At 61.6% G+C, this 111383-nt stretch carries 108 protein-coding genes, 3 tRNA genes and 4 pseudogenes (1 of these 115 running past the window's edge); 49 read left to right on the forward strand and 66 right to left on the reverse strand.

Translation table 11 applies throughout. From position 1 onward, the window contains the following. Nucleotides 1-150: 150 nt before the first annotated feature. The 3 genes from NKH16_RS13065 to NKH16_RS13075 form a co-directional block, all read right to left on the reverse strand. Nucleotides 151-2238 carry a sigma-54-dependent Fis family transcriptional regulator gene (locus NKH16_RS13065; protein ID WP_352899767.1) on the reverse strand — a complete coding sequence of 696 codons (2088 nt, stop codon included), beginning with the start codon at nt 2236-2238 and terminating at the stop codon, nt 151-153. A 104-nt stretch (nt 2239-2342) separates the two neighbouring features. Further along, nucleotides 2343-2816: a hypothetical protein gene (locus tag NKH16_RS13070; protein ID WP_352899769.1), complete on the reverse strand. Its 474-nt coding sequence runs from the start codon at nt 2814-2816 to the stop codon at nt 2343-2345. A gap of 186 nt (nt 2817-3002) precedes the next feature. Further along, complete coding sequence (locus NKH16_RS13075; RefSeq protein WP_023675597.1) at nt 3003-3308, reverse strand: ribbon-helix-helix domain-containing protein; 306 nt, start codon at nt 3306-3308, stop codon at nt 3003-3005. A 238-nt stretch (nt 3309-3546) separates the two neighbouring features. Here NKH16_RS13075 and NKH16_RS13080 point away from each other — a divergent pair, with 238 nt between their 5' ends. After that, on the forward strand, nt 3547-3942 hold the full coding sequence (locus NKH16_RS13080; RefSeq protein ID WP_023675598.1) for a VOC family protein: 396 nt from the start codon (nt 3547-3549) through the stop codon (nt 3940-3942). A 216-nt stretch (nt 3943-4158) separates the two neighbouring features. Here NKH16_RS13080 and NKH16_RS13085 read toward each other — a convergent pair whose 3' ends face one another. The 5 genes from NKH16_RS13085 to NKH16_RS13105 all read right to left on the reverse strand — a co-directional run bounded on the left by NKH16_RS13085 (nt 4159) and on the right by NKH16_RS13105 (nt 9652). Then, on the reverse strand, nt 4159-4911 hold the full coding sequence (locus NKH16_RS13085; protein ID WP_352899774.1) for a LysR family transcriptional regulator: 753 nt from the start codon (nt 4909-4911) through the stop codon (nt 4159-4161). Between the two features lie 51 nt (nt 4912-4962). Continuing rightward, complete coding sequence (locus tag NKH16_RS13090; protein WP_352899777.1) at nt 4963-6483, reverse strand: sugar ABC transporter ATP-binding protein; 1521 nt, start codon at nt 6481-6483, stop codon at nt 4963-4965. Between the two features lies 1 nt (nt 6484). Then, nucleotides 6485-7456: an ABC transporter permease gene (locus NKH16_RS13095; RefSeq protein WP_352750724.1), complete on the reverse strand. Its 972-nt coding sequence runs from the start codon at nt 7454-7456 to the stop codon at nt 6485-6487. Further along, nucleotides 7453-8493: an ABC transporter permease gene (locus tag NKH16_RS13100; RefSeq protein ID WP_352750725.1), complete on the reverse strand. Its 1041-nt coding sequence runs from the start codon at nt 8491-8493 to the stop codon at nt 7453-7455. The genes NKH16_RS13095 and NKH16_RS13100 overlap by 4 nt, the downstream gene beginning before the upstream one ends. 133 nt (nt 8494-8626) lie before the next feature. Beyond that, nucleotides 8627-9652 carry a sugar ABC transporter substrate-binding protein gene (locus tag NKH16_RS13105; protein WP_023680812.1) on the reverse strand — a complete coding sequence of 342 codons (1026 nt, stop codon included), beginning with the start codon at nt 9650-9652 and terminating at the stop codon, nt 8627-8629. Between the two features lie 206 nt (nt 9653-9858). Between NKH16_RS13105 and NKH16_RS13110 the strand changes: the two genes are divergently transcribed. Together NKH16_RS13110 and NKH16_RS13115 are read left to right on the forward strand one after the other, a co-directional pair. Next, nucleotides 9859-10551, forward strand: coding sequence for a GntR family transcriptional regulator (locus NKH16_RS13110; protein WP_352750726.1), 693 nt, complete (start codon nt 9859-9861; stop codon nt 10549-10551). Then, entirely contained in the window at nt 10538-11314 is a 777-nt protein-coding gene (locus tag NKH16_RS13115; RefSeq protein ID WP_352750727.1) for an SDR family NAD(P)-dependent oxidoreductase, read from the forward strand. The genes NKH16_RS13110 and NKH16_RS13115 overlap by 14 nt, the downstream gene beginning before the upstream one ends. A 622-nt stretch (nt 11315-11936) precedes the next feature. Here NKH16_RS13115 and NKH16_RS13125 read toward each other — a convergent pair. From NKH16_RS13125 to NKH16_RS13135, 3 genes are all read right to left on the reverse strand, one after another. Then, the gene (locus tag NKH16_RS13125) at nt 11937-12908 is read right to left on the reverse strand and encodes an oxygenase MpaB family protein (protein WP_352750728.1); all 972 of its coding nucleotides are present in this window, start codon (nt 12906-12908) and stop codon (nt 11937-11939) included. A gap of 300 nt (nt 12909-13208) precedes the next feature. Beyond that, nucleotides 13209-13589, reverse strand: coding sequence for a DUF4062 domain-containing protein (locus tag NKH16_RS13130; RefSeq protein ID WP_352750730.1), 381 nt, complete (start codon nt 13587-13589; stop codon nt 13209-13211). Nucleotides 13590-13813: 224 nt separating this feature from the next. Next, entirely contained in the window at nt 13814-14485 is a 672-nt protein-coding gene (locus tag NKH16_RS13135; protein WP_029356805.1) for a Crp/Fnr family transcriptional regulator, read from the reverse strand. Between the two features lie 224 nt (nt 14486-14709). On the opposite strand from NKH16_RS13135, the gene NKH16_RS13140 reads away from it, so the two are divergent. The 4 genes from NKH16_RS13140 to NKH16_RS13155 all read left to right on the forward strand — a co-directional run bounded on the left by NKH16_RS13140 (nt 14710) and on the right by NKH16_RS13155 (nt 17035). Next, the gene (locus NKH16_RS13140) at nt 14710-14871 is read left to right on the forward strand and encodes a hypothetical protein (RefSeq protein WP_352822386.1); all 162 of its coding nucleotides are present in this window, start codon (nt 14710-14712) and stop codon (nt 14869-14871) included. A 244-nt stretch (nt 14872-15115) separates the two neighbouring features. Continuing rightward, nucleotides 15116-15361 carry a hypothetical protein gene (locus NKH16_RS13145; RefSeq protein ID WP_352747811.1) on the forward strand — a complete coding sequence of 82 codons (246 nt, stop codon included), beginning with the start codon at nt 15116-15118 and terminating at the stop codon, nt 15359-15361. A 34-nt stretch (nt 15362-15395) separates the two neighbouring features. Continuing rightward, on the forward strand, nt 15396-15590 hold the full coding sequence (locus tag NKH16_RS13150; RefSeq protein WP_352899783.1) for a hypothetical protein: 195 nt from the start codon (nt 15396-15398) through the stop codon (nt 15588-15590). Between the two features lie 1022 nt (nt 15591-16612). Beyond that, complete coding sequence (locus NKH16_RS13155; protein WP_352899785.1) at nt 16613-17035, forward strand: hypothetical protein; 423 nt, start codon at nt 16613-16615, stop codon at nt 17033-17035. 337 nt (nt 17036-17372) lie between these two features. Here the strand turns inward: NKH16_RS13155 and NKH16_RS13160 are convergent, their stop codons facing one another. Then, nucleotides 17373-17567: a hypothetical protein gene (locus NKH16_RS13160; RefSeq protein WP_352899788.1), complete on the reverse strand. Its 195-nt coding sequence runs from the start codon at nt 17565-17567 to the stop codon at nt 17373-17375. Nucleotides 17568-17965: 398 nt separating this feature from the next. Here NKH16_RS13160 and NKH16_RS13165 point away from each other — a divergent pair, with 398 nt between their 5' ends. Then, nucleotides 17966-18826, forward strand: a complete 861-nt coding sequence (locus NKH16_RS13165) for an ATP-dependent DNA ligase (protein WP_352747596.1) — start codon at nt 17966-17968, stop codon at nt 18824-18826. Here NKH16_RS13165 and NKH16_RS13170 read toward each other — a convergent pair. Continuing rightward, nucleotides 18823-18978 (reverse strand): annotated as a pseudogene (locus NKH16_RS13170) (IS5 family transposase); the annotation flags it as partial. The gene NKH16_RS13165 and the pseudogene NKH16_RS13170 overlap by 4 nt on opposite strands. A 284-nt stretch (nt 18979-19262) precedes the next feature. On the opposite strand from NKH16_RS13170, the gene NKH16_RS13175 reads away from it, so the two are divergent. Together NKH16_RS13175 and NKH16_RS13180 are read left to right on the forward strand one after the other, a co-directional pair. Further along, complete coding sequence (locus tag NKH16_RS13175; protein ID WP_352899790.1) at nt 19263-19643, forward strand: hypothetical protein; 381 nt, start codon at nt 19263-19265, stop codon at nt 19641-19643. A 67-nt stretch (nt 19644-19710) separates the two neighbouring features. Further along, a complete protein-coding gene (locus NKH16_RS13180) occupies nt 19711-20436 on the forward strand; it encodes a hypothetical protein (RefSeq protein WP_352747601.1) in 726 nt (241 codons plus the stop codon). Between the two features lie 47 nt (nt 20437-20483). Here the strand turns inward: NKH16_RS13180 and NKH16_RS13185 are convergent, their stop codons facing one another. Then, nucleotides 20484-20768, reverse strand: coding sequence for a hypothetical protein (locus NKH16_RS13185; protein ID WP_352747604.1), 285 nt, complete (start codon nt 20766-20768; stop codon nt 20484-20486). A 307-nt stretch (nt 20769-21075) separates the two neighbouring features. On the opposite strand from NKH16_RS13185, the pseudogene NKH16_RS13190 reads away from it, so the two are divergent. From NKH16_RS13190 to NKH16_RS13220, 7 genes and pseudogenes are all read left to right on the forward strand, one after another. Beyond that, a pseudogene (locus tag NKH16_RS13190) lies at nt 21076-21288 on the forward strand (IS1 family transposase); the annotation flags it as partial. Beyond that, a complete protein-coding gene (locus NKH16_RS13195) occupies nt 21289-21546 on the forward strand; it encodes a hypothetical protein (protein ID WP_352899794.1) in 258 nt (85 codons plus the stop codon). A 194-nt stretch (nt 21547-21740) separates the two neighbouring features. Continuing rightward, entirely contained in the window at nt 21741-21938 is a 198-nt protein-coding gene (locus NKH16_RS13200) for a hypothetical protein (RefSeq protein ID WP_352899797.1), read from the forward strand. 295 nt (nt 21939-22233) lie between these two features. Beyond that, on the forward strand, nt 22234-22446 hold the full coding sequence (locus NKH16_RS13205) for a DUF3102 domain-containing protein (RefSeq protein ID WP_352899800.1): 213 nt from the start codon (nt 22234-22236) through the stop codon (nt 22444-22446). Nucleotides 22447-23006: 560 nt separating this feature from the next. After that, complete coding sequence (locus tag NKH16_RS13210) at nt 23007-23267, forward strand: hypothetical protein (protein WP_352899803.1); 261 nt, start codon at nt 23007-23009, stop codon at nt 23265-23267. Between the two features lie 313 nt (nt 23268-23580). Beyond that, complete coding sequence (locus NKH16_RS13215) at nt 23581-23751, forward strand: hypothetical protein (protein WP_352899806.1); 171 nt, start codon at nt 23581-23583, stop codon at nt 23749-23751. Nucleotides 23752-23927: 176 nt separating this feature from the next. Continuing rightward, nucleotides 23928-24012 (forward strand) — tRNA-Arg (locus NKH16_RS13220). Nucleotides 24013-24038: 26 nt separating this feature from the next. Here NKH16_RS13220 and NKH16_RS13225 read toward each other — a convergent pair. Further along, nucleotides 24039-24755, reverse strand: a complete 717-nt coding sequence (locus tag NKH16_RS13225; protein WP_352899809.1) for a pentapeptide repeat-containing protein — start codon at nt 24753-24755, stop codon at nt 24039-24041. Nucleotides 24756-25227: 472 nt separating this feature from the next. On the opposite strand from NKH16_RS13225, the gene NKH16_RS13230 reads away from it, so the two are divergent. The 3 genes from NKH16_RS13230 (at nt 25228) to NKH16_RS13245 (ending at nt 28582) form a co-directional block, all read left to right on the forward strand. Continuing rightward, complete coding sequence (locus NKH16_RS13230; protein WP_502911696.1) at nt 25228-25986, forward strand: hypothetical protein; 759 nt, start codon at nt 25228-25230, stop codon at nt 25984-25986. Between the two features lie 789 nt (nt 25987-26775). Continuing rightward, nucleotides 26776-26979 (forward strand): hypothetical protein, encoded by a 204-nt coding sequence (locus NKH16_RS13240; protein WP_352899814.1) that lies wholly within the window; start codon nt 26776-26778, stop codon nt 26977-26979. A gap of 82 nt (nt 26980-27061) precedes the next feature. Continuing rightward, a complete protein-coding gene (locus NKH16_RS13245; protein WP_352899817.1) occupies nt 27062-28582 on the forward strand; it encodes an FAD-dependent oxidoreductase in 1521 nt (506 codons plus the stop codon). Nucleotides 28583-28782: 200 nt separating this feature from the next. On the opposite strand, the pseudogene NKH16_RS13250 reads toward NKH16_RS13245, so the two are convergent. Next, a pseudogene (locus NKH16_RS13250) lies at nt 28783-28938 on the reverse strand (ferritin-like domain-containing protein); the annotation flags it as partial. Between the two features lie 347 nt (nt 28939-29285). After that, the gene (locus NKH16_RS13255; RefSeq protein WP_352899819.1) at nt 29286-29567 is read right to left on the reverse strand and encodes a hypothetical protein; all 282 of its coding nucleotides are present in this window, start codon (nt 29565-29567) and stop codon (nt 29286-29288) included. A 499-nt stretch (nt 29568-30066) separates the two neighbouring features. Here NKH16_RS13255 and NKH16_RS13260 point away from each other — a divergent pair, with 499 nt between their 5' ends. Then, complete coding sequence (locus NKH16_RS13260; protein ID WP_352899822.1) at nt 30067-33435, forward strand: AAA family ATPase; 3369 nt, start codon at nt 30067-30069, stop codon at nt 33433-33435. Nucleotides 33436-33861: 426 nt separating this feature from the next. Beyond that, entirely contained in the window at nt 33862-35490 is a 1629-nt protein-coding gene (locus NKH16_RS13265; RefSeq protein WP_352899899.1) for a recombinase family protein, read from the forward strand. Here NKH16_RS13265 and NKH16_RS13270 read toward each other — a convergent pair. After that, nucleotides 35447-35523, reverse strand: a tRNA-Met gene (locus NKH16_RS13270). The genes NKH16_RS13265 and NKH16_RS13270 overlap by 44 nt on opposite strands. Nucleotides 35524-35759: 236 nt before the next feature. On the opposite strand from NKH16_RS13270, the gene NKH16_RS13275 reads away from it, so the two are divergent. Beyond that, on the forward strand, nt 35760-36734 hold the full coding sequence (locus NKH16_RS13275) for a Gfo/Idh/MocA family protein (protein WP_352899824.1): 975 nt from the start codon (nt 35760-35762) through the stop codon (nt 36732-36734). A 13-nt stretch (nt 36735-36747) separates the two neighbouring features. On the opposite strand, the gene mnmA is transcribed toward NKH16_RS13275, so the two are convergent. Continuing rightward, nucleotides 36748-37938, reverse strand: coding sequence for a tRNA 2-thiouridine(34) synthase MnmA (mnmA, locus tag NKH16_RS13280; protein WP_352743352.1), 1191 nt, complete (start codon nt 37936-37938; stop codon nt 36748-36750). Between the two features lie 261 nt (nt 37939-38199). On the opposite strand from mnmA, the gene sciP reads away from it, so the two are divergent. Beyond that, a complete protein-coding gene (sciP, locus tag NKH16_RS13285; RefSeq protein WP_023679563.1) occupies nt 38200-38475 on the forward strand; it encodes a CtrA inhibitor SciP in 276 nt (91 codons plus the stop codon). A 57-nt stretch (nt 38476-38532) separates the two neighbouring features. Here sciP and NKH16_RS13290 read toward each other — a convergent pair whose 3' ends face one another. Beyond that, nucleotides 38533-39459, reverse strand: coding sequence for an NADP-dependent oxidoreductase (locus tag NKH16_RS13290; RefSeq protein ID WP_352743350.1), 927 nt, complete (start codon nt 39457-39459; stop codon nt 38533-38535). A gap of 93 nt (nt 39460-39552) precedes the next feature. Here NKH16_RS13290 and NKH16_RS13295 point away from each other — a divergent pair, with 93 nt between their 5' ends. Then, on the forward strand, nt 39553-39948 hold the full coding sequence (locus NKH16_RS13295) for a winged helix-turn-helix transcriptional regulator (protein ID WP_352469683.1): 396 nt from the start codon (nt 39553-39555) through the stop codon (nt 39946-39948). Nucleotides 39949-40010: 62 nt separating this feature from the next. Here the strand turns inward: NKH16_RS13295 and NKH16_RS13300 are convergent, their stop codons facing one another. Then, entirely contained in the window at nt 40011-40388 is a 378-nt protein-coding gene (locus NKH16_RS13300) for a flagellar export protein FliJ (RefSeq protein ID WP_023719275.1), read from the reverse strand. Nucleotides 40389-40838: 450 nt separating this feature from the next. Between NKH16_RS13300 and ctrA the strand changes: the two genes are divergently transcribed. Beyond that, nucleotides 40839-41534 (forward strand): response regulator transcription factor CtrA, encoded by a 696-nt coding sequence (gene ctrA, locus NKH16_RS13305; protein WP_006203583.1) that lies wholly within the window; start codon nt 40839-40841, stop codon nt 41532-41534. Between the two features lie 104 nt (nt 41535-41638). Here the strand turns inward: ctrA and NKH16_RS13310 are convergent, their stop codons facing one another. Both NKH16_RS13310 and chpT read right to left on the reverse strand, forming a co-directional pair. Beyond that, on the reverse strand, nt 41639-42007 hold the full coding sequence (locus NKH16_RS13310; protein WP_023679559.1) for a response regulator: 369 nt from the start codon (nt 42005-42007) through the stop codon (nt 41639-41641). Nucleotides 42008-42245: 238 nt separating this feature from the next. Then, nucleotides 42246-42875: a histidine phosphotransferase ChpT gene (gene chpT / locus NKH16_RS13315; RefSeq protein WP_023679558.1), complete on the reverse strand. Its 630-nt coding sequence runs from the start codon at nt 42873-42875 to the stop codon at nt 42246-42248. Nucleotides 42876-43215: 340 nt separating this feature from the next. Here chpT and NKH16_RS13320 point away from each other — a divergent pair, with 340 nt between their 5' ends. Continuing rightward, the gene (locus NKH16_RS13320) at nt 43216-43797 is read left to right on the forward strand and encodes a DUF1134 domain-containing protein (RefSeq protein WP_023679557.1); all 582 of its coding nucleotides are present in this window, start codon (nt 43216-43218) and stop codon (nt 43795-43797) included. Nucleotides 43798-43943: 146 nt separating this feature from the next. Continuing rightward, nucleotides 43944-45107 carry a coiled-coil domain-containing protein gene (locus NKH16_RS13325; RefSeq protein WP_352743348.1) on the forward strand — a complete coding sequence of 388 codons (1164 nt, stop codon included), beginning with the start codon at nt 43944-43946 and terminating at the stop codon, nt 45105-45107. A 33-nt stretch (nt 45108-45140) separates the two neighbouring features. Here NKH16_RS13325 and NKH16_RS13330 read toward each other — a convergent pair whose 3' ends face one another. After that, a complete protein-coding gene (locus tag NKH16_RS13330) occupies nt 45141-45938 on the reverse strand; it encodes a TrmH family RNA methyltransferase (RefSeq protein WP_352743383.1) in 798 nt (265 codons plus the stop codon). 313 nt (nt 45939-46251) lie between these two features. Between NKH16_RS13330 and NKH16_RS13335 the strand changes: the two genes are divergently transcribed. After that, nucleotides 46252-47256 carry a L,D-transpeptidase gene (locus tag NKH16_RS13335; protein ID WP_352743346.1) on the forward strand — a complete coding sequence of 335 codons (1005 nt, stop codon included), beginning with the start codon at nt 46252-46254 and terminating at the stop codon, nt 47254-47256. Nucleotides 47257-47346: 90 nt separating this feature from the next. Here the strand turns inward: NKH16_RS13335 and NKH16_RS13340 are convergent, their stop codons facing one another. The 4 genes from NKH16_RS13340 to NKH16_RS13355 form a co-directional block, all read right to left on the reverse strand. Then, nucleotides 47347-47685, reverse strand: a complete 339-nt coding sequence (locus NKH16_RS13340) for an ArsR/SmtB family transcription factor (RefSeq protein WP_023679553.1) — start codon at nt 47683-47685, stop codon at nt 47347-47349. Nucleotides 47686-47858: 173 nt separating this feature from the next. Beyond that, nucleotides 47859-48620: a HugZ family pyridoxamine 5'-phosphate oxidase gene (locus NKH16_RS13345; RefSeq protein WP_352743344.1), complete on the reverse strand. Its 762-nt coding sequence runs from the start codon at nt 48618-48620 to the stop codon at nt 47859-47861. A gap of 16 nt (nt 48621-48636) precedes the next feature. Next, nucleotides 48637-49398 (reverse strand): 3-hydroxyacyl-CoA dehydrogenase, encoded by a 762-nt coding sequence (locus tag NKH16_RS13350; protein WP_352743342.1) that lies wholly within the window; start codon nt 49396-49398, stop codon nt 48637-48639. Nucleotides 49399-49461: 63 nt separating this feature from the next. Beyond that, nucleotides 49462-50016 carry a GNAT family N-acetyltransferase gene (locus tag NKH16_RS13355; protein ID WP_352743340.1) on the reverse strand — a complete coding sequence of 185 codons (555 nt, stop codon included), beginning with the start codon at nt 50014-50016 and terminating at the stop codon, nt 49462-49464. 280 nt (nt 50017-50296) lie between these two features. On the opposite strand from NKH16_RS13355, the gene NKH16_RS13360 reads away from it, so the two are divergent. Both NKH16_RS13360 and NKH16_RS13365 read left to right on the forward strand, forming a co-directional pair. Next, a complete protein-coding gene (locus tag NKH16_RS13360) occupies nt 50297-51286 on the forward strand; it encodes a glutathione S-transferase family protein (RefSeq protein WP_352743338.1) in 990 nt (329 codons plus the stop codon). 119 nt (nt 51287-51405) lie between these two features. Further along, nucleotides 51406-51555 (forward strand): hypothetical protein, encoded by a 150-nt coding sequence (locus NKH16_RS13365; protein WP_352540966.1) that lies wholly within the window; start codon nt 51406-51408, stop codon nt 51553-51555. A 306-nt stretch (nt 51556-51861) separates the two neighbouring features. Here the strand turns inward: NKH16_RS13365 and NKH16_RS13370 are convergent, their stop codons facing one another. Next, a complete protein-coding gene (locus NKH16_RS13370; RefSeq protein ID WP_352743336.1) occupies nt 51862-52359 on the reverse strand; it encodes an NUDIX domain-containing protein in 498 nt (165 codons plus the stop codon). A gap of 53 nt (nt 52360-52412) precedes the next feature. Here NKH16_RS13370 and NKH16_RS13375 point away from each other — a divergent pair, with 53 nt between their 5' ends. Further along, nucleotides 52413-53357, forward strand: coding sequence for a metallophosphoesterase family protein (locus NKH16_RS13375; protein WP_352743381.1), 945 nt, complete (start codon nt 52413-52415; stop codon nt 53355-53357). Between the two features lie 76 nt (nt 53358-53433). Here NKH16_RS13375 and NKH16_RS13380 read toward each other — a convergent pair whose 3' ends face one another. The 4 genes from NKH16_RS13380 to leuA all read right to left on the reverse strand — a co-directional run bounded on the left by NKH16_RS13380 (nt 53434) and on the right by leuA (nt 58884). Further along, nucleotides 53434-54051: a hypothetical protein gene (locus NKH16_RS13380; RefSeq protein ID WP_352743334.1), complete on the reverse strand. Its 618-nt coding sequence runs from the start codon at nt 54049-54051 to the stop codon at nt 53434-53436. Nucleotides 54052-54185: 134 nt separating this feature from the next. Then, a complete protein-coding gene (locus NKH16_RS13385; RefSeq protein ID WP_352680920.1) occupies nt 54186-54989 on the reverse strand; it encodes an alpha/beta fold hydrolase in 804 nt (267 codons plus the stop codon). A gap of 227 nt (nt 54990-55216) precedes the next feature. Beyond that, a complete protein-coding gene (locus tag NKH16_RS13390; RefSeq protein WP_352452906.1) occupies nt 55217-57004 on the reverse strand; it encodes a tetratricopeptide repeat protein in 1788 nt (595 codons plus the stop codon). Between the two features lie 143 nt (nt 57005-57147). After that, nucleotides 57148-58884, reverse strand: a complete 1737-nt coding sequence (leuA, locus tag NKH16_RS13395) for a 2-isopropylmalate synthase (RefSeq protein ID WP_352743333.1) — start codon at nt 58882-58884, stop codon at nt 57148-57150. A gap of 808 nt (nt 58885-59692) precedes the next feature. Here leuA and NKH16_RS13400 point away from each other — a divergent pair. After that, nucleotides 59693-60859, forward strand: a complete 1167-nt coding sequence (locus tag NKH16_RS13400) for an ATP-grasp domain-containing protein (protein WP_352821226.1) — start codon at nt 59693-59695, stop codon at nt 60857-60859. Nucleotides 60860-60863: 4 nt separating this feature from the next. Then, a complete protein-coding gene (locus NKH16_RS13405; protein WP_352743330.1) occupies nt 60864-61640 on the forward strand; it encodes an esterase family protein in 777 nt (258 codons plus the stop codon). A 33-nt stretch (nt 61641-61673) separates the two neighbouring features. On the opposite strand, the pseudogene NKH16_RS13410 reads toward NKH16_RS13405, so the two are convergent. After that, nucleotides 61674-61791: pseudogene (locus NKH16_RS13410) on the reverse strand (IS5/IS1182 family transposase); the annotation flags it as partial. Between the two features lie 78 nt (nt 61792-61869). On the opposite strand from NKH16_RS13410, the gene NKH16_RS13415 reads away from it, so the two are divergent. Continuing rightward, nucleotides 61870-61955, forward strand: a tRNA-OTHER gene (locus NKH16_RS13415). Between the two features lie 203 nt (nt 61956-62158). Further along, the gene (locus NKH16_RS13420; RefSeq protein ID WP_352743328.1) at nt 62159-63235 is read left to right on the forward strand and encodes a siderophore-interacting protein; all 1077 of its coding nucleotides are present in this window, start codon (nt 62159-62161) and stop codon (nt 63233-63235) included. Between the two features lie 20 nt (nt 63236-63255). On the opposite strand, the gene NKH16_RS13425 is transcribed toward NKH16_RS13420, so the two are convergent. The 6 genes from NKH16_RS13425 to NKH16_RS13450 form a co-directional block, all read right to left on the reverse strand. Beyond that, on the reverse strand, nt 63256-64440 hold the full coding sequence (locus NKH16_RS13425) for an MFS transporter (protein WP_352743327.1): 1185 nt from the start codon (nt 64438-64440) through the stop codon (nt 63256-63258). 29 nt (nt 64441-64469) lie between these two features. Further along, nucleotides 64470-66557: a TonB-dependent siderophore receptor gene (locus NKH16_RS13430; RefSeq protein WP_352821229.1), complete on the reverse strand. Its 2088-nt coding sequence runs from the start codon at nt 66555-66557 to the stop codon at nt 64470-64472. Nucleotides 66558-66739: 182 nt separating this feature from the next. After that, nucleotides 66740-67828: an AbrB family transcriptional regulator gene (locus NKH16_RS13435; protein WP_352899835.1), complete on the reverse strand. Its 1089-nt coding sequence runs from the start codon at nt 67826-67828 to the stop codon at nt 66740-66742. Between the two features lie 270 nt (nt 67829-68098). Beyond that, nucleotides 68099-68407, reverse strand: coding sequence for a putative quinol monooxygenase (locus tag NKH16_RS13440; protein WP_352450553.1), 309 nt, complete (start codon nt 68405-68407; stop codon nt 68099-68101). Between the two features lie 49 nt (nt 68408-68456). Continuing rightward, nucleotides 68457-69254, reverse strand: a complete 798-nt coding sequence (locus NKH16_RS13445) for an SDR family NAD(P)-dependent oxidoreductase (protein WP_352450552.1) — start codon at nt 69252-69254, stop codon at nt 68457-68459. A gap of 171 nt (nt 69255-69425) precedes the next feature. Then, a complete protein-coding gene (locus NKH16_RS13450; RefSeq protein WP_352450551.1) occupies nt 69426-69878 on the reverse strand; it encodes a DsrE family protein in 453 nt (150 codons plus the stop codon). A gap of 101 nt (nt 69879-69979) precedes the next feature. Here NKH16_RS13450 and NKH16_RS13455 point away from each other — a divergent pair, with 101 nt between their 5' ends. Continuing rightward, nucleotides 69980-71068, forward strand: coding sequence for a hypothetical protein (locus NKH16_RS13455; protein WP_352899839.1), 1089 nt, complete (start codon nt 69980-69982; stop codon nt 71066-71068). An 88-nt stretch (nt 71069-71156) separates the two neighbouring features. Here the strand turns inward: NKH16_RS13455 and NKH16_RS13460 are convergent, their stop codons facing one another. Together NKH16_RS13460 and NKH16_RS13465 are read right to left on the reverse strand one after the other, a co-directional pair. Beyond that, nucleotides 71157-72086 carry a cation diffusion facilitator family transporter gene (locus tag NKH16_RS13460; RefSeq protein ID WP_502895031.1) on the reverse strand — a complete coding sequence of 310 codons (930 nt, stop codon included), beginning with the start codon at nt 72084-72086 and terminating at the stop codon, nt 71157-71159. Nucleotides 72087-72118: 32 nt separating this feature from the next. Continuing rightward, a complete protein-coding gene (locus NKH16_RS13465; protein ID WP_352450549.1) occupies nt 72119-74308 on the reverse strand; it encodes an anthranilate synthase in 2190 nt (729 codons plus the stop codon). A 320-nt stretch (nt 74309-74628) separates the two neighbouring features. On the opposite strand from NKH16_RS13465, the gene NKH16_RS13470 reads away from it, so the two are divergent. Continuing rightward, nucleotides 74629-75399, forward strand: a complete 771-nt coding sequence (locus NKH16_RS13470) for an isocitrate lyase/PEP mutase family protein (RefSeq protein ID WP_352456438.1) — start codon at nt 74629-74631, stop codon at nt 75397-75399. Between the two features lie 14 nt (nt 75400-75413). Here the strand turns inward: NKH16_RS13470 and NKH16_RS13475 are convergent, their stop codons facing one another. From NKH16_RS13475 to NKH16_RS13485, 3 genes are all read right to left on the reverse strand, one after another. Continuing rightward, complete coding sequence (locus NKH16_RS13475) at nt 75414-76463, reverse strand: M14 family metallopeptidase (protein ID WP_352743323.1); 1050 nt, start codon at nt 76461-76463, stop codon at nt 75414-75416. A 101-nt stretch (nt 76464-76564) separates the two neighbouring features. After that, entirely contained in the window at nt 76565-77941 is a 1377-nt protein-coding gene (locus NKH16_RS13480; RefSeq protein WP_352743322.1) for an FAD-containing oxidoreductase, read from the reverse strand. Continuing rightward, the gene (locus NKH16_RS13485; RefSeq protein ID WP_352450545.1) at nt 77938-78399 is read right to left on the reverse strand and encodes a DUF4126 domain-containing protein; all 462 of its coding nucleotides are present in this window, start codon (nt 78397-78399) and stop codon (nt 77938-77940) included. The genes NKH16_RS13480 and NKH16_RS13485 overlap by 4 nt, the downstream gene beginning before the upstream one ends. 148 nt (nt 78400-78547) lie before the next feature. Between NKH16_RS13485 and NKH16_RS13490 the strand changes: the two genes are divergently transcribed. Next, a complete protein-coding gene (locus NKH16_RS13490; RefSeq protein WP_352450544.1) occupies nt 78548-79105 on the forward strand; it encodes a sugar O-acetyltransferase in 558 nt (185 codons plus the stop codon). 58 nt (nt 79106-79163) lie between these two features. Here NKH16_RS13490 and NKH16_RS13495 read toward each other — a convergent pair whose 3' ends face one another. The 3 genes from NKH16_RS13495 to NKH16_RS13505 form a co-directional block, all read right to left on the reverse strand. Then, the gene (locus NKH16_RS13495) at nt 79164-79673 is read right to left on the reverse strand and encodes an RES family NAD+ phosphorylase (protein ID WP_352450543.1); all 510 of its coding nucleotides are present in this window, start codon (nt 79671-79673) and stop codon (nt 79164-79166) included. Then, nucleotides 79670-80149, reverse strand: a complete 480-nt coding sequence (gene parS / locus NKH16_RS13500) for a type II RES/Xre toxin-antitoxin system antitoxin (RefSeq protein WP_352638288.1) — start codon at nt 80147-80149, stop codon at nt 79670-79672. The genes NKH16_RS13495 and parS overlap by 4 nt, the downstream gene beginning before the upstream one ends. A 187-nt stretch (nt 80150-80336) precedes the next feature. Next, nucleotides 80337-81326, reverse strand: a complete 990-nt coding sequence (locus tag NKH16_RS13505) for a helix-turn-helix domain-containing protein (RefSeq protein ID WP_254819147.1) — start codon at nt 81324-81326, stop codon at nt 80337-80339. A gap of 127 nt (nt 81327-81453) precedes the next feature. On the opposite strand from NKH16_RS13505, the gene NKH16_RS13510 reads away from it, so the two are divergent. Beyond that, a complete protein-coding gene (locus tag NKH16_RS13510; RefSeq protein ID WP_023679515.1) occupies nt 81454-82101 on the forward strand; it encodes a cysteine hydrolase family protein in 648 nt (215 codons plus the stop codon). A gap of 72 nt (nt 82102-82173) precedes the next feature. Here the strand turns inward: NKH16_RS13510 and NKH16_RS13515 are convergent, their stop codons facing one another. The 9 genes from NKH16_RS13515 to NKH16_RS13555 form a co-directional block, all read right to left on the reverse strand. After that, nucleotides 82174-83853: a formate--tetrahydrofolate ligase gene (locus NKH16_RS13515; protein ID WP_352743320.1), complete on the reverse strand. Its 1680-nt coding sequence runs from the start codon at nt 83851-83853 to the stop codon at nt 82174-82176. Nucleotides 83854-84160: 307 nt separating this feature from the next. Beyond that, on the reverse strand, nt 84161-85285 hold the full coding sequence (locus NKH16_RS13520; protein WP_352450540.1) for a DUF2333 family protein: 1125 nt from the start codon (nt 85283-85285) through the stop codon (nt 84161-84163). A 14-nt stretch (nt 85286-85299) separates the two neighbouring features. Further along, nucleotides 85300-86604: a DUF6638 family protein gene (locus tag NKH16_RS13525; RefSeq protein ID WP_352743318.1), complete on the reverse strand. Its 1305-nt coding sequence runs from the start codon at nt 86602-86604 to the stop codon at nt 85300-85302. Between the two features lie 109 nt (nt 86605-86713). Continuing rightward, complete coding sequence (locus tag NKH16_RS13530) at nt 86714-87130, reverse strand: endonuclease domain-containing protein (RefSeq protein WP_352743316.1); 417 nt, start codon at nt 87128-87130, stop codon at nt 86714-86716. A gap of 117 nt (nt 87131-87247) precedes the next feature. Then, nucleotides 87248-89158, reverse strand: a complete 1911-nt coding sequence (locus NKH16_RS13535; RefSeq protein WP_352899845.1) for an AAA family ATPase — start codon at nt 89156-89158, stop codon at nt 87248-87250. A gap of 24 nt (nt 89159-89182) precedes the next feature. Next, entirely contained in the window at nt 89183-90328 is a 1146-nt protein-coding gene (locus NKH16_RS13540; protein ID WP_352743313.1) for a hypothetical protein, read from the reverse strand. Nucleotides 90329-90363: 35 nt separating this feature from the next. Further along, nucleotides 90364-91452 carry a hypothetical protein gene (locus tag NKH16_RS13545; protein ID WP_352450536.1) on the reverse strand — a complete coding sequence of 363 codons (1089 nt, stop codon included), beginning with the start codon at nt 91450-91452 and terminating at the stop codon, nt 90364-90366. Nucleotides 91453-91667: 215 nt separating this feature from the next. After that, on the reverse strand, nt 91668-92057 hold the full coding sequence (locus tag NKH16_RS13550; RefSeq protein ID WP_352743312.1) for a c-type cytochrome: 390 nt from the start codon (nt 92055-92057) through the stop codon (nt 91668-91670). 127 nt (nt 92058-92184) lie between these two features. Then, a complete protein-coding gene (locus NKH16_RS13555) occupies nt 92185-92796 on the reverse strand; it encodes a thymidine kinase (RefSeq protein WP_352743310.1) in 612 nt (203 codons plus the stop codon). 236 nt (nt 92797-93032) lie between these two features. On the opposite strand from NKH16_RS13555, the gene NKH16_RS13560 reads away from it, so the two are divergent. The 3 genes from NKH16_RS13560 (at nt 93033) to choV (ending at nt 96119) form a co-directional block, all read left to right on the forward strand. Then, on the forward strand, nt 93033-93968 hold the full coding sequence (locus tag NKH16_RS13560) for a choline ABC transporter substrate-binding protein (protein WP_292660734.1): 936 nt from the start codon (nt 93033-93035) through the stop codon (nt 93966-93968). Nucleotides 93969-94086: 118 nt separating this feature from the next. Then, nucleotides 94087-94941, forward strand: coding sequence for a choline ABC transporter permease subunit (choW, locus tag NKH16_RS13565; protein WP_254819158.1), 855 nt, complete (start codon nt 94087-94089; stop codon nt 94939-94941). Beyond that, nucleotides 94938-96119, forward strand: a complete 1182-nt coding sequence (gene choV, locus NKH16_RS13570; RefSeq protein ID WP_352743308.1) for a choline ABC transporter ATP-binding protein — start codon at nt 94938-94940, stop codon at nt 96117-96119. Before choW ends, choV begins: the two co-directional genes overlap by 4 nt. Nucleotides 96120-96355: 236 nt before the next feature. Here the strand turns inward: choV and NKH16_RS13575 are convergent, their stop codons facing one another. Both NKH16_RS13575 and NKH16_RS13580 read right to left on the reverse strand, forming a co-directional pair. Further along, nucleotides 96356-97765: an ATP-binding protein gene (locus NKH16_RS13575; RefSeq protein ID WP_352743307.1), complete on the reverse strand. Its 1410-nt coding sequence runs from the start codon at nt 97763-97765 to the stop codon at nt 96356-96358. Continuing rightward, nucleotides 97762-98478 (reverse strand): response regulator, encoded by a 717-nt coding sequence (locus NKH16_RS13580; RefSeq protein WP_352478004.1) that lies wholly within the window; start codon nt 98476-98478, stop codon nt 97762-97764. The genes NKH16_RS13575 and NKH16_RS13580 overlap by 4 nt, the downstream gene beginning before the upstream one ends. Before the next feature lie 237 nt (nt 98479-98715). Between NKH16_RS13580 and NKH16_RS13585 the strand changes: the two genes are divergently transcribed. The 3 genes from NKH16_RS13585 (at nt 98716) to clpS (ending at nt 99875) form a co-directional block, all read left to right on the forward strand. After that, on the forward strand, nt 98716-99060 hold the full coding sequence (locus tag NKH16_RS13585) for a hypothetical protein (protein WP_352469825.1): 345 nt from the start codon (nt 98716-98718) through the stop codon (nt 99058-99060). 36 nt (nt 99061-99096) lie between these two features. Then, entirely contained in the window at nt 99097-99312 is a 216-nt protein-coding gene (locus NKH16_RS13590) for a hypothetical protein (protein ID WP_352450529.1), read from the forward strand. Nucleotides 99313-99569: 257 nt separating this feature from the next. Beyond that, complete coding sequence (clpS, locus tag NKH16_RS13595; RefSeq protein ID WP_352540995.1) at nt 99570-99875, forward strand: ATP-dependent Clp protease adapter ClpS; 306 nt, start codon at nt 99570-99572, stop codon at nt 99873-99875. Between the two features lie 171 nt (nt 99876-100046). Here clpS and NKH16_RS13600 read toward each other — a convergent pair whose 3' ends face one another. The 4 genes from NKH16_RS13600 to NKH16_RS13615 are packed head-to-tail and all read right to left on the reverse strand — an operon-like array spanning nt 100047 to nt 106875. Further along, nucleotides 100047-102134: a hypothetical protein gene (locus NKH16_RS13600; RefSeq protein ID WP_352743305.1), complete on the reverse strand. Its 2088-nt coding sequence runs from the start codon at nt 102132-102134 to the stop codon at nt 100047-100049. A 3-nt stretch (nt 102135-102137) separates the two neighbouring features. Beyond that, complete coding sequence (locus NKH16_RS13605; RefSeq protein WP_352743303.1) at nt 102138-104960, reverse strand: DUF4159 domain-containing protein; 2823 nt, start codon at nt 104958-104960, stop codon at nt 102138-102140. After that, entirely contained in the window at nt 104957-105871 is a 915-nt protein-coding gene (locus NKH16_RS13610; RefSeq protein ID WP_352743301.1) for a DUF58 domain-containing protein, read from the reverse strand. The genes NKH16_RS13605 and NKH16_RS13610 overlap by 4 nt, the downstream gene beginning before the upstream one ends. Then, nucleotides 105871-106875, reverse strand: coding sequence for an AAA family ATPase (locus tag NKH16_RS13615; RefSeq protein ID WP_352450525.1), 1005 nt, complete (start codon nt 106873-106875; stop codon nt 105871-105873). The genes NKH16_RS13610 and NKH16_RS13615 overlap by 1 nt, the downstream gene beginning before the upstream one ends. A gap of 145 nt (nt 106876-107020) precedes the next feature. On the opposite strand from NKH16_RS13615, the gene NKH16_RS13620 reads away from it, so the two are divergent. Genes NKH16_RS13620 through NKH16_RS13630 form a run of 3 tightly spaced genes read left to right on the forward strand, consistent with a single transcriptional unit; the run spans nt 107021 to nt 109561 of the window. After that, nucleotides 107021-107650 (forward strand): DUF1285 domain-containing protein, encoded by a 630-nt coding sequence (locus NKH16_RS13620; RefSeq protein ID WP_352456465.1) that lies wholly within the window; start codon nt 107021-107023, stop codon nt 107648-107650. 13 nt (nt 107651-107663) lie between these two features. Further along, entirely contained in the window at nt 107664-108296 is a 633-nt protein-coding gene (locus tag NKH16_RS13625) for a CoA pyrophosphatase (RefSeq protein ID WP_352743299.1), read from the forward strand. Then, nucleotides 108293-109561: a CCA tRNA nucleotidyltransferase gene (locus NKH16_RS13630; RefSeq protein ID WP_352450523.1), complete on the forward strand. Its 1269-nt coding sequence runs from the start codon at nt 108293-108295 to the stop codon at nt 109559-109561. The genes NKH16_RS13625 and NKH16_RS13630 overlap by 4 nt, the downstream gene beginning before the upstream one ends. 3 nt (nt 109562-109564) lie before the next feature. Here the strand turns inward: NKH16_RS13630 and NKH16_RS13635 are convergent, their stop codons facing one another. The 3 genes from NKH16_RS13635 to hemF form a co-directional block, all read right to left on the reverse strand. Beyond that, nucleotides 109565-109750: a DUF1059 domain-containing protein gene (locus tag NKH16_RS13635; protein WP_023679490.1), complete on the reverse strand. Its 186-nt coding sequence runs from the start codon at nt 109748-109750 to the stop codon at nt 109565-109567. Nucleotides 109751-110030: 280 nt separating this feature from the next. Then, nucleotides 110031-110291: a DUF1344 domain-containing protein gene (locus tag NKH16_RS13640; RefSeq protein WP_023679489.1), complete on the reverse strand. Its 261-nt coding sequence runs from the start codon at nt 110289-110291 to the stop codon at nt 110031-110033. Nucleotides 110292-110548: 257 nt separating this feature from the next. Next, nucleotides 110549-111383, reverse strand: the 3' portion of a protein-coding gene (hemF, locus tag NKH16_RS13645) for an oxygen-dependent coproporphyrinogen oxidase (protein WP_352469726.1). 80 nt of this gene lie beyond the right edge of the window; 835 of the gene's 915 nt are visible here — the last part of the coding sequence; the start codon falls outside the window, past its right edge; its stop codon occupies nt 110549-110551.

Consider the following 111383-nt stretch of genomic DNA (forward strand, 5'->3'; position numbering starts at 1 on the left):
TATCTGCAATCTCTTCTCTCCAACAGAATGCAGAAATTACTTCGCAGCCGCAGGGTATGGACTCACATGAAAGTCCGCCGCTCTAGGCGACGAACTTCCCCAACCCCGCGGCGCGAATGCCGCGGGTTTTTTGTGTCGGCGCGATTGGGTCTAGAGGAAGCCGCGTCGGATGCCATATTGTCCGAGCTTGCGATAGAGCGTCGGCCGCGAAATACCGAGCCTCAGCGCGACCTTGCTGAGATTGCCACCCTCTGCGGCGAGCGCGTTCTTGATGACCTGGCATTCTGCATCCTCGAATGTGCACACCGGTGCTGCGAGCATGGCAGCGGGATGATCGCCGTGCATGGTCATATTGTTGCGATTGCCCGCACTGATTTCCCCGGGAAGATCCTGAAGCTCAACGGTGCCGCCGCGCGCCAAGATGTGCAGCCGCCCAACGAGGTTCTTCAGTTCCCGCACATTGCCCGGCCAATGGTAGGCGAGCAGGGCCTCGAGCGCTTCGTGCGAGAATTCCAGCGGGTCCTCGCCTGCTGTGGCGGCGATCTGCCGGTTGAAATGTTCGATCAGCAGCAGCACATCCTCACCGCGCTCGCGCAGCGGCGGGACCGTGATCGAGACCGCACCAATTCGATAATAGAGATCGCGGCGGAAGCGGCCGGCGGCAACTTCCTGCTTGAGATCGCGATTGGTCGAGGCGACCATGCGCACATCCACTGGGCGACCCCGGCTGTCGCCAATGCGGTTGACCACGCGCTCTTCCAGGACGCGCAGCAGAAACGGCTGGATCTCGAGAGGCAATTCGCCGATCTCGTCGAGACTGAGGACGCCGCCGTTGGCGAGCTCGAAAACACCTGGCTTGCCGTCCCGCGAGGCGCCGGTAAAGGCGCCGGCGACATGGCCGAACAATTCGCTGCCAAAAAGATCCTTGGTGATCGCCCCGCAATTCATCGCGATGAACGGATCGTTCGCCGCGCGCCGGCTGCCTGCATGGACGAGCCGGGCAAACAGCTCCTTTCCAACTCCCGTCTCACCTTCGACCAATAACGAAGCCGCGCTGTTCGATTGAGCGACACGACAGGCGATTTCAACGGCGGCCAGCAGCGCCTCACTCTTGCCAACGATCATGGCGACAGCATCCTGAAGGTGCTTGCTCGCTTCCCTACGGACCACCGTCACGCTGGAGACTGTCGGCACGGACGGGAACACCAGTGCCGCGCCGCGGAGGTCGCCGTCGAGCTTGAGTGGCGTGATGTGGCAGGATCGCAGATGTGCCGGCAGCGCCTTGGCGAGGTCGGCGTCCGACCCGGACGACGGAAGGTTCATCAGCCAACGGCCACGACCAGGTTCCATCGGACCGTCCATCATTTCTGTGGTCTCGCCGTCGGGCACATTGTTGCAGAAGATGGCGCGGCCGCGATGGTCGACGATCACCAGCCCGTCTTTTCGGCGGTAGCTGGGAGCCGAGGAAATGAAGGCTTCGAGCAGGCGCGTGCGCTGTTCCTGCTGCTGTTCGGCCAAGGCCTTTTCGATTTGCCGGGCTGTGGCGGCAACGAGCGCGGTGTTGTGCGGCCGGAAGATCGGCGAATAGCCTGACAGGTCGACGACGCCGATGATCTTGCCGTCGAGCGGATCGCGGATCGGCGCGCCAGCGCAAGTCCAGGATTTGATGCCGGCGCAGAAATGCTCGGCCGCATGGACGAAAGTCGGCTCTCCGGTCCACAGCGCCGTGCCGATGCCGTTGGTTCCGACGGCATCCTCGTTCCATTTGCCGCCGATGGCGAGGTGGATATCCATGCCGTCATGCAGCGTCTTCTTGTCGCCGATGGCGTCGATCAGCACGCCGTCGCTGTCGGCCAGAACCAGCATCGCGCCCGTCCCATCCAGCAGCTGGCCAAGGGAGGCGAACGACCGCCGCGCCGCTGAAAGCAGTTCGGCATTGGCGCGGGTCAGATATTCGATCTCGTCGCGATCACTGCTCAGCGGCGCTTCAATACCTTGAGCGTTGATGCCGCCGGTGGCGCTGCGATACCAGGAATCGTGAATGAGAGAGCGGACGTGGTTGGGGTGGATTGGACCGCGGGCACATTTGGGCTCGTCGGCCAGAAAAGTTTCCCAGGCGCGCATGGTAGCGCGCTCGTCATAGTCGATGTTGCTCAGAACCATTTGCCCGGCGGCCAGCGACGCACGCGCCGGAACAGCATCGATCTTCATCTGATTGGGGCCTATCTCGCGTTTCATTCAGCCATCACAGAACCTTTTGAGGTATGCCATTTCTGTATGCTGTCGCGTTCGTATTCTGACGCGGATTGGACGTGCACAAGCACGCCCAGGCGTCTGCACGGTCAGTCGATGCCGAGTTTCGCGCCGATGTCGGCGGCAAGCTGTTCTTCGGTGTAGGTGGCGGCAAGGCGGGACCCGTCCAGGTCGGCAAGCGCCTCGGCGACGGTTTCGTCGACCGGCGAGAAAAAGCCATTCTGCTTCGTTGCCAGGACGAAGATCTGTCCCCCACTCCGATTGCGGATATCACCGATATGATGAAGTTGGCGGCCTGTGTTCTGATCTTTCGAGACCACGCGGCCGTTCATGGTGACCTGGATGGACGGCCTGGCTTCGGGCACAGGCACCGCGCCGCCACCAACATGGATGATCAGGCCTTCCGCCTTCGGTTGCTGGCGTGGTTTCCTGGACGCCGAATAGCCGCCGCCGCTGATCTGGTCGGCAAGGCGAACGATGGTCGAACGGTTCTGCTCGATCAGTCTTTTGACTTGTACGTCCTCGCGCCGCGGGCCATCCCGCTTGGAGATAATCTCGACCATGAATCCTCCCAGATTCGCTCAGCATTGCCGTTGATACGGCTCATTTCTTCTTTTGTGGTGAACTCTACAACGCCTCGGTGAAGTTCGCCATTCATATCACATAGCGCCAAAATTTGGGTCGCTGGTAGCAGGCGGCTGCTACACGGGATTTCCGGTACCCCGACATTTTGAATAAATGCCCGCGGGTCAGGCTGCCTTGTTCGTGAATTCCGAGGGTTCGCTGTCGAGTGGTTGCCTGTCGCGCAGATAGAGCGCGCACGTGGTGCGCAGCATGGAGGCAAAGTTCGGGATATGCCCGTTGATCTCCAGTGCTTCATCGTAAAGCGTCGAGAGGAATTTCGGCGCCGTCATCCCCTGTCCATGGGCGATCTCGTCCAACAGCGTCCAAAAAGTGGCCTCAAGCTGGATGCTCGTTGAATGGCCACCTATTCGAATGGAGCGATTGACCAGCCGATACCCTTCCGGATCCTGCCCGGCAAAGACCTTACACATGCGAAGACCTCCCGTTTGATGGCTTTGTGCGAAAGCGCGGTTTCTGCGCCCATCCGCCGGGATGATACCAACCCGACGCGCATTTTCCGCTCAATTTGCAGTGACTACAATCGGACCTTAGTGCGTAGACCAGCTTTAAGCCAATTTCTCGACGTGGTAACCGGCTGCCACCCCTTTTTGCAACCAATGGACCACGGTAGGCGCGTTACCGAGACCACGCGGCAGACTGGAGGCTCCTTTGGCGAAAGCAATTCATTCCATGATCCGGGTGGTGGACGAGAGCCTGTCGGTCAGTTTCTACAGAAGGGCATTCGGATTCGATGTTGCGGACCGGTTGGATTTCGTCACGTTCACATTGGTTTATCTGCACAATGCGGAAGCCGATTTCGAGCTTGAACTGACGATCAACAAGGGCAGGGAAGAGCCCTACGCGCTTGGTGACGGCTATGGCCACATGGCTCTTTGCGTCGACGATATCGAGACAGAACACAAGCGCTTGGCGGCGGCAGGTTTCAATCCGCGAAAAATTGTCGAGTTCAACCACGAAGGCGAGCTGCTTGCGCGGTTCTTTTTCGTGAGCGACCCCGACGGTTACCAGATCGAAGTGCTGCAGCGCCACGGCCGCTACCAATAGGGCGTTGCGCGCCGCATGTGGCAGTGCAATCTGACTTGGCTGTCGGCCAGGGCATGAGTGCCAGCGTGCGGCTCCACTGGCGGCCGATCTGCCTGAGGCTTACCGGATCGGCGTCTCGCCGCGAAACAGCGGCTGGTGCGCCCGCATCAAGGCGGCGATCCGGTCGGCGACTTTCCGTACCGGCGGGGAGTGACGTTCCTCGTGATGGGTGACGATCTATTGGTCGGTTTCAAGTTCGGGGATAGGCTGAGCAACGCGAACCAGCCGCGGATCGCCGTCACCGACGAAGCACGGAAAGACCGAAAGGCCGGCGCCGGCGGCCACCAGTTCGCGCACCGAATGGGTGTTGTTGGCGCGTACGGCGATGCGGTCGCCGTGATGGGCTTGCAGCCAGCGCGCCGAGGCAATGTTTGCGCCTTCACCGGTGACGCCGACGAACAATCCGGCGGCGGTGCCGTTGATCAGGTGACGTCCGGAATAAATGGCGTGGGCGACCTTGCCGCTCTGACGGCCGGCCAGCCACTGCTCGGTCGGGCGCTCGCTGCGGATGCCGATGTCGGCGGCACGGCGGCCGATGTCGACCCGGTCGGTGGTGGTGACAAGCTCTACCCTTATGCCGTCATCGACCGTCCAGATCTCGCCGATATGGGCGGAAACGAAGGCCGAGGTCCATGGCCCGGCCGAGACGCGGACAATGCGGTCGGGCAGGTTTCCCTCGCGCCAGCGGGTCAGCGACTGCATTGCCGCCTCGACGTCTTCGGCGCGCCGCAGCAGTTCCTCGCCGACCGGGGTCAGCCGGTAGCCGGTCTGCTGGCGCACGAATAGAGGTTCGCCGATCTGCTTTTCGAGCGCGGTGACGCGTCGTCCAAGGGTGGCTGCGCTGAGGCGCGTGGTTCCCGTCGCTGCGCTCAAGCCACCCAGCCGCGCAACGTCGAGAAACAACCTTAGATCGTCCCAGCCGATATCCATTTTGCAGAAATGAAAAACTCCTTGCGACCGTGGCTGTAGCGCGTGAGGAGCTTAGGCGGCCTCAGACCTGTGGATCAGATTCATGATGCCCTCGCTCATGCCGGCATAGGATCCGTCATTGATTAACTGGCCCTGAAGCCGGTAGTCGTTCATGACCAGAATCCTGTCAGCGAGCAGGATCATTTCGGGCATGTCGCTCGTGATCAGCAAAATAGCAGTGCCGTTGTCGGCGAGTTCGCGCAGCAAATCGTGCAGGTAAGCCTTGGTCTTGATGTCGATGCCGACTGACGGCTCGTCAACCAGCAAGATCTTGACGCCTGCCGCCAGCCATTTGGCGACGCTGATTTTCTGCTGATTGCCACCCGAAAGGTTGGCCACCGTCTGCGCGAGGCTCGGTGTTTTCACCTCAAGCTTCTCGATGTATGGCGTTACCTTGTGTCGCACGAGGCGGTCGGTGAGAAATCCGAGAAGTGCCGAAAGGGGGCGCCACACTGCAATTCCAGCATTTGCCAGCACCGAATGCATCAAGACCAGACCTTCGCCCTTTCGATCTTCGCTGACGTATCCCACACGATGCGTGTGGATAGCTTCGCCGACCGACCTGATCTTAACCGGCTTCCCGTCGATCTCGACGGTACCAGCCGTCAGCGGAAACTGACCCAGGATGCATTTTGCAAGCTCGGTCCTTCCGGCGCCCACGAGGCCATAGAGGCCCACAATCTCCCCTTTTCGGACATGCAGATTGACGTCCACATGGCCTAAAGATGTTTCAATGTTCTTGAGCTCCATGGCCGGAGGAGCCCCAGTCGAGTTGCGCTCCCGCCAGCCGCCTTCACCCTCGGCCCGGCCGATCATCAATCGGACAATGTCTTGCCGCCCCAGGCCCTCCATTGGCCGGCTTTCACAGGCATTCGACCCATCCCTCAGCACTGTGACGCTGTCGCAAAGCTCCTGCGCTTCTTCCAGCTTATGGCTGACAAATAGCAGGCTGGCCCCTTGGTCTCGCAGCTTTCGCAAAAACGAGAATAATAGATCAGTTTCACTCGAGGTAAGTGATGCGGTTGGTTCATCCAGGAGAAGCACTCGCGAGCGCAGAGACAAGGCCTTGGCGATTTCGACCAGCTGCATCTTAGCGACGCTAAGGCGCGATACCGGGGTTCTTGGGTCGATGTCTAGGCCGAGGGCCTCAAGCCAACGCGCTGCCTGCTTGTTCAAGTCGGCATAGTCCACCGGCTTTAGCAACGAAGCGCCAAGTTGCTCGAGATGGATATTTTCCGCAACAGAAAACCTCGGGATAAGATTCCGTTCTTGATGTACGACGCCAACACGATGAGCGATGGCCTCGCGCGGCGAGGCGAAATGAACCTCTTGGCCCTCCAGGACGAGGCGGCCGGCATCGGGGTGGTGAACACCGGTAATGATCTTGATAAGCGTTGACTTCCCTGCGCCGTTTTCGCCGAGCAAAGCATGTATGGAATGGGTTTTAAGTGTCAGGGAAACGCCCTTCAGGGCCTTTACGCCTGGAAAGGACTTCTCAATGCCCAGAGCCTGGAACGCTATCTCGCTCGCCATTTCAGAGCCTCTTGAGATTTCGTGACAAACGACTTTCGCGAAAACGATTGGCGCCGACTGCCGCCAAGATCATTGCGCCCAGCACGACCTGCACGAGGAATGGGTCGATGTCGAAAAGCACTAGGGCTTGTGTGATTATTGCAACGATCACCACCCCGAGCAGCGTAGCGGGCACGCTGACGTGTCCGCCGGCCAAGACCGCGCCGCCGATCACGGGCGCGGCAAAAGACAAGATTAGCCAGTCGTCGCCGATCGTCGGTTGACCCATTTGTAAACGGGCAACGAGGAGAAGACCGGCAAGCGCTGCAAGAAACCCCGAAAGGGCGTGCGCGATGACAACTGTATTTGCAATCGATATTCCCGACAATTCTGCGGCATGTTGATTGCCGCCGACCGCCAAAATAAACCGCCCTATGGGTTGCCGATTAAGCATCAACCACAAGGCTAGCCCGACAGCCATGGTCGGGAGCATCAACCAAGGAATGATCCCGAAGATCGCGCCCTGTCCGATGGATTTCACGCCGTCTGAGATATCATAAAAGGGTTGGGCATGTGTGATGCCCAAATTGATGCCCTTGTAAACGGACAGGCTGGCGAGGGTAATTACGAACGCCGAAATGCCAGTTCGGGCGATCAGAAATCCGTTTATTACGCCGCATATGACCCCGAGCGACAGCGCGGTTAAGGCGGCAAGGGATGCGGGCACGTGCCACGCGTCCATCATGCCGGCGAAAACAATAGCGCAAAGACCGCCGATAGCCCCGACAGACAAATTCATCTGACCGATAGCGATGATGAGCATTTGCGAAAAGGCGATCAGGCCATTTACTGCAATTGCGAGCAGCAGCACCTGAATATTCAATGGCGACAGGAATGATGGGTTGAAGCCCCCCACGATCGCAACGGCGACGATCGTAACCAGCAGCGGCCCAAACCAGTCGCTCCGCACGGCGTTGGCCAAGGAGCCGTTCATGCCATGTTCCTCCGGGCCAGAAAGGTTCGGCGTGTTTTGTCCATCAATACCGCAGCCAGCAAAAGCAGACCCAAAAAGCTCTGAATCCAGAAATCGCCCAGCTGTAATAGAAGCAAACCACTAGTCAGCATCGTCACCAGAAACGCACCCAGGCACGTCCCCAGCACCGATGCCTTACCGCCCGCCAGAAGCGTTCCCCCCAACACAGGACCAAGGAACGCGATGAGCAGCCAGTCTTGTCCGAGTTGTCCCGCCATTGATGGGATCGCCGCTCCATTGCGTGCGACTAGCATCAGAGCCGCACAGGCGGCGAGCGCGCCAGACAGCATGTGGCAGTATATGAAGATGCGCCCGACATTTATGCCGGACATCTCCGCCGCTTCGGGCTTGGCGCCAGCAGCCAGCATCTCCCGCCCAACCGCCGTCAAATTATAAAGATATCCTAGAAGCAATGCAGCCATGAGGCTGACCAGGAGGAGCGGAGAGAAAAAACCCAACAGCTTGATGCGTCCGAACGCTGCAAAGACGGGTGGCAGAGCGCGATAGGATTCTGCACGCGTCAGGAAAATCATCACGCCGAAGAAAATGCTCATTGTAGCGAGCGTGATGATGAAGCTGTGCAATCCTGTGCGAACGGAAGTCCATCCGTTGATAAAGCCCAGCAAGGCGCCAAGGGCCACGGCTGAGAGAATTGCGAGTGGCCATGGAAGCCCGACCACCTCAATGAGATAGCCGCAAGTCATTGCGGCACAAACGCCGATCGCCCCTACAGCAAGGTTCAACCCCCCAGTTATAACGACGACCATCATGGCCAAGCCGATCATGATGTTGACGGCTGCGATACGACCGAGGGTGAACAAATTGAAGGCCGAAAAGAAACCCTCTGTTGTGAATTTGAAGGCCAGAGCGAAGATCACAATCAGGGCAATGAGCCCGAACTCATTGGTCAGATAGAATCGTGTGTCGGTGGCATTTCTGCGCGGCTTGCCGACGATGTCGCCACTGGGACCCTTCGCCGGCACATCTGAATAAGACATGGTTTCGCACCTTCAATGGCTAGGCCGCCATCTTATCAGGCCTGGCTCTAGGTCACGACAGACACCGTGCAATTTGATTGGACGACCGCCGGGTCTGCTTGAACGCAGCCCGGCGGCATTGGCGGAAGTCTCGTTACTTGCAGGTCAGATAAGTCGCCTGGAAGGTTTCAAAGAGCTTCTTGGTCGTGTCGCGCATGGCGTCAACATAAGTATCGATTTTGTCGGCCGCGACATAGACGGTTCCCGAGTCGATGAACTTGTCAGTGAGGGCATTCTTCTTAAAAGGCGCATCGGTCTTGACCGCGCAACCCGAACGAAGCTTGTCGAGAACGAAAGTGCCGATATAGCCTTGGCCATACGGATTCTGCAGCATTGTGCCATTCACAAAGCCATCCTTGATCGCCTTCAACACAACTTGATCGTGATCAATGGCTACCATCTTGATCCGCTTGTCGCCGATCTTTCGGACTGCGTTCGAGGCTACAACCGCAGGGACCCAAGCGGTCGTGATGATGCCATCGACGTCGTTGGCGTGAGCTGCCAGGTAGGCATTAATCTTTTCCTCGGCTGGTTCGGGCGCATCAATGTCAGCGATGACCTGGACGACCGTTGCGCCTTCTTCCTCCGCCGCTTTTTTGACGGCGTCGATGCGAAGCTGGGTATTCGGATCAACAAGGAAGCCGGTGAAATGAGCAATGCGCTTCTTGGTGCCCGTCAGTGTTTTCAAAAGCTCCTTGGTTCCAATGTATGCTGAATTGCCAGTGTCGGTGCCGAGGCAGAAGGTTGCTGAAGAAGGATCCTTGAAGCACCCTGCGCCGCCGATGACAGGCGCGCCATTGGACACGAGCTCGTCGACGGTACTGACCGATCCGACGGGGTCACCTGGGAAAATCAGAAAACCGTTGTAACCCTGGGTCAAAAGGCTCTCGAGCAGCTGGTTCTGCTGGCTGAGTTCCCACTTTTGCGGCACCTTGTAGTCTGCTGCGGCCAGGCCAAAATCCTTGGCAGCATCCTTACCAGCTTGCTCCCACGCCGCGAAGTAGGGGTGCGGACCTCCGGGAACCAGCGCAATTTTTGAATCTCCAGCGGCGAAGGCGGACCCCACGCCTATTGCGGATAGCAGTCCAATCGCGAGCACGCGACGCAAATAGTTCGACATCAAAACTCCTCCCGTTGAGAGCGCCGCCTTCCCGCTTAAAATTGTCGAGACCGCCAGCGCAAATGGCTTGCATTCAGCGCAGAAGTTCTAGTACACTTGTATACAAGGTGCAACTGCTTTTTTGTTGATGGCATTTTTCCGAGGACATTGTGCAAGAAGGCGAGCGGAACGCGATATCGCGTTGCGACCAGAATGGAGCGAAAGCCATGTCTTCCGGATTGGCTGAACTAGACGTGTTTTTGAACCGGCGCAGTTCAGCGAGTGAGCAAATTTACTCCGTCCTGCGCGAGGCAATCGTGCGTGCGAAGCTCTTGCCTGGCGAATCGATTAGTGAAAACGCGGTGTGTCGCCAGTTCAATGTGTCTCGCACACCTGTGAGGGCAGCGATTCAAAGATTGGCCGAAGACGGACTTGTAAGTGTCTTTCCGCAGCTCGGCAGTTTTGTTTCGCAAATTGATATCGTCAGCATCCAAGACAGCCATTTTGTCCGCCGTTCTCTGGAAACTTGCCTTCTTCGCGAAGTTGCGCCGCGTTGGACGCCAGCGATGAGCGCTGAAATGCGTTCACTGGTGGCGGCTCAAGAACGGAGTATCGCTGAGGGCGATATTGACGGATTTCACGACAATGACGAGAATTTTCACCAATTGTTTGCGTCTTTCGCGCAGCGACCGGGAGTTTGGACGACCATCCACGCTGCTAAAGCCAAGCTGACTCGCTTTATTCGTTTCTCCGGCAATGCCGCACGGTTTGCGGTGGTGCTGCAGGAGCATTTGGCAATTCTGGATGCGCTGGATGCCAATGACGGACCCGGTGCGGAAGCCGCATTGGTCGCCCATCTCGATAAAATCTTTGTCCTTTTCGACGCGCATGCGTCGGAGACACACCATGCCGCCGTCTGACCAAGCAACGGAGTCCCGCTTGCAATCGCTAGAAGGAAAAACCGCTGTCGTAACTGGAGGCGCAGGCGCTATCGGCTCCTCAATCGCAGCCGAACTGGCGCGCGCCGGCGCTCAAGTAGCAGTCCTGGATCTGCTCCCCGAGGCCGCAGAGGCCCTGGCGTCGCGGATAGGGCATGGCGCCGTTGCCGTCGGTGTTGATCTGGCAGTTGAGAGTTCAACGCGCGCGGCGGCGGAGAAGGTTCTTCAGCACTTCGGTTCGGTCGATATTTTGGTCAACAATGCTGGCATTCTGTCGAACCACAAAATGGCAGATACCTCGATCGAGGAATGGCGAAGGGTCAACTTAGTCAACGTAGAAGCCGCATTCCTTCTCGCCCAGATATTTCTTCCAGGGATGCGCTCGAAACGGTGGGGTCGGGTGATCAATATCTCCTCCTATGCCGCCAAAAGCGGAGGCTTGACCGCAGGGACGGCGTATTCAGTTTCGAAGAGCGCGATGATCGGGCTGACCTTTTCAATTGCCCGCGAGACCGCTGGCCAGGGCGTGACCTCCAATGCAATTGCGCCTGCCTACGTAATGTCGCCGATGGTTTCCGAACAGCTCAACGACGAACAGCGCGTGGCGCAGCTTGCTCAAATCCCGGTCGGGCGATTTTGCGAACCTCAAGAAGTCGCCCACACCGTTTCATTCCTCGCGTCACCTCGAGCCGGTTTCATCACGGGCGAGGTTATCGACATGAACGGTGGTCTCCATTTCGATTGAGCTGCATACAATGGAAAATCGTCGTTCTTACGCCAATTTGGCGCTCGCATCGGCCGGTGTCCAAATTCCTCGGTACGATCGACGGAGTGTGACGCCCGGAATCGTGCATCTCGGTATCGGCAACTTCCAAAGGGCCCATCAGGCAATCTATACGGATGATTGCTTGGCCGCGGGACAACTCGATTGGGGCATCATTGCAGCCTCCCCCGGAGTTCGGACACGCGGGACGCGCTTGCTCCGCAAGATGGTTTGTACACAGTTGTCAGTCGTCAAGATGAACAGACGAGCCTTCGGATAGTCGGTTCTATCGGCCATATTCTTGTCGCACCGGAGGGCCCCGCTCAGCTGCTGGAGGCGCTCTTTGACCCGCGGATCAGGATCGTGACTTTGACAGTCACCGAGAAGGGCTACACGGTCATCTCGGGCGGCGGCTCCGGCCACGAGCCGGCCCATGCCGGTTTTGACGGTACGACGGCTTCACGTTGCCGGCAGCCGTCCGGTAGTTTGTTCGCGTCTGCTTGGCGGGCCTGCGTCACGCCCCGCCGTCCAGTGGGCTATCGAGTTCGTGCCTTCAAGACGCGTTAACTAGAAGCTGAACGTCTGCACGACGCGTGCCTGACATTTAGTCAAGGAACGAACACTGTCCGGTTCTGTGTAGGTTTTCGGACGCCGTTCGGCGATAGAGATAGCTCTCGGAAAGGCCGAGGCGGCGGCACGACTGGACGGCTGGTGATGAATGAAGCACGGTGCTGTCGCAGATTGCAGCCGTCGTCTTCACAACAGCACGCTCCCACGGCTTCAAGGTCCAGCGGTCGCCGAGTTCCAACCGCTTGCGGACCCATTGGGGTAGGATCTCGACGGCCGCCTTCAGAAGCGGCCGCTGAAGGGGTCGAGCAACTCCCGGCAAGGCGGGAACTTCTTCCATGATCTCCAGGAACTCCGACACGATCGGCGACGCGACGAGTCTTTGCCTCATCACGTCGAACAGCGCGTAAAGCTCGGCCTGAGACGTGGGCGCGCCGACCGCACCATAGAGAAGCGCCACGGGGCGAGCCTCAGCAAACATCGCGTCCCGTTCGAAAAAATGCAGACGATGCACATAGGTGTGATAGGCATCCATGAAACCAAACTCGGCCGTCGCTTGCACCCAGTCCAGCAGCTCCGGGTCGGTGGCGTGGTATGGCTCGCCTTCGCTGGTTCGACCCGAAACGCGCCCATGCATCCTGACCACATCTTCAATCATGGCCTTAGCCTTGGATCGGGGGCCGTAGACCGTGACCAAAGCAGCGAGGCCCGTACGCTGCAATCGTCGGAGCGCGAGGGAGCGGAAGCTGCTGTGCTGCCAAATGGCGTCGCGAACCCGCGGCTCTGCCAATTCGAGCAGCACCGCCGTTACCCCGCCGATGAACAGCGCAACAGGGTTCTTGAAAATGCGCCAGGTTACGGAATTGGGTGGTAACAGCGCCGGCTCGCCTTCCGGAGTCGAGAAGTCCATCTGAGATCCGAGCCGCTGGCGCATGAACGACTGGGCAAGAGTGTCCACACGACGCTCAAGCGGGCGAGGCAGAGAAATGATGCCCGAGTTGCGAAACATGGTACGCCTCGGACTACTGAGAATAGCAAGCGTTAGACCTGTGGCTAGCGGATGCAATATGCACGAACGTCTTTGGTCTTTCCGTCGTTCCAAATCATCCTCGCGCGAAGCCGATGAACCCTGCTTGATCCTTTCTTCGCTTGGGGCTCGGCTCGGCACTCCCGAGCAACCCCCGTTTGCTTAACAGCTGGAAAGACTAAGGGCGGGCCGCCGCTCAGACCACGGTCATAACGTCTAATAGCCATCGCAACCTTACCCGCCAAATCGTCCTTGTTGCGGCAATATTTGACGAGCTTCTTTTCATACAGCTTTCGGAATCTCTCGAGTTTGGCCTTTTTCTCGAACTCGACCTTTTCCGCGGCCCACGTCTTGCGAGCACCGCCTTCGAGCAAAAACGCCACCGGTAGACACGCCTTGGGCGACGGCGTACTCGTACTCCATCTGGGTGTAGCTCTTACCCTTCAACTCTGAGCCGTACCGCTCTGCTACGATGAGTACGTAGTAGTCGCTGTCATCGATGCGCCGCTTAATGTAATCCCATTGAGTGTCGTCGCTGGCTTGGAATGCCTCCATCCCCACAGGAATATGCCCGAGGTTAAGAACGGACTCGATGACCGATCGTCTTTCGTCCACCAAATCGGCGTAGGTCGAGCTGACGAAGATTTGGTATTCAACGTCCATGCGGCTTCACCCTTCGATCCGCCCTTGTAAGTCTGCAAGCAGGCTGGGGATAACGTTCCGTGCCCGCATCAAAAAGCCGAATCATGATTCTTGCAAGGGGTGAAGCGATCAAAGTCCGATCCGCGCGCTGGCACGCTAGGTTGCCCGGTTTGCCGGAAGGAATAATCATTTGCGGCCGAGGAGTATGAAACGTGCGGTGCCCCCCGCCGCAGCGACAGCCTTCGCTATTCCTTCTTGTCGACCAGCGCCCGTAGTGCCGAGACGTCATGCAGCAATAACCTGCTGCCGCGCTTTTCGATCAGGCCTCTCTTGGCGAGGTCGCTCATTTCGCGCGAGACCGCTTCCCTGTGCGTGCTCATCGTTGCCGCCAGCTCGGAATGCGTCGGTGCCGGGCTTATGGACACCTCGCCGTCCACGAGTGCGGCTTTCTCCGCCCGATGCAGGAGCTCGACGATCAGCCGTTTTCGCACGACCAGAGTGCTGTATTCGAATACCCGCTCTGTCATGCGCCGGAGCTGGGCAGACAGATGCTCAAGCAGCATCCAGGCAAAAGTCGGGTGGGTCATCACGATATCCCGGAATGCTGTGCCGGACAGCCGTGCAGCGCGGGTTGCCTCCAGCGCGACTACGCTGGCAGAGCGTGCAATCCCGTCAATGCCTCCGAGCTCCCCGAAAATGTCACCCGGTTCGACATCGCGATACGCTATCTCCCTGCCGTCCGCTGAAACCAGTGTCACGCGAGCCCGTCCTTCCAGCAGGAAGAAGACATCGCGACCAGTGTCGCCGTGGGAAATGATTAGCTCGTTGTGTCGATAGCTGCGCTCGTGCCACCGTTTGGTCAGCGCGGCGAGGTCGGCATCGCAAAGTCTTGAGATGAAGGCCAGAGAGCCTGTCACAACGGTCTCTTGTTCAATCAAGTGTACTTCACCTTACTCCCTATCCAAGGAAATTTGATGGCCGCAGGCCCCGCTTTCCGGGATGCAAACTGGGAGCGGATTTCGCCAATGTTTTCCCCGGTGTGGGAATTCCCACAGCCGAGCCTGGTTCGACTGTCATATCCTTGTTGCAACGTCAGGCCCGCCGGCTCGTGTGCAAGCCGGCGAAGGGAAAGGGAACAGTCATGAAATTCTTGGCTCCCGTCACAAAACTTGCTGTGGGGTTTCGCAAATTCGTCGCGCCGCGCTACCGCCCGGAGCTTTATTACATGCGTGGCCCGGGGCCAGCCACCGCCCGCCGTATGGGCACGCCGCGGCAAAACCAATCCATCGACCACTACGCCTAATTTGCCTCGCGGACGGCTGACGCTCTCGCCCGGAGTGCCGTTCGCGCCGTTCCGTACCGGTCAATTCAGATCAATGAAGGGACGATCTGATCATGGTTATAGTTCATGCTGCCGCCATTGGTCCATTTCGCAGGTGGTTACGCCTCCGCGCCGAGCGAAAAGCTCTCTTGTCGGCAACGGACCAGTTGAGCCGTTTACCCGATGACGTCCTTGGCGACATCGGCATCTCACGTGACGAAATCATGTGCGATTTGCGAAGCCGCGCCATCCGTCATGCGGAGGCAGGCGCGGCCGGCACGACGATCGAGCGCACCAGGATCGCTTCGGCCTCGATCCCGAAACGGTTGGCCGCCGGCAGTGGCTACGCCTCGGCCGAGATCCCCTTTGGCTGGTCCACGAGCGCGCGATCGAGCCTTACATCGGCTTCGACAAGCAGCGGCGCGCGGACGGGACCTTCGAACGGCACTACACCTGCGACCCCAAGGACTGAATGTTGACCGACGGGAGCTGGGGAGGATCTCAAAATGATCATGTCAGTTGTTAAGTCCCTCGCGCCTGTGACGCTCGGCACCGTGCTGATCGCAATCAGTCCGGCTTCATTGTCGGCTTCTGACGCTCAGGACATCGCGTTCGCTCACGCTGACATGCCAATCAAACAGCTGAAAGACGTCTATTTGGATTGCGAGCGGGGAGGCCGCCGCTGGGGACGGAAGACGTGATGTACTGTTCGATGCGCGAGTTCCGACTAGGCGCGCGATAGCAGTTTGCGCATAATCTACGATGCATGGCCTTCTGCACCGTGCGACGTGGCCCTGCGATCGACCACTTCGAACCATGTTTGGACCGCGCACTTCGCCGATCAGCGCAGTAACCAACCCGCGGGGTTCCGCGAGCGACAGCCTTCAAACGAATCAGTCGGTGGTAGCGTCACGCATAGGGTGAATCACGAACGCGCTCGCCTTGCAAACCCCTTCGCCCGGAAATCTGCCCCGGTTACGCGGTTCGCCAAATTCCGGGCCAAATTTCTCCCAATTATTCGCGATGTATATTATCAGGTTTTGGGACCCAAGATTGACGACCGCCAGCATGAGGCAATCTCTGAAGCTGATCCTTGGGACCCGGAGTTGCCTCCGGAGCGGGCGATCGAAGTCTTAGCTGAGATATTCAAAGCTTAAACTTCAAACTGACCCACTCCCCGCCGTGCCGAAAGGTGCGGCGGGCTTTTTTGCTGTTTTGGTGGAACACCCGCCTGCGACGATGGTTCGATCGTTCGATCAGTAGCACTATTCGCCCAGATCGGGCCTCGCATAGGAGAGCGCCGCTTGCCCACTTGGACACAAAGAGATGAGAGAGAGCAGCGCACGTCAGATGCTGCACGGTCATTAATCGATATTGAGCGCGCGGCCCGAGACGCAAAGACGGCTCGGCTCCGGGAGCAGCGGCTGAAGGCAGAAAACACACCCTCCTTGGAAAGGCGTGATGGAACGCAGTGAAATGGCGGTGCTGGCGGACCCGGCTTTTGGGTAGCGCTGGCGGGCGTGCTGGTTCCCTACGGGATCGGCGTTGCACTGCTTCTGTGGGTAGCCAGTCCCCCGGCTCTGCAATAGCCTTCGAGTGGTCGAGCCGGCGTTGATCGGCCATTGCACCTGCACCCCTTCGCTACACATTTCGGACGGAAGGGCCTTGCCCTGTTTCCCGCCGACGTCCTATCGAGCCCGAACTACTTTCTCAGGGGGCGGGCATGAATCAGAATCAGGAAGGCAATCGGCGGTCATCCGTGGGCAGCGCATTGGCCATCGGGCTTTTGATATCGAGCATATCTCTGGCAGGGTGCACTACAGTTTCAACTAGCGGTGCGGATCGATGGCTTACGAATTCAAATTTTGACGGGGTTAACAACGCAATGGCTAAGAAAGGCATGATGCCCGCAGCGATCGACTGCCGGTTCGATAGTACAGCTCCGGGCAAAGCGGCCTATGGATCAAAAGTTACGTGGAAACCTGTCCCCAGAGACATTCGCTGGGTAATGCATGTCGGCACTCCCGATTACGCTGCGAGCAGTGAAGCTAAATCACGCGCAATCGGCCTTCATCGCGTGTTTTCGAAAAAGGTTCGTGACAAGGCAACGGGTCAAGTAGTTCAGTGTTCGATCTCGACGAATTGATCCTCTCAGCGGTGCGGACCATCCGATAACCCAAAAAAGCCCCGGTGCTGGGTCGATGCGCCGGGCCCGCAAGTGGCTCGCGTGCCCCCCTGACCCCTTCATTGCCCAAGTAGCGCCTTGCACACCGACTTACTGTGGCGGCGTCCTCGACCGGCCGGGACGGACGCCGGCGCTGAACTAAAACCGCCGGTTGGCGGACGCGTGACATCGCGCGCACCAGCCCAACCCTCGAAGTCCCTAAGCTTGGTGCAAGTCGCTTGATCGGGTCCCGCCGTCGTGGCATGTGCGGCGGGACTTTTTATCCACTCGGAGAAAACCGAGGCGGCTTCGGCCTCCGTCACCGATCCGTCGCGAACGGCTCATGCTCGGGAAGGTGATGATGCAGCACTTCGACAAGGTTGCGCTTGTCGAATGTCTGGCCGCAAATTGGGCAGAACTCCAAATGCCCCGGTTCGTCGTTGTCCGGCGACCCGTGGATTTTGCCCTTCATAGTTGGCGGATTGTGCTTATCCCGTCTCACGTCGTCACCCATCATAACCTGTTGGGATAGCCCGACGGCATTTGGGGGACGATTTGGCCGCTGGGCCTACCGGCTGAGAGCGTTCGCCCGCAGCTGGGGCCGGATCATACGCCCCTTCATGCATCATTTCTAATTTAATAAAATGATCATGGTACGTTCCCCTGTCGCCAGTGCGATCGGGCCTAGACTCGATTCCGTGTAAACCAGTGAGTAGCAAGGGCGGCCTCGAGTTCATTCCGTCGATGGAGCCCAAGCTGGTTTCAAAGCCACCGGAGGGCGAACACTGTTCTCACGAGGTCAAGCTCGACGGCACCGCAACGTCAGTCGATGCGGATTTGTTGCCCACACCGTATATTTCTGGAACCTAATATAACCAGAAGGATTGAATGGCGGTCTCGTGAGTGCCGTTCATGCCTTTGCAGTTTGTAGAGCCGTTGATGCCGACGTTGGTGGAGAAGCCGCCGGAAGGAGGCGACTGGATCCACGAGGTCAAATTCGATGGGTACCGCTCGCAGCTCATCATCGACGAAGCCGGCACGCGCATCTTCACGCGCAACGGAATGGACTGGACGATGAAGTATCCCGACCTGGTCGAGACGGCCAAAGGACTTGTCGTCGACAGCGCCATCATCGATGGAGAAATCATCGTTCCGAATGAAGCTGGTCTCGCCGATTACGCTGCTTTGCGGAAGGCGATTACCCGTCGCCAACATGACCTCTATTTCGTCGCCTTCGATCTCCTGCACCTCAACGGTCATGACCTACGCGACGTGCCCCTTGAACATCGGCGCGAACTGCTGGTTGGCTTGATCCCCGCGGCAAGTCGCATCCAATTCAGTGAAGCTCTTCCGGGGGAAGCCAAAGCTATCTTTCATCTACTTGATCAGGCCGGTCTGGAGGGGATGGTCTCTAAGCGCCGTCGCAGTAAGTATCGCAGCGGGCGGTCGATCAACTGGCTGAAAGTGAAGTGCTACACCGTTGCCGAATATGAACTGCTCGGCGTCGAGCGCGAGGCGGGCAAGCCAGCCTTCGCCCTGATGGGCGAGATCGGTACGCGCAAATATGTCGGACCTGCTTTCTTCAATTCGAGCCGAGCGATCCGCGAGCGGCTATGGAAACGGGTCCAGGAACATGCGGGGCCACCGCCCAAGGGCATGAAGCGGCCAGCGACGCAATGGGTCAAGCCGGGGATCAAAGCCCGCGTGAAGCACCTCAGGGGCGACCAAGACCTTCGGCACGCCTCGCTGCAGGATTTTTGGGATGAAGACTAGGCCCTGTTGACAAAGTAGGGCAGCCATATTTTTGCTGCAGCTAGTGCAAGAAAGGCTCCGAAGCATTTTCGAGTTTTATCGTACCGGGTCGCAATGCGTCGGAACTGTTTGAGCCTGTTGAACATGCGCTCTATACGACCGTTGCGCATGTACGAGCCATTGCAGCTCACGGTGTTGTCGACTGACGAAAGCTGAAGTTATGAAGGATTGGACCGACGGTCAAGCATGAGTATTGACTTCGGCCTCCGATGTCAGCGCCGGCAACTGATCAAGGCATTGCGGGCACATAGCGATAAGGACGGCTCTCGCTACTCTGCTCCGTTGCGGCGCTCACCCGTCGTCAGCTACCGATCATCGTTCCCCCGCCCAGCGGAACCCCCAGCTTGCCACCTCGACTCGCGTCTGATTAGTTGTTGTTGGCGAATAGGGGAGGCTCATGAATGCACTGAATTGTTTGCGTTCGTTACTCGTGGTGATGGTGACCTGCCTGGCTGCGGCTGGATGCCAATCGGCCGGGGGACAGTGGCAGTACCAACTTGCGTCCCACGAAGAAGCTCGGCGTATGCGCGCAGCGGGCAAGATGCCCTCTTCAATCGAATGCATGGTCGATGATCTCAAACCCAAGCTTGGCCCTCGCTTTGCAGCGAGAGTACAGTATGAGCCAAATCCGAAAAATCTCGATTGGGACTACATCGTAGCGCGTACTTTAAAGGCGCCGCCGCTTAAGCAACGAGGGCTTAAGCTCTACTCACAGTCAGGCGTTAAGAGCAACAAGTGGGGCGTTACTGGCATTTGCGCGATCTGGCGAGAAACCTGAGCACCATATCTTGCGGTGTCCAGTTCATTCGGCAAACATCCCGCGTCGATGACAACGGAGACGCCGAATGCTTGCGCGAGAAGGCTGGAGCCGCGGATTAGCACTCGCCGTCGACCCGCGCGTTGCTGCCCTCTGTGGCGAGTTCGAAGTCGAGATCATTCCCAAGAGCCGATACCCAAAGGAAGGCCAGACGCGCGCCGTCGGCTCCATCCGCCGGCTGATCGACAATCATGGCGCTGAGCATGCACGGTTGGTCCTGTGTGTCCTGGCTGAGGGCCGCGGCAATCACGCGCTCATCGAAGAAAGCAGCCTGACGGCCGTCTCTGACTTGCTGTTGGCCTGTCCGGACCTGGTGGAGCAGGGCATGGCCGCCGTGCTCGAGGTTTTCGACGCGATCCCGCTCGGCGCATACATAGCGATCGTCAATGAGCTGCGCGGCCGCGTTCATCAGGGGCATGCGCTAGCTGGTATCCTTTACGTGCACCTCCGGCGTCTCAGGGAGAGCTCGCTAACGGCAAAGGAGACGATTCGATCCCGGATAGCCAAGGCTGATGCCAGTGAGGCTGAAAAGGGCCGCCAGGGCTTCACCAAGCGTCAGCGCCGGCGCGAAGACCTTATCGCGCTCGGCAAGAGGATGCTCGCGGTCAAGGCGTCATTGCCGCATGGCGAGTTCGGCCCATGGCTGCGCGACCAGCCGATGACCTACGATTTGGCATTGAAGGCGATGCGGCTGGCCCGCGCTGCATCGATCGGCCAGGCGCGCTCCCTTGTTTCGCGCGGCCTCCGCATCTAGCCTGCACCACTTTCGGGGTGAGGGGATGGGACAGGTATGAAACAGAATCAGGAAGGCACTCGGCGATCATTGGCAGGCAATGCATTGGCCATAGGATTTTTGATATCGAGCATATCTCTGGCAGGGTGCACTAAGGCTTCAAGCAGCGAACATGCCGGGTGGCTCACCGAGCACAGCGCCTCCAGGGTCACCAGAGCGATGGAGAAGAAGGGTTTAATGCCCGCGACCATCGACTGCCGGTACAGCCGAAACGGCCCAGTCAACTTGTCGAAATTTACCTGGAAGCGTGCCGCCGCGAACTCAATCTGGCGCTGGTATGTTGGGCCTCCCAACTATGTCGCCTCAAATGAAGATGGGGCACGTGCAATCGGCCTTCATCGCGTGTTTTCGAAAAAGGCTCGTGATCGGGCCACGGGCCAAACAGTTCAATGTTCGATCTGGACGAATTGAAGCCGTTCCCCTCGACCAGAGATCGCTCGATTTCCGCCTGCGAAAGCTGATTGCAACAGAGCTACACGCTAGTGACTACCGAGAAACACGATTATCGCTAGCGTCCACAGCTGAAGAGGGAACCGATGGCAGAAGCTCCGCACATCACGAACAATTCCAGCCTATCGTCGTTGACGCGAAGGACTCGTTTCGAAAAAGGTCGAGGCTCACGCAAACGCGGTCGCAGTCCACTTCATGTACTACAATTTTGTGAGAATTCATGCCTCGCTGCGGATGACCCCGGCGATGGCAACGGGTGTGATTGGCAAGGTTTGGGAAATAGGTGATATTGTAGCGCTTATCGAGGCGAAGGAAGCGGAGAAGTCGACTATACGCGGGCCATACAAGAAGCGGACTGTTTGAATGACGTCGACGCAAAAATTCAAGCTCGCCCTAAGAGTGACATTGTCCTACGTGTTTGGCGTGATTGGAAGTTTGCTGGGTTCTTCGAATCCGTCGCCGGACATGCAATCGTCTGAGGTACTCTCGTTGTTTGCCGTTTACGTTGCGGCGGGGTTCATTGTGTCTTGGCCGCTTTACCTGGCAGCAATTGTTGCTGCCCTGGTCTTCTCGCGCTCCATTGCCGCAAACCAGGAACCTGGACTATGGCAGCGGTTTTGATCATTGTTTGTGTTTCGTATTTGACCCTGCCGTTCGACGGGCATTTGAGATCACTCGCAACGGTCGGGACGCTCGGCGCGGTGCTCGGTGGCATCTGTTTCTATTGCTTGAGCGTATCAAGACCGTTCCAGCAGATTTCAAACTGACCCACGACAGATCGTCTACGGCGTGGCCTGCGACTCGGAGAAAGCGAAATGAGCCACCAAGCTGCAATAGTGCGAGCACTTCTCGTTGGCATCCCATTCCTGATTCTTGTGGCGTTTCTGCTTTGGATGGCGAACCGCTCAAGGATCGTCATGGCAAACGCCGCGAAAGAGATCGCCAAAGAAATTCGGGAAAATACGGCAGCGGTGAAGGCTGTTAGCGAGCGTATCGACAAAATGGAGCGTTGAGGCCTGGGAAACGAACGAGGCGATAGCGCAATGCCCGGACCTAAAGGCCAGAAGCGCCCGCGCCAACGTGATTGGCAACGCCGTCGCGTCATGCGCATTGCCACCGGCGAGGAAGCCGACACCGACTAATTTCAAAATATCGAACTGCTACCCGTTTGTCGCGATCAAAGGAAGCCGTCTCCCGCATGGTCGTTGTAGCGGTCATCAGGGGCATGCCCTTGCCGGCATCCTCTATGTGCATCTCCGGCGCCTCAGAGAGGGATCGCTAACGGCAAAGGAGACTATTCGGTCCCGGATGACCAAAGCTGACGCCAGCGAGGCTGAGAAGGGCCGCCAGGGCTTCACCAAGCGCCAGCGCCGCCGGGAGGAACTGATCGCGCTCGGCAAGAGGATGCTCGCCGCCAAGGCATCATTGCCGCATGGCGAGTTCGGCCCATGGCTGCGCGATCAGCCCGTCACCTACGATTTGGCCTTGAAGGCGATGCGGCTGGCCCGCGCTGCTAACTAGAAGCGATCGGCCGAACCAAGAAAGAGGCGCGCTCCCTTGTCTCCCGCCGTCTCCCCATCTAGCCTGAACTACTTTCAGTTGTGGGGACGGCATGAAACAGAATCAGGTTGGCGCTCGGCGATCATTCGTAGGCAGTGCGCTGGCCATTGGGCTTTTGATATCGAGCATATCTCTGGCAGGGTGCACTACGGATCGATGGCTTACGAAGCTAAATTTTGTCGAGGTTACCGACGCAATGGCTGAGAAACGCATGATGCCCGTAGCGATCGACTGCCGGTTCGATAGCACAGGTCCGGGCGAAGCGGCCTATGGATCAAAAGTTACATGGAAACCTGCCCCCGCAAACTTTCGCTGGCAAATGCATGTCGGCGCTCCCGATCACGTTGCGAGGAGTGAGTCTAAATCACGCGCAATCGGCCTTCATCGCGTGTTTTCAAAAAGGGTTCGTGACAAGGCAACCGGTCAAGTAGTTCAGTGCACGATCTGGAGGAATTGATCCTCTCCTCGTTAGGTTCTGCTGAATCCGAAAAAATTGGCAACGCTCACGTGAAGAGTCTCAAATGCGCCCCATCTCTTTGTTGCCGCTTCTCGCTTCTCTCGCGTCGTCGACCGGTTTTGCCGCAGAGGTCTACCACAACGTGGCCAGCCGAGATTCATTGGTTCGCGCCGACATACTCGGCCGCATGATGAACGCGCTGACGTTCCACAAAGAATTTGACGACAAATGCGATTTGGTTCCGCTCATAGACATTGAGGCATTCGAAAATTATTACAAAAAGCTGACTTGGAGTCTTAGATATGACGATCCGCCCTTGAGGTAGTCGCCGTACCAGGCTTCACATGGCAGCTGATCCATTGGCTTGTTGTTGTCATCAAACCTCAGGCCGCTCTCCTCTGACGCGTATTGGGCGTCGAACACATGCGGATTCGACCTGTATGTCTTGGCCAGAATTTCCTCCCGGCCGGCGCCAGTTTGAAATGACAGTAGTCGGCGACGAACTTAAGTTCGCCTCCCGCCACTGCGCCGCCCTTTTCGCCAGCAAGAGCCGCAGTGACGAAAGCGATCGCGAAGGTTAGCCCGATAATCTGTTTTATGGCGCTATCTCTGTCTCCAGAGGTCAGGCTCATTGGGCCGTGTTCTGGCACGTGAAGGGCCTGTTTGAACTGCCGAAGAGCCAGCAGATACCAATCTCAGTCGTCCAGACCGTCAAGGGTGGTTGGCGCAAGAACGCGCCGCCGCGGGGACCGGAACTGGTTGCCGTGCCGACTACCATTCAATGGAGCGACTATGGCCATTCAGATTAACGATGCCCTGCCGCACTGGGATGCCAGGCTTCTGAATGACAATCACAACGATGGTAGTCATTCTCGACGATACAAGAGTTGCTGCCACTTATTCGGACAGGAGCTACTGGTTCGATTGAACCGGTAGCGGTGAACGGAAGGCGCACAAACACCCTTCGGCCGCGATTTCGCCAATAGCAATACCGCAGAAACGTGCCACCTTGGCGGAGGATCTGCGCCCTCCGAAGGCAGAAGTTACAGGTTCAAATCCTGTTGGGTGCAGCATTGCACAGTTCGCTTGCCGACAACTATTCCTGCTGGAATTGACAGGGCCAATCTTCAGGCCTCGTCAAGCCAGAAGGCAACTCGGTCCGGGCGTCTCCGCAAGCCATGTTGAGCTGCCACTGGGACAGACCCACCGAATTGGAAAGGTCGACGCCCTCGATACGGGTCAGAAAGAAAAAGGCGCGGTCAAAGTCTATCGGCGCGGTGAACGTCGCTCCCCGGAAGTCCGCCCGTGCGAGATTGGCAAACGAGAAGCGGCTGCCGCTGATATCGGCGTCATGGAACTGCGCACGCCCCAATTCTGCCTTTGTGAAATCAACATTGGTCAGATTGGCGTTCTGGAAATTCGAGCGCTGTATTTCCGCGCTCGCAAACACAGCGCCCTGCGCGTCCATACGGCTGAAGTCGGTCCTGTAGGCCTCGATTCTGTCGAATCGGGCGCCTTTGGCGGTCGAGTCGGCCAGGGAAGCACGCACAAGCGTTGCCTTCTCAAGATTTGCGGCAACGAGATTGCTGTTCCTGAGGTCGGTCGAAGTGAAATCAACACCGAACAGGTTCGCCCCGCTCAGGTCCTGTCCTTCTAGGATGAGAAGCTTCTTGTCACACTCGTGCCAATTGACGCCAGGCGTCGCGGCTGCGTCGCAATTTTGAGCGGCAGTGGCGTTCTGCCAAGCAAACACAGTGCAAACCGCTAGAACCAAGCCCGATGCGCCGTAAGCTCTGGTTCGTCTCAAAGTCATTGTTGCTGGACCTCTGCCACTCGCCGACACTCAACCTTACCACATCTGCTGACACACGGGCCACGGTGACCACCGCCGTCACAGTTAGCGCATTTCTCATATTCAAGCTTTGATGTTGATCAACCGATCAACCCGCGCGTGGGGCGCGATTTGCGAGCGCCTCCCCATATCATCGGCGGTCCAGCAGAGATTCATTTGTCACCGGCCAGGCGCATCATTCCGCAGGTATGCTTGACTAAGCCGAGGAGAGCGGTCGTTCAGGATGGCGCAGTCGCGCGCCAAGCTTGGCCTCCGCTCTGGACGTTTGTCTTGCTAATGAGGAGCCTGCTCGGGTGCTGATCGCCACCGCCGCCGTCCGCTGCCGACAAGCGTGAATCCGCTTGGTTCCGCACCGATCGGTACTTCCCGACGGCGAGGTTGACCCGGCACGGGGTGCTCGTCGCATAGGCGGCCGCTGGCAGCCTGCCGTGCGGTGCTGTTTGCGCAACTTGTCGACGATCCCTCGGGCTACGTCGACGATCTCCTCAGCAATGCTCAGACCAGCAACGTTGCAGAACGGGAATTGAACGGACGCCTGAGTGACCGCGAGAAGAGGCGCCAAGAAGGCAAGGCGCTTCCTGCGGACGATAAGGAGATCACGGTGGAGGACATTGCGATCGAGCTGGAGCGCAAGCGCCTGTTCGACATCATCGAGGATCTGGTGATCTGGGAAAACTCAACTAATGAGGAGGTATTGGAACGCGCGCGGGCGGAAATCCGCAGGAGCTGCGGCGGCGAGCTGCCGGCGGTCTACGACCCGTTCTCCGGCGGAGGCTCGATTCCTCTGGAGGCGCAGCGGCTCGGGCTTCCAGCCTATGGCAGCGATTTGAATCCTGTCGCCGTGATGATTGGCAAAGCGATGATCGAGATCCCGCCGAAGTTCAAGGACATGGCGCCGATCCATCCGGGCGGCAACGAACGCAACCACTACCGCAACGCCGAAGGACTGGCCGAGGACGTGCGCTACTATGGTGAGTGGATGCACCAACGCGCATTGGAACGGATTGGTCACCTTTATGCGTGGGGAAATCTGGGCGACAACTATCCGGGGGAGGCCGCCGGCGCTGGAAGTATTGTGGGGACTACGTTGAAGCTTGAGCGCCTACCGAATGGCGCGGAGTTCAGTTTTGTTACGTCCTGGACGTCGCCGGACGTCCCGAAGAGGGTATCCCATTCCTTGAAACCGGATTGAGGCTCAACCCGCTAGAGCCCAGAATGCATTACGCGATGACATGGTTGGGCGGCGCATACCTAAATGCCCGGCGGTACGCCGACGCACTTGCTTGGTTGCAGCGAGCTGCCAGTCGTCGGTCTGACTATGCACTGACATTTCTGTTCTTAGCGGTTTGCTTGACCAATCTCGGCAAGCGCTCTGCGGCGGAAAGGGCCTTGGCAGAATGCGAGAAAGTTGAGCCAGGGTTCACCGCAGCATTTGTGAGATGGCGGGCCTACAGGAACGACTCCGATAACGATCACATGCTCAAGGGAATTCGCGATTCTGGCGGCGATACGTTAATCCAATAGAATAACAAGTCAGGTCTATTCATAGATTGCTAAAGAAATTGGTCCCTAAGGCGCGACTTTGTCAGGTTCGTAAGCTGAGCCAACGTCTGTGTCTCATACCAAATCGGCGTTGACCTCACCATTGTAGAGGGCCGGAATGGGGTCGCGACGTTCCCCTGACCTCCCATCAGGGATGGTCCGCAAGGGCTCGGATTTTCATATTCGCCCCACGAAGGCACGAAGCAGGCGCCTGCACAAGGCTCGCTGCTTTGAAAGCATCCCGATGAGCGACGAGCTGATCCGCCTTCCCGGTGCCATGGAGCCCGTCACTCGGCCTGACATTCAGCACAACGTGCGAGCACCCCGACTGTGGCAAGGATGCCGGATGGGGGTTCGCCAAGCCGAGGCAGCCATCCGATTGGTTCTGCTTTGAGCACCGGGCTGATGCCGAAGCATCTCTAAGCAGCATGTTGATCTGATGATCAGAGCGCCAATACGACAGGGAGACTATGCCGACCGGCAGATCGATTGCCAGGAGGCAATGGAGCCCGGCTTCCAGGCGATCGCCGATTGCATGATCGAGGCGGGATGGACGCGCGGGGCGATCATGCGGTCGTTGAAGCGGCTCATCGCCGCCGACCACATGACCCAGAAGGAAAACGCCAGGTTGAGGTGCAGATAGCCCTGCCGGCATTCAAAAAGCCATCGAGGAACTTTGAACCGTCGCGGCCGTTTACCGGCTATCGCGTCCGGAAAGTTCCGCCATGAATGTCAGCGACGAAAGGACTGTATCCCTTTGGGCGGCAACCGAAGTAGCGCCTGATGCAGTTCCGCTCGAGCGGAGTGAACAGGTCGATGTCGTGGTCGTCGGATCTGGCATTGCCGGACTGTCGGTCGCGTACGAACTGGCCATCGCCGGGCAAAAGGTGGCAGTGCTCGATCGCGGCCGGATCGGAAGCGGCATGACGGCCCGCACCACCGCGCATCTGTCATCGATCTGCGACGACTACTTTTCGGAACTGATCAAATTGCGTGGCGAGGAACTGGCGCGGATCTACTACCAAAGCCAGTCGGCCGCTATCGACCGTATCCAATCGATTCAGGAGGCGGAGGGCATGCCGTGTGATTTCCGCCGCCTCGAAGGCTTTCTGTTTCCGGCGTCGGGCAGGAAGGAATCCGTCATCGAGCGCGAACTGGACGCCGCTCTGAAGATCGGTGTCGACATCGAAAAAACCATGGGAGTGCCGCTTGCTGGGTTTTCGGACGCGCCCGCCCTTCGTTATCCCAATCAGGCGACATTCCACCCGCTCAATTATCTCCGCGGGCTGGCTGCCGGCATCTGCGCGCGCGGCGGCGCGCTTTATGCGGATACCATCGTCGATAAGGTCGAGGAGACTGACGGCGGCGTGCGCGTAACCACGGTCTCAGGCTTTGCCGTGTCTGCCAAATCGGCCGTTGTCGCCACCAACTCGCCGATCAACGATCGGGTGGCGCTCCACACCAAGCAGGCGCCGTATCGGACCTACGCGATGGCATTCGAGATCGCGCGCGACATTTTACCGGATGCACTCTACTGGGACACGCTGGACCCCTATCACTACGTCCGTCTGCAGCCTGGCGAAGGCAAGACCGACTTTCTGATCGTCGGTGGTGAGGATCACAAGACAGGGCAGGCCGACGACGCCGACGACCGCTTCGCTGCCCTGGCGGCCTGGACCAAAGGGTTGGTGGCCGATATCGGCGCGGAAGCCAATCGATGGTCCGGGCAGGTAATGGAGACCGTCGATTACGCCGGGTTCATCGGCCGTAATCCCGGCAACGGGCACGTCTTCGTTGCTACCGGCGATTCCGGTCAGGGCATCACCCATGGGGTTGTGGCCGGCCAATTGATTTCCGACCTGATCCTGAAGGGGGAAAGCCCCTGGCGGGAACTTTACGAACCCTCTCGCAAGACGGCACGCGCGATCGGCGATTATTTGGCGCAGAATGCGACAGCGATTAGGAGTTTTGCCGAGTATGTCGCGCCTGGCAAAATTGATGCCGCCGATAAGCTGCGGCCCGGACAGGGCGCTATCGTCCGCCAGGGGCTTACCAAAGTCGCTGCCTTTCGCGATGAGGACGGCACGCTCTACAAGCGATCGGCCGCATGCACCCATGTCGGTTGCCATGTCCATTGGAACTCGTTGGAACGCTGCTGGGACTGCCCCTGCCACGGCTCGCATTTTGCCGTCGATGGCACGGCTTTGAACGGACCGGCCGTAGCGCCCCTGGCTGAGTTAGAATAGCTATGGCGACACCCGTTGAGGCGAGATGCCGCAATGCCAGCTCAGGCGAAGATGCTGCTTGGTAGCCGCTCTACACTGGCACCCGATGGACCCCATCGCCAGGTAATTCGTAGGTCGATCCCCGAATCTTTCTCGGCTTTGGAATCCGCTGTGCAGCCAATCACTCTTCATTCAATTCCACCTTTCCTCCATCGCAAACGTCAGGTGCTTTTGAGCGTTCCGTTCATCACGTTCGGGTAGAAGCCGCCCTTGCTGACGGCGGCCTTGTCGGTCAGATAGACGATCCGAAGCACTTCCTGGGGCGTCCTCGTGAAGGCGATCGCATCCGGGGTCGATGGTACGATATTGGCTCTGCCCTTGCCAGCCAGGACGAAGTGACCGTCCGACCGGGCCTTACACGCGCAGCTTTCAGTTCCGACGGCACCCAAGTCGCAATTATTTCCGGCGAAGAAAGGGTCCGCATCGTTCGCGTTTTCCAGACACCCAACGACCTCATTGACTTCGCCCAGCGCACCTCCCTCGCGAACTCACCCCTTGCGAGCGGCGAAGCTTCTTCCTTCCTGAAGACCCTGCAACTTGTACTTGTCCGGACTGATGTCGGCAACGGGGTCAGATTTTGCCGCTTGAGCCGGCCGCCGGAACGGGCAACTTAGCGCTAGAAGCTGACCTTGCCAGAGCTTGACCAAGACCGCTCTGGTCTTGATCAATGCGCCATTCTGTCGGATGCGTGCAGAAGTCTCCAGGTCAAGCCGATGCTGCCATCGAACTCGGATGCAAAATGTTCGGCGGCGACGCCTTCCAGGCCGTCATCGACAAGAGCCTCGATGGTTCGTCGCACCAGCGCGAGCTGCATCTCGCGGGCGTGTGCCAGGTCTGTCTCTCTCATGATTTCCGTGACGTGGTAGGCGACAACGGGCTGGCCGAGGCAAGACATGAGCGCGCTCGCTTCTGACGTCACTGCGGTAACTGCGTCTTCGATCTTCATTCTGGCGCTCCTCATCAAACATGATGCGGCGCCTCCCCATGACACGACGGTGTTCCGTCGCTTCCTTTTCAGTTTCGAATGTCGTGAGTGAAAGTCTGGTGCGCGAACAGGAGAATTACCCTCTCTTGTTCCAATCTCCTTGAGCAGCCACGCTACCCAAATCAGTATGCTGCAAAATTGAATTAAAGGCGACCGGATAGTTAATCGATGGTTAATGGCTGCGCTCGCATCTCGGGCATTCGCGCATGAAACATCGGGCAGGTCCGCCTCGCGCCTCATGTCAGCCATTGAAGGCACTGTTGCCACTGCCTGAACGCGGACATTGTTGGCGACCATTTTGGAGGTCGCGGTTGCGCCAGGAGCAGCGGTGAGCCCAGGCAATCGGATTGGGAGCGCTTTGGTGCAGCGCGGACGCTGCTCGTCCGCACCTGACCACAAAGGGTGACGCATTCTTAGGCGGTCCGATTGACATTTTGAGTATGTGCGCTTGACTGCTTCGATGGATCGTCAGCAGGGCGGCAAGGAGATCGCTTCATGGCTGCAAGGTTTGGGCCTTGAGCAGTATGCCGGCGCATTCATCGACAACGACATTGAACCGGCAATTCTACCAAAGCTCTCCGACGATGACCTGCGGGAGCTTGGCGTAAAATCTGTTGGTCACCGGAGAAGAATCCTGGCCGCCATCGCCGAGCTCTCGCGTCCACCGGCCCAACCGCCGAAAGCAGACGACGATGCCAAGCGGGATGCTCTCCAAAGTGCAGTGCCTAGGCGAGAGGGGAGTGAGGCAGAGAGGCGCAACCTGACGGTTATGTTCGTCGACCTCGTGGGATCGACCGTGCTGGCCTCGACGCTCGATCCTGAGGACTTGGGCTCGGTCATAGCCGCATATCAATCGTTGGTCGCCGCAGAGGTCGCCCGTTATGATGGCTACGTCGCCAAATTCATGGGCGACGGCGTGCTGTGCTACTTCGGCTGGCCACTCGCCCACGAGGAGGACGCCGAGCGGGCGGTCCGCTCGGGACGTTCCATTGTGAAAGCTGTCGCCAGTTTGCGCACTCCTGCTCAAGTGCCAATTGCAGCTAGAGTGGGAATTGCCACGGGATTATGTGTCGTCGGAGAAGTCATCGGGACTGGGTCCGCACACGAAGAAGTCGTCGTTGGCGAAACACCCAATCTCGCCGCTCGGCTGCAAGCCCTGGCCCAACCGGGATATGTGGTGGTCGCCGAGAGCACGAGAAAGTTGCTCGGCGGAATATTCGCGGTCGAGAGCCTGGGTCCTATCGAACTGAAGGGATTTTCGGTACCGGTCTCGCCATTTCTGGTTGTCGGGGAACATGCAATCGAGACACGCTATGACGCGCGCGTCACGAGCGCTCCTCAAGTCATGTTCGGAAGAGACCTCGAACTCGGACTTGCTCTCGAACGATGGGGCCAAGCGAAGAGGGGCGAAGGCCAGCTCGTGCTTCTCAGCGGCGAGGCGGGTATCGGAAAATCTCGCATCACCCGCGCCTTGATCGACGCGGTCTCTCAAGAGAAACATGTGCGGGTGAGCTATCAGTGCTCGCCGTATTACTCTGGCTCGCCGCTCTATCCAGCTGTTCAGCAGCTCCGCCGCACTATCGGTATTGGAGAAGCCGATGGGGATGAAGAGAAGGTCAGAAAGCTCGAAGCCACCAAAGGTCCAGCAAATCCGTTGTTGCCTATTTTCGCTTCCCTGCTCGAGCTTCAAAAGCACCACAGCGATGCTTTGACAGGCCTGAATCCGCAGCAACTGCGAGCGCGAACGCTTGACGGATTGTTGGACGACATCCTCGACGCTGCAGCAAGGCTGCCATTGTTGTTCGTGATCGAGGACATCCACTGGATTGACGCGACGACGCTCGAATTGTTGGATCAATGTGTCGAACGGATTCAGCACGCTCGGGTCATGATGATGGTGACGACGAGACCGACCTTCGAATACGGTTTTGGCGGACATCCCATAGTGACGAAATTGACGCTTAATCGCCTGGGCCGTGAACAGACCACCGCTTTCATCGAGAAGCTCGCTGGCGATATTCGACTACCGCCCACCATTGTGGACAAGATCATCGCCACGACGGATGGTGTGCCGCTGTTCATTGAAGAGCTGACAAAGGGTGTTCTCGAAGCCCGCCACTTCGATCGCGCAGCCGTCTTCGACGAAGATCATGCCAGACTCGCAAATCTCGACATTCCGCTAACGTTGCACGATTCGCTGATGGCCCGCCTCGACCGATTGCAGCCGGTCAAGGAAGTTGCGCAAATGGCCGCATGCATCGGCCGCGAATTCCGCCACGACCTCCTTCGATCGGTCACGCGGCTCAGCGCTGCCCAGTTGGAAGAGGCACTCGATCAGCTCGTGGATGCCGAGCTCGTCTTCCGTCGCGGACGGGGCTCGGACGCACGATACACGTTCAAGCACGCGCTCGTTCGCGATGCTGCCTATCACAGCATGTTGAAATCGGTGCGCCAGCACATACACAGCCGGCTGGCCGACAAACTCGGCTCGGAGTCGACAGCCGAACCGGAACTGGTTGCACACCACCTCATGGCGGCAAAGCGGTATCGTGAGGCAGCTGAATGCTTCCTCCAAGCTGGGCGCGCTGCCGCGGCGCGATTTGCCAATCCGGAGGCGGTCGCGCATTTCACGAGCGCGCTGGACGCCCTGGAAGCAGCCACTAACTCGGCCGATGCAAATGAGCTTGAACTCGGAATCCGGATTGAAATGGGCGTCCCGCTGAACGCGTCAGCTGGATATGCGTCGGAGAAGGTTGAAGCGAACTTTCTCCGTGCCGAAGAGCTTTGTATATCCACGGGCCTCACGTCCAACCTCTTTTTTGCCCGACGTTCGCTTTGGAACTTCTATCTTGACCGGCCTGACCTGCACCGGAGCCGACACCTGGCCAAGGAACTCCTTGTCGAAGCCTCGTGCAGAGAAAACGTTGAGGAAACGACTTTGGCGCATCGGGCGCTCGCCACGTCCTATTTCTATCTCGGTGCCATTGGGGATGCTGCACGGGAGGCCGAGGCTGGAATCAATGCCTGGGCGACCTCCGATAGGCATTTCGATGTCGCAAGGTATGGAGAGGACGGCCCCTCGATTTGTCGCAGTTATCTCGGCGTGGCGCAGGTGCTCGCAGGGCGGGTCGATACCGGGCTCGCCAATTGTGCGTCGAGCGTTGAAACCGCGGAGCGGCTCGATCATCCGCTCAATCTGGCATTTATCCTCATGAACCTCGCCCTTGCTCGACGTTTCCGCAATGAGCCGGCCGAGTGCCGCGCGATCGCTGAACAGATGCTCATTTTAGCTGACAACCGCAGACTGGCATCCTGGTCCGGCGGTGCTCGCACGTTGCTCGGCTGGGCCATCGGCAGCGACCTACCCGACGAAGGGCTCAAAATGCTGCGAGACGGCATTAACCGTTGGCGCTCGACGGGCTCTGAACTGCACTTGCCACACTTCTATTCGTCGATTGCGGATATTTGCCTCCGGCATGGACGGATCGATGAGGGCCTCGGGGCGATCGAGAATGCTATCGAGGCGATGGACAAAACCGACGAGAGATGGGCGCAGGCTGAAATAGAACGTATTGAGGGTTGCTTGATCGCCAAGGCGGATGTGACCCGAGGGATGAAAGTCCTAACTAAAGCCTATGACACTGCGATAAGTCAGGGCGCGCATTGGTTGGCGGTTCGTGCTGCAACCGAGTCGGCCAAGCTCTCAACAAGTTCGGGCCAGGAGCTCCGAGCTGACTGTCGGAATCAGCTTCGGATTAGCGAGACCGCTGAAGGCCTGGAAACCTCGGTCATCCGCGAAGCTGATGCGATTTTCGCATCGGTGTTGTAGGCTGACGAGCAATCACTGGAGTCCGACGAGGGGCCGAGCATCAGCTGCCAAGCGCAAGGGCTGATTCAACGAGAGCAACCGATCAAGCTTGTGGTTTCCGAATAGCACGCCTTGCTATCCCTTTTTGCGACCGACGGATTTGATGCCTTCTCTTGTCTCGCGCCTGAACACATCTTGCGAGACATGGACCAAGAAAGTGATCTCGGCAGGCTTGAAGGAGGCCGCGCATTCTGCGGACTGGTATTTTCCGCGAGATTGTGCCCCTGGCTATTCTTCCATGACGAGCGCCACCCGCAATGGTGGTGAAATCCCACAAAAGCATCTTGCGCCCGGCGCCTGACAGAGCGATTCTGCGCCTTGCAAGCGCTCTCGCGCGCCAAGCGGCCCGCGAAGATCACGCGCGCGAACAGGCCGAGAAAATAGATCATGAATCGAGCCGCGATATACGCACGCTTCTCAACCGATCTTCAGAATGAACGATCAATAGACGATCAACTCACGCTCTGCCGAACTTACGCTGAGCGTGAGGGTTTGAACGTTGTCGCAACGTTTGACGATCGGGCTCGCTCCGGCGGTTCGGTCATGGGGCGCGATGGTTTGCTCCACCTTATGGACAAAGCTCGTGAGCACGAATTTGATGTGCTCGTCGTCGAGGCGCTTGATCGGCTCTCTCGTGACATGGAAGACCTTGCCGGCATTCACAAGCGCCTTTCATTTCTTGGTATCGAAATTCGTGCCGTTCATGAGGGGGTGGTAAACACAGTCTTGGTCGGGCTTCGCGGCCTTGTTGGGCAGCTCTATCGAGAGGACAATGCTCACAAAGTTCGGCGAGGCCAAGCTGGCCGAGTTAACAAAGGGCTCCATGCGGGTGGATTAACCTACGGCTATTCTTACCTGCTGGGCGACCCTGGAAAGCGCCTGATCGCAGAGGACGAAGCCGAGGTCGTGCGTCGCGTCTTTAGGGAATACGTTGACGGACGGACGCCGCGCGACATCGCTTACAATCTCAATAAAGACGGCATACCACCACCTCGCGGTCGAGTCTGGAATGCCTCCACCATCAATGGAAATGCACAAAGAGGGACTGGGGTGCTTCAGAATGAACTTTATGCCGGCCGGCTGATTTGGAACAAGGTCCGAATGGTCAAGGACCCCGACACCGGCAAACGTATCTCGCGCCCAAATCCTAGAGGCGAATGGCAAACTGTCGAAGTTCCCGACCTTGCCATTATCTCGCCCGAACTGTTTGAAGCGGCACGAGCCAGGAAAAAGGCTCGTGCAGTTACACACCCAAGCCATCAGCGCCGGCCCCGACATATGTTGTCGGGGCTTTTGAGGTGCGGTGCTTGTGGAGCGGGGATGTCCTCAAACGGCAAGGACAAGTCCAGGCGAATTCGTATCCGTTGCTCGGCGGCGACAGAGAACGGGACATGCCCTGATCCGAAGACTTTCTATCTGGATACGGTCGAGAATGCTGTCTTAAACGGGCTCACCGCGGAGATGCGCCATCCGGATGTGATAGCCCAGTACGTCCAGACGTATCACGAAGAACGAAGGCGCCTGGCAGCCGAAACCGATGCGAAGCGCACTCGTTTGGAACGACGGCTTGGAGAGCTATCTCGGGAGATCGATCGGCTGGTCAATGCCATCGCCAAGGGTCATGGCGACCCAGCCGTGTTGGGGCCGCAATCAACGGCGCTCAATGAAGAACGTAAGTGCATTGTAGCCGAGCTGGACAACGTGCCCGCGCCGACTGATGTCATTGCACTGCATCCTGCGGTGCTGGCGCGCTACGAGGAACAACTAAACCAGCTTCAAACAGGGCTTGCCGAAGGCGTTGTGGCCGGCGATTCCGAAACCGCAGAGGCGATGCGGGACTTGATCGAAACTGTTACTGTGTTTCGAGATCCATCAAGGATCGGCGGCATTGAAGTCGAAATCGCCGGGCGTCTCACCGCGCTCCTGGGCGAGGATGCCTTTCCCAACGGCGTCAAAGGAATGTGGGGAAAGGTGGTAGCGGGAGAGGGACTTGAACCCCCGACCCCAGGATTATGATTCCCGTGCTCTAACCAACTGAGCTACCCCGCCAGGGCGGCGAAGGCCCGAAATCCAGCTTAAATCGGCAGGCATATCGGCGCGTTCGCCAAGGTCGCGCGGATATAAGGTTGCGAGGCCAAGCCTGTCAAGCATCGAAGTGGCTGCCGCGCCGGCATATTGCTGGCGCCGAAAGCTTTGCCGGGCAGACATTTGGGCGCACAGGCCGGGGTTGAGTTCAGCGAGGCACGTCGCTATGTCTCGGCCACGAAAGCCATGGTCATGAATTGATGAAACCGCGCATTGCAGTCCTCGGTTGCGGATACTGGGGCAGCAACCACATCCGCACCCTAAAGGCGCTCGGCGCGCTGCATGCGGTTTCGGACGTCAACCCCGCGCGCGCGGAGGGTTTTGCCAGCGAGCAGGATTGCCTGGCGATAGAGCCGGAGGCGCTGTTTGCCCGCGACGATGTCGACGCCATTGTCATGGCGCTGCCGCCGCAGTTCCATGCCGACATGGCGGTGCGCGCCGTGCTCGGCGGCAAGGACGTGCTGGTGGAGAAGCCGATCGCGCTGACGGTGGCCGATGCCGAACGCTCGGTGCAGGCGGCCGCCGATAATGGCCGTGTCTTCATGGTCGGCCACGTGCTGCGCTTTCATCCCGCCTTCGAGACGCTGAAGGCGCTGATCGACAATGGCGAACTCGGCGAAGTCCGCTACATCCATTCGCATCGGCTCGGCCTCGGCAAGTTCCACACCGAAAACGACGCGCTATGGGATCTGGCGCCGCACGATCTGTCGATGATCCTGGCCATCACCGGCACCGAACCGGTCGAAGTGCGCGGCGAAGGCGCTGCTCTTCTCGACAATCTCAGCGACTTTGCGCATCTGCACATGCGCTTTCCCAACGGCCTGCGCGGCCATCTGTTCGCCTCGCGGCTCAACCCTTACCGCGAACGGCGGCTGACCGTTGTCGGCACCAAGGCGATGGCGGTGTTCGACGATGTCGAGCCGTGGGAGCGCAAGCTTGCCGTCTATCGCCACGCGGTGTGGCAGGACAGCGGCCAATGGGCGTTCACCGCCAACGAGCCGTCCTATGTCGCGGTCGGTGAGGGCATGCCGCTGACGCGCGAGCTGGAGCATTTCATCCACTGCATCGAGACGCGGGCCGAACCGCGCACCAGCGGCGAGGAGGCCATCCGCGTGCTGCGCATCCTGACCGCCGGCACCGTCGCCCATACAAGGCCCGCCCATACAAGGCGCTAAGAGAAAACGCCGTCTATTCGGCGGGAACCCGCGCCGGCTGGACGGCAAGCCGCGTCAGCATCGCCTCGGCCTCGGCGCCGCGCTCGGAGCGCTTGATGAAGCCGCCGCCGAACACGCGCGCCTCGTTGCCATCGTCGGAATAGAGCACGCAAGCCTGACCGGGTGCGATGCCGGATTCGCCGTCGACCAGTTCCACCGAAGTGACACCGGCGCGGTGATGCAACACGGCCGGGCGCGGCGGCCGCGTCGAGCGCACCTTGGCGAAAAGCTCAAGCCCGGCCGCCGGGATAGCGGTCAGCGGGCCATCGCCCAGCCAGTTCATGTTGCGCAAGAAGATCTTGTGGGTCTCCAGCGCCTCGCGCGGGCCGACGACGACGCGGGCCCGGTCGGCGTCGAGATGAACGACGTAGAGCGGCTCGCCCGAGGCGATGCCGATGCCGCGGCGCTGACCGACGGTGTAGCGCAAAATGCCCTCGTGGCGGCCAAGCACGCGCCCGTCTATATGGACGATGTCGCCTGGATTGGCGGCAGCCGGCTTCAGCTTGGCGATGATGTCGGAATACTTGCCCTGCGGCACGAAGCAGATGTCCTGGCTGTCCTGCTTGGCCGCAACCGTCAGTCCCATCTCCTCGGCGATGGCGCGAACCTCAGGCTTCGACAGGCCGCCGAGCGGAAAACGCAGATAGTCGATCTGTGCCTGGGTGGTGGCGAACAGGAAGTAGCTCTGGTCGCGGTCGGCGTCGACCGGCCGGTAAAGCGCGCGGTGGGCGCCATTGGCGCCGGAACGGATGTAGTGGCCGGTCGCCAGCGCGTCGGCGCCGAGTTCCTTGGCGGTCGCAAGAAGGTCGGCGAATTTCACCGTCTGATTGCAGGAAACGCAAGGGATCGGCGTTTCGCCGGCGACATAGCTCTCGGCGAACGGGTCGATCACCGCCTTGCGGAAGCGCTCCTCGTAATCGAGGACGTAATGCGGGATGGCGAGCGTCTCGGAGACGCGGCGGGCATCGTCGATGTCCTGGCCGGCGCAGCATGAGCCGGCCCGGTGCGTTGCCGCGCCGTGGTCATAAAGCTGCAGCGTGACACCGACGACGTCGTAGCCCTCGCGCTTCAGGAGGCCGGCAACGACCGACGAATCGACACCGCCCGACATGGCGACGACGACGCGGGTGTTTTCGGGGCGTCCGGGAAGATCGAGGCTGTTCATGGTTCTTTCGTTCTGCGCGGCGCTTCAATGCCAATGGCCGGAATATAGGTCAAGCGTCTCGGCTGCGCCAGCTTTGCCGGGCCGGCTCATTTTTCCTGCCGGGTTCAATGCGCTTGCCGGCAGATGTTTCAAATGCCGATGAAAAGGCTAACGCCGCGTTCATGATCCTTACCTAACCATTAGGGTCTGCTTAGGCAAATTTTAAAGCTGTGGCGGTAATGTGGTGGGGATTGGGTCTTTGAGTTTTTTGTAGAGAGTACGATGACCGATCTAATTAGACCGCGAGTCAAATATGTTATCGGGCCGGACGGCAGCCCACTTACCATCGCCGATCTGCCGCCGACGAACACACGTCGCTGGGTTATCCGGCGCAAGGCGGAAGTGGTGGCGGCGGTGCGTGGCGGGCTTTTGAGCCTCGAAGAGGCATGCCAGCGCTACAAGCTCACCACCGAGGAATTCCTGTCCTGGCAAGCGTCGATCGACGAATACGGCCTTGCCGGCCTGCGCACCACGCGCATCCAGCAATACCGGCATTAGGCCGATAAGGGCGCTGATCAGCGCCCTTACGTCTGCGAGGGGCGACGATCTGCAATTTCAGACCGTCAGCACCACCTTGCCGATCGGCCTGGTTGCGAGAAAGGCATGGGCGGCACCGGCCTGTTCGAGGGGAAACGCCTTTGCCACGTGGACGGCCAGCTTTTTCGCGTCGATCAATTTGCCGAGCTCCACCAGAGCGGCACGGTCGGGCACTACGGACATGCGCTCGACGTGGATGCCTCGCGTCCTGGCCTTTGCCTTGGTGGCATCGCTGACATCGAGCAGCGACACCAGAACGCCGCCGGCCGTGAGCACTTTCAGTGATTGCTCCGCATGCACGCCGCCGAACGGGTCCAGAACCAGATCGATGTCGCGGGCCTTCGCGGTGAAATCGTCCCTTGTGTAGTCGATCACCTCGCCGGCGCCGAGCGAGCGGACGAAATCGAGCTTTTCCGGGCTGGCGGTCGCGACGACGTAAGCGCCGTGCGCCTTGGCGATCTGCACCGCCAGGTGGCCGACGCCGCCGGCTCCGGCGTGGATCAGCACGCGCTTGCCAGAATCGAGCCGGCCATGGCGGACAAGGCCTTGCCAGGCCGTCAGGCCGGCCAGCGGCAGCGCGGCGGCTTGCGCGTGATCTATGCCTTCAGGTTTCGGCGCAAGCTCATCAGCCGGGACAGCGGCGAGTTCGGCGTAGGCTGCCGCCTGTTTGGGAAAGCGCGGCATGCCGAACACGGCATCGCCGACCTTGAGGCCGGAGACGCCGGAGCCCAGCGCCTCGACAGTCCCCGAAACATCCCAGCCAAGGACAAAAGGCGGCTCGCCAAGCAGCGGATAGTGGCCGCCGCGCACCGCACCATCGACCGGATTGATGCCGGCCGCTTCGATGCGGACGAGCACTTCGCCGGCTTCGGGTGATGGCGCGGGGCGATCGGCAATGACGAGGACATCGGGTCCGCCGAAGGAATTCTGGATAATGGCACGCATGGAAGGCTCTCCTGCTGGTTTTGATGTGCCACTATCATTTGGATAGTTATTTTCTCTTGTCTAGTATGTACCTTTTTGATATATATGCACCCCATGGATAGTGAAGATGTTTCCCCTTTTGGCTATGACGCCTTTCGGCGGTCGTGCCCGTCACACGCCGTGCTCGAGACGCTCGCCAGCAAATGGGTCTACCTGGTGATCTGTGCGCTGCGCCGGGGCCGGCTCCGCAACGGCGAATTGGCGCGCAAGCTCGAAGGCATCACGCCGAAAATGCTGACGCAGACGCTGCGTATCCTGGAACGCGACGGGCTTGTGCGGCGCGAGGTTTTCCCGGTCATTCCGCCGCGTGTCGAATATGAGCTGACCGAACTTGGCCAGAACCTGGCAGGACTGCTCAATCAGATCAGAGCCTGGTCGGAGCAGCATGTGCCCGACATCAAAAATGCGCGCGCACGGGCGGCGGAACAGCAAGAAGATCTGGATGCCTGAGGCGGGCACAGTTCGGTGCGCAGCAATAGCGCGCAAGCGCGACGCGCGTTAAAGTCTTGTTTTCAGCCGATCATGGCGCTGCGGCCGCCGGCTTCCGTGTCGCGCGCCTTGGTGTCGCGCGATTCCAGCATCTCGGCCTTGGAAAGCTCCGCTTCGGCTTCGCTCAGCAATGATTCGGCGACATTTCGCTGCTGGGCGAGGTCGCTTTGCGAATTTCTAAGGTTGTCGCGGCGTAGCCGTGCCGCCTTGGCGAAGGTCGGATAAGCAAAGTGATTGATGTCGGTGATGCCGGCCTTCTTCTCTTCGGCAGCGATCTGAAGTTCCAGCTCGACGGCCATGCGCTCGAATTCGGCGATCATCATGTCGAGCTGCAGCAGCTGCCGCCGCTTCTCGCTCACCTGAAATTGCTTCAGCCGAACGAGGTTTTCACGTGACTTCATGATTCGGTACTCCCGGAAACGCACACCTGCACATATCGTCCAATTCACCCGGCAAGGCCCAGGCTTGACCCGTTTCCACCGGCTTTCCCCGAACTATGGGAAACAAACTCCTAAAGTTTTTTGCCGGCGGTAACCATTCGTTTACGGGCATTGTTAATCATACGGCTCAGGACTTAAGGGCGGGTAAAAATTCTGCTTCTCGTCGGGAAACCCGGCCAACGAGTCCGAAGAGTCACTTAGCCTAGCTTACTAATGTGTCGCATTAACGGTTTGGGTCTGTGATTCGTTATTGGATTCAACAAGGTGTAGAAAGGGGTTAAAAAATCTGATACCGTCATGGACGGGGAATTAGGTTTTATTAACCATTCGATGGCAGCCTCTGCTCAGGCAATCACTGCTCCGGTCCTGGACGGGTCGTGAAATGGTCCGGCAGCAGAAAAGGGGAATGAAATGCGCGTTCTGCTGATAGAAGACGACAGTGCAACCGCACAAAGCATCGAGCTGATGCTGAAATCGGAAAGTTTCAATGTCTATACGACCGACCTTGGCGAAGAGGGCGTCGATCTAGGCAAGCTTTACGATTACGACATCATTCTCCTCGACCTCAATCTCCCCGACATGTCGGGCTATGAAGTTTTGAGAACACTTCGCCTGTCCAAGGTGAAGACGCCGATCCTCATCCTCTCCGGCATGGCCGGCATCGAGGACAAGGTGCGCGGCCTCGGCTTCGGCGCCGACGATTACATGACCAAGCCCTTTCACAAGGACGAACTGGTCGCCCGCATCCATGCCATCGTGCGGCGTTCCAAGGGCCACGCCCAGTCGGTCATCACCACCGGCGACCTGGTGGTCAATCTCGATGCCAAGACCGTTGAGGTCGGTGGCCAGCGCGTGCATCTGACCGGCAAGGAATATCAGATGCTGGAACTGCTCTCGCTGCGCAAGGGCACCACGCTGACCAAGGAAATGTTCCTCAACCATCTCTATGGCGGCATGGATGAGCCGGAGTTGAAGATCATCGACGTCTTCATCTGCAAGCTGCGCAAGAAGCTCGACGCCGCATCTGGCGGGCAGAATTACATCGAGACCGTCTGGGGCCGCGGCTATGTGCTGCGTGAGCCTGAAGATATCCGGGTCAGCGCCTGAAGCAAGGGCATGATCCCAAAATGGGCGCCGGCTTTCGGAAAACAACTTGGTAAAACAACGAGATAGAGCTCATCCGATTTTCGTCGGAATGGAACAGGCTCTGATCAGGCGGCAATCTTCAAGGCGCGGAAGCACTCGAGCAGTTGCGGCCGGTTGAACGGCTTCAGCAGGTAGCCCTGGGCGCCGGCGCGCTTTGCCCGCATGATCGCCCCGACGTCGACTTCGACCAGCGAAATCAAAACTTGCGGCACTACCGGGCTTTCCATGGCGCGCACGCGGCGGATGAGGTCCTGCGCCTGCATGTCCGGCAAGGCGCCGTCGACGACGATGATATCAGGCATGTCAACCGCGCACATCTCGATCGCCTCATGGCCGCTCGCGGCTTCGATCACCATCATGCCGGAACCGCCCAGGATACGCCTTGCAACCTTCCTGATGACGCTCGAATTGTCGACGAACATGCAGCGTTTCATTCCCGGACCCTCTTTGCCATGCGGCAAACCGACAGCGTCGTGGCATCTGCCGGGGAACATAGGCCGATCTGGTAAAGAAGCCGAAAAGCCGTTAGGTAAAATTTTCCTGAAGGTGTTTTAAGCGAAATCTTCTTTCGCAATGCTTTACGCAATTAATCTGCAAGCCGGTCTCACAGATGTTAAGACGACGCCGCAAATATGATTTGGAGAAAATACTTTCCCGGCTCTTAGCAGAACTTCAGACTGCAGAAAGGACGATCTCGTCGGCGGTCGCATGGATCGAAATCGTCATGTTGGCTTCGCGGGCCAGGAGCAGCGTGTAATAGGGCTGCACCGAATGCGCGTCGATCGGCTCTTCCGGCCTGTGGCCGGAATGCAATTCCAGGAATTTGGGCGGCACGCGGAGCATCGGGCCGCTCGCCGCGAGCGCAAAGCGCGGCTCGGTCTCGAGGTTCTCCAGCGTGACCACCAGCCTGCCGCCGCGCGGAATGGCGGCGTTAGCGACGAGGATGAGATTGAGCAGCAGCTTGACCTTGTTCTTGGGCAACAGTGCGCGGGTTCCGTTCCAGATCAGTTCCGGCTTCTCGTTCTTCAGGAAGGCGATGGCCACGGCCTCGGCGTCCCCGGTGTCGATCAGCATGCCGGCGGAACCGGCGGCGCCGAAGGCGATGCGGGCGAATTGCAGGCGGGCGGAGGCGTTTTTGGCGCTTTGGCGGATCAGCTTCATGGCGTCTTCGTCGGCGCCGCCTTCGTCGAGCAGCTCAAGCCCGTTGTTTATGGCGCCGACCGGCGAAATGATGTCGTGGCAGACCCGGCTGCACAGCAGCGCTGCCAGATCGGGTGCGGAAAGGGTGAAAAGCTCGGCCATCGGCAAAAATCCCTGCAAATTTCACAACACAATGACCGGGCGATCATGATCACGCCTGTCCACACGAATCACGCTCTCTCCCAAGCATTCTGAATACACAGCGCTTGTGCGTGCAGCAACAAATCCGAAATCATGATTGTCGAAAATGGCGTGTTCACGCAGCAGGGTGCTGCGCGGGCGATGTGAAAACAGCCTTCGAACCGCCATCTTCATGTGGGAGTTTAATGGTTGAAAAAGGATTACGGCATAGTTTGCCCCTAACAGTCATCCTTAACGGCCGCCAAAGAGCCGTACGGGTGCGAGGCGTCGGCGAAAGTGCTCCCTGACGGAGATTGGAAGCATGGTTTCCCGATTCTACGACCGGACTTTTTTCCGTGTCATCTCAATGACGATCGCGCTCATCGGCCTTGTCGCCTTTTCGGCATCGGCCGCGCGGGCGCAGGAATACACGGCGCAGGAGATCGTCGATTCCGGTCATAAATTCTTCGGCGCTACATCGGGCGGGCTCGCCACCGTCGTCGAGAAGATTTTCGCCACCTATGGCCTGCCGAACGGCTATCTGCTCGGCGAAGAAGGGTCCGGGGCGCTGATCGGTGGCCTGACCTATGGCGAAGGCACGCTCTACACCAAGAATGCCGGCGACCACAAAGTGTTCTGGCAAGGCCCGTCGCTCGGCTGGGATTTCGGCGGCGAGGGCTCGCGCGTCATGATGCTGGTCTACAATCTCGACGATGTTAGCAGCCTCTATAATCGTTTTGGCGGCGTCGCCGGCTCCGCCTATGTCGTCGCCGGCGTCGGCTTCAACGTGCTGAAGAACAACAATGTGCTGCTCGTGCCGATCCGTACCGGCGTCGGCGCTCGTCTCGGCGTCAATCTCGGCTACCTCAAGCTCACGCAGCGCGCGACCTGGAATCCGTTCTGACCTGCATGACCGGCCACGGCGATTGGAGCTGTGATGCCACGGTCTGAGCTTTGCCGCGGCATACTCTTGCCGTGGCGCCGGATTTCCGTCATGCGAAGATGGCAAAGTCGACCTTTGGCGGTTGCCATGCACAACGGATAGTCATCTTGGTCCAGTCGATCCTGTTCTTTGTCCTCGGCTTTCTCTGCGCGGGCTTTCTGGCGCTGATGATTGCTCCGGCCGTGTGGCGGCGGGCGGTGGCGCTGACGCGCAAGCGCGTCGAGGGCTCGATGCCGTTGACGCTGGCCGAGATTCAGGCGGACAAGGATCGCATTCGCGCCGAGTTCGCCGTTTCGGTGCGCCGGCTTGAAATGAACGTCAAATCATTGCGCGAGAAGGCCGCCGAGCAGCTGGTCGAGATCGGCCGCGACCGCGAAGCCCTGAAGGAATTGGCGGCCGAGCGACAGGACAAGAACCGGGTCGTCGCCGATCTTACAGCCAGGGGCGAGGAGCTTCGCAAGCGCGATGAGCAGCTGCAGCAGCTGTCGGAACGGCTTGCGGAGACCGAGCGCGCCCTCGAAAAGCGCGGGCTCGAACTGCGGAAACTGGAGCACATGTATGACGACGCCAGTTTTTCATCCAGCAGCCGGCAGATCGAGCTGGTGGCGCGCGAATCCGAGCTGCAGAAGTTGGCAAGCGACATTTCGCTGCTGCGCGGCCAGCGCAAGGAGGCGGACAGGCGCAGCCAGGAATTGGCAGCCGAAAGCAAGGTTTTGCGGGACGCGTTGAAGGCCGAGAAGAAAAGAACCGGCGACCTGGAAAAGAAGGTCGAACGCCTGCTCGCCTCGCTGGCCGATCGCGAGGACAGGCTGGAGCGCCGCGAGAAGGAACTGGTGCGCCTTCGCGAAAAGCCGAAAGGCGCTGAAAGGACGCCTGCGGTGGGTCTTGCCGGCGTGCCAGGCAGTCAGGTCAATGTGGCCGCCAACGGCGACATCGAAAAGACAACCGCCAAGCTCGATGCCGACCGCGAGCGGCTGGAGGCCAGGCTGACATCGCTGGCACGCGAGAACAGGCGGCTGAAGACAGATCTTGCTGCCGTCGAAACGTCGAAATCACAGGCCGGAGACTATACCGGCAGCGCCAGCGCCGCATTGCGCGAAGAGATGAACGATCTGGCGGCGCAAGTCGTGGCCTTGACGGCAAAGCTCGACGGGCCGGATTCGCCGATCGCCCGGGCGCTTGCCGCGCCTGAGGATACGCGGCCGGGGAGCGGCGGACGCAGCCTTGCCGATCGGGTGCGGGCGCTGCAGAAGGCCGCTTCGACCGACTGAGATTCCGCCACTTGGCCGCAAAATGCCCGACTCTCAAATTCCGGAAAAATGATGAAGTGCAATGGCTGACGCGGCGGCGACGTTCAGGCTGTCGAAGCCTTGCGCCATACCGATCCGCAGCGTCTGCAGGCGGGCAAGCAGGCTTTCTGGCAGGCCTTCGCCCTCGGTGCCGAGATAGAGCGCCAGCCGGCCTTTTCTCTTGGCATCGCGAATATCGATCTGCCCGCGCGGCGACAAGGCGAATTGGCTGAAGCCTTGCCGGTCGAGCATTGCGGTGCAGCCGGCGGTATCGGCAAAGCAGGCGAAGGGGACTTTCAAGGCCGCGCCCACCGAGACGCGGATTGCCTTGCGGTACAGCGGATCGCAGCAGGTCGGATCGAGAAGCACGGCATCCGCGCCAAAGGCGGCGGCATTGCGGAAGATCGATCCCATATTGTCATGATTGGCGATGCCGACCAGCACCACGATCAGCGCGCGGGCGGGCAGTGCGCCGAGCAAAGTTTCAGCGGAGACGGCCGCGCCCTTGCGGCCGATCGCCAATATGCCGCGATGCATGTGGAATCCGGCGATCCTGTCCATGACTTCGCCGGATGCGACATAGATCGGAAGCCCGGCAGGCGCCTTGCGCAGGACGTCATCGAGGCCGGCCAGCCGGTTCTCGAGCACCAGCACCGATTCCGCCTCGAAGCGACGGGCGGCAAGCAGCGTGTCGAGCACCACCTTGCCTTCGGCGACGAAACGGCCCTGCCGGCCGGCAAGATCGCGTTCCCGGATGTCGAGATAGGCGGCGACGCGGGGATCCTGCGGGTCGTCTATGCGGATCGGATTCATGGCTTCCTCGGCGGACCTGGCGTCGGCCGCGAATCGGGCTTCGGTTTCGGAAGGCACGATGCCGGATCCGAAGGAGTTCAGACCGTATCTCAGCGTCCAAATGGATGCACGCCGTTCTAACGGTCAAATCCAATCACTAGGCGCCGGGCGGAGACACCCTGCCTGGCCTCCTCGCGGCATGGAGATATTGATTCCCGCAGCACGGCTCTCCGGCCAAGCCGCTTCAATGCAGAATTTCGATGGGCGAAGGAACTACACAGGGCCATGCCGCGTCATAGAGGCGGGCTCCTGCTGCGGTCCTGGGAGGACATCGATGATCAGGCTCCTCCTCGTCTTTGCCGCGACGCTTGCCCTCGCATGCGGCGTAGCTCGCGCGGCCAAGCTCGATCCAGCCACCGTCAATCAGGCCCAATTCGCTATCGGCGAACCGAAGGGTGTCGATCCGATGCTGCTGAAGGCGCAGATCCTTCTGGATCGCGCCCGCTTCTCCCCGGGCCTCATCGACGGTCGCCTTTCCCAGAACTTCGCCAAAGCCGTCGCCGCGTTTCAGGCGGCAAACGGACTTCCGCCCGATGGCAAGCTCAGTCCACAAACCTGGAGCAAACTCATCGCAACCTCCGCCAAGCCGGTGCTGGTGACCTATGAGGTGACGCGCAAGGATGTGCGCGGACCTTTCACCAGGCGTATTCCGGCTCGCTTGGAGAGGATGGCCCGCTTGCGGCGGCTCGGCTATCGCAATGCGGTGGAGAGGTTGGCTGAGCGCTTCCACGTCAGCGAACAATTGCTGCGAATGCTCAATCCGGGCACCAGCCTCAGGAAACCAGGCAGGACGTTGGTGGTGCCTGATGTCAGCAGGGGCGACCCTCCCGCCGGCGTTGCCGTCGTCGAGGTCGACAAGGGCGCCCGCCTGGTGCGTGTGCTCGACCGTGCCGGCAAATGGCTGGCGGTCTACCCCGCCTCGATTGGGAGCGAGGAGAAGCCGGCGCCAAGCGGCATGGCGGAGGTCAGGCGCGTGGTGCACAACCCTACCTATCACTACGATCCGGACTTCGCTTTCAAGGGGGTCAAGACCAAGCGGCCCTTCACCATCGCTGCCGGGCCGAACAATCCCGTGGGATCGGTCTGGATCGATCTCTCCATCGAAAGCTACGGCATCCACGGCACGCCCGAACCAAGCAAGATCGGCACGACCTTTTCGCATGGCTGCATCCGGTTGACCAATTGGGATGCCGAAGACCTTGCCTCCATGGTGCAGCCGGGCACGAAGGTCGAGTTCAAGGACGAGATTGCGCAGGCCGCCGACGAGCGCGTTCAATAGCAAGGCTGACTTGGCAGCAAAGCGGACTTGGCAGCAAAGCGGACTTGGTAGCAAAGCGCATTTGGCGGGGGCATTCTCCGCCTCGGCCGCTCAGGTCCCGGCGCGACGCAGCCGGTGAGCCATCTGCGACAGTTCACCTTCGCCGAAAATGCCGTCCAGCATGTGCAGCAATTCGCGCACCGCCGCGGACTTGCAGGAATAATAGATCATTTGCCGGTCACGGCGGGTCTCGACAAGGTCGGAAGCCCTCAGCTTGGCCAGATGCTGTGACAGGGCGGATTGGCTGAGCGATACCTTCTCGGCTATGGCGCCGACCGACATCTCGCCCTCGGCCAGATAGCTCATGATCAACAAACGTTTTTCGTTGCCCATCAGCGTCAGAAACGCAGCCGCGGTTCCGGCGTTGGCGACTAGTTTGTTCGAGACCATAGATCCCCCATGCCTTCTTGCTCATCCGCCGCTATGGGGGCAATAGCGTCGGATTCCATAGACTTTCCCTATAGATGCACGCCAACGATTCAGCGTCACTCGCAAAGGTAGAACATTTCGCTCAAATCTCAAGGCTTGCTTTCCATGCAAGCCGATTAACCGTGCGGCTGTGATTAATTTGCCGATCGGGCAGCCTTTGCCATGTCGATCAGGACAGGCCTGAGGTCGCGCGCCGCTCTCAGCGGCTCGGGGAAGAAAACCCGACAGACATTGTCGCCCGATACGAGATCCATCCCGTCGGCGTCGAACCCGGTGACGATCCAGCCGTCACTCTCGGCCCCGCCGAAATGACTTGCGTAGAGGGCAATCGCATCGAGATGGTCGGCGTTCATGTGGTCGAGCGCCGATTGCTCCCCGGCGGCAAGCTCTTCGACGATCGCTCCCGTCGCGACCAGATCGGTGCGGTCGAGCAGATAGGCCTTGCCGAAGCCGCCGTTCAGGCTGGCGCGCTCCGGTTCGAGCCGGAAGATCGAAAAGTCGCCGAGCCCGGCATAGAGTTTTGCCTTGGGGTTGCGGTTGAGGTAGCGCCGCTCGGCGCGGGCGTGTTCGTTCGATCTGCGTTCGAGCCGCACGGCGCGGCAGACGAGCGTCAATCGCGGATGCGCCAGCGGATCGCCCTTGCCGGGTTCGCCGACGAGCAACGAGCAGCGCGGGTCGGCAAGGATGGCGCCGGTATGGGCGGACAGCATCGATACCAGGATCAATGGCGTGCCGTCGATGTCTGTGGCGACGCCGACCCGGCTGGCCAGCGGCGAACCGGTTCCTGGTTCGAGCACTGCCAACGCGCCGAAACGGGCGCTGCGGATCAGCGTCTTTGCCAGCCTGATCGCCTCGGTATCGGTCGCGCGGATCACGTCTTTCCTGGGTTCGTCCAAGGCATCACCGTCGCATTTATTTCGGCGCCATGCGGATGGCGCCGTCGAGGCGAATGGTCTCGCCGTTGAGCATCTGGTTCTCGATGATGTGCAAGGCAAGTGCCGCGTATTCCGAAGGCTCGCCCAAACGGGAAGGGAAGGGCACAGCGGCGCCGAGCGAATCCTGCACCTCCTGCGGCATGCCGGCCATCATCGGCGTCCTGAAGATGCCGGGTGCGATGGTGCAGACGCGAATGCCGGAGCGGGCGAGATCGCGCGCCACCGGCAGCGTCATGCCAACGACGCCGGCCTTGGACGCGGAATAGGCGGCCTGGCCGATCTGGCCGTCATAGGCTGCGACCGACGCGGTGTTGACGATGACGCCGCGCTCGCCGCCCTGCAGCGGCTCGAGCCTGGCGATCCGGTCGGCAACCAGGCGAATCATGTTGAAGGTGCCGACCAGATTGACCTCGATCACCTTGCGGTATTGATCGAGCGGATGCGGTCCGTCCTTGCCGATCGTCTTCATGCCGACAACGATGCCGGCGCAATTGACCAGGATGCGCGGTGCGCCGAGCGTCTCTGCCGCTTCCGCGACTGCGGCGGCACCGCTCGCGGCGTCGCTCACATCGCATCGGACGGCGATGCCGCCGATGTCAGCCGCCACCTTGGCCGCACGCTCGATACCGAGATCGAGGACGGCAACCCTGGCGCCGCCGGCGGCAAGAGCGCGCGCCGTCGCCTCGCCAAGGCCGGAGCCGCCACCGGTGACGATCGCAATCTGGCCGTTCGGGTTCATCTCGACGTCCTCCTCCGTGCCCAGACTATGACGCCAAGCCACCGTGCGACAGCACCGGCATGGTCATGCCATCGCGGCGATGTGCGCGGCAATCCTTGCCTGGTCGGCGTGGCAAACCTCGCCCGCCAGCCTCGCCACCGCGCCCGGCACGATCTCGTGCGCCAAAAGCCGGTCGGGGTCGACCGGACGCGGCATCGAGATCTGCCCCCGCGGCAGCCTTTTGAAGCCGAGCGGGCCATAATAGGGTTCGTCGCCGACCAGCATCACCGCCGGCGCGCCGGCCTTGGCGGCGGCTTCCAGCGCGATTGCCACTAGCTTGCGGCCAATGCCGAGATTTTTGAAGGCCGGCCGCACAGCGAGCGGCCCGAGCATCAGCGCGCGGCCGGCACCGGCGGCGATGCGCGTCATCCGTACCGAGGCGACGACGATTGCGCCATCGACGGCCACGAAGGACAAAGCGCGTTCGTGCGGGCCACCTTGGCGGATCTTGTAGGCGGCAAGCACGAAACGGCCCGGCCCGAAGGCCTCGTTATTGATGGCTTCGATTTCAGGATCGTGCGCCGGAGTTTCCGGCAGGTATTTCACGTCGGCCAGGTATTTCAAGTCGGCAAGGCTCATGGTCTTTGCGTTCCGGTATACGAGGAAAGGTTTGCTGCAAGCGGCAGCGTTCGCCAGTCAGCGCTTCATCAAGCGCGGGCGCTCTTTCGTCGTCGGTCGAACCGGATCATGGCAAAGTCGAACATGCGGATGTCCGCTAGCACCAATTTTCAGCCGCCGCAATCGGCCGGCGCAGCCGACCGCACTCGACGACGCAGCCGTTGACGATCTGTTCAGCATCGGGGATTTCCGCGGCGCCGCTTGGTGCCCTACATCGGGTAGGAACGCGAAAGGATATTGCATGGGATTGCTAGTCGAAGGCCAATGGCAGGACCGCAGGTACGATAGCGGGGAGAGCGGCGGCAAATTCGTGCGCGCGCAGTCGCAGTGGCGCGACTGGGTGACCCGCGACGGCGCGCCGGCCGAAGGGCGAAAACGCGGCTTCAAGGCCGAGCCCGGCCGCTACCACCTCTATGTCTCGCTCGCCTGCCCGTGGGCGCATCGGACGTTGATCTTTCGCGTGCTCAAAAAACTCGAGGACGTGATTTCCGTCTCGGTCGTCCATCATTTCATGGGCGCCGACGGCTGGACGTTCCTGGCCGAGGACGGCGCCACCGGCGACACGCTCTGCGGCCTCGATTTCCTGCACCAGATCTACACCAGGGCCGATCCCGGCTATTCGGGCCGGGTCACCGTTCCCGTGCTGTGGGACAAACGCGAGCAGACCATCGTTTCCAACGAATCCTCCGAGATCATCCGCATGCTCAATTCGGCCTTCGACGAATGGGGCGATGCCAAGCTCGATTTTTATCCGCAACCGTTGCGCGGCGAGATCGATGCGGTCAATGCGCTGGTCTATCCCGCGGTCAACAACGGCGTCTACCGTGCCGGCTTCGCCACCACGCAGGCAGCCTACGAGGAGGCGTTCGGCGAACTGTTCTCGGCGCTCGACATGCTGGAAAACCGTCTGTCGAGGCAGCGCTATCTCGTCGGCGGCCGCATCACCGAGGCGGACTGGCGGCTGTTCACGACTCTGGTCCGCTTCGACCCGGTCTATGTGGGCCATTTCAAGTGCAATCTGCGCCGCATCGCCGACTATCCGAACCTGTCGAATTACCTGCGCGATCTCTACCAGGTGCCGGGCGTCGCCGGCACGGTGAATTTGCACCACATCAAGTCGCATTATTACGGCAGCCACGAGACGATCAACCCGACGCGTATCGTGCCGGTCGGGCCGGAGCTGGACTATGGCGCGCTGCACGACCGCGCGCGATTCAGGAAGGCTGCGTGAGACCGGTGACCTAGCGGAAGGTTTCTGAGTCCATCTTTGCCCTTCTAACGAGTTCAGCTTTCAATATGGTATTTCCAAATCGATTGGAGTAGCCGAGCGACGTTGCAAGGAACGCAACGATGCCGCTGATCATGACGATCACGACCGACATCTGGGGCGGGATTGCGCGTAACAATCCCGACGGCAGAAGCACAGCCATTCCCAAAATCATTTCTATCAGGGTTGAGAATCCGACCATTTTCCAGAATTCAGTGCGAGTAAAAAGCTGAGCATGTCGCTTTATAAAAACGAAATATGTCACGAATGCCGCAACTAATTGTATTGTGAATTGGATGAATCTTCCAACTTTTGCTAACATGTATGGATCTATCGCAAGAACTATTGTCGAAATTAACGCTATCACGGAAAATGTGATCACATTAATTCCCGTGTAAAGTGATACATAGAGCGCGATTCTAAATCTATCGTTTTGGCTGTGTTGCATTTTTTCTCCTCATCGCTCAGCATTTATCTCTCTGAGAACAATGAATGCTGCCGGTCTATACCGACGCAGCCAAAGCTGTTGAAGAGATGATCTACCAGTAAGGCGATGCCGAATTCCCCCCAAAAACCTCGGCAATCCGCCGCAGCGTCGCCGGCGTCGTTCCCTGGGGCAAGCGGTCGAGCGGGAAGAAGCCGGCTTCGGCGATTTCGCGGTCGGGCAGCTTAGGGCTTGGCTGGTCGAACTCTTCGACCAGATAGAGGCCGACATGGTCGCGGCGGCTGGCGCGGCGGTTGAAATGCAGCGACTTCAGCACCGGCGGTCCGGTCAGCGCGATGTTGCCTTCCTCGAACAGTTCGCGCGTCAGCGCTTCGATCATCGTCTCGCCCAACTCGACGCCACCGCCGGGCAGGTGCCAGCCCGGGACATAGGTGTGGCGGATGAGGAAGACGGAATTGGAGCGGCGGTCGTGGATCAAGCCGCGCACGCCGAGCGTCATCGGCCGCCGCAGTACGAAATACAGGTGAAACAGCCTTGCCCTGAAGCCCGGCCAGCCGGTCTGGCGCAGGGCTTGCTCCGGATCCGGCGTCATCGTCCGCGAAACCGTGAGTGGAAAGCCGCGCGCGGCTCGCCTATGAAGAAAAGATGTTCAGGCTCGCGCATATTTCCGATGTCCATCTGGGGCCGCTTCCCGATGTAACCTATCGCGATCTCGCCTCCAAGCGCGTGGTCGGTTACGTCAATTGGCAGCGCAACCGCCGCCGCTACATGCACGATGCCGTCATCGACACGATCGTCGCCGACATGAAGGCCAGCGGGCCGGACCATCTCACCATCACCGGTGACCTGGTCAATCTGGCGCTCGACGGTGAGCTCGAGATGGCCAAGCACTGGCTGGAGACGCTGGGCTCGCCCAATGACGTGTCGGTCGTGCCGGGAAACCATGACGCCTATGTGCCGGGCGCCTTCGACAAGACCTGCCGGTCCTGGGCGGCGTGGATGACCGGCGACGGCGTCAATACGCCGGTCGACCGCAACACCTTTCCGTATCTGCGCGTGCGCGGCGATGTTGCGTTGATCGGCGTCTCCACGGCGCGCGCCACGGCTCCCTTCATGGCCAACGGCTTCTTTCTGGAAGGCCAGGCGGAAAGGCTGCGCGGCATCCTCGACGCCACGGGCAAGCAGGGCCTGTTCCGGGTGATCATGATCCACCACCCGCCGGTGCGCGGCGCCGTTTCGCAGAACAAGCGGCTGTTCGGCATCTCGCGCTTCCACAAGGTTCTTCACCGGCACGGCGCCGAGCTTGTGCTGCACGGCCATTCGCATGTGCCGTCGCTGTTCTTCATCGGCGCCCGCAAGATCAAAATTCCGGTGGTCGGGGTCGCCGCGGCGGGGCAGGCCCCCGGCAGTTCGCATGCGCCGGCGCAATACAATCTGCTCGACATCGACGGTGAAAAGGACAATTGGCGGATCAGGCTGACGCGCCGCGGCCTGACCGGGCCGGCATTGCCGCCCAGCGACCTGCAGACAATGGAGCTTGGCGTCGAGGCCGAGGCGTCGATGGCTAGAGCCATTCCAGGAAAAGTGTGAAACGGTTTTCCGTCCGGAATTGCGTCAAAACAAAGAGATAGTGCGGTTCAGCGTTTCCGTGAAACGCTGAACCGCTCTAGAAGCTGATTTTCATCGCGACGATGCGGTCCCAGAACAGCACAAGCGAAATCGCCAGGCCGACCAGGGCGCCTGCGGCGATCAGGCCGAGGCCCGAGAAGAACGCCGACCAGCCGTTGCTGCGCGCAGCGACATGCAGCGGCGGCTCAGCCTCCGCCACCAGGGCGCGTTTCAGGCCGGCGACGGCCTGCTCGATGCCGCCTTCCATCATCCTCTGGCGTTCGACGACGCGCTCGGCGACATAGCGCGTCACCTGGTCGGCAACGACCTTCATCTCGGTCGACTCGGCGAGCACGACGCGGCCGATGCGCGTGTCCTTGAGAAAGCGGTAGGTGCGGCGGTCGCGTCCCATGGCGACATGGCTGATCGCGTCGATCCACAGCCGTGGCTGCAGGCCGGACGAGACGGCGAAGTCGAAACTGTCCATATCGGTGGGTACGTCGCCGAAGACCGGCGCGAGTTCGGCGGCAAGCAGATCGAGCCGCATGCGATGCGCTTCGCGCATCTCGACGACGACGTCATCGCGGTCGGCGAAGGCGTTCTTGACGTCGCGAATGGCATCGGACAGTTTTCGCGACTGATCGATCTGGGTGATGTTCTCGCCTGCGTCCTTCATCGGCGTTGCCTCGCGGGGTTTGGTTAACACCGAATTAACACAGCCGCCGCCAAAATGCACTTGCGAGATCGATGAGCGGGCAAGGGTTCGCTGGAGCAGCACCAGCGCCGCCGCCGTGCCTGCGCGAAGACCGATCAGCTCGCCGCAGCGGCGAATCCCGGACGAAGCCGCCTGCTGCGGCGTCGCATATTGCGACGGACGGCCTCGACGACCAGGCCGGGCGCTTCCTCGACCAGCATATGGCCGGCTTCCAGCACGTGGTGCAGATGAAAATGCTTCGGCACGCCGTCCGCCTGGCTGACGGGCAGCACCGCGTCGTCGGTTCCCCAAACCACCATGACCGGCATGTTCAGCGTTTCCAGCCGTTCGCGCTGAATGACGCCTTGCCGATCATCCCTGGTCATGGCGGCTGCGAACTCGACAAGTGTCCGCGACTGGCCGGGACGCCGGCGCATCTCGTTGACGAGATCGACCCTATGCTGCAAGGGCCGGCTTTGCGGTCCCGACATGGCGGCAAGACAGGCGCGGATTTCATCCGTGCCGGCAGCGGCGGCGTAGCGACGCAGCAGCGGACCATTGATCTCAGGACCAAAACCGCCCGGCGACAGCAGCGTCAGCGAGGCCATCTTTTCAGGCTCGCTCAATGCCATCAGGGCGGCCACGGCGCCGCCCATCGAATGACCGACGAGATGAGCCCGCTTTATCCCGCGAGCGGAAAGATCGGCAAGGACGGCACTGGCTGCAATCCTGGCCGGACCGCCGCCCGGAAAATCGAGCGACAGCCCATGTCCCGGCAGATCATAGGCCAGGGTCCGCGCGCCGGGCGCCAGAGACTCGGCCACGTCGCGCCAGTCGTCGTGGCAGCCACCGAAACCATGCAGGAAGGCGATCGTTGTCGGGCCGGTGCCCCGTTCGGCAGCGTAAAGGGATGGGGTCATGCAAACTTTATGGCTTGGTGCCGGGATCAGTCAGGATGCCGGGGGCGGTCTTATGCGGATCAGTCTTTGCGGGAGGTCAGACTTATGCGGAGATCAGTCTTATGCGGGATCAGACCTATGTGGGATCAGATTGGCCGGTTCAAATTGTGTCTGAATTGCGCTTTGGCCGTCCGGATGGCCAGTAAAATCTTCGCGATCACCTGACGTCGTGCACGCGCCGGGAGACGTCAGCTGGCGCCGCCAAGGCCGGCGGCGCGCAGGGCTTCCACCAGCCGGTTGGTCAGATCGGCGGGATATCTTCGTTCGACGAAAGTTGCGCGCGGATCGGCTGCGAATTTCGGGAATTTGGCGGTCAGTTCCTGCAGCAGCCTGCTCGCCAGCTTCTCGCGGCCGGCAGCCTTGGCGCCGATCAGCCGCGCCGCCAGATAATGCGATTTCATTTCCGTCGTTCGCAAGCCGTCGCTGGCGAGCGTGGCCTTGTGAATGTCGCCCATCATGAACTCTCCGGCGAACAGCCCGTAATCCCACCATGTCGGATGGGCGCTGGCGATGTCCACCGCGTGAGCGATGATCGGGGTGCCCTCGCTGTACCTGCCGGCGAAAACCAGCCCGTAGCCATAGGCGGCGGCCATTGCGAGATCGTAGGGATTGAGCTCATAGGCCTTGCGCATCCAGCGGATCGATTCCGCGGAATCGCCCATGCGCGAATTGAGATAACCAAGGGCGCGGTGCGCGTAGGGGCTGGTCGGGCCCATCTGGATGGCGCGATGGGCAAACGTCATCGCTTTGTCGATCGTCGCGTCGGCGGGGTAGGGATAGTGGTCGGTGACCGCTTCGAGATGCAAGGAAGCGAGTTCCGAATAGACGAGCGACGACTTCGCCTCCCGGTTGGCAAGATCTTCGAGGCAGCGGTAAGCGGCTCCGTGCGTCTGGGCGTTCTGGTCGAGATAATATTTGCCGTTGAGCACCAGACACGCCGTCAGCCCGGTCTGGATGCCGCTCTGCTCGATGTAGTTGTAGATCGTGCCCGAGGCGGGAAGAGCCGAGCTCAAAATGCCGGAGATCTGGTCCTCGATGGCGGTGTTCGCGCTGTCGCCGGCGGTCAGGTTGCGTGAGAGCAGCACGCGGCCGGTCGCCACGCTTTGCAGCTCGAGCATGATGTCGCCGCTACGCGGCCCGGGCAGGACATCGAATACGAAGCTGGCGGCGTCGGTTACTGGATCGGGCGGGCTGTCGGCATCACGGCCGATGAAATTGATGGTATCGAAGCCGCTGAGGCCGGCGCGCAGCGATGCGGCGACACGGCGAGCCAGGTCGCTGTCGGCCTTGATGGCGATGTAGACCTGGGGGAGGTTTTCAACCGGAGGCGCTGCTATGCTGCCGGTCGCCACAGCGGTCTCGACCGCCGTGTCGCCGCCGGTCAGCAATACCACGCTGCCCTGGCGAAGGATCAGCACACCCAGCATGAGAATGACCAGCGCGATCGCCAGCCAGAAGAACTGCAAATGCCGCTGCAGCGAAGGTGCAGCAGGGGCGACGGCTGGAACGCTCAGCAATGCAGCCGGATGTGCCCGGTTGCGGGCATCTTCCGGCGAGCCGAGCGGGGCGGTCGCCGCCTCCTCTGTCGCCGGCTGCGGCTTGCTCTCTGCCTCAGCCTCTGCCGGCAAGCGAATGGCGTTGAGCTCGTAGGACGGAACATAGCCGCCGCGCGGAATGGCGATGCGGACCGGTTCGGCAACGCCCTCATTGGCGAAATACTGCTGCAGAAGCTCGCGCAGCCTGCCGGCCTGCACCCGCACCACCGCATCGGTCGACGGGTCGAAATCGCCGTCCTTGCCGAAAACGTCCATCGCTATGGAGAAGCCCTTGAGCCTATCGGCTTCGCCTGCCTGCTCGCGCTCGACGAGGTAGCGGAGCAGCTTGCGCGCGCGCTCGGATCGTCCGAACGTTTCGCTGGCAAGCAATCGCTCCAACGTTTCGCGCACTGCGGGGGCGGCAGGCGTGGTATGCTGCAAGTGTCGATCCCTTCGAATTCGGCACAGGTTGAGGTACAATCATATCGCGCTGGCGCCGCCATACAAGCATCTGCTTATGGTGCGATAGCGTACCCACCGGATAAAATTTCCGGTGGGCTGATGCGCGGGCCTGGCGGTCTCGGCTAGCCGCCCTTTCGGCCGACGATGCGGTTGGCCGCCGAAACCACGGCTTCGAGCGAGGCGGCGACGATGTTGGTGTTGATGCCGGCGCCGAACAGCTTGCCGCCCGGATGTTCCATCTCGACATAGGAAATGGCCGAGGCATTCGAGCCGCGCTGCATGGAATGCTCGGAATAATCCAGCACCGACATCGGCACCCCGACATGGCGCGACAGCGCATCGACGAAGCCGTCGATCGGGCCGGTGCCGGTGCCTGATATGGTCACCTCCTTGCCTTTGTCGAGGATCACCGCTTCGACCACGCGCCGGCCCTTGACCTCGGTGTCGGGATAGGTGTGGTGGTCGAGGAACTTCAGCCGCGCGCCGGGCTGGTCGACATAGGTGTCGAGAAAGCGCTCGTAGATGCGCCTGGCCGGCACCTCCTTGCCTTCGGCATCGGTGATCGCCTGGATGGCCTGGCTGAACTCGATCTGCAGGTTGCGCGGCAGGTTGAGGCCGTAATCCGCATGCAGCACATAGGCGATGCCGCCCTTGCCGGACTGCGAGTTGATGCGGATGATGGCTTCATAGCTGCGGCCGACATCGGCCGGGTCGATCGGCAGATAGGGCACCTCCCAGTGCGGCGTGTTGGCCTTGCGCAGCGCCTTCATGCCCTTGTTGATGGCGTCCTGGTGCGAGCCGGAAAAGGCGGTGTAGACGAGCTCGCCGACATAGGGATGGCGCTCGGGGATCTTCAGCTGGTTGGAGTATTCGTAGACGTCCTTCATGCGGTTGATGTCGGAGCAGTCGAGCCCGGGATCGACGCCTTGCGTGTACATGTTGAGCGCCAGCGTGACGATGTCGACATTGCCAGTGCGCTCGCCGTTGCCGAACAGGGTGCCTTCGACGCGGTCGGCGCCCGCCATCAGGCCGAGTTCGGTGGTGGCGATGCCGGTGCCGCGGTCATTGTGCGGATGCAGCGAGATCAACAGGTTCTCGCGTTCGTCGAGATTGCGGCACATCCATTCGATGCGGTCGGCATAGATGTTGGGCGTCGACATCTCGACCGTGGAGGGCAGGTTAATGATCAGCTTGTTCTCCGCCGTCGGCTTGACGATCTCGGTGACGGCGTTGCAGATCTCCAGCGCCACTTCGAGCTCGGTGCCGGTAAAGCTCTCCGGCGAATATTCGAAACGGTAGCCGCCGCCGGCTTTTGCCGCCATGTCGGTGATCATCTTGGCCGCATCGGTGGCGATGCGCTTGATGCCGGCGACGTCCTTCTCGAAGACGACGCGGCGCTGCAATTCGCTGGTCGAGTTATAGAAATGGACGATCGGGTTGGTGGCGCCCTTCAGCGCCTCGAAAGTGCGGGTGATCAGTTCCGGCCGGCACTGCACCAGCACCTGCAGCGAGACGTCGGCGGGCACGTTGCCCTGTTCGATGCACCAGCGGGCAAAATCGAAGTCGGTCTGCGAGGCCGACGGAAAGCCGATCTCGATCTCCTTGAAGCCCATGTCGAGCAGCAGGGCGAACATGCGCGCCTTGCGTTCCTGGCCCATCGGATCGATCAGCGCCTGGTTGCCGTCGCGCAGGTCGACCGAGCACCAGATCGGCGCCTTGTCGATCACTTTCGAGGGCCAGGTGCGATCGGCAAGACCGACGGTCGGATAGGGCTGGTACTTGCGGGCAGCATCCGGCATGCCCCTCGCGGGCCCGGCGGTTTCCTCTACATTCAGACGGATATCTTCTCGTGCGTTCATCGTCTTTTCTCCCGGCGGCTCGCGGATCCAGCTTCAGGCGGATTGGTGGCGAGCGGCGCCTTTACCAGAATTTCGTTCGCTTGATGTGACGTGCCAATTTGTGACTGGCCAAGGAGCGTGCGCGTGAGCGGCGAATTCGACCGCCGGGCGCTCCTTCAGCGAACCCGGCGATCGCCGATAAGGCCGAGAAGCAGCAGGGTGGAGGCAAGCGCGCGAACGGTCTGGCCGGCAATGCCGGTCTGACGGGACGCAAAAGAGGTGGCGCGCGGGCTCATGGCGGATTTCATACAGGAGCGGGCAAAGCGAGGCAAGTGGGAGCCTCGCTGTCGCAGAAGCTGCCGATCCAGCCTCAAGACTTGCGTTCCTCGCCGTCGCGAAACGGGGGAGAGGTGGCTGTCCACGGGTCTTGCCTTCGGCAAGCCCAAGGACAGGCTCCGCGGCCGGAGAGGGGGCCTTCGCAGGGCGCAGTCCCCTCTCCGTCTCGGCTTCGCCGAGCCACCTATCCCCATTTCGTGGGGCGAGGAACCCAAGCTGCAATGAAGGCGCGGCGCCGACATGAAGCGATTTTTCCTGATTACAGCAACTTTGTTCTTGCTTTGTGCCGGCAGCTATGCTACTAATTTGGGTATGGTGCTGACTGGCGCCGAGGATCCGCTGTCGAGGCGGGTTTTTTATTTTGCGGTTTTGGCGTCACCTTTCGCGGGCCCAGCCGCTCACCTGATCCAGTTGCTCTTCCCCGAGCCCGGCAAATGCGCCAGAGTCGATTGTCGGCGGGGGTGCGATGGCTCGCCGCCGGGAGGGATCGTCCATGAACTTCGTGTTCTTCTCGCCGCATTTTCCAGCCAATGGCGCCGATTTCTGCGACCGGCTGAAGAAGGCCGGCGCCACTGTGCTCGGCATGGGCGACGCCCCGTTCGATGCGCTGGACGGCAAATTGAAGGCAGCCCTTTCGGAATATTACCGCATCGACGACATGGAGGAGTACGATCCGGTGTTCCGGGCGATCGGCCATTTCATCCACAAATGGGGCCGCGTCGACCGGTTCGAATCGCTCAACGAGCATTGGCTGGAGCTGGAAGCCAATATCCGCACCGACTTCAACATCTTCGGCACCAAGCTCGACTTCGTCAAGAATTTGAAACGCAAGAGCCGCATGCGGGCGTTCTTCCGCAAGAGCGGCGTCGAAACCATCCCGCAACGCAAATGCTCCGACCGCGCCGGCGCCATGACCTTCATCCGCCGTGTCGGCTATCCCGTGGTGGTGAAGCCGGATTCGGGCTCTGGCGCCTCGAACACTTTCAAAATCTCCAACGCCGGCGAACTCGACAGCTTCTTCAGGGACAAGCCGGAAGGCGTCAGCTTCGTCATGGAGCAATTCATCGAAGGGCTGGTGGTGACCTATGACGGGCTGATCAACCGCGACGGCGAGGTGGTGCTGGCCGCCAGCCACCGCTACGACCAGAGCGTCATGGAGGTGGTCAACCGCGACCGCCATATGAGCTATGTCTGTTTTCCCGAGATCAGCCGGGCGGTCGAGGAGGCCGGTAGGAAAATCCTCAAGGCGTTCGACGTGCGCGAGCGCTTCTTCCACATCGAGCTGTTCGAAACCAGGGACGACAGGGTCATCGCGCTGGAGGTCAACATGCGGCCGCCTGGCGCCTGGATGACCGATGCCATCAATTACACCTTCGATATCGATGTTTATGCCGCATGGGCCGACATGGTGGTCAAGGACGCCGCCGGCGGCCCTTACAGGGGCAAGTATTTCACCGCCTATGCCAGCCGCAAGCGGCACCTCAACTATGTGCACAGCCACGCCGACGTGCTGGCCGCCCATGGCGGCATGATCGTCCATCATCACGCCATCGAGGAGGTTTTCAGCCGCGCCATGGGAAACTACGCCTATCAGCTGCGCTCCACCGACCCGAAGGCGCTGCGCCGGGCGGTCGACTACATCCATGCGGAAAAGGCGTGAGGCGATGGACGTTTCCTACCACAAGGGTTTTGGCCGCAACCTCGGCCGCGACATGGAATACAAGCGCTACGGCCATGCCGGCCGACCCGTGGTTGTGTTCCCGACTTCGCAAGGGCGGTTCTACCAGTTCGAGGATTCCGGCGCGGTCTCGGCTCTCGCCGAGTTCGTCGACACCGGTCGCATCCAGTTGTTCACGCTGGACGGCATCGATGCGGAATCCTTCTTCGACCGCCATGCCGAGCCGGCCCATCGCATCGCCCGGCATGAAGCGTATTTCCGCTATGTGCGCGAAGAGGCGCTGCCGGAACTCCTGTCTGTCGCAGCCGAGGCCAATGGCGGGCGTACGCTGAAGCCGCTATTTTGCGGCTGCTCGATGGGCGGCTACCATTCGTCGAATTTCGTCTTCCGCTTTCCGGAACTGGCCAGCGGCGTCATCGCGCTGTCGGGGGTTTACTCGACCCACGATTTCTTCGGCAATGCGCTCGACGGACAGATTTTCTTCAACTCGCCGCTCGACTACCTGCCGGGTATCGTCGATCCGGGGCTGCTTGTCAGGCTGAAGGCGCTGCGGCTGATCTTCTGCTGCGGGCAGGGTGCCTGGGAGGAACGGATGCTGGCCGATACGCAGGCGCTGGAACAGATCCTGCGTGACAAGTCGATTCCGGCCTGGGTCGATTATTGGGGCGGCGATGTCGCCCATGACTGGCCGTGGTGGCACAAGCAACTGGTCTATTTCTTCGCCCGCTGGCTGGACGACGATCTGATGCACCGGCTGGATTAGATTACCGTAGACTCACAAGCGCAGCCACAGTCGCCTTGAGAAGATGTCGTTCAGCACGCGGCGATCATCCACACGCGGCACGCCTGGCGGGTTGTTGGGCAGGAGCGGCTCGATCACGCCACTCGAAGTCGGGCAGGTCGTATCGGCTCATGCCGACGCTGAATCGGCTCGGACGCCACAAGAGAAGCCTCGAATGGCAATCCGCGCAAATTTGCGCTACGAGGCAGGTGCCAGCGTGACGGAATTGGTAAACGTATCACCACAGTGATCCTGAGCCTCTTGGTTCAGGTGCGGGTTCGATCCCTGCCGCTGGCGACGCCCCGCTTTACGAGTTTACGACCTATTGCATGTCGATATCTAGGTGATGCGGCCTGCAAATGGACTTCCCTTCAGCCTGATTTAAAAACATGACTATACTTATCATCTTTCAGTGGAAACGCCGGGCCGGCTGTGGCATTCCGGCGTGGCGAGGACGCCGTATGGCGATCTCGAATTCAACGGCATCGAAAGGCTGAGCGATGGAGCAATTGAGTGCGCAAACCCGGATCAGCGGTGCCGCTATCCGGTCGGTGATGGACAGGCTGCGCGCCGAGCATGGCGAATCCGAGATCGATACCGGCCTTGCCGATCATTGGGAATTTCGCACGCATTACGGCTCGTTGAAGGCGACGCTCGGTGACGACAACGTGCTGATCCGCGTCGCGGCCGAGGATGAAACCTGCCTGTCCTACATGAAGATGGCGGTCGCCGGCCATTTTTCGCAACATCTCGGCACGACCAGGGGCATCGCCTGGCAGGGCGACGGCAGCGATGCCGGTCCGCCGGTGTTCTTCCGCGAGATCACGGTGCTGTCCTCGACGCGGATTTCTCCGCATATGCAGCGCGTCCGCTTCGCCAGCAACGAACTCGGCCGCTTTGGCCGTGGCGGCCTGCATGTGCGGCTGCTGCTGCCGCCGCGCGGCAGGCCACCGGTGTGGCCGTCGATGGGCGCCGACGGCCTGATGGTCTGGCCGTCGGGCGAGGACGCGCTCGTCGTGCGGGTCTACACGATCCGGGCACTGGACGCCGCAAGCGGCTGGCTGGATGTCGATTTCGTCCTCCACCCCGGTATGGATACGCCGGCGGCCGCTTTCGCCGAAAAGGCAGTTGCCGGCGAGATCATCGGCATGATCGGACCGGGCGGAGGTGGCGTGCCCGAGGCGCAAAACCTGCTGCTGCTCGGCGACGACACCGCGCTTCCGGCGATCGGCAGGATCCTGGAGCAGCTTTCGCCGTCAACCCGCGCCGAAGCGTTCATCGAGGTCGATGGTCCCGACGATCGGATGCCGCTGGCCGCGGGTGAGGCCGTTGCCGTCACCTGGCTCTATCGGCATGGGCGCGAGGCCGGCACGGCCAGCCTGTTGCCGACGGTGCTGCGGCAGCGGAACCGCACCGCGCTTGCCGACAATCTCTATGTCTGGGCCGGATGCGAGTTCGGCGATTTCCGCGAGATCCGCAGGATCGTCCGCAAGGAATGGGGTGTGCCGCGCGACCGGCATCTGGTCATCGCCTACTGGCGCCGCGGGGCGCAAGCGGCGGACGGTGGCGAAGAATAGTGCGCGACGATGCTCCGCGGTCAGCGGCGGTCGGATACGAAGGCGATCGCCGGGGCCGCCAGCAGCGCGACCAGGCCGGCGCCTGCGAAGAACGCGCCATAGCCGAAATACTGCGCGGCGTAGCCGGCCGCGATCCCGCCGGCCATGCTCATCAGTGCGTCCATGCACTGGAACAGCGTGAAGTCGACGCCAGCCTGTCTTGGATCTGACCAGCGCATGAACTGCGCGTAAAGCGCGACGAAACCGAGAGCCATGAAGCCGGACGAGCTGAGCACCGCGATGGCCATCAAAGCGGTGGTCGAGAAGCCGCCGAGAAAATCGAAGACCGAAAAGAAGAACAGCGATCCGGCCTGCAGGAAAAGCGCCAGGACGAGCACGTTGCGCGGGCCGAACCATTTGACGAGAGCGCCGCCGGCGAGTGCGGCAGCCAAGCCGACGAACATGCTGCCGACGCCGTTGACAAGTCCGACCATCGAGAGGTCGAGCCCGGCGTCGATCAGGAATGGTCCGAGCATGGCGAGTGCCGCCTTCTGGGCCAGGACATAGGTGGCCGACGCTGCCAGGCCGCGCCGAATTTCGGGACGCTTCAACGCGTCGAGGAGGCTGGGAACATGCTCGCGCGTCTCCTCGCGCGCGCGGCCGGCCGCGCCGAGCAGGAAGGGGAGGCCGAGCGGCAGGAGCAGCAAGGCCATCGCCCAAACGGCGATGCGCCAGCCATAAGCGTCGACCAGAAGCAGAAACAGGCCGGCGCCGATGGCCGAGCCGAGATAGGCGCCGCCGACCTGCGCGGCATTGCCCCAACCGTGGTTTTCCCTGGCCAGGCTCTGCACGGCGAAACCATCGCAGGCAATGTCGACCGTCGAGGCGGCGAAGGCGACGATGGTCAGGCAGGCCAGGACCGGCCACCAGGCTTCCGGGCCGAGCGCGCCGACGGCCCACAGCCCGGCGATGGACGCAAGTCCACCGGCGGCGACGATCGTGCCGGTGCGGTTCTTGCCGACCGGCGGCAGCCGATAGCGCTCGACGGCCGGCGCCCATAGAAACTTGAGCGCCCATGGCAGCGCGATCAGCGAAACCAGGCCGATCCGGTCGAGCGGCAGGCCCTGGTCGCGCATCACCGCCGGCAGCCCCGCCCAGGTGATGCCGCCGATCACACTCTGCGCGACGTAGAGCCCGCCGATCGCCAGGAGGATCGCGACAGGCATCGATGCCCGGCTGGAAACGGCGATCGACATCAGAAGCGGTAGCGCAGGCTAGCGAACAGCGAGCGGCCCTCGTCGCGGTAGCAATAGCCGGCCGAGCAGATGGATTTTTGAGTGCCGAACAGGTTCTTGGCGTTGACCTGCAGCTTCACGCCCTCGAGTTTGGGATTGCGGTAGCCGAAATCGTAGGAGAGCGAGGCGTCGACGAAGGCGCGCGCATCGTTCTTGAAGGTGTTGGTGTCGTCGCCATAGCTCGAGCCGGCAACGCGAACGCCGCTGCCCAGCCCGAGCCCCTGCAGCGTCCCGTCCTCGAACTGGTACTGCCCCCAGAGCGACAGGATGTGATTTGGCGTCGCCGACAGTTCCTTGCCTGCGGTTCCCGTGGCGCCGCGTTCGATTTTCACGCGCAGATAGGTGTAAGAGGCGAGTATGCTGAGGCCGTTGTCGAGCGAGGCGCTGGCTTCCAGTTCGACGCCGCGCGAGTTCAGGTCGAGCTGGCGCTGCTTGTTGATGCCGGTCGAGGCGTCGAAGACGACGCCATCCTTCTGGTCGATGTCGAACAGAGCGGCGCTGACGGCGGCGTTATAGTCGGCAAATTCGTATTTGACGCCGATTTCCTTCTGCGTCGCAATGGTCGGACGGGCGACGCGACCGACAGGGCTGCTGACATCGTCATAGACGAAGCCGATATTGGGCGAGAACGACGTCGAATAGTTGACATAGGGCGTGATGCCCCATTCGGTCTGGTAGGACAGGCCGAGCCGGCCGGAAAGGGCACTGTCGTCCTGCTTGGACTTGGTGAAGTCGGCGGCGGTCGAGGTGGTGTCGGCCCAGTCGTAGCGACCGCTGGCGAACAGGGTGAAATCGTTCCACTCCATCTGGTCATGCAGATAGGCGCCGAGCTGGTTCATCTCCTGCCCGCCAGAGTAAGGAACCGGAGCGGCCTTGATGTCACCGACGGAGACATAGGAGATACCGCTGCCGGCGTCATAGTTCGACCAGGCGTAGTCGATGCCGGCTACCGCCGTGTGCCTGACCTGGCCGGTATCGAATTCGAACTGCGCCATGTTGTCGACGACGAAGTTCTTCATGGTCTCGGTGTAGTGGCCCCAATAGCGTTTCAGATCCACGCCGTCCGGGTAATGACCGCTATATTCGATGTCGCTGTCGACGGCGCCGTAGCGAAGGTTCTGCCGGACCGTCAGCACGTCGCTGAAACGGTGCTCGAACTCGTAACCGATACGGCCCTGGGTCTGGTCGAAGTCGTTCCAGACGGGATCGCCCTCGTAGAGGTTCGTCAGAGCGCCGCCCGAATTGTAGAAGGCAGCGGTGCCGCCGGTGACGGATTTCGAATATTCGCCGAGGATGGTCAGCTTGGTGTCCTCGTCCGGCTTGAAGGTGACGGCCGGCGCCAGATAGATCTTGTCGTCGGGATAACCGGGCAGGTCGGTGTCGCTGGTGCGGCCGAGGCTGGTGAAGCGGTAGAGGATGCTGCCGTCGTCGTTCACCGGGCCGGAAGCGTCGAGTGCGGCCTGGAAGCGATTGTGCTCGCCGAGCAGCATTTCGACCTCGCGGAACTGTTCTTCCTTGGGGCGCTTGGTGACCAGATTGACGATGCCGCCCGGACCGCTGATGCCGTAAAGCGAGGAGGCCGGCCCCTTCAGGATGGTGACGCCTTCGATGCCGTAGGGCTCGGTCTTGAACCAGGCCGAGGGGCCGTTGTACTGGCGCAGCCCGTCGCGGAACATGCCGTTGTAAAAGGCCTGGAAGCCGCGCAGGAAGAAGGCATCGTAGCGGGTGTCGAAGCCGAAGCTGTTCGGATTGGCGCTTGCGACATAGCCGAGCGATTCGTTCAGCGTGCGTGGCTTCTGGTCCTCGATCTGCTTTTGCGTCACAACCGAAACGGCTTGCGGAATCTTGACCATCGGCGTGTCGGTCTTGGTGCCGATGCGGTCCTTCTTGGCGACGTAGCCGTCCTGCACGAGGATCTCGTCGCTCTCGGCATCGACCTCGATCTTGTTGAGAACGGTGACGCCGCCCTGGTCCTGGGCGTGAGCCGGCCCGGACAGGCCGAGCAGGGCCATGCTGCCCGGCAGTGATATCCCCAGGAGCCATGTCATCGTCCGTTTCCGCATCAACTCGTCTCCACTCTTCCGTACATTGACGGAAGGGGCTCTCAAATCTGAGTATTTGAGTCAAGTTATTTTTTGAGCTCGTGCGGGTGCTGGCCCGATACGGTCGGCGACAGCAAAGTGTGACCGGTTTCAGGAAAACCAGCTGCCAATCAGGGAGAGGCAAGCTGCTATGGTTTGAGGCTTCTCGCCACCAGCCGCGCCACGCTTGGGCCGACCAGAAGCACGATCAGGAAGCGTGCCGATTGCAGCGCCATGACGAAGGAGATGTCGACATGCTGCGCGGCGGCGGCGATGATGGCGACGCTGTCCATGCCGCCGGGGCTGGTTGCCAGATAGGCGGTCAGCGGATCGATGCCGAGCAGGCGGCTGATCAGGAAGGCGAGGCCGCCGCAAAAGACGATCAGGGCAATGATCGAGCCGACGATCTGCGGCAGCGCGCGGGCCGCGTGGCGCAAAATGGCCCTGGTGAAATTCAGGCCGATGCTCCAGCCGATCATCGTATAGCTCAAGGCAAGCAGCCAGGGTGGCAACTGCATGGTCACGCCGAGCCCGAGATGGATCACGGTGCCGAAAATGAAGGTGCCGAGGAAAAACGGCGACGGCAGCCGGAAAAGCTTTCCGGCGAGGCCGCCGACCAGCGCCACGCCGAATGTTGCGGCCAAGCCTTGCGGGTCGACCGGCGGGAACCAGACGATGGCCGGCACCTCGATGCCTGAGGTGTCGACCCAAAGCTTGGCCACTAGGGCTGCCGTCATCGAGACGCAGATGACGCGCAGATAAAGCATGAAGGCGACGAGGCGCTGGTCGGCGCCGAAGGCACCGGCCATCAGCACCATGGCGGTAGCGGCGCCCGGCGACGAGCCCCAGACCGCGGTGGTGCCGGGCAGGATGCGCCAGCGGCTGATCAGCCAGCCGAGCAGGCTGGATGCCGCGACCGTCGCCATCACGACGCCAAGGAACAGCGGCCATTCCTTGTAGAAGACGGGAAAGATATCGGCCGAGATGGAACTGGCGACGAGGCAGCCGACGACCGCCTGGGCTGAGCCGAACAGAACCCGCGGCACGCGCACCGTGGCGCCGTTGGTGCCGGCAGCGATGGCCGCCAGCATCGGTCCGATCAAGAGCGCGGCGGGCAGGGCGGCGAGTTCCAGCGCGCCGGCAAACAGCACCGAGACCACCACCATGACCGGCCACTGCCAGGCCCTGTGGATCCGCGCCAGATGCTCGATGGCCGGCGGGTTCGGGGAAGAATCCATAGATGGGCTCTTAGACCGGTGGCGAAAAAATGCGAACCCTTTTTGCGCGGAAAAGGGCTTGGGTGGTAATGGCACCAACCATCCGCAGCGATCCTTCGCGCCCCCCTCTGTCCTGCCGGACATCTCCCCCTCTAGTGGGGAGATTGGATGTCACGTCGGCCTTCGCCAATCTCCAAAAAAGAGCGCTGTCGGCGAAGCTGCCAATCTCCCCACTTGAGGGGGAGATGGCCGGCAGGCCAGAGGGGGGCGCTGTCCCATAGGCCTCTCCCTCTATCCCGCCTTCACCGCCGGCAACCCGAACCCGCCAACAGGATGCGTCTCCACCTGGAACTCGAAGCCGGCGATGATCGGCCGTGCCTTGGCGATTGCCGCCTGGACTTCGGGCAGCTGCAGCGAAGCCTTGTGGCTTTCGGCGTCGGTCCACACTTCGGTCACCCAGATCGCGTCGGCATCGGCCGGGTCGGTGGCGATGATGTAGTTCAGGCAGCCGGGCATGGCGCCGGTGCTGGCGAGCAGGATATCCATCATTGCGTCACGCTGGCCGCGCATCGCCCGCATCTTGCCGATCAGTCCGTACATTCGCTTTGCTCCGTTGAGATGACGCAACCAGGAGTATGCAGTTCGCCGTCTACGGCATCAACTGCCCGCCATTCACCTCGATCACCTGGCCGGTGATGTAGCCGCTCAACAGATCGGAGGAGAGGAACAGATAGGCGCCAACGCAGTCCTCGGCGGTGCCGGCGCGGCCCTGCGGGATGGTGGCGATCATGCCCTTCATCTGGTCGTCGGTCGAGTAGCGCTCGTGGAAAGGTGTCGCGATCGTGCCGGGCGCCACCGCGTTGACGCGGATGTTGAAACCGATCAGCTCCTTGGCCATGCCGCGCGTGACGTTGGAGACGAAGGCCTTGGCCGAGCCGTACAGGCCGGCGCCGCCGCCGGCGCCGTTGCGCGCGGCGATCGAGGAGGTGTTGACGATGAAGCCACCCTGCCGCTTCAGCCATGGGATTGCCTTGCGCGAAGCTGTCAGCACGGAACGCGCGTTGAGGTCCATCACCGCGTCGTAATGCGCCTCGGTCTGCTCGGCATAGGCCACGCGGCCGAGCATGCCGCCGGCATTGTTGACGAGGCCGTCGAGCCGGCCGAAATGTTGCGCACTGTCCTCGACGACGCGCTCGACATCGGCGGGAATCGAGAAATCGCCCTGGGCGAGGAACACGTCGCCGCCGCCGTTGCGAATGGTCGCGGCCAGGTTTTCGGCAGCCGCGCGGCTCGAATTGTAATGCAGTGCGACGCGGCATTTCTGCGCGGCGTAGGCGAGTGCGAGCGCCGCGCCGATGCCGGTCGAGGCGCCGGTGACCAGGACCGCCTTTCCGGCAAGGTCGGGGATGACGAGAGAGGGGCTGACAAGGGTGGTGGTGGCTGGCACGTCTATTCCTCCGGGGACTCTGCCTGCTCTTCGTAGGCCCTCGCAGTCCTCGCGTTCAAGTCCGTAAAAGTTTAGGGCGGTTCACCGTTTCACGGAAACGGCGAACCGCTCCCTCTTTGTCTTGACGCAATTCCGGACGGCAAACCGTTTCACACTTTTCCTGGAATTGCCCTATGGCCTGAGATAGGCGTAGCCCTGGCGTTGCAATTCGGCGAGCTTGACGACGCCGCCCCTGTCGGCTGCATGGAAGCCGTCGAGCAGGTCGGCCAGGCCGATATCCATGCCGTGCATGGTGTTGGCGCAAGCGTGCGGGCTGAGCCCATCCTGGACAAGGCCGGCGAACCGCCCGGAAATGGCGGCCGATATACCCTTCGACTTGAAGGCGGCAAGTGCCGGGCCGTGCACGACAAGCGCGATGTCGACTTTGCCGTCGGTGCCTTCGAAGTGGTTCTTGATGTTGCCGAGCACGAAATTGACCTTGTCGAGATCGCTGAGGTGATAGGCGACCTTTTGCCTTTCCTCTTCGACGGCCTTGACTTCAATGGCTGCCGCCTTGGTGGGGCGCAGCCCGAAAAGCCCGGCGGCTCCGGCAAGACCGACGCGGAAAATATCGCGGCGTCGCATGGCTTCATCTCCCATTTGGCCGGCGCGCGCAATTTGCGTGGCCTCGGCCTCGATCCTAACATAAATTGAAGCCACGTCTTGTCGGGGCAGGGGGAGCCAGCATGATATCAAGGACCGTGATGGGCGCCGGAGTTGGGGTTGCCTTGCTCGCCGCCGTCGCCGGCTCTGCTTTCGCCGACGACACGCTCAAACTCACCGAGCTCAGCCCCGACGGCAAGGACGCCTGCTTCGGCCGCGTCTATGACGCCGCGCATCTCAAGTCGCATCCGCAGCAGAAGGTGACGCGCATCTTCTTCTATTACGGCCGCGATCCGGTCAGCCGGCCAAACGAGGAGCCAAGCGCCGGCATCGATTCCTCCTACAATGGCTTCATGGCGACGACGGTGCGCGGCGCCGAGGCGCCTGAATGGCTTGGCGGCTGGTGCAGTCATGAGTCGGAGGACGGCAAGACCGGCCCGATCCGGTGCGGTATGGACTGCGACCGCACCATGGCTTCGCTGAAGGTCGACGACAAAGGCCGGCTGATCGTCTCGGACGTGCAGCCCGACCTCTATCTCGACGCCGGATCGGAAGACGAGCTCGGCAAGGCGGAGTACGAAAGGCAGGCGCTGGGCAAGGACGACAACGGCTTCAGGCTCGATCCGATGCCGGCCGCCACCTGCAAGGCGGAGTTCGCGCGCATCGACCCGATCGATCCGGCACTTGGCCCGCCATTGCGCGAGCGGCTGAAGCCGGACCAGGCCTTCTGCTACGGACGCGACTACGACGCCGAGCATCTCGGCTCGCATCCCGGCCAACTGACCCAGTCGATCAGGGTGTTCCGCGGACCGGTCGAGCTGGCGTCTTTCGCCAAGGAGGGCGATCCGGCCAATTGGCCAAGCGGCGCCGATATCGCCGTTTCGGTTACCACGCGGCAGAAATCGGCCAAGGTCACGCAGGTCTATAATTGTCAGGGCGAGGGCGACCAGTGGCGCTGCGCGGCGAGCGCGAAGACGGGTGCTGCGTCCTGTGACATCGCGCAAAGGGAGGTCTTCCTTCGCCGCGGCGCCAACGGCACGATGATGCTGGCCAACCCGAACAGCGGCCTGCCGATCATCGATCTGTGCTCGAAAGCGGCGGAAGGTGACACCAGCTCCGACGACAAGGTCTACCGGCTGGAGCCGATGCCGCAGGCTGCCTGCGGGCTGTAGCAGTTCAGAGACGCGATGCCGGCGGGACAGAGGGGGGTGCTGTCCCGCCGACCTCAAGGTTTTTGGATGGCGGCGTCCCGCTATCGCTTCACGCGAACGGCACGGCCGTCGTGCCCTTGGGCAGTTTCGCCTCGTCGTCGGGCTCGACATGGATGATGACCCGCACGGAAGGGATTTCGGCCTGCAGCGCGTCTTCGATGCGGTCGCAGATGACGTGGCTGGCGCCGACAGACATGTCGGCGTCGACGACCAGGTGGAACTCGATGAAGGTGGCGCGGCCGGCGATGCGCGTCTTCAGGTCGTGGACCTCGAGCGCGCCCTTGCAATTGGCCGAGATGATGTCGCGTATGCGGATATGTTCCTGGGTGTCGACGGCGCGGTCCATCAGCCCGTTCATCGAGGAGCCGATGACGTGCCAGCCCTGCCACAGGATGTTCAGCGCCACGATCACGGCAAGAGCCGGATCGAGAACCTGCCAGCCGGTCAGCACGGCGCCGACCAGGCCGATGAACACACCGACCGAGGTCGCCACGTCGGTCATGATGTGCCTGCCGTCGGCAACGAGAGCCGGCGATTTTTCGCTTCGGCCGGTGCGGATCAGCGTCAAGGCCCAGACAGCGTTGATGACCGTTGCGACGCCATTGACGGCAAGGCCGGTCCATGGCTGTTCCAGCAGGGCGGGATGCTGCCAGGACCACCAGACCTCATTGAGGATCAGCAAGGCGGCAAGCACGATCAGCACGCCTTCGAGGACGGCCGAGAAATACTCGGCCTTGTGGTGGCCGAACGGATGGTCCTGGTCGGCTGGCTTGTAGCTGACCTGGATCGCCCAATAGGCGGCGGCAGAGGCAATGACGTTGACGATCGATTCCAGCGCGTCCGAATAAAGCGCGACCGAACCGGTGACGTACCAGGCCACCAGCTTCAGGCCGAGCACGACGCAGGCGACGACGATCGACCAGAAGGCGAGGCTGGCGACCTTCTGCCTGGCGGCGGCTTTGATTTCCGCCGCGGTCACTGGGGAAAAGATCCCAACACTGAGCCCTCGAATTAAGCGGCCTTTTCCTTGGCCTTGCGCGGCAGGTGCGCGACGATGTTCTCGATGATGCGCATGCCGGCATTGTGGCCGAGCGTCATGATCGACTCCGGGTGGAACTGCACTGCGGCGATCGGCTCCTTGCGGTGCTCGAAGGCCATGATGATGCCGTCCTCGGTCTCGGCGGTGACGACAAAACCATCGGGCAGCCGCACCGGATCTGCAAAGATCGAATGATAGCGGCCGACCGTCACCTCCTTGGGCAGGCCGGAGAAGATGATGCCCGGCTTCGACACGCGGATGCGCGACGGCTTGCCATGCATCGGGATGTGCAGTTGGCGCAGCTCGCCGCCATAGGCCTCGGCCAGCGCCTGCAGCCCGAGGCAGACGCCGAAGATCGGCAGGTCGCGCGCACGGGCCCGCTTGATGGTGGCGGCGCAGTCGAAGTCCTTCGGCGTGCCGGGGCCGGGCGAGAGCACGACCAGGTTTGGCTTCAGCCGGTCGAAGATCTCATCCGGCACTGGTGTGCGCACCGTCGAGACATTGGCGCCGGTCTGGCGGAAATAGTTGGCGAGCGTATGGACGAAACTGTCCTCGTGGTCGACCAGCAGGATGTTGACGCCGTCGCCGACACGCGCGGTGCTGCGTTCGGTGCTGGCGGCATTGCCTGATTTGGCGTCGCGGATGGCGGAGAGCATGGCGGATGCCTTCAGTTCGGTTTCGGCTTCTTCTTCCTCGGGAATGCTGTCGAAGAGCAGCGTGGCGCCGGCGCGCACCTCGGCGATGCCGTCCTTGATGCGAATGGTGCGAAGCGTCAGGCCGGTGTTCATGTCACCGTTGAAATTGACCATGCCGATCGCCCCGCCATACCAGGCGCGCGGGCTCTTCTCGTTCTGCTCGATGAAGCGCATGGCCCATAATTTCGGCGCGCCGGTGACGGTGACCGCCCAGGCATGCGACAGAAAGGCGTCGAAGGCGTCCATGCCTTCGCGCAGCCGCCCCTCGATGTGGTCGACGGTGTGGATCAGGCGGGAGTACATTTCGATCTGGCGGCGGCCGATGACGCGCACCGAGCCCGGCTCACAGACCCTCGACTTGTCGTTGCGGTCGACGTCCGAGCACATGGTGAGTTCGGATTCGTCCTTCTTCGAATTGAGCAGCTTCAGGATCTGCTCGCTGTCGGAGATGGCGTCGTCACCGCGCTTGATGGTACCGGAGATCGGGCAGGTCTCGACGCGGCGGCCGTTGACGCGCACGAACATTTCCGGCGAGGCGCCGATCAGATATTCGCCCTCGCCGAGATTGATGAAGAAGGAATAGGGCGAAGGGTTGATGCTCTTCAGCTTGCGGGAAATCTCGGAGGGCTGGGTTTCGCAGCGTTCGTAGAACATCTGCCCCGGCACCACTTCGAACAGGTCGCCGCGCTCGAAGCTCTTCATCGCCTTGCGCACCAGCTTGGCATATTCGCCGGGCTCGTGGTCGCCGCGCGGCGGGATGCGGTCGGCGGTCCTGAACGGCTCGACGATTTCGTCGCGCGGCAGGCCTTCGGTCGAGAAGCCATCGCCGGAATAGTCGTAGCGGTCGGTCCAGGCCTTGGTCGAATAGTGGTCGACGACGAGGATCTCGTCGGGCAGGAACAGCACGAGATCGCGCTGGCTTGGCTTGCGCTCGAGCTTGTAGTCGACCGGATCGAACTGGAAGGCGAGGTCGTAGCCGAAGGCGCCATAGAGGCCGAGATTGGCGTCTTCCTCGGTCTTGAACAAAGCCGTGATGGCGCGCAGCACGGTGAAGACGGAGGGAACGCGGCTGCGTTCCTCTTCAGTGAAGATACGATCGGGCTTGGCGACCTCGAGGCGGATGAGTTTGTTGGACGTCTCGGCGATCGTGACATCGTCAAGGCCGGCAAGCACCGCGCCGATCACCGGCAAAAGCACGTCGCCGCGGCGGTTCAGCGCCTCGATGCGCATGGCGCGGCCGCGTGCCGAGATCACCACCGGCGGATCGATGATGGCGGTGTCCCAGCGCGTATAGCGGCCGGGATATTCGTAATTCGAGGAAAACACGGCGCCGCGGCGCGAATTCAGGCCATCGACATAGCCGTCGATCGCCCCCTCGTAAGGCCGGTCATGGCGCTGGCGGGTAATCGCCACGCCACCCGCCGTGACGAAGCGCTCGGCGCCATTCTCCAGAATTTTCGTCGTCATTGCCGTCTCCATCAGCGTCTTTGGGGCAACGGACCCGGGAATGGCTTGAAAAAACAAATGGCCGCCCGGACATTCCGCTGCGGCCACCCTCGATTGTCACGCGAACGCGTTCGAACAGGCCGCTGTCAGCGAGCCCACCACCAAACGGTCTTGATCGAACGCATATTCATGGCGAAATCCATAGCCGCGAAAAGCGGTATGCGCAACAGGTTTGAAAGTCTGTGGGGTGGCTGCCGCTTTCGCAACCCATGGCACATGGCCAAGACCGGCCGTCCTGCCTAGACTCTGCATCAAACAGCAGGAAGACGGGAAAACATCAAATGACCCAGCAGTTCGACCGCGCACGGACGTTCCATTCTCTCCATGTCAAGGGAAACCCGATTGTCCTCTACAATGCCTGGGACCCAGGCTCCGCCAAGATCATCGAGAAAGCAGGGGCCAAGGCCATCGCCACCGGAAGCTGGCCGGTCGCGGCCGCTTTCGGATTCGCCGATGGCGAGAAAATCCCGTTGGAACTGGCGCTCGAAAACATCAAACGCATCGTTGCGGCGGTGGATGTGCCGGTAACCATGGACCTCGAGGGGGGTTACGGGGTCGCTCCGGAGGTTGTCGCCCGCAGCGTGACGCTCGCCGTGCAGGCTGGAGCCGTCGGCTTTAATTTCGAGGATCAGATCGTCGGCGGCAGTGGGCTGCACGACATCGCCATACAGGTGAGGCGGATCGAAGCGGCTGCAGCGGCGGTGAAGACGTCGGGTATTCCGGCCTTCATTAACACCCGAACCGACATTTTCCTGAAGACTAAACCGAATGCGCACGACAAGGCTCTTCTCGATCAGGCGATCGAGCGGGCGCACGCCTACGAAAGGGCCGGAGCGCATGGCTTCTTTGCGCCGGGGCTTGCCGATGAAGGCCTGATCGAGGCGCTCTGCGAGGCAACGGCATTGCCGGTCAACATCATTGCCCTGGCGCATGTGCCGCCGCGCCAGAGGCTTGCCGAACTCGGCGTCGCCCGCGTGAGCCATGGTCCGGTGCCGTACCGGCAGATGGCCGAATGGCTGGAGGCCAAGGCGCGACAGGCGATTTCGGGATAACCTGGCGGGGTGCGTCAGTCCTCCAGCGTTCCCGACCTTGCATCGGCGCTCGTCCCGTCGCCGACCAGCTTCACGAGGTCTTCGCCGGCGCGGATGATGCGGCGGGAACGCCGCGTCAGGATGAGGCCCGCCTGCGGCGCCAACACTTCCGTGCGGCCGTCGGGCTCGCCGGGCGCGTGGACGATGGTGGCAAGGCGCGCACCCTTGGTGACGCGGTCGCCCGGCTTCACGTCGTACAGGATCGCGCCCGAGCGGGGCGCCGGCATCATCTCGATGTTTTCGAGCGGCGCGACGAGCCCAACGAAGCTGCCAGGCGCGGGCAGCGCCTGATCCTGGATGACGTCGCGCGCCACCAGCAGCCGGTAGAGCCCTTCGGCATCGGCGCCGGCGAGGGCGCCGTCGACATCGAGTATGCCGCGATATTCGACCGTGGTGGCGACGCGCCGGTCGAGGCACGCGACGTCGGCGGGAACGTTCTGATACGGCATGATCGAGGCGCCTTCGAAGGTGCCGTCGGGGTCTTCGTCCCACAGCATCACCGCGTCGACGCCCATGGCCGCTGCACAATCCGCCATGGCCGGCCACAGGCTGGTGTGGACGTAAAGATAGGCGAGGCCCTCATCGTCGCAATGCAGGTCGAGCACGATGTCGTGGCCAATGGAGAGCTGCAGCAGCCGCGTTTTCAGCCGCTGGTCGACCGTGCCGTGCGCCGGCAGCAGCGTGAGGTCGGGCGCGGCGAGCCGCGGAAAGCCGCGATTGAAATTGGTGCGCGTGCCCAGATGAAAGCGGCCCTGATGGTCGCCGTAAAGATATTGCGCGCGGCCGATCGGATTAGCCCAGGGCACGATGGTCATATTGCCGGTGATGCGGCCTTCGGCTTCCGCCTTGCTGAGCATCGGCATCAGCGTGTCGATGGCGACGACGCCCGGCAATTCGCCGGCATGAAGTGCCGCCTGCAGATAGGCGGAAGGCGCCGTCTTGTCCGTTCCGGCGAAGCGGAAGACGGGGAATTCGTAGGAAACGCCTTCGCTGTCGCCGGCGACGCGTTCGATGGACTTCTGCATGGGATGGCTCCGGGAGAAGAGGCGGAACACATGCCCTTTTGCCGCTGGGCTGTCGATTGGTCCAGTCGCTGCCGCTATGGGCGCACGATTCTACCCGGCCGTCACACCAGCGGCTTGAGTTCCTGGGCGATGGTCGGCAGAAGCTCCGAGACGTTCGGGTGGATGTGCACGGCGCGCGCCAGCGTGCTGACCGGCGCCTTGGCATACATCAGGTCGAGCACGCAGTGCACCGCCTCGTCGCCGCCCGGGCCGAGCACCGAACAGCCGAGGATCTCCTTGGTGTCGGCATCGACCAGGATCTTCATGAAGCCTTGCGTCTCACCTTTTTCGACGGCACGGCTGACGCGGGTCATTGGCCGCTGGCCGACCAAGGCGCGGCGGCCGGATTTCCTTACCGCGGCTTCGGTCATGCCGCAGCGGCCGAGCGGTGGGTCGATATAGAGCGCATAGGCCTCGATGCGGTCGCTGACCTTGCGCGGATCGTTGTCGAGCAGGTTGGCGGCGACGATCTCGTAATCGTTGTACGAGGTGTGGGTGAAGGCGCCCTTGCCGTTGCAGTCGCCCATCGCCCAGATGCCGGGCACGCTGGTGCGCAACTGGTCGTCGACGACGATGAAGCCGCGTTTGTCGACCTCGACGCCGGCTTTGTCGAGGCCGAGATCGTCGGTGTTTGGCGTGCGGCCGAGCGCCAGCAGCACATGCGAGCCGACCGCAGCCGCCTTGCCTGGCGAGAAGGTCACGGCGATTTCGTTGCCTCGCCTGGCGAAGCGGATGTCGTCGGCGCCGAGATGGACGGCAATGGCTTCGTTTTCGAGGATCGACAAAATGGCGTCCGAGACATCCTCGTCCTCGCGACCGATCAGGCGCGGGCTTTTTTCGATGACCGTGACTTCGGAACCGAAGCGGCGGAACATCTGCGCGAATTCGAGCGAGACATAGCTGCCGCCGACAACGATGAGATGGCGCGGCAGCACGTCGAGATCCATCATCGAGGAATTGGTCAGGTAAGAAATGCCGTCGATGCCAGGCAGGTCGGGCACCGAGGCGCGCCCGCCGGTGTTGAGGAATATCTTTTCGGCGCTCAGCAGATCGTCGCCGACGCGCACCGTGTTGGCGCTTACGAAGCGCGCATGGCCGCGATAGAGCGTGCATTTGTCCATGCCGGCAATCCAGTCTTCGAGATTGCCGCGGGCGCCGTTGGAGACCTTGTCCTTGCGCGCCTTGATCGCCTTGTAGTTTACGCCGACGGGACCGGACAGCGTCACCCCGTAATCCGCGGCCGAGCGGGCGAGATGCGCGGCATAGGCGCTTGCCACCATCGTTTTGGTCGGCGTGCAGCCGGTGTTGACGCAAGTGCCGCCGACCAGCTTTCGCTCGATCAGCGCCACGCTCATGCCGGCCGCATTCAGCCGGCCGGCGAGCGGTGGGCCGGCCTGCCCGGCACCGACGATGATGGCGTCGAATGTCTTTGCCGTCATGCCGCCGCCGCCGCGATCAGAAGCCCGCCGACGATCGCCACCGCGTCCTCGATGAAGGCGGCCGGCGGGTCCTTGCCGAAGGCGGCGGCCAGGCGTTTACGCGCCTCGGCGCCGCCCAGCGTGCCGATCACCGCGCCGATGGCGCCGGCGATCAGGCCGCCGATGGTGGCGCCGCCGGTGGCGCCGATCACCGCGCCGGTGAAAGCGCCCAAGACGATACGCGTGCCGAATTGCTGCGGCACCTTGCGGCTCGGCGCCGAGGGCAGCTGGTCGGTGACCAGTTCGGCGATGGCCAGGATGGTGAAGATGCCGACGGCGATCCAGTGGCCCATGAAGCTGGCCCAGGTGTCCGCGACCGGCAACCAGCCAAGCCAGGCGCCCCAGGCGACGGCGGCGGGCGCGGTCATCGCGCGAAGCCCGGCAACGATGCCAATCAGGAGTGCAAAAATGTACAGCATGATTGATCCCCTCGATGGCCGGCTTGGGACAGGTCCGAGAGAGCAAGCTACCATAGGTCCGGTATTTGACCAGAGGTGGTGTCGCCGCCGGCGCTTCCGCATTTGCAGCACTTGTGCTTTGGCAAAGATTGAGACTGGAGTTGCGGCCATGGCCGAAAGCGAACGCATGAAAATGGCGGCGGGCGAGTGGTATTGCTGCCTCGATCCGGAACTGGAGGCGTTGCGCATCACGGCGCGAGACGCGGTGTTCGAGCACAACAGCCTGCCGCCCCGGCAGCGTCGCGACATCGGGCCTGGATTGCGGACGCTGCTCGGCGCTGCGGGCGAGGGCGCCCGGATCGAGGCGCAGTTCCACTGCGCTTATGGCTTCAACATCTTTCTCGGCGACCGCGTTTTTCTCAATGCCGGCTGCATCATTCTCGACACGGCGCCAGTGCGCATCGGTAAGGGAACGCTGCTCGGCCCGAATGTGCAGATCTATTGCGCCGAGCACCACAAGGAGGCTGCCGGGCGACGGGCAGGGCTGGAGATCGCCAAGCCGGTCGAGATCGGCGACAATGCCTGGATCGGCGGCAGTGCCGTCATCCTCGGCGGAGTCAGGATCGGCGATGGCGCCATCGTCGGCGCCGGTGCTGTGGTGACGCGCGACGTCGCGGCGAACACCACGGTGGTCGGCAATCCGGCACGGGTAATCAGCAACAACTGAGCACCGTGCTTCTGTTGCCGGTCACGTCCTCGTTCTGATGGACATGGGGGCGGCTATGTCACTTGGCTGGAGGTGGATGCAACCGTGTGTCGAGGGCAAACGCCTCCTGGGTCTTCATGGCGTATGCCCCTCTGGCGAGGCTCGCGTCGAAGATCAGGTTCCAGCTATGCTGCGATACGGCGCTCGGAATCACAACGAACCGGTGCCGTTGCAGAAGATCGTCGCCAAACGCCTGTTGCCAGGAGCTCGGAATGCCCGGGCGCAACCACTTGGGGTTGGGCACGGCGGCGGGGTCGACGATATGCACATCCGCGACATCGCTGACGATTGCTGCCGTCATGACATGCGCAATCGTGTCGAGCGCCCTGAAGCCCTTATGGACCGCAACCTCGAGGATCGCAGTCGACGGATCGATCGAGCAGTAGACGGCGCGCACGCCCTTGCTGTTCCAGCGTCCGCCCACCCTGTATGCGCCCTCGCCACTATCCCATGTAGGCGCAAACGCGGCTTGATCGAGGCGCCATCCGATGAGGTCGGAGCCACCAAGCGCCGCCGGCAGCGGCGTCATGCATAAACGCCATATTCAAGCCGTTCCAGATAGTCTTCTACAAGCTCGATCCCCGCCGGCGTCGCCAGAAGGTCGATTGGACGACGCTGGTCGAGCCCAATCGCCGGGCGCTCCAGCCATTGCTCTGCCTCCGCCTGCGAACCGAACACGTCGGTAGCTTTCGACAGGATCTCCGCGAACTTCCAGGTTCGTCCGCTCTGGTCCTGACTGAGAGGCTTGGACGGAGCATCCTTGCGGCGCTGGTAGGTGCGCAGGCTCATGCCGACGGCCTTCTCCAGCGAATCGGTCTTCTGGATGAAGACGAGTTGCCCGATAAGATGGTCCAGCGCTGAAGCCGGCAGGCCGTGCAGAAGCAACTCGTGGGCATCCAAAGCGCTGCTGAGGCGCCTTGCCAGAATGCGGCTGCCGCCTAGCAATTTCGCCACCTTCTGAAGTTCATTGTTTTTTGCTGCTGGCGCAGCCTTTTCCAATGCCATCGCCACGGCGAGCCCTCTTCGCGTCATCTGTCGCTTTAATATATGACAGATGACGCAGAGCCTTTCAACCACGACAGGATCGAGAGCAGGGCAATCGCTTCGAGAGAAAAGATAGCCTACTCGGGCCAGATGGCAGTCCAACGTCGGCACTGAAGCGATTGCCCTGGAATCGAGCGCGAGCCGAATTTCACCTCGGCATGTGCGCCACGCGCTCCTCCTGAGCACTCTTCGAGAATTCGCGCCGGTACTGCGCCGGCGAGGTTCTGAGGCGCGCTGCGAAATGCTGGCGCAGCGAGGTAGCGCTGCCGAAGCCGGCCTCGAAGGCAACCGTGTCCATCGATTTTTCCGTTGCTTCCAGCAGCCGTTGCGCCAGCTGGACGCGCTGGTCGGTCAGCCAGTCGCCGAAACTGGTGCCGATCGTTTTCTGGAAACGGCGCGTGAACGTCCGGCGGGTGAGGCCGGCGTGACCGGCAACGCTGTCCAGACTGTGCGGCTCACCCAGGGTTTTGCGCACCGCTTCGAGAGCTTGGGTGAAGCGGTCCGCATTGCCGGTCCTGGCGATGGGACGTTCGATGAATTGCGCCTGCCCGCCCTGCCTGTGCGGAGAAAGCACAATCTGCCGGGCAAGGCGAAGTGCCGCCTCCGCGCCGTAACGAGCCCGTACGACGTGCAGGCAGCAGTCGAGCCCGGCGGCGACGCCGGCGGATGTCACGACATCGCCATTGTCGATGTAGAGCACTTCCGGTTCGACGAGAATGTCGGGATAGAGTTCCTGCAGCTGATCCGCGTAGGCCCAGTGCGTCGCCGCTCGCCGCCCCGAAAGCAGTCCGGTCGCCGCAACAGCGAACGTTCCCAAGCACAGTCCGACGATCAGCGCGCCGCGCTCGTGCGCGCCAAGCAACGCGTCGATCAATGCCGCTGGAGGCGAGCTCCCGAGATCTTTCCAGCTTGGCACGATGACGATGTCGGCGTCATCGAGCGCGGAAAGCCCGTGCGGGACGCTGATGGTCAGCCCGGCATCGGTGCGGATCGGCCCGTCCTCAATCGCGCAGACCCGGAAGTCGAAGCGCGGCAGGCCGAGCTCCGTGCGATCCGCGCCGAACACGAGACACGGCACGGAGAGATGAAACGGGCTGATGCCATCGAAGGCGATGGCGGCAACGGCAGGATCGGTCATGGGAGCTCCAGCAACGGGTGAGGCGATTGTCCCAATTCTTTCGAATAATGTCAATCGGGACACTTTTTGCAATCCGGTGCCGAGCTTATCGTCCACCCATCAATGTCCAACGGGAAAGGAAAACCCCATGTCGCAACCAGCCAAAGGCAAAGCTCCACGCCGCGCCCTCATCGTCATCGATGTTCAAAACGACTATGACGGCGGCAACCTCGCCATCCAGCATCCGCCCTTCCGCGACAGCGTCGTCAATGTGGCGCGTGCGATGGATGCGGCCACCGAGGCAGGCGTCAAGGTGGTGGTCATCAAACAGTTGGCGCCGGAAACCTCACCGGTCTTCGCCAAGGGCAGCCATGGCGCCGAGTTGCACCCGGAAATCGCCAGGCGAAACCGCGACCATTACATCGAAAAGAACTTGCCCAGCGCCTTCACCGGCACGGACCTCGAGGAGTGGCTGCGCGCCAACTCTATCGATACGATCACAGTCATCGGCTACATGACGCATAATTGCGACCTGTCGACGGTCATCCACGCCGTGCATATGGGTTTTGAGGTCGAGTTCCTGTCGGACGCAACGGGGTCGTTGCCGTACGCCAACAGCGCCGGCTACGCTTCGGGGGAGGAAATCCATCGCGTCGTGACGATCGTATTGCAGTCGCGCTTCGCGGCCGTTCTCAAAACCGCCGAGTGGATCGATTGCCTGAAGACCGGCGTGGTTCCCCAGCACGACACACCCTATGCCTCCAACCAGCGCGCGCTGGCGCGAAGCGCGGCGTAGGAGACTGTTGCGAACAGGCAGAAGGACGCCGCAGCGTTGCGGCGCCCTTTGCCGTTCAAGCGTTGATTATCCCTAAAACAGGCCTTCGATCTGGCCCATTTCGTTCAGGAAAATCTTTTCCGAGGATGGCGCTTTGGGCAGGCCGGGCATGGTCATCACCTCGCCGCAGATGATGACGACGAAGCCGGCGCCGGCAGACAGCCTGACCTCGCGCACCGGCACGGTGTGGCCGGTTGGCGCGCCGCGCAGATTCGGATCGGTGGAGAAGGAATATTGCGTCTTGGCCATGCAGACCGGCAAATGACCGTAGCCGGCGTGCTCCCAGGCGTGGAGCTGGTCGCGCACCGATTTGTCGGCGATCGCTTCGGAACCGCGATAGATGCGCTGGACGATGGTGTTGATCTTCTCGAACAGCGGCATGGCGTCGGGATAGAGCGGGGCGAATTGCGACGCGCCGGATTCGGCCAACGCCACGACTCTTTTGGCCAGTTCCTCGATGCCGGCCGATCCCTGGGCCCAGTGCTTGCACAGGATCGCCTCTTCGCCCATCGAGGTGACGTAGTCCTTCATCGCCTGGATCTCGGCCTCGGTATCGGAGTAGAAATGGTTGATGGCGACCACTGCCGGCACACCGAACTGGCGGATGTTCTCGATGTGGCGGCCGAGATTCGCACATCCCTTCTTGACCGCCTCGACGTTCTCCTTGCCGAGGTCCTCCTTCTTGACGCCGCCATTCATCTTCAAGGCGCGAACCGTGGCGACGATGACCGCCGCGGCGGGCCTCAGGCCGGCCTTGCGGCATTTGATGTCGAAGAACTTTTCGGCACCGAGATCGGCGCCGAAACCGGCTTCGGTGACGACGTAGTCGGCAAGCTTCAGCGCCGTCGTCGTGGCAACGACGGAGTTGCAGCCATGCGCGATGTTGGCGAAGGGGCCGCCATGCACGAAAGCCGGGTTGTTCTCCAGCGTCTGCACGAGATTGGGCTGCATGGCGTCCTTCAAGAGTACGGCCATCGCACCGTCGGCCTTGAGGTCGCGGGCATAGACGGCCGACTTGTCGCGACGATAGGCGACGATGATGTCGCCGAGGCGCTTTTCCAGGTCCTTCAGGTCGGTCGACAGGCACAGGATGGCCATGACTTCCGAGGCGACTGTGATGTCGAAACCGGCCTCGCGCGGGAAACCGTTGGCGACGCCGCCGAGCGAACAGATGATCTCGCGCAGCGACCGGTCGTTCATGTCCATGACGCGGCGCCAGACGACGCGGCGGGTATCGATGCCGAGCTCGTTGCCCCAGTAGATGTGGTTGTCGATCAGCGCCGACAGCAAGTTATGGGCGGTGGTGATGGCGTGGAAATCGCCGGTGAAGTGGAGGTTCATGTCCTCCATCGGCACGACCTGCGCGTAGCCACCGCCGGCGGCACCGCCCTTGACGCCGAAATTCGGTCCGAGCGAAGCCTCACGGATGCAGACGATGGCCTTCTTGCCGAGGCGGTTGAGGCCATCGCCCAAGCCCACCGTCGTCGTCGTCTTGCCTTCGCCGGCCGGTGTCGGGTTGATGGCGGTGACGAGGATCAGCTTGCCATCCTTGTTGCCCTTCACCGACTTGATGAACTCGGCCGAGATCTTCGCCTTGTCGTGGCCGTAGGGCAGAAGATGTTCGCTCGGAATGCCGATCTTCTGGCCGATCTCCTGGATCTGCTTCTTCCTGGCGCCGCGCGCGATCTCGATGTCGGACTTCACTTCGGCCATGGACGACTTCCCTCTGAATTGGACGGATTTGACTAGTGTGGTCGCAAGAATAGCCCGGCATTGCAGGCGCGGGCATGTTCTACCCCTGTCGCTGCCGCGGCGTCAACTTTCATGCAACTATGTTTCCTACGAAGAAAATGCCTCTGCGGCCGGCTGCCCTGCTACAGGTTCTTTTCGCGCCGGTTGCCGCGCCGTATAGAAGCCAGAGCAGGCGCGGTTCCGCCGTCTCAAAACAGCCGCGTAATACGCGAAAAGCGACAGAAGCAACGGCGCAAATTCACCAGCGCCGGCTGTGCGGGACGATCCGCTACTGCGTCAGGACGTTGCTGATCTCGACCATGTTCGAGCGCACCCTGAGTATGTAAAAGCCCATAGTCGTCAGATGTGTCGGCAACAGCCAGCCGTCCTCGCGGCCATTGGCGATGATGAAGGGCTGGATGCGCAGTGCCGAGACGAACTGCGCGTCCATCGTATCCCACAGGTTCTGCAGGTGCTTTTCCTTGATGACGTCCTCGAAGTCGGCCTGTGCGCCCTTCATCAGCCCGTAATAGGCATAGAGCTGGCCATAGGCGAACCAGAAGCGGTCGTCGGCGCGAGTGTCGAACCAGCCATTATTGTGGTTTTCGGCACGCTCCTTGAGGATCGCCGAGGTCGAACCGATGTCGGACGAGATGCGGTCGATATACTGCTTGAGATTGTCGGCGCGGGCATCGAACGTCGCCTGGCAGGCTGCGAGGCGGGCGTTGAAGGAACGCAGCTTGCGCACCGCGTCGCGATAGTAGCTCGGCGTCGGCGTCTTGGGGCCGAACGGGTTCAAGCCGAAATACCAGGTTTCCTCGTCGAACTGCAGATTGCCGCGGGCATCCTGCAGGTCGGCGTCGATCTGCGAGGTGGTGCGGACGCGGCCGAGATTATCGGCAAGCTCGGTCGCCGTGCGCCGCACCGCCTGGTTGATGCCGCGCTGGAACGAAGCCTTGTTGTCCATGAACGGCGTGTGATCCCAGTCGATGCCGAACAGGCCGAGCTTGTAAAGGATCATCGACGACACCCAGGCATTCTGGTTGACGTTGAAGTCGGTCAGGTCGGCCGCAACCTGGGCAATGGCTGAATTTCCGCAGGTCTTGGCCGTGTCGGTGCCGGCGCCGGCGGAAACCTGTTCACCGGCGGAGCTGTTGCGTTTTTCGAACGTGTATTTGTCGACGTAATTCGGGTCGAAATTGTTCCACCACTGGGTGGCGTAGAAGAAGTTGACATAGAGACCGATCAGCACGAGCACAGCCAGGCCGAGCACCGCCTTCAGGATCCAGCCGCGTTGCGTGTACCAGCGCCCCGCCCACAGGAACGGCCACAGGATCGCGCCGATGAGCAGGCCGATGCCGCGGCCAATCCACTGGAAAATCCGGGTGAAGAAACTCACGATCGGATCAAGCATGGCGATGTCACCCCTCAGTCAGTCAAGCCGTAGAGGCGTGTGCGAAACGCCACCTTGTCCTTCAGATATGTGGTTTTCAGAACGTCCACAACATGCGATCGCCAGGCGTCGCTGAAGCCCTCATAGTCCCTGTAGAAGCCCGGCTTGTTGAAGACATAACGCGAAACGAAGTCCTGCGGCACGAAGTCCGAGATCAGCTGGTTGGTCAGCCAGGCGTCGGGATGGTCCGGCTTGGCGCGGATGACCAGGAAGCGCTGCTGCGGGAACACGTCCTCGATCTTGAGATGGCCGAGCTGGGCGATCTCGCGCTTGGCGGCGTTGAGGAAGGGAAAATTGCCGTCCCTGGTGATCAGATCGGTATGGCCGTGGATCCAGGTCTGCAGCCAGACCTTGTCGACGTCGGTCAGATTGCGGTCGGGATCGGCGTCGCGGATCAGCGCGCGCACCACCATTTCGGCGCGATGCTCGAGATAACCGGAGGTTTCGATCCATGAGGCGCGCGGCAGCTCGATGCGGCCGGTCGAGGCGAGGAACTTGAACACCTTGTCGGCATCGTGGATCGAAAGGTAACTCACCTGCCACGGCCGCGAGCGGCGGAAACCGGGCGCTGCCGGGTCGCTGATCACCGTCGTCACGTCGGGATCGACGAACACATAGAGCCCGCCGAAATGGCTGGTCCAATAGGCATTGTGACGGAAGATCACCTGGTCCGGCACCAGCGCATTCTCGCGGATGTCGCCGCAGACCTTCGCCAGCTCGACCATGTGGGCCAGCATGGCGTTGTCGCGCCAGGCATCCGGCTCCTGCTTCAGCCGGTCGACCAGCTTGCCGAGCTCGGCGGCCTTGCCGAGCACATCCTCGGCCGACAGCACCTTGAACTCGACCTGGTTGATCGACAGCAGGTCCTCGATGTCGTCGACCTTGGGGACCGAATCCTCGATCTCGCCGTAGATGACGTCCTTGATCGTCAGCGCATCGATGGCGCGCTGGTTCTTGGACATGAACTCGTACATCAGCAGCGAGGTGTTGGAGAACGCCGTGTGCACCACCGGCAGGTCGATCTGCGACGGCGTCAGGATGATGAAGCGGCGGTTGACCTCGTTCGGATCGAGGTAGCTGTAGTCGCCGCATTCCTCGGCGACCTGCGGCGAGAAGCCAGTGCGGTCGATCTCGAAGCTTTTCAACTTGGTCGGCTTCAAGCCGAACGCGACCATCGCCTTGTTGTAGCGCTGGATCAGGTGCGGCTCGTCGATCATCAGCAGCCGGCCGTAGATCAGCTCGTTGTCGCGCAACAGATCGGGTTTCTTGGCGGGGCTCATGTGCGCGATACCAATGGATCTTGCGCTGGAGGATCGAGCTCCAGCGGTGACGCCCCCCTCTCCCCGTTCTTCACGGGGAGAGGGTAAGGGTGAGGGGCGGCGCGAACGGTCAAGGACATGTCTCTCCATACCCTTTGGCGGTGACAAATCGAAGATCATGCGTTTCGATATGGCGTTCGAGGCGTCCTTCGATCGCAGCCAATATTGTCTCAAGGACTGCTTCCCGGTCCTTCAATACGTCGACGTTCCAAAAGCGCAGCATGGACCAGCCATTCGAGCCGATGAAGCGATCCCGGATTCGATCATATTGGCTGCCGACATGCTGACTGCCATCGACTTCGACGACGAGCTGGCAGTCTCTGCAGGCCAAATCGGCGAAGTAAGAGCCTATCGGCAACTGCCGTACGAATTTATGGCCGTTCAGTCTGCAGTCGCGCAACTCCATCCAGAGCGCGGCTTCTGCATCGTTGTCGGATTGACGCAGGCGCCTTGCGCGCCTGGTTATGTCTATTTCTGGTCCACGCATGCGCTGCCCCTCACCCTTACCCTCTCCCCGTGAAGAACGGGGAGAGGGGGGCGTCAGCTTTTGAGCCACGTCTTTCAGCGTTGCTGTGGGAGCTTATGCAGCGCACCAGAAGAAACCTCACGCATTCCACAGCCCATTTTTTTTTATCTCCTCGATCTCGCGGACGGCACGCTCCCGCAGACGGGTGTCGCGGATCATCTTGGTCACCGCCGCATCATCGGACTTGTCGGAATAGCGGAATTCGGAATCCGCGTAGCGGTTGATCTCCTGCATGACCATGTCCATCGAGAATGGCCCGCGCAGCTCCTCGATCATGGCTTTCTTGTCGTCGTAACCCTTGTGCATGAAGGCTTCCGGCTTTTCGAACCACTCGTCGGGCAATTCGATGTCCATGGCGCGCATCTTGATGGCATCGGTGACGTTCTTGATGGCGCGGCCGGTAAAGCGCGGCTCGGCATCCTTGATCAAGTGCAGATAGGTGCCGATGTCGGCCATCGTCTTTGGCGCGCCATTCTCCTTCATGTAGCGCTCATAGACCTTCATCAGCCCGTCTTCCTGCGGCTTTTCATGTTCCTCGTAGGCTTCCATCACCGCGCGCTGGATTTCCTGGGCAGCGTAGAGCTTGTGCTCGCCGAGCGGGATCTTGTGGTTCTTGCCGGCGAGCAGGACGAAAATGTCGATGTAGTCGTCGCGGCTCTGCGGGCCATCGACCAGCCAACGCGCGCCGGCGCGCTGGCGCAATGCGTCGTCGACGTTCTCGGGATAGTTGGAAAACATGCCGAACGAGCAATTGCCGCGCACCACGGTCGCCGCACCTCCAAAGGCGTCCATAAGCACACCGGTGATTTCCTGCTGGCCGGCCGAGGCGCGGTCGTCGGACCGGCGTGCCGCCACCTGGTCGATATCGTCGATGGTGCCGAAGCCGATGACGCGCGGGTTCAGCACATTGTTGATGAACTGTCGGCAGTTCTGGCCCGACTTGCCCTGGTAGGAGGAGATCTGGTCGACGCCGAAATTCTCGTAGGCGAAGGGATAGCCGGCGACCTGGCAATAACCATTGAGAAGACCGGCGATCATCTGGATCAAGGTTGTCTTGCCGGTGCCGGGCGCGCCATCGCCGATAAAGGTGAACAGGAAGCCGCCGAGCTCGACGAACGGGTTCAGCTCGCGCTCGAAGTCGTAGGCCATCAGCATCTTGGCAAGCTTGACTGACTGGTATTTGGCGATGTGGTTGCCGACGACCTCTTCCGGTTTTTTGAAGGTCATCACCAGCGGCTTTGCCCGCTTACCCGGCGCGACGTCGAAGCCGTCAAGGGTAAAATCGTCGACGTCGATGCGGATATGCGCGTTCTCGAACGGGCCGATGCCGTCGAAGCGGCCCTTTCGCGCCAACAGCCCGTCGATGGCGACGCGGGCAAAGGCGCGGGCGCGGGTCATCAGGTCGGCATCATCCTTCGAACCTGCTATCGCCCTGTCGAGCCCGGCCACGATCGACTTCACCGCATCCTGTGGCGTGTCGAACAGAAAGTCCGGCTCGGGCGTGTCGTTCGGCGCCTCGCCGTCGCTGTCGATCAGCTGGAACAAATAGGAGGCAAGGCTGAAGGCGGAGATGTAGGCAGAGGCCGACAGCAGCTTCTTGAAGGTGGCAGCTTCATCGCCTTCGAGCGGCGCGCGGGCGTTTTTCGCCTGCAGACTTTCGAGGTCCGAGCCCTCGGCGAAGACATCCGATATGGCCAGCGCTATCGCTGTGCCGCGCCGGGCGCGAAACAACAGCGTGTGCTGCGGGATGGTCAGCAACTGGTCGTCGGAATGGACGGCGGCGACGGTTTTGGAGAGCTCGACCTCGCGCGTGCGGCGCACCGAGCCGACCGAGACGGTAGAGACGAAGCGGCGGTTGGTGCCGGCAAGCGCGGTGCCAGACTCGCGCGATGGGTCCTCCAGCACGACGATGCGGGTGATGAAACTTTGCGCAGTGGCACGGTGCTTTTCAATTGCCGCTTCCGGGATGGTGGTCAGGCCGGTGTCCATGGAGGATGCTCCGCGATTTGACGGTCAGACGTCGCTGATGACCTGCCCTTTGGACAGGATGTGGACCTTGTAGCCCGAAAAGATCTTCTGCGCCTCGCCGGCGGCATAGAGCGCCTGATAGGCCTCGTGCGGAATCAGCGCATGGTTCTCGTAGTTGGACACGCCTTGCCGCGCGGCCTCGAGATCGTCGGTATTGATGAAGAATTCCTGTGTCGTCTTTTCGCTCGAAAACAGCCCCTTGCGGCCTGGCTTTTCGGCCTTGGAAAAGACCTCCTGGATGGTCCAGGTCAGCAGCCAGGCGTTTTCCGGCTTGCGCACCTTGGCCAGCACTTCGCTCACTGTCGAATTGTTGTCGGTAATCCCTGCAGAATAGAACGGGCCGAGCACGACGCGACGCAGTTGCTTGGGATGCAGCGGCTCGAAATCATTGTCGAGGTTGACCGCGATGGTCGCCGGCGACAGCGCGTAGGCGGAATTCTTCTCGGTGAAATCGTCGAAACGGTGGGCAAGCTCGGGATTGAGCAAGCCGTCGACCGGCAGCGGAATGTCGACCCTCTCATTAAGTTTGCCGCTGGAGTCGACAAGCTGCCGGATCATGTCGTCCGAGGAATCCTCAACCGTCACCATATAGACAAGCGGCAGGTTGGCGCTGCCGTCGAAGCACGCCCAGTGGACCAGATAATAGGGGCGCAACGTCTTCGGATTGACCGACACCTTGACCGTCTGGGCCAGCGTGAACGGGCCGAAGGTGGTCTCGCTCTTGACGTCCTCGAGGTAAAGCCGCTCGGCCATCGACTTCTGCAGCGCTTCGGGGAATTCCTTGTGGCGCAGGATGAAGTCCGCCATTTCCTCGCGCAGCTCGCTGGCCGAAGGGATGACGGCGAGTCGCGCATCGGCCTGCAGCCGGTCGTTCTCCAACTCGAGCAGGTTCTGGAAGACCGGGAAACCGCTTTCGGCGCGCGAGATGCGGAATGTCTCCGTGAAGCCCAGCCGGTTGCGCCAGCACGAGAACGACTTGTCGAGCCGCGCAATATATTCGGCGACGACCTTGGCGACGATGCCGTGCCGATAGAGCGGCGAGCGATCGTCGCGCATGAACACTTCGAGGCCGCCAAGTGCCGCCGTGATCGCCGAGAAATAGCGCGCCGCAGCTTCGTTTTCGGGGGTCATGCTGCCAGCCCTTGGGAGCAGTGCACGTGCAGCAATTACGACTGCACGTAATTTGCCGAATTGTGCTTCTTCATCACATCGTCGAAGCGGCGGGCGAAGGCATCGTCGGCGAGCTTCTTGCGGCGCTGGATGTCGGCGGTGGCGACCATGTTTTTCTCGTGCATTTCAAGCAGATCGCCGATGTGCTTTTGCGAGGCGGCACCAATGCCGGCCATGGTCTCTTCGGCGGTGTTGTCGACCTGGCTGCCCAGCGTGTTGATCTTGTGGGCGACATCCTGTTGGGCGGCGGTCTTCAGCGAATCTTCCAGCGCCTTGTACAGAACGATGCGCTGCTCGGTATCGATGGTCAGTTTGTTGATCAGCGTCGATTGCGCCGCGATCTGGTTGTTGAGGGAATCGACGAAGGTCTGGAACATCGAGGTGTAGCGCTCCAGCGTCTGGCTTTCGGCCAGCAATTCCTGCTCCTTGGCCTGCTTCTCGTTGTATTCCGTGGCTAGTTTCGAGCGTTCGCCTTCCAGCTGGGTGCGCTCCTTCTGGCTGGTCGAGGCGGCGATCTTGTTCTCGATGTCGAGCAGCATCGGGTTGAGTTCTTCGATGCGTTTCTGCACGGTCTCGAGATTGGACATGGTGGTCTTGCGGCGCTCGATCACCTGCGACAGGCTGGCCTCGGAGGTCTTGTAGCGCGTGTCGAGAACCTGCTTCTGCGCCTTGAGGATGCCGACGATGGTGTCGGATTTCGCCAGCAGCTCCTGCAGATTGCCGGCCAGCGACATGTTGCGGACGCGGTCGGTGCGCAGGCGCTGCTTGCGCTGGCTGGAGAAGACACCGACGAAATTTTCCCAGCCGGTGTAGTTCTTCATGCTCTCGAATTCGGCGCCGAAGACGTTGGTGGCGTCCTCGAGGCCGATAATCAGGTCGGCGATATTGCCTTCCATCACCTTCTGCTGCTTCAGCACGTCCTCGATGCGGGCATTCTCGATGTCGAAATTGGCGTCGCCGATCTTCTTGTCGGCGGTGGCGAGCGTGTCGAGCACAGTACCGGACTGCTCGATCTTGGTGCGCATGTCCTCAACGACCTGCTTGGTCTTGGCAATCTCGGCGTCGAAATTCTGCAATGTCGCCATTGGGGCCTCCCGCTTCGGCATCGGTTTCGTTCGCAAACCGCCGCGAATATATGTGCCGGGTTTGGCGAATGAAAGACGGAAGACATGGGATTACAGGAAAACAAAAGAATTTCAGGAGGCCGACCGCAGGATAGTCAGGCAATGATTACGGTGTAACTGCCGTCCGGTCAGACACCGCTTCAACCGCGGCTGGACTTTAGGTCGGGGAGCGACGCTCAGGGCTTGGGATCGGCCTTGAGGTAGGCGATGACATTGGCGATGTCGTCGTCGCTGGTGAGGCCGGAGAAGGCCATTTTGTTGCCAGGGACCTTCTGCCGCGGCGCGCGCAGGTATTCGGCGAGGTTTGCTTCGTCCCAGACCAGGCCGGCGGCGCCGGCGTCCTTCATCCCCTGCGAGTAGCGGCTGAGATAACTGTCCGCGGTGCCGGCGGTGCGGCCGACGACACCCAGCAGATGCGGGCCGACCTTGTCGTGGTCGCTCGTTGCCTCATGACAGGCCACGCATCTGTTGAAGACTTTCTTGCCGAGAGCGGCATCGCCGTCGGCATGCGCGGCAAGAGCGCCGGCGATGAGGAAAGCAGCGGCAGACAAAATGGCTCGAAGCATGGGAACTCCCCGACGGCTCTGGCTGAGAGGTTCTGAAATAGCAAGCAGGCCTTAAATAAGCGCCGCACGATGGCGCGATTGGCGAACGAATGTCGGCCGGGAGGTCGGATGAAAGCAATAGCGCTGGTCAGGTTTTGGTGAAGCCGATGAAATCGTCGGGCACGGTGCGGCCCATTTCCTCTTCCCAATGGCGGCGGCAGAGCGAGACGTACACATCCTTGCCGATCGCCACCTGTTCGCCCTGTTTCGCCACCTTGCCGTCGGCGCCGAGGCGCACCACCATTGTCGCCTTACGGCCGCAACGGCAGATGGTGCGCACCTCGCGCAGGTCGTCGGCGATTGCCAGCAGGGTGCGCGATCCGGAAAACAGCTTGCCCTGGAAATCGGTGCGCAGGCCGTAGCACATGACCGGGATGTTCAGCCGGTCGGCGATGCGGGCGAGTTGCCAGACTTGCTCCTCTTCGAGGAACTGCGCCTCATCGACGAAGACGCAATGGACCGTGGCGTGGTCGTGATGCTCGGCGACCCGCGCGAACAGGTCGTCGCCGTCGCGGAACATCTCGGCTTCCGTCTCCAGGCCGATGCGCGACGAGATCAGCCCGGTATCGCCCTTGCGGTAGTGGCCGGCGATGAACAGCATCGTCGTCATGCCGCGCTCGCGGTAATTGTACGAGGCCTGCAACAGCATCGTCGTCTTGCCGGCATTCATCGTCGCATAATGGAAGTACAGCTTGGCCATGCCGTCCTTTTAAGCCGAGTTGCAACAAAGCGGGGAGGGGGAGCGCCTACATTCCACCGGGAAAAGACGACTTCCATCCGGAAAGCGGCGGGCGTGTCGCTGATCGGCCAGCCTGCGCCGTTGTTCGTGATTGCCTTAGTGCTTGAAACCGCAGCAGAATGATGTTTGGCTGACGGAACAAAGGCGGAGATAAACCGTCGCTTCGCTTCACCGAGAACTGAAATGGGAGAATTTTCATGTCGCGTATGAGTTCATTCGTCGCCGGCCTCGGCCTGGCGGCTTTTCTATCCACGACTGGGGCCTTCGCCGGCGATCCGGAAAGCTGCAAGACGGTGCGGCTGTCCGATGTCGGCTGGACCGACATCCAGGCGACCACCGGCGTCGCTTCGGTGCTGCTCACGGCGCTCGGCTACGAGCCGCAGGTGATCCAGCTTTCGGTGCCGGTGACCTATGCGTCGCTGAAGAACAAAGACCTCGACGTGTTCCTCGGAAACTGGATGCCGTCGATGACCAACGACATCAAGGACTATGCCGCCGAAGGCTCGGTCGAGACCGTCAGCGAAAATCTCAGCGGTGCCGGCTACGGCATCGTCGTTCCGACCTATGTCGCCGATGCCGGTGTCAAGACGCTGACCGATCTCGGCAAGTTCAAGGACAAGTTCGACGGCAAGATCTACGGCATCGAGGCCGGCAATGACGGCAACCGCATCATCCTCGACATGATCAAGGATCCGAAGACCAATCTCGAAGGCTTCGAACTGGTCGAATCTTCCGAGGCCGGCATGCTCACCCAGGCCGAGCAGTCGATGAAGAACAATGAATGGATCGCCTTCCTCGGCTGGACGCCGCATCCGGTGATGGGCGCCATGAAGATCACCTACCTCGAGGGGATGGGAGATAGCGGCTTTGGTGCTGCCACCGTGCATACCAATGTACGCAAGGGCTACATGAGCGAATGCCCGAACGCCGGCAAGTTCATCGCCAATCTGAAGTTCAACCTGGACATGGAAGGCGAGATGATGGACGCGATCCTGAAGGGCGGCGATGCCAATACGGTCGCGACCGACTGGCTGAAGAAGCACCCGGACGCGGTCGCTCCCTGGATCGCCGGCGTCACCACCTTCGACGGCGGCGATGCGGCGGCTGCGGTGAAAACGGCGCTCGGAAGCTGACCCGACCATCTGGCATGACGAGACAAGGGGCGGCCACGGTAGAAATGGCTGCCCTTTTTCATATCCTGTGACAAGATGACCGTCCGGCGAAGGACGGCGCCGGCAGAAGAGGGGCTAGATGGATCCGATCTCCAAATTCCTGGTCAGTTACAAGATTCCCATCGGGGCATGGGGGAAGGCGTTTTTCGGCTTTCTCACCGACAATTTCGACACCATCTTCAGGGCTTTTTCCAACAGCCTCAACTTCCTGCTCGACGGCATCGTCGACGGGCTGCTGTTGCTGCCGCCGGTTCTGCTGATCGCGCTGATCGCTCTGCTCGCCTATTTCCTGCAGCGCTCGAAAGGCCTGGCTTTGGCGGTATTCATCGGATTGCTGTTCATCCTCAACCAGAACCTGTGGAAGCAGACGGTGGAGACGCTGGTGCTGGTGGTCGCCGCCGCCGCCGTGTCGATGGCCATCGGCGTGCCGCTCGGCATCTGGGCCGCGCACAAGCCGAAGGTGTATCGCGTCATGCTGCCGGTGCTCGACCTGATGCAGACATTGCCGACCTTCGTCTACCTGATCCCGGTGCTGACCCTGTTCGGCCTCGGCAACGCGCCCGGCCTCATCGTCACCATCATCTTCGTCATCCCGACCTCGGTTCGGCTCACCCATCTCGGCGTCACCTCAGTGCCGAAATCGATCGTCGAGGCGGGCGAGGCGTTCGGCGCCACCAAGCGCCAGCTGCTGTGGAAGGTCGAGCTGCCTTCGGCGCTGCCGACCATCATGGCTGGGCTGACCCAGTCGATCATGCTGTCGCTGTCGATGGTGGTGTTCGCCGCCCTGATCGGCGCCGGCGGCCTCGGTACGGAAATCAACCGGGCGCTCGGTTCGCGCAGGATCGACCTCGGGCTTGAGGCAGGGCTGGCGATCGTCGTGCTCGCCATCGTGCTCGACCGGATGACGCGCATCGGCGTGGGAGGCAAGAAATGACCGTCGCCGTCGATTTCAGAAATGTCGACATCGTCTTCGGCGCCGACCAGGCCGGCTCGCTGGCGCTGATCGACAGCGGCGCCACCCGCGCCGAGATCCTCGAAAAAACCGGCAACGTACTGGGCTGCGCCGGCGCCAGCCTCACCGTGAACGAGGGCGAGATCTCGGTGCTGATGGGGCTTTCCGGCTCCGGCAAATCGACGCTGCTCAGAGCCGTCAACCGGCTGAACGTCGTCTCGCGCGGCCAGGTGCTGGTCAAGGACGGCGACGGCACGGTCGACGTTGTCACCTGCGACGAGGCGACGCTTCGGCGGTTGCGGCAGAAACAGGTGGCGATGGTGTTCCAGCAGTTCGGCCTGCTGCCGTGGCGCACGGTGGAGGAGAATGTCGGCCTTGGCCTCGAGCTCGCCGGCGTACCCGAAGCCGAGCGCAAGGAGCGGGTGAACAGGCAACTGAAGCTGGTTCATCTCGACCAGTGGTCGAAGAAATATGCGCATGAGCTTTCGGGCGGCATGCAGCAGCGCGTCGGCCTGGCGCGCGCGTTTGCCACCGAGGCGCCGATCCTGCTCATGGACGAGCCGTTTTCGGCGCTCGATCCGCTGATCCGGACCAAGCTGCAGGACGAGCTGCTGCAGCTCCAGGCCGAGCTGAAGAAGACCATCATCTTCGTCAGCCACGACCTCGAGGAGGCGCTGAAGATCGGCACCCATATCACCATCATGGAAGGCGGGCGCATCGTCCAGACCGGCGCGCCGGAAGACATCGTGCTGCGGCCCGCCAACGACTATGTCCGCGACTTCATCGCCAATGTGAACCCGCTCTCGGTGCTGACCGCGTGGAACGTCATGCGCGACCGCCGCGACCTCGAACACGGCGAGAACGGCTGGGTGTGGCTCGACCGGCGCAGGACGACGCGTTTCAAGATCGACGAGGATGGGCTGGTGGCGGCGGCCGAGCGCGACGGCAAGCCGGCGGTCTGGGTGTCCTGCGCCGATGTCGAAGCCCAGCCGGAGGAGACGGCTCAGGTATTCTGGGCCAATCCCGGCACCTCGCTGAAGACCGTGATGCTGGCCATGCATCGCTCGCAGACCGCACCCGTCGCGCTGTTCGACGAGCAGTCGCGCTTCGTCGGCGCCATCGGCGTCAGGGATGTGCTGAGCGCGGTGTTGCGAAGATAGTTTTTCTCCTTGGGGAGAGAACCAAGACCAAACGCCGAGTTCTGTCGCGCCCCCCTCTGTCCTGTCGGACATCTCTCCCACTTGGGGGGAGATCGGCGGCTTAGCGGACGGCTCTCACATTCCAACGTTTGTAATTGGCGAAATCGGCGATGACGGCCAATCTCCCCACCTGTGGAGGAGGTGTCCAGCAGAACAGAGGGGGCGCGAAGGAACGCCGGCTTAGCCCGATACGCAAGCTAAACCGCCAGCGGCAGGCGCAGCTCCGTCATCAGGCCGCCATCGGGATGGTTGGACAGGTTGACTTCGCCGCCGGCGCTACGGGCGATGTTGCGGGCGATGGTCAAGCCGAGGCCGAGGCCGCCGGTCTGACGGCTGCGCGACTGTTCCAGGCGCACGAACGAGCCGAACACGGCGTCGAGCTCGGCTTGTGGGATGCCCGGACCCTCGTCATGGATCGCCAGCGTGATTGTCTTGCCTGATTGACGCAGGCTGAGATGCGCCCTCTTGCCATAGTTCACCGCGTTCTGGACGAGGTTGGTGACACAGCGCCGTAGCGCGACCGGCTGCGCGACGCAGATCAGGCCGCGCGAGCGCGCGTCCTCATTGTCGAAGGAGACCTCGTCGAAGCCGTCGGCGATCGATTCTACCAGCGACCAGAAATCGATCCTCTCGCTCTTCTCCTCGGTCACCTCGAAAGTGGCGAAGTCGATGACCGAGCTGGCAATGCCTTCGATGTCGGCGAGGTCGTGCGCCAGTGCGGCGCGCACGGACGAATTCCTCAGCAGTTCGAGGCGCAGCCGCATCCTGGTCAGCGGCGTGCGCAGGTCGTGCGCCAGTGCGGCGGCAAGATGCTCGCGGTCCTCGACGTAGGCGCGCAGTCTCGCCTGCATGGCATTGACCGCCTTTGCCGCGGTACGCACCTCGCGGCTGCCGCTCTCGGCGATCGGCGGGCTTTTCAGGTCCTCGCCGATCCGCTTCACCGCGGTCTCCATCATCCGGTAGGGCGCCGTCAGCCGGCGCAGCGACCAGATCGAGGAAGCCACCACCAGCCCGGCGATCAAGGCATAGAGTGGCAGGCTATCGAAGCTCAGTATCGGCCCGGCCGGCGTGTTCGGCTCGGTGAAGTTCAGCCATTGGCCGTCGGCAAAGCGAAGCGAAGCGGTCAGCTTGTCGCTCTGGGCGAAATCGGCCGCCAGCACCAGCAGGTCGCGCTCGACCTGGCCAATATCGGGACCGGCGACCGTCCCGCCGGGAGCGTCGGCTTCGTGCGTTGCCGGGTCGCGGCGGACCCGCGCGTCGGTGATGCCGAACTTCGATAGCCGACCGACCAATATGTCTTCCAATTCGGCCAGTTCGTCGTCGCCGGCTATCGACGAAGTAACGGCGGGCGTGTCGGAGACGGTGAGCGCATAAGTGGCGTTGAACAGGCCGGAGGCCGTCGCCTTGCGCTGTTCCGGCGTAGCATCATGCATCAGCTGCACCAGCGAGAAGGCGCGGTCGTTCAGTCGGTAGAGATCGACGACGTCATTGGCGGCGGCACGGTCGCGCGAAACGATGTAAAGGGTCGCGATCTGGCTGATCAGCAGGCCGGCGATGACGATGAGCAGCACCCAGACCGGCAGCGTTTGCGGCAGGATGCGTCTCATTCGGAGGTCGTCTCAGGCAAGAACTGGTAGCCGCCGCTGCGCACGGTCAAGATCAGCTTCGGCGTTTTCGGGTCGTCCTCCATCTTGCGCCGCAGCCGACTGACCAGAATGTCGACGCTGCGGTCGAAGCTGTAGCCGCTGTCGCCGCCGGACAACTCGATCAGCTGCTCGCGGCTCAGTACGCGCTGCGCGCTCTTGACGAAGGTCTGCAGGAGATTGAATTCGGCCATCGTCAGCTCGATCCTGACGTCGCCGGGCGCCATCAGCCGGCGGCGCGAACAGTCCATCGTCCAGCCGGCGAAATGGTAGATCTGCCGCGAGGCGGCGCGTCGCGGTTCGGCGGCGCCATTGCGTCTCAAGACGGCACGAATGCGTGCGAGCAACTCGCGCGGATCGAAGGGTTTCGGCACGTAGTCGTCAGCGCCCATCTCCAGCCCAACCACGCGGTCGGTAGTTTCGGTAACCGCGGTCAGCATGATGATCGGCGTCGAATAATTGGCGCGCAACTCGCGGCAGAGCTCCAGTCCGCTCTTGCCGGGCAGCATGACGTCCAGGACGATCAGGTCGACCTGGGCGCGGCGCAGGATGGTCTCCATCTCGGTGCCGTCGGCGGCGACCGATGTATGCAGCCCTCGCTTCTGGAAGAATTCCTGAAGCAGGTCGCGAATGCCCTTGTCGTCGTCGACGATCAGTATGTGGGGGTCGGATTTCACAGGGAACCTGTCATTTGTGGATCGCCCAAGCGCTGCTTCGGCTGTCAGCCAGACGATAGAATTCAGGCCATAAGTTGGCCAGTGGAGATCGGCGGCCCGATCCGGGCTGCCCAGAAACAATCCAGAAACAAAATTCTACAATCCGGAAAAACTGCCGAAAAAAATCAAAGGCATAAGTGGTGCCGTGGCGGTCAGGTCATCGGCTGCGACACGCGTTACGGGATTACGGACAGACCAATGCAAAGGTTCTCGATCAGTCTGATGGGTGCGTTGCTTTCCATTTCGCTCGTCACGGTCGCGGTCGAACATGCCGATGCAAAACTGGCCGATGCGAAGGTGGCCAATGCAAAGGCGGCCGATGCAAAGGTGGCGACCACCCGCAGCGAGCGTTGCATCGATCTGAACCGCCAGTTTGACGAAGCCCTCGAAACCCATGCCGCGGCAACGCAGGTCACCGCGGCGAAAGCACTTCAAAGAAAGGGAAACCGGTTCTGCGCCAACAAGAAACAGGCACAGGGAATCCGGATGCTCGCGAACGCTTTGAAGCTGCTTGGAGTGACACCGATCGATCCCGTTCAGTGACACTCAATCCGATCTGCACAAAAAGGAAGTGAAGCCATGAAAAAGTCCCTCCTCTCCGCCCTCGGTCTCGCCATCGCGCTGGCCGTCTCGATGCCGGTTCTCGGCGCCAGCAGCGCCAATGCCGCGACCACCACCCCGGCTGCGACGACAACGACGACCGCTGCGCCGGCCAAGGCCGTGAAGAAGGTCGCTGCCAAGAAGACCGTCAAGAAGCACAAGAAGCACGCGGTCAAGGCAGCTCCGAAGGCCTGATCAAGCGACATCTTTCTACCCTATGAGAAGACCGCTCCAGTTGCGATTTGCCTGGAGCGGTCGTCTTTTTTGTTGCGTGCATACAATAGGCCAGTCCCGGCCCACACCGCCCAGGTGAACGCCAGCCGGCAGTTCCCACATAGGCATGGATTTGTGAACTGCGCTCGCCGACAAGCCGATCGCGCGCGGTTGAATGGACGACCGCTTTTGCCCATGTCAAAATGACCGCAAAGCTGTCGTACGCAATTGCCGGTCCAATGCCTGAAATCACGACAAAACCCCGTACCAGCACGAAGCCGAAGGTCGAACGGCCGAAGCTCTACAAGGTCATCCTGGTCAATGACGATTTCACGCCGCGCGAGTTCGTCGTGACGGTGCTGAAGTCCGAGTTCAAGCTCAGCGAAGACCAGGCGCATAGGATAATGATCACCGCGCACCGGCGCGGCGTCTGCGTTGTCGCCGTCTTCACCAGGGATGTCGCCGAGACTAAGGCGGCGCGCGCAACCGATGCCGGCAAGGCCAAGGGCTACCCGCTGATGTTCACGACGGAGCCGGAGGAGTAGGGCGGTTCGCTTTCTTCCTTCTCCCCTTGTGGGAGAAGGTGGCCGAGCGAAGCTCGGTCAGATGAGGGGTGTTCCAGCTTGGCAAGGACGGCACTCCGTCCAGCACCCTCAACCGTCTTGGCGCTGCGCGCCACTCCACCTTCTCCCACAAGGGGAGAAGGATAAACCGCGTTACCGCCCTTCGCGGTACCACATCGAGCCCATCGCCAGAAGCAGCAGGCCGAGGCCGAGGAAGCCGCCGAACAGCGGCACGCGCGAGACGGCCTTGAGCACGCTGTCGTCGGTGGTGCGCAGGCCGATCCAGTCATCGCCGGAGGCAGCGCCCGAGGAACGGACCGGAACGATCGAGGGCAGCGTGACCGTGCTGGTGAGAGTGCCAAGTGCCGAGGCCGGCGCCAGCCGGCGAACGCTGCCGCCGGTTGCCTCAGCCGGTGGTTTGAGCCGGTTCTCGGTGGAGACGACGTCGGTGAATTCCGGCGCGTTGACCGGCCCGACATGGGCCAATGCCGTCAGGTCGCCATTGCCGACCTGATAGAGACCGATTTCGCTGGTCTCGACGCTGCCGAGGAAGACGCCTGGTTCGGATTTCTCGAGCCTGACGATCAGTGCCTTGCCGGACGGCGTGATGACTTGCGCCGGGCCGGGGTCGTCGCTCATCGTCTGGCGGCGGATTTCCAGCACCATGCCGCGGCCGTCGGCGGTCAGCCGCTCTTCCTCGAGTTCGGGCTCCTTCATTAGCCAGTGGGCGATGCGCCGGTAGAGTTGGACGTGGGGGCCGCCGCCCTCGAAGCCGCGCGCCCACAGCCAGCCCTGGTCGGACAGAAGCATGCCGACGCGGCCTTCGCCCTTGCGATCGAGCAGTAGCAGCGGCCGGTTGTCGGCGCCCTTCATCACCACCTCGCCCTCGGGGTTCTCAACGCCGATGGTGCGGAACCAGCGGCTCCAGTGCGGCGGCTCGGTCGCGGAGCCGTCGAGCCCGCGCGTTACCGGATGACGCTGGCCGGTATCGGTGAGGCGCGGATAGAAGGCCTTGTCGATGACCTCGCCGGTCGGCATTGCCGGCAGCGCCGACATCAGCGGCGTGCGGGCGATCGAGCTTTCGCCGGCATATTCGGGGCCTGCCGCGATCAGTAGCGCGCCGCCCTTTTCGACATACTCGGAGATGTAGTCGTAATAGAGGATCGGCAGCACGTCGCGGTGCTGATAGCGGTCGAAGATGATCAGGTCGAAATCCTTGATCTTCTCGACGAACAGCTCGCGCGTCGGAAAGGCGATCAGCGACAATTCGTTGATCGGCGTGCCGTCCTGCTTTTCCGGCGGGCGCAGGATGGTGAAGTGCACGAGGTCGACCGAAGCGTCGGATTTCAGCAAATTGCGCCAGGTGCGCTCGCCGGCATGCGGTTCGCCGGAAACAAGCAGCACGCGCAGATTTTCGCGGATGCCGTCGATCAGCGCGATGGCGCGGTTGTTGGTGTCGGTGAGTTCGCCCGGCTCGTGGTTGATGGCGAGTTCGACGATGTTTCGCCCGGCGCTGGGAATGGTCACCTGCAGCGGCATCGCCTGGCCGATGTTGGCGTGCTCGACCGATACCTGCTCGCCGTTGACCGATACGCGGACATCGACCGGGCCGGTTTCGTTGTTGGTGGCGATGACGCGATATGTCATTTCGAGCGGCTTGCCGACCAGCCCGAATCGCGGCGCATTCTCGAAGCGGATGCGGCGGTCCTTCTCATGCTCGTTGCCGGTAATCAGCGCATGCAGCGGGGCATTGAAGTCAGGTGCGCCAAGCGGCGCGTCATGCACCTCGCCATCGGTGATCATGATGGCGCCGCCGATGCGCGAGGGCGGCACGTCGCGGAAAGCATTTTCGAGCGAGGAAAACAACCGCGTCTCGGTGCGCTCGTCGGCGGCTTCGGACTTGCCGGCCTCGACGACACGGACGTCGAACTGCTTGAAGCGGCCGAGACGCCGCTGAAGCCCGGTCAATGCCGCGTCTGTCTGCTTGGTGCGGTCGCCTATATCCTGGCTCTGACTGCGATCGACGACGACGGCGACGATGCTTTTCAGCGGCTCACGTTCTTCGTCGAGGAACACCGGATTGAGCAGCGCCGCAGCCAGGGCAATCAGGGCTGCCAGGCGGAAGACCGCGCCGCGCTGGCGAAACCAAAGGCCGACCAGCGCCAGCAGCAGCAGCGGTATCAGAACCACGGCGAGCAGTGGCCAGGTGATGAGCGGTTCGAAGGAGAGCGACCAGTTCATGGTCTATTGCCCCAGCCGTTCGAGCAGCACCGGGACGTGCACCTGATCGGATTTGTAGTTGCCGGTCAGCATGTACATCATGATGTTGACGCCGGCACGCAGCGCATAGATGCGCTGCATCGGATCCGACGGCACCGTCGGCAATAGCGGGTCGCCATTCTCGTCGACGGCCCAAGCGCCGGCGAAATCATTGGCGGTGATCATGATCGGCGAAACGCCGTCGCCGGTGCGCACCGGGCGGTTCTCGGTGTTGCTGGCTTCGAGCGATGCCTCGACCCAAAGCGGGCTGCCGGCAAAACGGCCAGGAAACTCCGGAAGGATGTAGAAGGATTTGGTCAGCACGTGGTCCGACGGCACCGGCTCCAGCGGTGGCACGTTGAGGTTGCCGAGGATGTCGCGCAGCCGCTCCGTCGCCGGGCTGGTCGAATCCGCACCAATGCCATTGGCGAACTGGTCGCGGGTGTCGAACAAGACCGTTCCGCCCTGCTGCATGTAGGCGTCGATGCGGGCGATGGCGGCCTCGCTGGGCAGCGGGGCCGAGGGATCGATCGGCCAGTAGATCAGCGGATAGAAGGAAAGTTCGTCCTTCGAGATGTCGACGCCGGCCGGTGCTCCGGGTTCGAGCGCGGTTTTCTCGATAAGAAAGCGGGTCAGGCCTTCGAGCCCGGCGCGGCTGATCGAATCGACACCCGGCTCGCCGGTCAGCACGTAGGCGATCCGGGTCTTTGAAATGTCCCCGATCGCCTCCGTATCTCCCGGTTTGGCGTCGTCGGCACGCGCGACGTCCGCGTGGCCAATCAAGGCGCCGAGCGCAATCAGCAGGACGGCTGCCGTCGCCGCAGCGCCGGCACGGCGCGGCCGGCGCGACAACAGGCCGCCCATCCAGAATACGGCAAGCGTGTCGAGCACCATCAGCACCAGGGCGGCCGTGACAAGCGGACCTTTGAGGTTGTGCTGCTCGTCGAAGGCATACTGGATGGTGGTGACCGGCACCGTGATTTCAGGCCGGGCCAGCGGCCTGAATGCGCTGTCGCCGCCGAGCAGATTGTGAGCGAACACTCCTGTCTCGGAGCCGTAGAGGCCGGGCGGGTTTTCCAGCGTCACCGGCAGCGGGCCGGCGCCGGGCACCAGCGGCCTGGCATCCGGCGTCGGCGGCACCAGCGTGCCGTCGGCGGCGATCATACGATAGGGTGCCAGCGACGTGGCGGCGGCCTCGGCATTGGCGACAGCCGCGCCCTGGTTGCGCGACAATTGTACGATGCGCCGCAGCATCTCGACGAAGCTGCCGGAGATCGGCAGGTTGGACCACGTCGCCTCGGGGGTGACGTGGAACAGTACGAGGGTGCCCTTGTCCTTCCTCATCCCGGTCACCAGCGGCGTACCGTCGGCAAGCGTGGCCCAGGTGCGCTCGACAATGTCGGGCGTCGGCTCGGCCAGCACCTGCCTGGTAACGGTGACCTCGGTCGGCGGCGCGAGGTCGGCGAAGGGACCGGTTTTCGGGAATTCGGTGACCGGCTGCGGCGCCGTCCATGACAGCGCGCCGCCAAGCGATCGCTCGCCGGTGCGCAGCCGGACCGGCAGCAGATCGTCGTCATTGCCGGCAGCGGCCAGCCGCGAACCGGCAAAACGCACCAGCGTGCCGCCCTTGTCGACCCAGTCAACCAGCCTTTGCCGCGCTTGTTCCGGAATGGTGCCGACATCGGCCATGACGATCATCGCCGGCTTCTGGTCGAGCAGTTGCGGGATCGCGTCGGCGAGATCGACGCTCGACGGCTCGACCAGATCGGCGAACGGCTGCAGGGCGCGGCGGATGTAGTAGAGCGGCGACAGCAGCGGTTGCGCCTGGTCGGCCTCGGCCTGCGACAACAGCCCGACGCGGCGGCGTTTTGAGCTCTCATCGAGCACGCGGACGGCACCGGCCTGGCGCTCGCCGTCGAGCGCGACGTAGGCGAAGTCGTTGCGCAGTTCGAACGGCACGGCCATCGTGCCGGTGGCGGTGGATCCGCCCGGGGCAAAGGTCAGCGTCGCGTCGGCGATGCGGCGGCCCTTATCGTCGAAGGCGCCGGCCGTCACCTGTGCAGGTGCCGGATCGCCCGGTGCGCGGATGGCGGTCAGGGCGAAGCCGTCGACCTGGTTGTCGGCGCCGGTCAGGCCGGTCAGCGACAGCCGGTCGGAGACGGCCCAGACAACACGTGCCGCGTTCTTCGACAACAACGTGTTGAAGGCGGCTTCGTCGCCTTGCGCCGCCAAGCCATCGGCGAGCACCGCGACGCTGGCGCCAGGCAGCGACTCCAAGGCTGAAGCGACGCGGGCATAGACGGCGGGGCGGTCGGTCGGGATCGGCCGCGGCTTTGCCGCGCGCAGCCGGTCGAGCGCGGCAGCGGCATCGAAGGGACCGATCTCGGCATTCGGCTTCTCGGCGGTGAAAGCGATGAGCACCGGCACGCCGTTCGAATTGGCATCGGCGATCAGCCGCTCGGCGGTGGCGACCCGCTTGCCCCAGTCGGCGGCACTTGCCCAGTCATTGTCGATCACCAGCGCCAGGGCAGCGCCCTCGGCCGGCAGCTTTTCGCGCGGATTGAAGACCGGTTCGGCAAGTGCTGCCACGACAAGCGCGGTCATCAGCAGCCTAAGCAGCGTCAGCCACCAAGGGCTTTGCTGCGGCGTTTCTTCGCGCCTCAGCACGCGGGCGAGAATCCTGAGCGGCGGAAACACCTCGGTTTGCGGCCTTGGCGGGGTCAGCCGCAGAAGCCACCAGATCACCGGCAGCGCCAGCAGGCCCCACAGCACCATCGGCGCCCCGAAGGAGAGCGGCAGCCAACTCATGCGCGGACCCTCCCGGCAAAGCTGCCTTCGCCGGTCATCGCCATGTGGATGCGCACCAGCGCCTCGGAGGCAAGACGGTCGGTATGATTGACGGTAAAGCTCCAGCCAAGCCGTTTGCACCACGCGGCCAATTCCTGGCGGCGAGCGGCATAAAGCAGGCGATATTCCTCGCCCAGCATTTCGGCGCGGCCGGCGGTCAGCTTGTCGCCGGTCTCAGGATCGGTGAATTCGGTGCGCCCGGCATAGGGGAAGCTTTCCTCGGCCGGATCGGCGACCTCGACCAGATGGGCGCGCACGCCGTGGCGGGCGAGCACGTCCAGCCACGCAATGGTGTCCTCGACCGGGTCGAGGAAATCGCTGACGAGGACGATGTCGCAGAACCGGCGAATGCCGGATAGGTCGGGCTTTGCCGGCAGGTCGCCGGCGTGCATCAGTTGCGCCGCGATGCGCTCGGCGCCATTGCGGGCGGTGAACGGGTCGGTCAGGCCCGGCCAGGCAATGCGCTCGCCGCTGCGCGACAAAAGCTCGGCCATGGCCAGCGCCAGCACCAGGGCGCGCGATTCCTTGGAAACGCTGGCTCCGGTCGATTTGTAGAGCATGGAAGGCGAGGGATCGGCCCACAGCCACACCGTGTGGGCGGCCTCCCATTCACGGTCGCGGACATAGGTGTGATCGTCGCGGGCGGAACGGCGCCAGTCAATGCGCGAAGAATCGCCTTCGACATAGGGCCGGAACTGCCAGAAATTCTCGCCGATACCGCGCTTGCGGCGGCCATGCCAGCCGGCAATTACCGTGTTGACGATGCGGCGCGCCTCGACCAGTAGGTCCGGCACCAACGAAGCCCGCAACCGGCCTCTGGCGAGCGCATCGCGCGTCGCTGCCGGTGCCTGCGCTTCACCGATGCGCGCCATCAAATCCCTTTCGCGAGCTTCGCCACAACATCGCGAACCGTGGTGCCCTCGGCGCGGGCGGCGAAGGTCAGCGCCATGCGGTGCTGCAGCACCGGCTCGGCGAGCGCGCGGACGTCGTCGACCGACGGCGCCAGCCGGCCATCATAGAGGGCGCGGGCGCGGGTGCACAGCGTCAGCGCCTGGCTGGCGCGCGGGCCTGGGCCCCAGGCGACGTGCTTGTCGGTATCGGCGTTGCCCTGGCCGGGGCGCGCTGAGCGCACCAGCTTGAGGATCGCCTCGACGACGCTTTCCGGCACCGGCATACGGCGGATGAGCGTCTGGATGTCCTTCAGCCGCGCCGGCTGCAGCACGTTTTCAGCCTTGGCATCCTCGATACCGGTGGTTTCCAGCAGGATGCGGCGCTCCGCCTCGATCTCGGGGTAGAGGATATCGACCTGCATCAGGAAGCGGTCGAGCTGCGCTTCCGGCAGCGGATAGGTGCCTTCCTGCTCCAGCGGGTTCTGCGTCGCCAGAACGTGGAACGGTGACGGCAGATCATGGCGCACGCCGGCAATGGTGACGTGGTATTCCTGCATCGACTGCAGCAGCGCCGACTGGGTACGCGGCGAGGCGCGGTTGATCTCGTCGGCCATCAGCAGTTGCGCAAAGATCGGCCCGGAAATGAAGCGGAACGAACGCTTGCCGAATTCATCCTGCTCCATCACCTCGGAGCCGAGAATATCCGATGGCATCAGGTCGGGTGTGAACTGGATGCGGCGCGAATCGAGGCCAAGCACGATGCCCAGCGTTTCGACCAGCTTGGTCTTGGCGAGGCCGGGCACCCCGACCAGCAGCGCATGGCCGCCGGCCAGCAATGCGACGAGCGTGCGCTCGACGACGCTTTCCTGGCCGAAAATGACCCGGCCGACGCCGTCACGGACCCTCGAAATGTCGGCCAGCGCTTTCTCGGCCTGCGCCACCATGTCCTTTTCGCTGATCGGGCTTTCCTTGATCATAACGCTCATGCAGCATCGATCCTTCTGTTGGAAACACCGCTTGGCACCTTGGTGCCGCAGAGAATGCCGCGATTCGGCCTCGCATGGCGCCTGCAATGAACTTAAATCACAGACTTAGGCTGACAAGCGGAACAACAGTGACTATTTCGTGACCATGACGGAAGCCGCCGACTATCGTGAAGAGAGGCTGACAGCCGCGACCGAGGCGCGCGGGCTGGAGGCGCTGGTCTCGCGCGCGACGCGCGCTGGCAAGGGGCCGGCGCCGGTGGAACGCTGGAATCCGGCATTTTGCGGCGATCTCGACATGGAAATCAAGCAGGACGGCACCTGGTTCTATCTGGGAACGCCGATCGGCCGGATGCCGCTGGTGCAGCTTTTTTCCTCAGTGCTGCGCAAGGACGCGGACGGTAGAACCTACCTGGTGACGCCGGTGGAAAAGGTCGGCATCCGCGTCGCCGACGCGCCCTTCATTGCCGTCGAGATGGACGTGTCGGGCGCCGGCGACGGACAAATCGTCACCTTTCGCACCAATGTCGGCGACGTGGTAGAGGCTGGGGCGGGACACCCGCTGCGCTTCGTCGATGAGGACGAGACAGGTGGCCTGAAGCCTTATGTGCTGGTGCGCGGGCGGCTGGAGGCGCTGGTGGCACGGCCGGTGATGTACGAGCTGGTCGAGCACGGCGAAGAGATCGACATCGGTGGCAAGACGATGTTTGCCGTCCGTTCCAAAGGCGAGGTCTATCCGATCATGCCGGCTGAGAAACTGAAACGGCTGAGCGCATGATGGACCGCCTATGATGGATCAGGTGATGCCGTTGCCGTTTTCCGCTGCCGGGTTTCGCCAGCGCGTCGCGGCGCAGCCGCTGGCGCATGCCGGCGACGATTTTGGCGACCACCGCTTCAATCCGGGCCATCCCAGGCTGAAGCTGGCCAAGGCGCTGCGCGATGCCGCCGTGCTGATCCCGGTGGTCGATCATGGCCATGAAGCCACGGTCCTTTTGAGCAGGCGGGCGGAAAAGCTTCGCAACCATTCGGGGCAGGTGGCTTTCCCCGGTGGTACCATCGATCCAACCGATGCGAGCCCGGAAGCGGCGGCGTTGCGCGAGACATCCGAGGAGATCGGTCTCGATAGTGATTACATCGAGATCATCGGCCGTCTGCCGGACTACGTTTCCGGCAGCGGCTATCGCATCGCCCCGGTGCTCGGGATTGTGCGGCCCGGTTTCAGCCTGACGCTGAATTCCGACGAAGTCGATGCCGTCTTCGAGGTGCCGCTGGGCTTTCTGATGGACCCCGCCAACCACACCAGAGACAGTCGCATGTGGAACGACCTCGAATGGTTCTATTACGAGATGCCCTATGGCGGCCAGCGCATCTGGGGCGTCACCGCGGGCATCATCCGTACGCTTTATGAAAGGCTCTATTCGTGAGCGATCCAGTGTCGATCGCGGGCAAGGCCGGGTGGCTCGGCGAACGCCACCTGCAGCGCCTGCTCGCCGCGCTGACTGATGGCGGCGAGGAGGCGCGTGTCGCCGGCGGTGCGGTGCGCAACGCGCTCATCGGCCAGCCGGTCGCCGACATCGACATCGCCACCACCACGGTGCCCGAGGAAACCATCCGGCGCGCCGAGGCTGCAGGCTTCAAGACGGTACCGACCGGCATCGAGCATGGCACAGTCACCGCGGTCGGCCACGGCAAGGCCTATGAGGTCACCACGCTGCGTGCCGATATTGAAACCGACGGCCGGCGCGCCAAAGTGTCGTTCGGCCGCGACTGGAAAGCCGACGCTGAGCGGCGTGATTTCACCATCAATGCACTCTATGCCGAAGCCGATGGAACGGTCGTCGATCTGGTCGGCGGTATCGCCGATATCGAAGCGCGGAGGCTGCGATTCATCGGCGATCCGGAAGCGCGTATCCGCGAGGATTATCTGCGCATCCTGCGTTTCTTCCGTTTCTTCGCATGGTATGGCGACGGCAGGCCGGATGCCGAAGGGTTGAAGGCTTGTGCCCGGCTGAAGCAGGGGCTCGACCAGCTCTCGGTCGAGCGCGTCTGGTGGGAATTGAAGAAATTGCTGTCAGCGCCAGATCCGTCGCGGGCGCTGCTGTGGATGCGCCAGGCCGGCGTTCTGACCGCCGTTTTGCCGGAAAGCGAGAAATGGGGCATCGATGCCATCCACGGGCTGACCAAGACCGAGAAGGATCTGGCCTGGGCGCCGGACCCGCTGCTCAGGCTGGAAGCCATCGTGCCGCCGGATGCCGCGCGCATGAAAACGCTTGCCGAGAGATTGAGGCTTTCCGTGAGCGAAGCAAGCCGGCTGCGGAATTGGGCGATCACAGCTGCCGTCGATCCGAAAACGACCGAAGGAGAGTTGGCGAAAAGGCTTTATTTTGGCGACCGCCAAGGCTTTGTCGATCGGTTGCGGCTGTTGCTCGCTTCCGCTCGAGCCCGCGCGGTCGAGGACAATGACGCACTGCTCGAAGCCGGCGGCTTCTCGCGCCTGCTTGCCTTCGCTGCAAAATGGCAAAACCCTGTTTTTCCGGTCAAGGGCGCCGATCTGACGACGCTTGGCGCATCACCGGGGCCGAAGCTTGGTGCAACGTTGAAGAATCTCGAAAAGGAATGGGTCGAGTCCGGTTTTGCGCTTGATCGCGGCGCGCTGCTCAAGCGCGCCGCGGAGGCACTCGAATCCTGACTGTCACGCTGCGTCGCGGACCTTTTCGATGCGCGAGCGGATCGCCTCGATCATCGTCTCGCGGATCACCGTCTCGCCGTGCGTCTCGCGCAGATGCTCGACGGCACGGCGCATGACCTCAGCCTCCTCCTCGGCGCGTGTGTGCCACTCGCAGCCGGGTACGAGCGACCCGCAATGGAATTCCTTCATCGGCTTCTCCTCATCTCCTCCTTGGAGCGCCGCGCAGCGCACTGACACGGAAGCTCCAGACCTTTGATTGCGCGATCCGGAAACCGCGTACGGTATCCGGGCTACACGCTGGCCACCTAAGCATAACACGATCGAACGGTTTTGGTTGCCTTAGAGTGCCGTGCGTCCAAGCCGACACGCGGCCCTCTGGTGATCGGGTTGCGAAAAGGCGGAGCATCGCTGCTCCGCCCTCTTACGCCACCCAGGAGTAAGACCTCGTCTTGCTCCAGCGGGCAGGACATCACTTCACGATCTTGACTGCCTCGGCAATTTTATCCTTGCCGCTCATATCCCACGTGACGCGGACCTTTTCGCCGACCTTCAGGCCAGGATCCTTGAAGGTCTGGGGCAACGTAAAGGTGGCTCCGTTATCCAGAACTAGGCTCATCGCCGTTCCATCAAAGCTTTTGATCGTGCCGGTGGTGTGCTTGACCGCAGCGAATGCGGCAGTACCAGAGGCGAGAACGGCAGCGGCGGCTGCGGTCATAATAAGCTTGCGCATGGCATGCTCTCCTGGAAAATGCGGGCACCGCTTGGGAAAGGTGCCCCATTCAATCATGGGCCGTCCGGTCACGTCGGGTCGCGGCTCTCGGGAGTAAAGAACCGCCGGCGTTTCCCGGCCCGACGCGACAAATAACCCAATCTTTACAATGGTATATTAGACGAAAAAGATATTTTCTGGCGCGCCTTGCGCCACATTCGCCGTCAAATTCTGGGGATTTGGACCCGATTGCGGCTCACGTCGTGCTCACCGAGATTTTACGGCCATTTCGCTTCTGGCGGCAGGCTGGACAGGATCGAGGCGACATTGCCGCCGGTCTTCAGCCCGAAGATGGTGCCGCGATCGTGAAGCAAGTTGAATTCGACATAACGGCCGCGGCGGATGAGCTGCTCGTCACGGTCGCCATCGGTCCAGTTGTCATTGAAGTTGGCGCGCACCAGATGTCCGTAGACGACGAGAAAAGATCGCCCGACGTCCTGGACGAAGTTGAAATCGGCGTCCCAGCCGCCTTTGTCCTCATCCGAATGCAGCCAGTCGAAGAAGATACCGCCGGTACCGCGTGGCTCGTCGCGGTGCGGCAGGTAGAAGTACTCGTCGCACCAGGCTTTGAATTTCACGTAGTCGGCGATCGCGGCGTTCTTCTCGCAGGCAAATTGCATCGCTCTGTGGAAGGCGATCGTGTCGGGGTCGTCCTGGCTGCGGCGGCGGTCGAGCACCGGTGTCAGGTCGGCGCCGCCGCCGAACCACTGGCGCGAGGTGACGACCATGCGCGTGTTCATATGCACGGCCGGCACGTTGGGGTTCCACGGATGGGCGATCAGCGAAATGCCGCTTGCCCAGAAGGAGGGGTCCTCTTCGGCGCCCGGCATCTGCTTCCTGAATTCGGGCGAGAACTCGCCGTGGACGGTCGAGGTGTGGACGCCGACCTTCTCGAAGACGCGGCCGTGCATCATCGACATGATACCGCCGCCGCCCTTGCCGGCATCGCGTTGCCACGGCGTCTTTTCGAAGCGGCCGGGCGACCAGCTAGCCTGCGGCCCCTGCAGGTCCTGCTCGATCTGCTCGAAGCTGGCACAGATGCGCTCGCACAAC

This window comes from Mesorhizobium sp. M1307 (genome assembly GCF_040318155.1).
Classification (GTDB): domain Bacteria; phylum Pseudomonadota; class Alphaproteobacteria; order Rhizobiales; family Rhizobiaceae; genus Mesorhizobium.

Excerpts from the sequence above, each read along its gene's own strand:
- NKH16_RS13065 (WP_352899767.1), bottom strand. The coding sequence starts at position 2,238 with ATGAAACGCGAGATAGGCCCCAATCAGATGAAGATCGATGCTGTTCCG.
- NKH16_RS13070 (WP_352899769.1), bottom strand. The coding sequence starts at position 2,816 with ATGGTCGAGATTATCTCCAAGCGGGATGGCCCGCGGCGCGAGGACGTA.
- NKH16_RS13075 (WP_023675597.1), bottom strand. The coding sequence starts at position 3,308 with ATGTGTAAGGTCTTTGCCGGGCAGGATCCGGAAGGGTATCGGCTGGTC.
- NKH16_RS13085 (WP_352899774.1), bottom strand. The coding sequence starts at position 4,911 with ATGGATATCGGCTGGGACGATCTAAGGTTGTTTCTCGACGTTGCGCGG.
- NKH16_RS13090 (WP_352899777.1), bottom strand. The coding sequence starts at position 6,483 with ATGGCGAGCGAGATAGCGTTCCAGGCTCTGGGCATTGAGAAGTCCTTT.
- NKH16_RS13095 (WP_352750724.1), bottom strand. The coding sequence starts at position 7,456 with ATGAACGGCTCCTTGGCCAACGCCGTGCGGAGCGACTGGTTTGGGCCG.
- NKH16_RS13100 (WP_352750725.1), bottom strand. The coding sequence starts at position 8,493 with ATGTCTTATTCAGATGTGCCGGCGAAGGGTCCCAGTGGCGACATCGTC.
- NKH16_RS13105 (WP_023680812.1), bottom strand. The coding sequence starts at position 9,652 with ATGTCGAACTATTTGCGTCGCGTGCTCGCGATTGGACTGCTATCCGCA.
- NKH16_RS13110 (WP_352750726.1), top strand. The coding sequence starts at position 9,859 with ATGTCTTCCGGATTGGCTGAACTAGACGTGTTTTTGAACCGGCGCAGT.
- NKH16_RS13115 (WP_352750727.1), top strand. The coding sequence starts at position 10,538 with ATGCCGCCGTCTGACCAAGCAACGGAGTCCCGCTTGCAATCGCTAGAA.
- NKH16_RS13125 (WP_352750728.1), bottom strand. The coding sequence starts at position 12,908 with ATGTTTCGCAACTCGGGCATCATTTCTCTGCCTCGCCCGCTTGAGCGT.
- NKH16_RS13130 (WP_352750730.1), bottom strand. The coding sequence starts at position 13,589 with ATGGACGTTGAATACCAAATCTTCGTCAGCTCGACCTACGCCGATTTG.
- NKH16_RS13140 (WP_352822386.1), top strand. The coding sequence starts at position 14,710 with ATGAAATTCTTGGCTCCCGTCACAAAACTTGCTGTGGGGTTTCGCAAA.
- NKH16_RS13150 (WP_352899783.1), top strand. The coding sequence starts at position 15,396 with ATGATCATGTCAGTTGTTAAGTCCCTCGCGCCTGTGACGCTCGGCACC.
- NKH16_RS13155 (WP_352899785.1), top strand. The coding sequence starts at position 16,613 with ATGAATCAGAATCAGGAAGGCAATCGGCGGTCATCCGTGGGCAGCGCA.
- NKH16_RS13160 (WP_352899788.1), bottom strand. The coding sequence starts at position 17,567 with ATGGGTGACGACGTGAGACGGGATAAGCACAATCCGCCAACTATGAAG.
- NKH16_RS13165 (WP_352747596.1), top strand. The coding sequence starts at position 17,966 with ATGCCTTTGCAGTTTGTAGAGCCGTTGATGCCGACGTTGGTGGAGAAG.
- NKH16_RS13175 (WP_352899790.1), top strand. The coding sequence starts at position 19,263 with ATGAATGCACTGAATTGTTTGCGTTCGTTACTCGTGGTGATGGTGACC.
- NKH16_RS13180 (WP_352747601.1), top strand. The coding sequence starts at position 19,711 with ATGCTTGCGCGAGAAGGCTGGAGCCGCGGATTAGCACTCGCCGTCGAC.
- NKH16_RS13195 (WP_352899794.1), top strand. The coding sequence starts at position 21,289 with ATGACGTCGACGCAAAAATTCAAGCTCGCCCTAAGAGTGACATTGTCC.
- NKH16_RS13200 (WP_352899797.1), top strand. The coding sequence starts at position 21,741 with ATGAGCCACCAAGCTGCAATAGTGCGAGCACTTCTCGTTGGCATCCCA.
- NKH16_RS13205 (WP_352899800.1), top strand. The coding sequence starts at position 22,234 with ATGACCAAAGCTGACGCCAGCGAGGCTGAGAAGGGCCGCCAGGGCTTC.
- NKH16_RS13210 (WP_352899803.1), top strand. The coding sequence starts at position 23,007 with ATGCGCCCCATCTCTTTGTTGCCGCTTCTCGCTTCTCTCGCGTCGTCG.
- NKH16_RS13225 (WP_352899809.1), bottom strand. The coding sequence starts at position 24,755 with ATGACTTTGAGACGAACCAGAGCTTACGGCGCATCGGGCTTGGTTCTA.
- NKH16_RS13240 (WP_352899814.1), top strand. The coding sequence starts at position 26,776 with ATGATCAGAGCGCCAATACGACAGGGAGACTATGCCGACCGGCAGATC.
- NKH16_RS13245 (WP_352899817.1), top strand. The coding sequence starts at position 27,062 with ATGAATGTCAGCGACGAAAGGACTGTATCCCTTTGGGCGGCAACCGAA.
- NKH16_RS13255 (WP_352899819.1), bottom strand. The coding sequence starts at position 29,567 with ATGAAGATCGAAGACGCAGTTACCGCAGTGACGTCAGAAGCGAGCGCG.
- NKH16_RS13260 (WP_352899822.1), top strand. The coding sequence starts at position 30,067 with ATGGATCGTCAGCAGGGCGGCAAGGAGATCGCTTCATGGCTGCAAGGT.
- NKH16_RS13265 (WP_352899899.1), top strand. The coding sequence starts at position 33,862 with ATGAATCGAGCCGCGATATACGCACGCTTCTCAACCGATCTTCAGAAT.
- NKH16_RS13275 (WP_352899824.1), top strand. The coding sequence starts at position 35,760 with ATGAAACCGCGCATTGCAGTCCTCGGTTGCGGATACTGGGGCAGCAAC.
- mnmA (WP_352743352.1), bottom strand. The coding sequence starts at position 37,938 with ATGAACAGCCTCGATCTTCCCGGACGCCCCGAAAACACCCGCGTCGTC.
- sciP (WP_023679563.1), top strand. The coding sequence starts at position 38,200 with ATGACCGATCTAATTAGACCGCGAGTCAAATATGTTATCGGGCCGGAC.
- NKH16_RS13290 (WP_352743350.1), bottom strand. The coding sequence starts at position 39,459 with ATGCGTGCCATTATCCAGAATTCCTTCGGCGGACCCGATGTCCTCGTC.
- NKH16_RS13295 (WP_352469683.1), top strand. The coding sequence starts at position 39,553 with ATGGATAGTGAAGATGTTTCCCCTTTTGGCTATGACGCCTTTCGGCGG.
- NKH16_RS13300 (WP_023719275.1), bottom strand. The coding sequence starts at position 40,388 with ATGAAGTCACGTGAAAACCTCGTTCGGCTGAAGCAATTTCAGGTGAGC.
- ctrA (WP_006203583.1), top strand. The coding sequence starts at position 40,839 with ATGCGCGTTCTGCTGATAGAAGACGACAGTGCAACCGCACAAAGCATC.
- NKH16_RS13310 (WP_023679559.1), bottom strand. The coding sequence starts at position 42,007 with ATGAAACGCTGCATGTTCGTCGACAATTCGAGCGTCATCAGGAAGGTT.
- chpT (WP_023679558.1), bottom strand. The coding sequence starts at position 42,875 with ATGGCCGAGCTTTTCACCCTTTCCGCACCCGATCTGGCAGCGCTGCTG.
- NKH16_RS13320 (WP_023679557.1), top strand. The coding sequence starts at position 43,216 with ATGGTTTCCCGATTCTACGACCGGACTTTTTTCCGTGTCATCTCAATG.
- NKH16_RS13330 (WP_352743383.1), bottom strand. The coding sequence starts at position 45,938 with ATGAATCCGATCCGCATAGACGACCCGCAGGATCCCCGCGTCGCCGCC.
- NKH16_RS13335 (WP_352743346.1), top strand. The coding sequence starts at position 46,252 with ATGATCAGGCTCCTCCTCGTCTTTGCCGCGACGCTTGCCCTCGCATGC.
- NKH16_RS13340 (WP_023679553.1), bottom strand. The coding sequence starts at position 47,685 with ATGGTCTCGAACAAACTAGTCGCCAACGCCGGAACCGCGGCTGCGTTT.
- NKH16_RS13350 (WP_352743342.1), bottom strand. The coding sequence starts at position 49,398 with ATGAACCCGAACGGCCAGATTGCGATCGTCACCGGTGGCGGCTCCGGC.
- NKH16_RS13355 (WP_352743340.1), bottom strand. The coding sequence starts at position 50,016 with ATGAGCCTTGCCGACTTGAAATACCTGGCCGACGTGAAATACCTGCCG.
- NKH16_RS13360 (WP_352743338.1), top strand. The coding sequence starts at position 50,297 with ATGGGATTGCTAGTCGAAGGCCAATGGCAGGACCGCAGGTACGATAGC.
- NKH16_RS13365 (WP_352540966.1), top strand. The coding sequence starts at position 51,406 with ATGCCGCTGATCATGACGATCACGACCGACATCTGGGGCGGGATTGCG.
- NKH16_RS13370 (WP_352743336.1), bottom strand. The coding sequence starts at position 52,359 with ATGACGCCGGATCCGGAGCAAGCCCTGCGCCAGACCGGCTGGCCGGGC.
- NKH16_RS13375 (WP_352743381.1), top strand. The coding sequence starts at position 52,413 with ATGTTCAGGCTCGCGCATATTTCCGATGTCCATCTGGGGCCGCTTCCC.
- NKH16_RS13380 (WP_352743334.1), bottom strand. The coding sequence starts at position 54,051 with ATGAAGGACGCAGGCGAGAACATCACCCAGATCGATCAGTCGCGAAAA.
- NKH16_RS13385 (WP_352680920.1), bottom strand. The coding sequence starts at position 54,989 with ATGACCCCATCCCTTTACGCTGCCGAACGGGGCACCGGCCCGACAACG.
- leuA (WP_352743333.1), bottom strand. The coding sequence starts at position 58,884 with ATGAACGCACGAGAAGATATCCGTCTGAATGTAGAGGAAACCGCCGGG.
- NKH16_RS13400 (WP_352821226.1), top strand. The coding sequence starts at position 59,693 with ATGAACTTCGTGTTCTTCTCGCCGCATTTTCCAGCCAATGGCGCCGAT.
- NKH16_RS13405 (WP_352743330.1), top strand. The coding sequence starts at position 60,864 with ATGGACGTTTCCTACCACAAGGGTTTTGGCCGCAACCTCGGCCGCGAC.
- NKH16_RS13420 (WP_352743328.1), top strand. The coding sequence starts at position 62,159 with ATGGAGCAATTGAGTGCGCAAACCCGGATCAGCGGTGCCGCTATCCGG.
- NKH16_RS13425 (WP_352743327.1), bottom strand. The coding sequence starts at position 64,440 with ATGCCTGTCGCGATCCTCCTGGCGATCGGCGGGCTCTACGTCGCGCAG.
- NKH16_RS13430 (WP_352821229.1), bottom strand. The coding sequence starts at position 66,557 with ATGACATGGCTCCTGGGGATATCACTGCCGGGCAGCATGGCCCTGCTC.
- NKH16_RS13435 (WP_352899835.1), bottom strand. The coding sequence starts at position 67,828 with ATGGATTCTTCCCCGAACCCGCCGGCCATCGAGCATCTGGCGCGGATC.
- NKH16_RS13440 (WP_352450553.1), bottom strand. The coding sequence starts at position 68,407 with ATGTACGGACTGATCGGCAAGATGCGGGCGATGCGCGGCCAGCGTGAC.
- NKH16_RS13450 (WP_352450551.1), bottom strand. The coding sequence starts at position 69,878 with ATGCGACGCCGCGATATTTTCCGCGTCGGTCTTGCCGGAGCCGCCGGG.
- NKH16_RS13455 (WP_352899839.1), top strand. The coding sequence starts at position 69,980 with ATGATATCAAGGACCGTGATGGGCGCCGGAGTTGGGGTTGCCTTGCTC.
- NKH16_RS13465 (WP_352450549.1), bottom strand. The coding sequence starts at position 74,308 with ATGACGACGAAAATTCTGGAGAATGGCGCCGAGCGCTTCGTCACGGCG.
- NKH16_RS13470 (WP_352456438.1), top strand. The coding sequence starts at position 74,629 with ATGACCCAGCAGTTCGACCGCGCACGGACGTTCCATTCTCTCCATGTC.
- NKH16_RS13475 (WP_352743323.1), bottom strand. The coding sequence starts at position 76,463 with ATGCAGAAGTCCATCGAACGCGTCGCCGGCGACAGCGAAGGCGTTTCC.
- NKH16_RS13480 (WP_352743322.1), bottom strand. The coding sequence starts at position 77,941 with ATGACGGCAAAGACATTCGACGCCATCATCGTCGGTGCCGGGCAGGCC.
- NKH16_RS13485 (WP_352450545.1), bottom strand. The coding sequence starts at position 78,399 with ATGCTGTACATTTTTGCACTCCTGATTGGCATCGTTGCCGGGCTTCGC.
- NKH16_RS13490 (WP_352450544.1), top strand. The coding sequence starts at position 78,548 with ATGGCCGAAAGCGAACGCATGAAAATGGCGGCGGGCGAGTGGTATTGC.
- NKH16_RS13495 (WP_352450543.1), bottom strand. The coding sequence starts at position 79,673 with ATGACGCCGCTGCCGGCGGCGCTTGGTGGCTCCGACCTCATCGGATGG.
- parS (WP_352638288.1), bottom strand. The coding sequence starts at position 80,149 with ATGGCATTGGAAAAGGCTGCGCCAGCAGCAAAAAACAATGAACTTCAG.
- NKH16_RS13505 (WP_254819147.1), bottom strand. The coding sequence starts at position 81,326 with ATGACCGATCCTGCCGTTGCCGCCATCGCCTTCGATGGCATCAGCCCG.
- NKH16_RS13510 (WP_023679515.1), top strand. The coding sequence starts at position 81,454 with ATGTCGCAACCAGCCAAAGGCAAAGCTCCACGCCGCGCCCTCATCGTC.
- NKH16_RS13515 (WP_352743320.1), bottom strand. The coding sequence starts at position 83,853 with ATGGCCGAAGTGAAGTCCGACATCGAGATCGCGCGCGGCGCCAGGAAG.
- NKH16_RS13520 (WP_352450540.1), bottom strand. The coding sequence starts at position 85,285 with ATGCTTGATCCGATCGTGAGTTTCTTCACCCGGATTTTCCAGTGGATT.
- NKH16_RS13525 (WP_352743318.1), bottom strand. The coding sequence starts at position 86,604 with ATGAGCCCCGCCAAGAAACCCGATCTGTTGCGCGACAACGAGCTGATC.
- NKH16_RS13530 (WP_352743316.1), bottom strand. The coding sequence starts at position 87,130 with ATGCGTGGACCAGAAATAGACATAACCAGGCGCGCAAGGCGCCTGCGT.
- NKH16_RS13535 (WP_352899845.1), bottom strand. The coding sequence starts at position 89,158 with ATGGACACCGGCCTGACCACCATCCCGGAAGCGGCAATTGAAAAGCAC.
- NKH16_RS13540 (WP_352743313.1), bottom strand. The coding sequence starts at position 90,328 with ATGACCCCCGAAAACGAAGCTGCGGCGCGCTATTTCTCGGCGATCACG.
- NKH16_RS13545 (WP_352450536.1), bottom strand. The coding sequence starts at position 91,452 with ATGGCGACATTGCAGAATTTCGACGCCGAGATTGCCAAGACCAAGCAG.
- NKH16_RS13550 (WP_352743312.1), bottom strand. The coding sequence starts at position 92,057 with ATGCTTCGAGCCATTTTGTCTGCCGCTGCTTTCCTCATCGCCGGCGCT.
- NKH16_RS13555 (WP_352743310.1), bottom strand. The coding sequence starts at position 92,796 with ATGGCCAAGCTGTACTTCCATTATGCGACGATGAATGCCGGCAAGACG.
- NKH16_RS13560 (WP_292660734.1), top strand. The coding sequence starts at position 93,033 with ATGTCGCGTATGAGTTCATTCGTCGCCGGCCTCGGCCTGGCGGCTTTT.
- choW (WP_254819158.1), top strand. The coding sequence starts at position 94,087 with ATGGATCCGATCTCCAAATTCCTGGTCAGTTACAAGATTCCCATCGGG.
- choV (WP_352743308.1), top strand. The coding sequence starts at position 94,938 with ATGACCGTCGCCGTCGATTTCAGAAATGTCGACATCGTCTTCGGCGCC.
- NKH16_RS13575 (WP_352743307.1), bottom strand. The coding sequence starts at position 97,765 with ATGAGACGCATCCTGCCGCAAACGCTGCCGGTCTGGGTGCTGCTCATC.
- NKH16_RS13585 (WP_352469825.1), top strand. The coding sequence starts at position 98,716 with ATGCAAAGGTTCTCGATCAGTCTGATGGGTGCGTTGCTTTCCATTTCG.
- NKH16_RS13590 (WP_352450529.1), top strand. The coding sequence starts at position 99,097 with ATGAAAAAGTCCCTCCTCTCCGCCCTCGGTCTCGCCATCGCGCTGGCC.
- clpS (WP_352540995.1), top strand. The coding sequence starts at position 99,570 with ATGCCTGAAATCACGACAAAACCCCGTACCAGCACGAAGCCGAAGGTC.
- NKH16_RS13600 (WP_352743305.1), bottom strand. The coding sequence starts at position 102,134 with ATGAACTGGTCGCTCTCCTTCGAACCGCTCATCACCTGGCCACTGCTC.
- NKH16_RS13605 (WP_352743303.1), bottom strand. The coding sequence starts at position 104,960 with ATGAGTTGGCTGCCGCTCTCCTTCGGGGCGCCGATGGTGCTGTGGGGC.
- NKH16_RS13610 (WP_352743301.1), bottom strand. The coding sequence starts at position 105,871 with ATGGCGCGCATCGGTGAAGCGCAGGCACCGGCAGCGACGCGCGATGCG.
- NKH16_RS13615 (WP_352450525.1), bottom strand. The coding sequence starts at position 106,875 with ATGAGCGTTATGATCAAGGAAAGCCCGATCAGCGAAAAGGACATGGTG.
- NKH16_RS13620 (WP_352456465.1), top strand. The coding sequence starts at position 107,021 with ATGACGGAAGCCGCCGACTATCGTGAAGAGAGGCTGACAGCCGCGACC.
- NKH16_RS13625 (WP_352743299.1), top strand. The coding sequence starts at position 107,664 with ATGGATCAGGTGATGCCGTTGCCGTTTTCCGCTGCCGGGTTTCGCCAG.
- NKH16_RS13635 (WP_023679490.1), bottom strand. The coding sequence starts at position 109,750 with ATGAAGGAATTCCATTGCGGGTCGCTCGTACCCGGCTGCGAGTGGCAC.
- NKH16_RS13640 (WP_023679489.1), bottom strand. The coding sequence starts at position 110,291 with ATGCGCAAGCTTATTATGACCGCAGCCGCCGCTGCCGTTCTCGCCTCT.